This is a genomic window from Salinicola avicenniae (genome assembly GCF_023736115.1).
Classification (GTDB): domain Bacteria; phylum Pseudomonadota; class Gammaproteobacteria; order Pseudomonadales; family Halomonadaceae; genus Salinicola; species Salinicola avicenniae.
In genome coordinates, this window is record NZ_JAKQZC010000003.1 from 288358 (window position 1) to 401273 (window position 112916).

110 protein-coding genes (2 of these 110 only partly in view) are annotated in these 112916 nt (G+C 64.1%); 64 read left to right on the plus strand and 46 right to left on the minus strand.

The annotated features are described in order from the left end of the window. The 5 genes from MC381_RS07760 to MC381_RS07780 form a co-directional block, all read left to right on the plus strand. Positions 1-84, plus strand: partial view of an MFS transporter gene (locus tag MC381_RS07760; protein ID WP_251977161.1) — the 3' end only. The gene continues 1143 nt to the left of window position 1, outside the view; the window shows 84 of its 1227 coding nt (coding positions 1144-1227); its start codon lies off the left edge, out of view; the stop codon is at positions 82-84. Positions 85-214: 130 nt separating this feature from the next. Next, positions 215-1108 carry a DMT family transporter gene (locus tag MC381_RS07765; RefSeq protein WP_251977162.1) on the plus strand — a complete coding sequence of 298 codons (894 nt, stop codon included), beginning with the start codon at positions 215-217 and terminating at the stop codon, positions 1106-1108. Between the two features lie 204 nt (positions 1109-1312). Then, positions 1313-2509 carry an MFS transporter gene (locus tag MC381_RS07770; RefSeq protein ID WP_251977163.1) on the plus strand — a complete coding sequence of 399 codons (1197 nt, stop codon included), beginning with the start codon at positions 1313-1315 and terminating at the stop codon, positions 2507-2509. Positions 2510-2599: 90 nt separating this feature from the next. Beyond that, positions 2600-3259, plus strand: a complete 660-nt coding sequence (locus tag MC381_RS07775) for an NADPH-dependent F420 reductase (protein ID WP_251977164.1) — start codon at positions 2600-2602, stop codon at positions 3257-3259. 92 nt (positions 3260-3351) lie between these two features. Continuing rightward, positions 3352-3642 carry a putative quinol monooxygenase gene (locus MC381_RS07780; protein WP_251977165.1) on the plus strand — a complete coding sequence of 97 codons (291 nt, stop codon included), beginning with the start codon at positions 3352-3354 and terminating at the stop codon, positions 3640-3642. Positions 3643-3710: 68 nt separating this feature from the next. On the opposite strand, the gene MC381_RS07785 is transcribed toward MC381_RS07780, so the two are convergent. After that, complete coding sequence (locus MC381_RS07785; protein WP_251977166.1) at positions 3711-4613, minus strand: LysR family transcriptional regulator; 903 nt, start codon at positions 4611-4613, stop codon at positions 3711-3713. 112 nt (positions 4614-4725) lie between these two features. Here MC381_RS07785 and MC381_RS07790 point away from each other — a divergent pair, with 112 nt between their 5' ends. Beyond that, on the plus strand, positions 4726-5481 hold the full coding sequence (locus MC381_RS07790; RefSeq protein ID WP_251977167.1) for an SDR family oxidoreductase: 756 nt from the start codon (positions 4726-4728) through the stop codon (positions 5479-5481). A 79-nt stretch (positions 5482-5560) separates the two neighbouring features. Here the strand turns inward: MC381_RS07790 and MC381_RS07795 are convergent, their stop codons facing one another. Next, positions 5561-6883, minus strand: a complete 1323-nt coding sequence (locus MC381_RS07795) for an MFS transporter (protein WP_251977168.1) — start codon at positions 6881-6883, stop codon at positions 5561-5563. A 180-nt stretch (positions 6884-7063) separates the two neighbouring features. Then, the gene (locus tag MC381_RS07800) at positions 7064-7654 is read right to left on the minus strand and encodes an NADPH-dependent FMN reductase (protein WP_251977169.1); all 591 of its coding nucleotides are present in this window, start codon (positions 7652-7654) and stop codon (positions 7064-7066) included. Positions 7655-7889: 235 nt separating this feature from the next. Between MC381_RS07800 and yghU the strand changes: the two genes are divergently transcribed. Further along, positions 7890-8744 (plus strand): glutathione-dependent disulfide-bond oxidoreductase, encoded by an 855-nt coding sequence (yghU, locus tag MC381_RS07805; RefSeq protein WP_251977170.1) that lies wholly within the window; start codon positions 7890-7892, stop codon positions 8742-8744. Between the two features lie 267 nt (positions 8745-9011). After that, on the plus strand, positions 9012-10157 hold the full coding sequence (gene solA, locus MC381_RS07810; RefSeq protein ID WP_251977171.1) for an N-methyl-L-tryptophan oxidase: 1146 nt from the start codon (positions 9012-9014) through the stop codon (positions 10155-10157). A 54-nt stretch (positions 10158-10211) separates the two neighbouring features. On the opposite strand, the gene MC381_RS07815 is transcribed toward solA, so the two are convergent. Genes MC381_RS07815 through MC381_RS07845 form a run of 7 tightly spaced genes read right to left on the minus strand, consistent with a single transcriptional unit; the run spans position 10212 to position 15869 of the window. Continuing rightward, positions 10212-11162, minus strand: coding sequence for an ABC transporter substrate-binding protein (locus tag MC381_RS07815; RefSeq protein WP_251977172.1), 951 nt, complete (start codon positions 11160-11162; stop codon positions 10212-10214). 49 nt (positions 11163-11211) lie between these two features. Continuing rightward, entirely contained in the window at positions 11212-12249 is a 1038-nt protein-coding gene (locus MC381_RS07820; RefSeq protein ID WP_251977173.1) for an ABC transporter permease, read from the minus strand. After that, positions 12246-13007 carry an ATP-binding cassette domain-containing protein gene (locus tag MC381_RS07825; RefSeq protein WP_251977174.1) on the minus strand — a complete coding sequence of 254 codons (762 nt, stop codon included), beginning with the start codon at positions 13005-13007 and terminating at the stop codon, positions 12246-12248. Before MC381_RS07825 ends, MC381_RS07820 begins: the two co-directional genes overlap by 4 nt. After that, on the minus strand, positions 13007-13354 hold the full coding sequence (locus MC381_RS07830) for a hypothetical protein (RefSeq protein ID WP_251977175.1): 348 nt from the start codon (positions 13352-13354) through the stop codon (positions 13007-13009). Before MC381_RS07830 ends, MC381_RS07825 begins: the two co-directional genes overlap by 1 nt. 15 nt (positions 13355-13369) lie before the next feature. Further along, positions 13370-14095: a hypothetical protein gene (locus MC381_RS07835; protein WP_251977176.1), complete on the minus strand. Its 726-nt coding sequence runs from the start codon at positions 14093-14095 to the stop codon at positions 13370-13372. Next, positions 14095-14964, minus strand: coding sequence for a BtpA/SgcQ family protein (locus MC381_RS07840; protein WP_251977177.1), 870 nt, complete (start codon positions 14962-14964; stop codon positions 14095-14097). The genes MC381_RS07835 and MC381_RS07840 overlap by 1 nt, the downstream gene beginning before the upstream one ends. A 14-nt stretch (positions 14965-14978) precedes the next feature. Continuing rightward, positions 14979-15869: a carbohydrate kinase family protein gene (locus MC381_RS07845; protein ID WP_251977178.1), complete on the minus strand. Its 891-nt coding sequence runs from the start codon at positions 15867-15869 to the stop codon at positions 14979-14981. Positions 15870-16071: 202 nt separating this feature from the next. On the opposite strand from MC381_RS07845, the gene MC381_RS18340 reads away from it, so the two are divergent. From MC381_RS18340 to MC381_RS07875, 6 genes are all read left to right on the plus strand, one after another. After that, positions 16072-16833: a GntR family transcriptional regulator gene (locus MC381_RS18340; protein ID WP_251977179.1), complete on the plus strand. Its 762-nt coding sequence runs from the start codon at positions 16072-16074 to the stop codon at positions 16831-16833. A 197-nt stretch (positions 16834-17030) separates the two neighbouring features. Further along, positions 17031-17984 carry a phosphate/phosphite/phosphonate ABC transporter substrate-binding protein gene (gene phnD / locus MC381_RS07855; protein ID WP_251977180.1) on the plus strand — a complete coding sequence of 318 codons (954 nt, stop codon included), beginning with the start codon at positions 17031-17033 and terminating at the stop codon, positions 17982-17984. A gap of 262 nt (positions 17985-18246) precedes the next feature. Further along, positions 18247-19062 (plus strand): phosphonate ABC transporter ATP-binding protein, encoded by an 816-nt coding sequence (phnC, locus tag MC381_RS07860; RefSeq protein ID WP_251977181.1) that lies wholly within the window; start codon positions 18247-18249, stop codon positions 19060-19062. Beyond that, positions 19059-19865: a phosphonate ABC transporter, permease protein PhnE gene (gene phnE, locus MC381_RS07865; RefSeq protein ID WP_251977182.1), complete on the plus strand. Its 807-nt coding sequence runs from the start codon at positions 19059-19061 to the stop codon at positions 19863-19865. Before phnC ends, phnE (MC381_RS07865) begins: the two co-directional genes overlap by 4 nt. Next, positions 19862-20674, plus strand: a complete 813-nt coding sequence (gene phnE, locus MC381_RS07870; protein WP_251977183.1) for a phosphonate ABC transporter, permease protein PhnE — start codon at positions 19862-19864, stop codon at positions 20672-20674. Before phnE (MC381_RS07865) ends, phnE (MC381_RS07870) begins: the two co-directional genes overlap by 4 nt. A gap of 407 nt (positions 20675-21081) precedes the next feature. Further along, positions 21082-22545 (plus strand): catalase, encoded by a 1464-nt coding sequence (locus tag MC381_RS07875; protein WP_251977184.1) that lies wholly within the window; start codon positions 21082-21084, stop codon positions 22543-22545. A gap of 87 nt (positions 22546-22632) precedes the next feature. Here the strand turns inward: MC381_RS07875 and MC381_RS07880 are convergent, their stop codons facing one another. From MC381_RS07880 to MC381_RS07910, 7 genes are all read right to left on the minus strand, one after another. Then, complete coding sequence (locus MC381_RS07880; protein ID WP_251977185.1) at positions 22633-23022, minus strand: DUF4870 family protein; 390 nt, start codon at positions 23020-23022, stop codon at positions 22633-22635. Between the two features lie 81 nt (positions 23023-23103). After that, positions 23104-24411 (minus strand): SPFH domain-containing protein, encoded by a 1308-nt coding sequence (locus tag MC381_RS07885; RefSeq protein ID WP_251977186.1) that lies wholly within the window; start codon positions 24409-24411, stop codon positions 23104-23106. Continuing rightward, positions 24411-25841 carry an SPFH domain-containing protein gene (locus tag MC381_RS07890; protein WP_251977187.1) on the minus strand — a complete coding sequence of 477 codons (1431 nt, stop codon included), beginning with the start codon at positions 25839-25841 and terminating at the stop codon, positions 24411-24413. Before MC381_RS07890 ends, MC381_RS07885 begins: the two co-directional genes overlap by 1 nt. A 102-nt stretch (positions 25842-25943) precedes the next feature. Next, the gene (locus MC381_RS07895) at positions 25944-26618 is read right to left on the minus strand and encodes an NfeD family protein (RefSeq protein WP_251977188.1); all 675 of its coding nucleotides are present in this window, start codon (positions 26616-26618) and stop codon (positions 25944-25946) included. A gap of 499 nt (positions 26619-27117) precedes the next feature. Continuing rightward, entirely contained in the window at positions 27118-28191 is a 1074-nt protein-coding gene (locus MC381_RS07900; RefSeq protein WP_251977189.1) for a nucleoid-associated protein, read from the minus strand. Positions 28192-28252: 61 nt separating this feature from the next. Continuing rightward, positions 28253-29014, minus strand: coding sequence for an ABC transporter permease (locus MC381_RS07905; protein ID WP_251977190.1), 762 nt, complete (start codon positions 29012-29014; stop codon positions 28253-28255). Next, the gene (locus MC381_RS07910) at positions 29011-30000 is read right to left on the minus strand and encodes an ABC transporter ATP-binding protein (RefSeq protein ID WP_251977478.1); all 990 of its coding nucleotides are present in this window, start codon (positions 29998-30000) and stop codon (positions 29011-29013) included. The genes MC381_RS07905 and MC381_RS07910 overlap by 4 nt, the downstream gene beginning before the upstream one ends. Before the next feature lie 276 nt (positions 30001-30276). Here MC381_RS07910 and MC381_RS07915 point away from each other — a divergent pair, with 276 nt between their 5' ends. Further along, entirely contained in the window at positions 30277-30867 is a 591-nt protein-coding gene (locus tag MC381_RS07915) for a BPSL1445 family SYLF domain-containing lipoprotein (protein WP_251977191.1), read from the plus strand. Between the two features lie 116 nt (positions 30868-30983). Here MC381_RS07915 and MC381_RS07920 read toward each other — a convergent pair whose 3' ends face one another. After that, the gene (locus MC381_RS07920; protein ID WP_251977192.1) at positions 30984-31712 is read right to left on the minus strand and encodes a YebC/PmpR family DNA-binding transcriptional regulator; all 729 of its coding nucleotides are present in this window, start codon (positions 31710-31712) and stop codon (positions 30984-30986) included. A 276-nt stretch (positions 31713-31988) separates the two neighbouring features. Here MC381_RS07920 and dbpA point away from each other — a divergent pair, with 276 nt between their 5' ends. The 3 genes from dbpA (at position 31989) to MC381_RS07935 (ending at position 35523) form a co-directional block, all read left to right on the plus strand. Further along, positions 31989-33392 (plus strand): ATP-dependent RNA helicase DbpA, encoded by a 1404-nt coding sequence (gene dbpA, locus MC381_RS07925; RefSeq protein ID WP_251977193.1) that lies wholly within the window; start codon positions 31989-31991, stop codon positions 33390-33392. Between the two features lie 169 nt (positions 33393-33561). Further along, positions 33562-34425 (plus strand): PA4780 family RIO1-like protein kinase, encoded by an 864-nt coding sequence (locus MC381_RS07930; protein ID WP_251977194.1) that lies wholly within the window; start codon positions 33562-33564, stop codon positions 34423-34425. A 90-nt stretch (positions 34426-34515) separates the two neighbouring features. Beyond that, positions 34516-35523, plus strand: coding sequence for a zinc-dependent alcohol dehydrogenase family protein (locus MC381_RS07935; RefSeq protein ID WP_251977195.1), 1008 nt, complete (start codon positions 34516-34518; stop codon positions 35521-35523). 198 nt (positions 35524-35721) lie between these two features. Here MC381_RS07935 and MC381_RS07940 read toward each other — a convergent pair whose 3' ends face one another. Beyond that, positions 35722-36537, minus strand: coding sequence for a transporter substrate-binding domain-containing protein (locus tag MC381_RS07940; RefSeq protein ID WP_374708163.1), 816 nt, complete (start codon positions 36535-36537; stop codon positions 35722-35724). 531 nt (positions 36538-37068) lie between these two features. Between MC381_RS07940 and MC381_RS07945 the strand changes: the two genes are divergently transcribed. From MC381_RS07945 to MC381_RS07960, 4 genes are all read left to right on the plus strand, one after another. Next, positions 37069-38160 (plus strand): TRAP transporter substrate-binding protein, encoded by a 1092-nt coding sequence (locus MC381_RS07945; RefSeq protein WP_251977196.1) that lies wholly within the window; start codon positions 37069-37071, stop codon positions 38158-38160. A 68-nt stretch (positions 38161-38228) separates the two neighbouring features. Continuing rightward, positions 38229-38798, plus strand: a complete 570-nt coding sequence (locus tag MC381_RS07950; RefSeq protein ID WP_251977197.1) for a TRAP transporter small permease subunit — start codon at positions 38229-38231, stop codon at positions 38796-38798. Further along, positions 38788-40110: a TRAP transporter large permease gene (locus MC381_RS07955; protein ID WP_251977198.1), complete on the plus strand. Its 1323-nt coding sequence runs from the start codon at positions 38788-38790 to the stop codon at positions 40108-40110. The genes MC381_RS07950 and MC381_RS07955 overlap by 11 nt, the downstream gene beginning before the upstream one ends. A gap of 45 nt (positions 40111-40155) precedes the next feature. Further along, entirely contained in the window at positions 40156-41751 is a 1596-nt protein-coding gene (locus MC381_RS07960) for a gamma-glutamyltransferase family protein (protein ID WP_251977199.1), read from the plus strand. Between the two features lie 30 nt (positions 41752-41781). Here MC381_RS07960 and MC381_RS07965 read toward each other — a convergent pair whose 3' ends face one another. After that, complete coding sequence (locus tag MC381_RS07965; protein ID WP_251977200.1) at positions 41782-42228, minus strand: Lrp/AsnC family transcriptional regulator; 447 nt, start codon at positions 42226-42228, stop codon at positions 41782-41784. Between the two features lie 175 nt (positions 42229-42403). Here MC381_RS07965 and MC381_RS07970 point away from each other — a divergent pair, with 175 nt between their 5' ends. The 4 genes from MC381_RS07970 to MC381_RS07985 all read left to right on the plus strand — a co-directional run bounded on the left by MC381_RS07970 (position 42404) and on the right by MC381_RS07985 (position 45086). Further along, positions 42404-42868: an HIT family protein gene (locus tag MC381_RS07970; RefSeq protein WP_251977201.1), complete on the plus strand. Its 465-nt coding sequence runs from the start codon at positions 42404-42406 to the stop codon at positions 42866-42868. A 157-nt stretch (positions 42869-43025) separates the two neighbouring features. Continuing rightward, entirely contained in the window at positions 43026-43637 is a 612-nt protein-coding gene (locus MC381_RS07975; protein WP_251977202.1) for a LemA family protein, read from the plus strand. Beyond that, a complete protein-coding gene (locus tag MC381_RS07980; protein WP_251977203.1) occupies positions 43637-44434 on the plus strand; it encodes a TPM domain-containing protein in 798 nt (265 codons plus the stop codon). Before MC381_RS07975 ends, MC381_RS07980 begins: the two co-directional genes overlap by 1 nt. A 16-nt stretch (positions 44435-44450) precedes the next feature. Then, positions 44451-45086, plus strand: a complete 636-nt coding sequence (locus MC381_RS07985; RefSeq protein ID WP_251977204.1) for a TPM domain-containing protein — start codon at positions 44451-44453, stop codon at positions 45084-45086. A 104-nt stretch (positions 45087-45190) separates the two neighbouring features. Here MC381_RS07985 and MC381_RS07990 read toward each other — a convergent pair whose 3' ends face one another. Further along, positions 45191-46651: a DEAD/DEAH box helicase gene (locus MC381_RS07990; protein ID WP_251977205.1), complete on the minus strand. Its 1461-nt coding sequence runs from the start codon at positions 46649-46651 to the stop codon at positions 45191-45193. Positions 46652-47069: 418 nt separating this feature from the next. On the opposite strand from MC381_RS07990, the gene MC381_RS07995 reads away from it, so the two are divergent. The 4 genes from MC381_RS07995 to MC381_RS08010 all read left to right on the plus strand — a co-directional run bounded on the left by MC381_RS07995 (position 47070) and on the right by MC381_RS08010 (position 51007). After that, positions 47070-47747 (plus strand): FadR/GntR family transcriptional regulator, encoded by a 678-nt coding sequence (locus MC381_RS07995; RefSeq protein ID WP_251977206.1) that lies wholly within the window; start codon positions 47070-47072, stop codon positions 47745-47747. 70 nt (positions 47748-47817) lie between these two features. Continuing rightward, the gene (locus MC381_RS08000) at positions 47818-48972 is read left to right on the plus strand and encodes a glycerophosphodiester phosphodiesterase (protein WP_251977207.1); all 1155 of its coding nucleotides are present in this window, start codon (positions 47818-47820) and stop codon (positions 48970-48972) included. 177 nt (positions 48973-49149) lie between these two features. Next, positions 49150-49440: a cupin domain-containing protein gene (locus MC381_RS08005; RefSeq protein WP_251977208.1), complete on the plus strand. Its 291-nt coding sequence runs from the start codon at positions 49150-49152 to the stop codon at positions 49438-49440. 784 nt (positions 49441-50224) lie between these two features. Beyond that, positions 50225-51007, plus strand: coding sequence for a class I SAM-dependent methyltransferase (locus MC381_RS08010; protein ID WP_251977209.1), 783 nt, complete (start codon positions 50225-50227; stop codon positions 51005-51007). A 144-nt stretch (positions 51008-51151) separates the two neighbouring features. On the opposite strand, the gene MC381_RS08015 is transcribed toward MC381_RS08010, so the two are convergent. After that, positions 51152-52069, minus strand: a complete 918-nt coding sequence (locus MC381_RS08015; protein WP_251977210.1) for a LysR family transcriptional regulator — start codon at positions 52067-52069, stop codon at positions 51152-51154. Between the two features lie 213 nt (positions 52070-52282). On the opposite strand from MC381_RS08015, the gene MC381_RS08020 reads away from it, so the two are divergent. The 7 genes from MC381_RS08020 to MC381_RS08050 all read left to right on the plus strand — a co-directional run bounded on the left by MC381_RS08020 (position 52283) and on the right by MC381_RS08050 (position 60471). Beyond that, entirely contained in the window at positions 52283-53803 is a 1521-nt protein-coding gene (locus MC381_RS08020; RefSeq protein WP_251977211.1) for an ABC transporter substrate-binding protein, read from the plus strand. A gap of 80 nt (positions 53804-53883) precedes the next feature. Beyond that, a complete protein-coding gene (locus tag MC381_RS08025; protein ID WP_251977212.1) occupies positions 53884-54801 on the plus strand; it encodes an ABC transporter permease in 918 nt (305 codons plus the stop codon). Positions 54802-54811: 10 nt separating this feature from the next. Next, positions 54812-55753, plus strand: a complete 942-nt coding sequence (locus MC381_RS08030; protein WP_251977213.1) for an ABC transporter permease — start codon at positions 54812-54814, stop codon at positions 55751-55753. After that, a complete protein-coding gene (locus tag MC381_RS08035) occupies positions 55753-56760 on the plus strand; it encodes an ABC transporter ATP-binding protein (RefSeq protein ID WP_251977214.1) in 1008 nt (335 codons plus the stop codon). The genes MC381_RS08030 and MC381_RS08035 overlap by 1 nt, the downstream gene beginning before the upstream one ends. Continuing rightward, positions 56757-57779 carry an ABC transporter ATP-binding protein gene (locus tag MC381_RS08040; protein ID WP_251977215.1) on the plus strand — a complete coding sequence of 341 codons (1023 nt, stop codon included), beginning with the start codon at positions 56757-56759 and terminating at the stop codon, positions 57777-57779. Before MC381_RS08035 ends, MC381_RS08040 begins: the two co-directional genes overlap by 4 nt. Before the next feature lie 83 nt (positions 57780-57862). Then, positions 57863-59281 carry a M20 family metallopeptidase gene (locus MC381_RS08045; protein WP_251977216.1) on the plus strand — a complete coding sequence of 473 codons (1419 nt, stop codon included), beginning with the start codon at positions 57863-57865 and terminating at the stop codon, positions 59279-59281. Then, entirely contained in the window at positions 59269-60471 is a 1203-nt protein-coding gene (locus MC381_RS08050) for a M20 family metallopeptidase (protein ID WP_251977217.1), read from the plus strand. The genes MC381_RS08045 and MC381_RS08050 overlap by 13 nt, the downstream gene beginning before the upstream one ends. A gap of 64 nt (positions 60472-60535) precedes the next feature. Here the strand turns inward: MC381_RS08050 and pip are convergent, their stop codons facing one another. Further along, entirely contained in the window at positions 60536-61492 is a 957-nt protein-coding gene (gene pip / locus MC381_RS08055) for a prolyl aminopeptidase (protein ID WP_251977218.1), read from the minus strand. Positions 61493-61747: 255 nt separating this feature from the next. Here pip and MC381_RS08060 point away from each other — a divergent pair, with 255 nt between their 5' ends. Next, positions 61748-62125 carry a diacylglycerol kinase gene (locus MC381_RS08060; RefSeq protein WP_251977219.1) on the plus strand — a complete coding sequence of 126 codons (378 nt, stop codon included), beginning with the start codon at positions 61748-61750 and terminating at the stop codon, positions 62123-62125. A 7-nt stretch (positions 62126-62132) separates the two neighbouring features. Here the strand turns inward: MC381_RS08060 and MC381_RS08065 are convergent, their stop codons facing one another. The 4 genes from MC381_RS08065 to nadC all read right to left on the minus strand — a co-directional run bounded on the left by MC381_RS08065 (position 62133) and on the right by nadC (position 65981). Then, positions 62133-62750, minus strand: a complete 618-nt coding sequence (locus tag MC381_RS08065; protein ID WP_251977220.1) for a nucleotidyltransferase family protein — start codon at positions 62748-62750, stop codon at positions 62133-62135. Then, positions 62740-63711, minus strand: a complete 972-nt coding sequence (locus MC381_RS08070) for an XdhC family protein (protein ID WP_251977221.1) — start codon at positions 63709-63711, stop codon at positions 62740-62742. Before MC381_RS08070 ends, MC381_RS08065 begins: the two co-directional genes overlap by 11 nt. Positions 63712-63925: 214 nt before the next feature. Then, positions 63926-65089: an SIR2 family protein gene (locus tag MC381_RS08075; RefSeq protein ID WP_251977222.1), complete on the minus strand. Its 1164-nt coding sequence runs from the start codon at positions 65087-65089 to the stop codon at positions 63926-63928. Between the two features lie 4 nt (positions 65090-65093). Then, the gene (nadC, locus tag MC381_RS08080; protein ID WP_251977223.1) at positions 65094-65981 is read right to left on the minus strand and encodes a carboxylating nicotinate-nucleotide diphosphorylase; all 888 of its coding nucleotides are present in this window, start codon (positions 65979-65981) and stop codon (positions 65094-65096) included. 123 nt (positions 65982-66104) lie between these two features. On the opposite strand from nadC, the gene MC381_RS08085 reads away from it, so the two are divergent. From MC381_RS08085 to MC381_RS08095, 3 genes are all read left to right on the plus strand, one after another. Further along, positions 66105-66329 (plus strand): hypothetical protein, encoded by a 225-nt coding sequence (locus MC381_RS08085; RefSeq protein WP_251977224.1) that lies wholly within the window; start codon positions 66105-66107, stop codon positions 66327-66329. After that, positions 66326-67819, plus strand: a complete 1494-nt coding sequence (locus tag MC381_RS08090; RefSeq protein WP_251977225.1) for a sodium:solute symporter family protein — start codon at positions 66326-66328, stop codon at positions 67817-67819. The genes MC381_RS08085 and MC381_RS08090 overlap by 4 nt, the downstream gene beginning before the upstream one ends. 197 nt (positions 67820-68016) lie before the next feature. Continuing rightward, the gene (locus tag MC381_RS08095) at positions 68017-68700 is read left to right on the plus strand and encodes a glycosyltransferase family protein (protein ID WP_251977226.1); all 684 of its coding nucleotides are present in this window, start codon (positions 68017-68019) and stop codon (positions 68698-68700) included. Between the two features lie 30 nt (positions 68701-68730). On the opposite strand, the gene MC381_RS08100 is transcribed toward MC381_RS08095, so the two are convergent. Both MC381_RS08100 and MC381_RS08105 read right to left on the minus strand, forming a co-directional pair. Then, positions 68731-69948: an MFS transporter gene (locus MC381_RS08100; protein WP_251977227.1), complete on the minus strand. Its 1218-nt coding sequence runs from the start codon at positions 69946-69948 to the stop codon at positions 68731-68733. Beyond that, complete coding sequence (locus tag MC381_RS08105; RefSeq protein WP_251977228.1) at positions 69945-70907, minus strand: GlxA family transcriptional regulator; 963 nt, start codon at positions 70905-70907, stop codon at positions 69945-69947. The genes MC381_RS08100 and MC381_RS08105 overlap by 4 nt, the downstream gene beginning before the upstream one ends. Before the next feature lie 312 nt (positions 70908-71219). On the opposite strand from MC381_RS08105, the gene MC381_RS08110 reads away from it, so the two are divergent. Continuing rightward, positions 71220-72488: a carbohydrate porin gene (locus MC381_RS08110; RefSeq protein WP_251977229.1), complete on the plus strand. Its 1269-nt coding sequence runs from the start codon at positions 71220-71222 to the stop codon at positions 72486-72488. A 166-nt stretch (positions 72489-72654) separates the two neighbouring features. On the opposite strand, the gene MC381_RS08115 is transcribed toward MC381_RS08110, so the two are convergent. From MC381_RS08115 to MC381_RS08125, 3 genes are all read right to left on the minus strand, one after another. Beyond that, a complete protein-coding gene (locus MC381_RS08115) occupies positions 72655-74184 on the minus strand; it encodes a tripartite tricarboxylate transporter permease (RefSeq protein ID WP_251977230.1) in 1530 nt (509 codons plus the stop codon). 2 nt (positions 74185-74186) lie between these two features. Continuing rightward, positions 74187-74723, minus strand: a complete 537-nt coding sequence (locus MC381_RS08120) for a tripartite tricarboxylate transporter TctB family protein (protein WP_251977231.1) — start codon at positions 74721-74723, stop codon at positions 74187-74189. A gap of 159 nt (positions 74724-74882) precedes the next feature. After that, positions 74883-75875 carry a Bug family tripartite tricarboxylate transporter substrate binding protein gene (locus tag MC381_RS08125; protein ID WP_251977232.1) on the minus strand — a complete coding sequence of 331 codons (993 nt, stop codon included), beginning with the start codon at positions 75873-75875 and terminating at the stop codon, positions 74883-74885. 265 nt (positions 75876-76140) lie between these two features. Here MC381_RS08125 and glnE point away from each other — a divergent pair, with 265 nt between their 5' ends. Both glnE and MC381_RS08135 read left to right on the plus strand, forming a co-directional pair. Beyond that, positions 76141-79089, plus strand: coding sequence for a bifunctional [glutamate--ammonia ligase]-adenylyl-L-tyrosine phosphorylase/[glutamate--ammonia-ligase] adenylyltransferase (gene glnE, locus MC381_RS08130; RefSeq protein ID WP_251977233.1), 2949 nt, complete (start codon positions 76141-76143; stop codon positions 79087-79089). 67 nt (positions 79090-79156) lie between these two features. Further along, entirely contained in the window at positions 79157-79777 is a 621-nt protein-coding gene (locus tag MC381_RS08135; protein WP_251977234.1) for a YrbL family protein, read from the plus strand. Between the two features lie 214 nt (positions 79778-79991). Here MC381_RS08135 and trhO read toward each other — a convergent pair whose 3' ends face one another. After that, positions 79992-80930, minus strand: a complete 939-nt coding sequence (gene trhO / locus MC381_RS08140; RefSeq protein ID WP_251977235.1) for an oxygen-dependent tRNA uridine(34) hydroxylase TrhO — start codon at positions 80928-80930, stop codon at positions 79992-79994. A gap of 318 nt (positions 80931-81248) precedes the next feature. Here trhO and MC381_RS08145 point away from each other — a divergent pair, with 318 nt between their 5' ends. The 4 genes from MC381_RS08145 (at position 81249) to MC381_RS08160 (ending at position 84026) form a co-directional block, all read left to right on the plus strand. Beyond that, positions 81249-81662 carry a hypothetical protein gene (locus MC381_RS08145; RefSeq protein ID WP_251977236.1) on the plus strand — a complete coding sequence of 138 codons (414 nt, stop codon included), beginning with the start codon at positions 81249-81251 and terminating at the stop codon, positions 81660-81662. A gap of 83 nt (positions 81663-81745) precedes the next feature. Further along, complete coding sequence (locus tag MC381_RS08150) at positions 81746-82438, plus strand: CDP-alcohol phosphatidyltransferase family protein (protein ID WP_251977237.1); 693 nt, start codon at positions 81746-81748, stop codon at positions 82436-82438. Continuing rightward, on the plus strand, positions 82431-83363 hold the full coding sequence (locus MC381_RS08155) for a phosphatidate cytidylyltransferase (protein ID WP_251977238.1): 933 nt from the start codon (positions 82431-82433) through the stop codon (positions 83361-83363). Before MC381_RS08150 ends, MC381_RS08155 begins: the two co-directional genes overlap by 8 nt. A gap of 9 nt (positions 83364-83372) precedes the next feature. Next, positions 83373-84026, plus strand: coding sequence for a lysophospholipid acyltransferase family protein (locus MC381_RS08160; protein ID WP_251977239.1), 654 nt, complete (start codon positions 83373-83375; stop codon positions 84024-84026). A gap of 22 nt (positions 84027-84048) precedes the next feature. Here the strand turns inward: MC381_RS08160 and MC381_RS08165 are convergent, their stop codons facing one another. From MC381_RS08165 to MC381_RS08185, 5 genes are read right to left on the minus strand one after another with little or no spacing between them, the layout of a single operon-like run. Continuing rightward, positions 84049-84996, minus strand: coding sequence for an ornithine cyclodeaminase family protein (locus MC381_RS08165; RefSeq protein WP_251977240.1), 948 nt, complete (start codon positions 84994-84996; stop codon positions 84049-84051). A 53-nt stretch (positions 84997-85049) separates the two neighbouring features. Next, a complete protein-coding gene (locus MC381_RS08170) occupies positions 85050-85724 on the minus strand; it encodes an FMN-binding negative transcriptional regulator (protein ID WP_251977241.1) in 675 nt (224 codons plus the stop codon). Between the two features lie 3 nt (positions 85725-85727). Next, on the minus strand, positions 85728-86483 hold the full coding sequence (locus tag MC381_RS08175; RefSeq protein ID WP_251977242.1) for a GNAT family N-acetyltransferase: 756 nt from the start codon (positions 86481-86483) through the stop codon (positions 85728-85730). After that, positions 86480-86941: a rhodanese-like domain-containing protein gene (locus MC381_RS08180; RefSeq protein ID WP_251977243.1), complete on the minus strand. Its 462-nt coding sequence runs from the start codon at positions 86939-86941 to the stop codon at positions 86480-86482. The genes MC381_RS08175 and MC381_RS08180 overlap by 4 nt, the downstream gene beginning before the upstream one ends. 48 nt (positions 86942-86989) lie before the next feature. Then, a complete protein-coding gene (locus MC381_RS08185) occupies positions 86990-87439 on the minus strand; it encodes a GNAT family N-acetyltransferase (protein ID WP_251977244.1) in 450 nt (149 codons plus the stop codon). Positions 87440-87582: 143 nt separating this feature from the next. Between MC381_RS08185 and pdxR the strand changes: the two genes are divergently transcribed. Then, positions 87583-89043: a MocR-like pyridoxine biosynthesis transcription factor PdxR gene (gene pdxR / locus MC381_RS08190; RefSeq protein ID WP_251977480.1), complete on the plus strand. Its 1461-nt coding sequence runs from the start codon at positions 87583-87585 to the stop codon at positions 89041-89043. A 103-nt stretch (positions 89044-89146) separates the two neighbouring features. On the opposite strand, the gene MC381_RS08195 is transcribed toward pdxR, so the two are convergent. The 5 genes from MC381_RS08195 to MC381_RS08215 all read right to left on the minus strand — a co-directional run bounded on the left by MC381_RS08195 (position 89147) and on the right by MC381_RS08215 (position 95374). After that, positions 89147-90397: a cytochrome c gene (locus tag MC381_RS08195; protein WP_251977245.1), complete on the minus strand. Its 1251-nt coding sequence runs from the start codon at positions 90395-90397 to the stop codon at positions 89147-89149. Next, positions 90394-92160 (minus strand): GMC family oxidoreductase, encoded by a 1767-nt coding sequence (locus MC381_RS08200; protein WP_251977246.1) that lies wholly within the window; start codon positions 92158-92160, stop codon positions 90394-90396. The genes MC381_RS08195 and MC381_RS08200 overlap by 4 nt, the downstream gene beginning before the upstream one ends. 70 nt (positions 92161-92230) lie before the next feature. After that, positions 92231-92992 carry a gluconate 2-dehydrogenase subunit 3 family protein gene (locus MC381_RS08205; RefSeq protein ID WP_251977247.1) on the minus strand — a complete coding sequence of 254 codons (762 nt, stop codon included), beginning with the start codon at positions 92990-92992 and terminating at the stop codon, positions 92231-92233. 425 nt (positions 92993-93417) lie between these two features. Beyond that, positions 93418-94602: a mechanosensitive ion channel family protein gene (locus tag MC381_RS08210; RefSeq protein WP_251977248.1), complete on the minus strand. Its 1185-nt coding sequence runs from the start codon at positions 94600-94602 to the stop codon at positions 93418-93420. 253 nt (positions 94603-94855) lie between these two features. Further along, positions 94856-95374, minus strand: coding sequence for a YchJ family protein (locus MC381_RS08215; protein ID WP_264297428.1), 519 nt, complete (start codon positions 95372-95374; stop codon positions 94856-94858). Between the two features lie 164 nt (positions 95375-95538). On the opposite strand from MC381_RS08215, the gene MC381_RS08220 reads away from it, so the two are divergent. The 3 genes from MC381_RS08220 (at position 95539) to MC381_RS08230 (ending at position 97913) form a co-directional block, all read left to right on the plus strand. After that, a complete protein-coding gene (locus MC381_RS08220) occupies positions 95539-96252 on the plus strand; it encodes a DUF3581 family protein (RefSeq protein ID WP_251977250.1) in 714 nt (237 codons plus the stop codon). 145 nt (positions 96253-96397) lie between these two features. Beyond that, the gene (locus tag MC381_RS08225; protein WP_251977251.1) at positions 96398-97195 is read left to right on the plus strand and encodes an ion transporter; all 798 of its coding nucleotides are present in this window, start codon (positions 96398-96400) and stop codon (positions 97193-97195) included. A gap of 376 nt (positions 97196-97571) precedes the next feature. Next, positions 97572-97913: a zinc ribbon domain-containing protein YjdM gene (locus tag MC381_RS08230; protein ID WP_251977252.1), complete on the plus strand. Its 342-nt coding sequence runs from the start codon at positions 97572-97574 to the stop codon at positions 97911-97913. A 67-nt stretch (positions 97914-97980) separates the two neighbouring features. Here MC381_RS08230 and MC381_RS08235 read toward each other — a convergent pair whose 3' ends face one another. Together MC381_RS08235 and MC381_RS08240 are read right to left on the minus strand one after the other, a co-directional pair. Continuing rightward, a complete protein-coding gene (locus tag MC381_RS08235; RefSeq protein WP_251977253.1) occupies positions 97981-98331 on the minus strand; it encodes a hypothetical protein in 351 nt (116 codons plus the stop codon). Then, positions 98328-98822 carry a hypothetical protein gene (locus tag MC381_RS08240; protein ID WP_251977254.1) on the minus strand — a complete coding sequence of 165 codons (495 nt, stop codon included), beginning with the start codon at positions 98820-98822 and terminating at the stop codon, positions 98328-98330. Before MC381_RS08240 ends, MC381_RS08235 begins: the two co-directional genes overlap by 4 nt. A gap of 296 nt (positions 98823-99118) precedes the next feature. Here MC381_RS08240 and MC381_RS08245 point away from each other — a divergent pair, with 296 nt between their 5' ends. The 3 genes from MC381_RS08245 (at position 99119) to MC381_RS08255 (ending at position 101664) form a co-directional block, all read left to right on the plus strand. Beyond that, positions 99119-99466 (plus strand): PepSY domain-containing protein, encoded by a 348-nt coding sequence (locus tag MC381_RS08245; protein WP_251977255.1) that lies wholly within the window; start codon positions 99119-99121, stop codon positions 99464-99466. Between the two features lie 120 nt (positions 99467-99586). Then, a complete protein-coding gene (locus tag MC381_RS08250) occupies positions 99587-100258 on the plus strand; it encodes a response regulator (protein WP_251977256.1) in 672 nt (223 codons plus the stop codon). Further along, positions 100255-101664 carry a sensor histidine kinase gene (locus MC381_RS08255; RefSeq protein ID WP_251977257.1) on the plus strand — a complete coding sequence of 470 codons (1410 nt, stop codon included), beginning with the start codon at positions 100255-100257 and terminating at the stop codon, positions 101662-101664. The genes MC381_RS08250 and MC381_RS08255 overlap by 4 nt, the downstream gene beginning before the upstream one ends. Before the next feature lie 95 nt (positions 101665-101759). Here the strand turns inward: MC381_RS08255 and MC381_RS08260 are convergent, their stop codons facing one another. Beyond that, positions 101760-102746, minus strand: a complete 987-nt coding sequence (locus tag MC381_RS08260) for a LacI family DNA-binding transcriptional regulator (RefSeq protein ID WP_251977258.1) — start codon at positions 102744-102746, stop codon at positions 101760-101762. Between the two features lie 473 nt (positions 102747-103219). Between MC381_RS08260 and MC381_RS08265 the strand changes: the two genes are divergently transcribed. The 9 genes from MC381_RS08265 to MC381_RS08305 form a co-directional block, all read left to right on the plus strand. Further along, positions 103220-104524, plus strand: a complete 1305-nt coding sequence (locus tag MC381_RS08265; protein ID WP_251977259.1) for an ABC transporter substrate-binding protein — start codon at positions 103220-103222, stop codon at positions 104522-104524. 117 nt (positions 104525-104641) lie between these two features. Next, complete coding sequence (locus MC381_RS08270; protein ID WP_374708164.1) at positions 104642-105574, plus strand: carbohydrate ABC transporter permease; 933 nt, start codon at positions 104642-104644, stop codon at positions 105572-105574. Continuing rightward, positions 105571-106395: a carbohydrate ABC transporter permease gene (locus MC381_RS08275; RefSeq protein WP_251977260.1), complete on the plus strand. Its 825-nt coding sequence runs from the start codon at positions 105571-105573 to the stop codon at positions 106393-106395. Before MC381_RS08270 ends, MC381_RS08275 begins: the two co-directional genes overlap by 4 nt. Positions 106396-106440: 45 nt before the next feature. Next, positions 106441-107595, plus strand: a complete 1155-nt coding sequence (locus MC381_RS08280; protein WP_251977261.1) for an ABC transporter ATP-binding protein — start codon at positions 106441-106443, stop codon at positions 107593-107595. Positions 107596-107640: 45 nt separating this feature from the next. Beyond that, positions 107641-109131, plus strand: a complete 1491-nt coding sequence (locus tag MC381_RS08285) for a mannitol dehydrogenase family protein (protein ID WP_251977262.1) — start codon at positions 107641-107643, stop codon at positions 109129-109131. 153 nt (positions 109132-109284) lie between these two features. After that, complete coding sequence (xylB, locus tag MC381_RS08290; RefSeq protein WP_251977263.1) at positions 109285-110772, plus strand: xylulokinase; 1488 nt, start codon at positions 109285-109287, stop codon at positions 110770-110772. Between the two features lie 139 nt (positions 110773-110911). Further along, the gene (tal, locus tag MC381_RS08295; RefSeq protein WP_251977264.1) at positions 110912-111868 is read left to right on the plus strand and encodes a transaldolase; all 957 of its coding nucleotides are present in this window, start codon (positions 110912-110914) and stop codon (positions 111866-111868) included. A gap of 226 nt (positions 111869-112094) precedes the next feature. Continuing rightward, positions 112095-112457 carry a DUF3302 domain-containing protein gene (locus MC381_RS08300; RefSeq protein WP_251977265.1) on the plus strand — a complete coding sequence of 121 codons (363 nt, stop codon included), beginning with the start codon at positions 112095-112097 and terminating at the stop codon, positions 112455-112457. A 2-nt stretch (positions 112458-112459) separates the two neighbouring features. Then, positions 112460-112916, plus strand: partial view of an HlyD family secretion protein gene (locus MC381_RS08305; protein ID WP_251977266.1) — the 5' end (the start) only. 671 nt of this gene lie beyond the right edge of the window; 457 of the gene's 1128 nt are visible here — the first part of the coding sequence; its start codon is at positions 112460-112462; its stop codon lies off the right edge, out of view.

A 112916-nucleotide genomic window follows, 5' to 3' on the forward strand; every position in this document is an offset into this window, starting at 1 on the left:
CTCGGCCTGCTCTACCGCCATCTGCGTACGACCGACGATCGCGCGGCGCTATCGCTCGAATCCTCTGCGCCCGCCAGCGCCTGAAAGCGCCGTTCGACAGGTGTGAGAGTCGGCTGGCCGACAGCGCCGCCTTCGACTACCGTGGCTGCCGGATCGACGGCGTCGGCCCGTCAGGCCGCCGCCGTCTCGTTATTTCTTGTCGAACAGGTGTCTCGTGTCGTGTCGCGCCGTTGGCTATCTCTCTGTCGTGGTGCTGTTGTTCAGCGGCAATCTGCTGGTCGGCAAGTCGACGAGTGCCAGCCTGCCGCCGATGACGCTCGCGCTCGGCCGCATGCTGGTCGTCTTCGTTACCGTACTCGCGCTGTTCGGCCCTGCCGCCTGGCGTCAGCGTCAGGTGCTGTGGCGGGAGCGGCGCGCCCTGGCGATCATGGCGATCCACGGCATGGCGCTGTTCAGTGCGCTGCTCTATTCGGCCCTGCGCAGCAGCGAAGCGACCAACGTGGCCGTACTCGAGAGTCTGACGCCAGCCGCCACGGCGTTGGCCATGGCGCTCGGCTTTCGTGAACGACTCGGTCGGGTGCGCTGGTTCGGCATTGGGCTTTCGGCGGTGGGGGCGGCCTGGGTGGTCTCCGACGGGGCGCTTCTCGACACGCTCGGCCGGTTGCAGGCCGGTGATGCGCTGGTGGCCGGGGCCATCGTGGCCTGGGTGATCTACTCGCTGGCGGCGCGCCAGTGGTTGAGCCGGGTGCCGTTCTATGCCGCCCTGGTGCCGATGACCGGTATGGCGGCGCTGTTTCTGCTGCCGCTGTCGGTTCTCGAGAACCTGTGGTTCGACATGTGCTGGCGGCTCGATGGTAGCGCGTTACTCGCGATGCTCTACCTCGGCCTAGGCCCGTCGCTGGTGGCCTTGATCTGCTACAACCGGGCGCTGCTGCTCGTCGGCCCCAGCCATACCGCGACCTCGCTCAATCTGCTGCCGGTGGTCACCATGCTGCTCGGTTACCTGTTGCTCGGGGCGCCGATCACTCGCGAGCAGGTCATTGCCGCCGCAATCGTCATTGCAGGGGTGTCGCTGGTGACGCTGAATCCGCGCCTGGGCCGGCGCTGAATACCGTGGGCGCCCCTGCCGCTGGAGTCGGGGGCTTTCCGGCGTGCGGTCAATCTCGTGCGACGAACCCCGGCCGCCATAGCCAAACGCTCAATTAATGAGCTGTTTGCATAAGTGCATGCACGGCCTCTCGCTTGATCTCGTCGACGCGATGCGAAGAATGTCTTCATCTGCACCGGTCAGGCGCCACACCGAGGGTCGTCAATGTCGTCAACACCGAACACGTCACACTGGATGGGTTTCTGGGCGGGCGCGCTCTCCCTGATGCTGGTCTTCGCCGCCTCCGCCACGCCTATCCCGCTCTATGCCATCTACCGCGAATCGGAAGGGCTGAGCTATGCCGCGCTGTCGCTCACGGCGGTGTTCTATTTCGTCAGCGCGATCACTGCGCTGCTGGTCTGCGGCCGGCTGTCGAACACGCTGGGCCGACGTCCGGTGGTGGCGCTCTCGCTGCTGCTGGCAGTGCTCGCCTGCGGGGTCTTTCTCGAGGTCTCTGGCGTCACGCCGCTGATCATCGGGCGTATTCTGCAGGGCTTTTCCTGTGGGCTCGCTTCTAGCGCGGCGGCGGCCTTCGTCACTGACAATGCACCCGAGCGCCCAGCGTGGCTGGCGCCGGCGGTTACCAGCACCGGCACCATGATCGGCTTGACCTTCGGCGCGCTGGTCTCCGGCAGTCTGATCGAGTACGCGCCCGCGCCACGGGTGCTGCCGTATCTGGTGGTCGCCGTTGGCCTGCTGCTCTGCCTGCTATTGGTCTGGCGCAGTCGCGAGACCTCGCCACGACACCGGGGCGTGCTCGCCTCGCTACGACCGCGTTTCGCGCTGCCGCACGCGAGCTGGAAGCTGTTCCCGGTGGCGGCGTGCATCTTCGTGGCTACCTGGGCACTGGGTGGCTTCTTCCAGGCCTTCGGTCCGTCGCTGTCGACCGACCAGCTCGGTTCGTCGAGTGCACTGGTGGCGGCCGTGGTGTTCTCCTCCTACATGGCGCCGAGTGCGCTGGGCGGGCCGCTTGGCGGTCGCCTGTCACCGCAAGCGGCACAGCGGTTCGGCATCGTCGCCTTTGTCGTCTGCGTTGCCGGTTTGCTGGCGTCGCTGACGGCGGGGACGATCGGGCTTTTCCTGCTCGCTAGTGCCTGTGCGGGGGTGGCTCAGGGCATGGTGCTTTCCGGCAGTATCCGGGCGTTGCTGGCCAACGCCGAGCCGAGCGAACGTGCCGGCGTCTTTTCGGTGATCTTCACCACCTGCTATTGCGGCGCGGCGATTCCGTCGCTGATCGCGGGGCAGGCCGCTCGTGTGCTGAGCCTGCCGCAGGTGCTGGGCGGCTATCTGGCGCTGGCGCTCATCGCCTGTGTCGTAACCCTGTTCACCGCCCGTGATCCGGCCCGGGCGGCGGAGCGCTGACATTCGGGTCTCGATGCCATGGGCGTCGGGGCCGGCAGAGGATCGGGGCAGACAGAGAATCGTGGCCATCGTCGAGATAAGGAGGCGAGCATGAAAATCGGTGTGTTAGGTGTCGGATTGATGGGAGGCAAGCTCGGTGTGCTGTTGGCGCAGGCCGGGCACCAGGTGGTGCTGAGCTATTCGCGCCGCACCGCGAAACTCGAAGCGCTGGCGCGCGAAGGCGGTGGGTCGGCGCGGGCGGGGACGCCGGCGGAGGCGGTACGCGAGTCGGACGTGATCCTGCTGGCGGTGCACTGGTCGCGACTCGACGACGTGCTCGCACAGGCGGGTGACCTGAGCGGCAAGATCGTGGTGACCTGCTGCGTGCCGCTGGACGACGCGGACAGCGAACTGGTGGTCGGCCACAGCGATTCCGGCGCGGAGCAGATCGCGCGACGCCTGCCGAACACGGCGGTGGCGGCAGCCTTTCAGACCACGCCGAGCGAGAGCTTCTTTCCGGTCTTCGAGGCGCGCGATCAGGCGTTGAAGCCGAGCTGTGTCTACTGTGGCGATGACCCTCGCGCCAAGCGCGCCGCCGCCGAGATGATCGCCGCGATCGGCTTCGAACCGGTAGACGCTGGCCCGCTGCCGGTCGCCCGCTATACCGAGCCGTTTGCGCTATTGACCGCGCAGCTCGCCTACGGCTCCGGCGACGGTCCGGACTGGACCTACCGTTTCGCTCGCTTCGAGCGGTTGTTCTGCGAGACGTGACGCATTGATGGGTCCGGTAGGCCCTGACGTCCCTGTGCTATCTCATTCGCCCAGGACTCCGCGGCAGGGAGGAGTCATCGAGGAGTGTCATCATGTCGAAAGTATCCTGTGTTGCCATTACCACCGCCAAGCCGGGTTACGAGGAACGGGTTCGTGAGGCGCTGGTCGAACTTGTGAAGTCGGTACGCGAGGAGCCGGGCAATATCCGCTACGAAATGCACCGTGATCTCGAAGACCGCGGTCGGTTCGTCTGCATGGAAATCTGGGAGGATCGCGAAGCCTTCGACCGTCACTGCACCGCCCCCCATATCCTGGCCTATCTGGAGGCCAACAAGGACGCCGTCGAGTCGACCGAGTTTGCCCCGCTGGAAATCCTCGCCTGAGACGGCGAGAGCCTGCCCCGTCGGCACGGTCGCCGTTCGGCGGCTGTCATGTGGGTGGGGTCATTCGCTTACGGCCCGAATCGCTCGGCATAGAGCGTCGTCAGCCAATCGACGAAGACGCGTACCCTGGGCGAGAGATGCCGGCGTTGCGGATAGACCACGTTGACTGGCATGGCGGGCTTTTCCCAGGCATCGAGTAGTGTGACGAGTCGCCCCTCGGCGAGCTCGTTTTCCAGCCGAAAACGCGGTATCTGAATCAGTCCGAAACCCTGCAGTGCTGCGGCGACGTAGCTTTCGGCATCGTTGACGGTCAGCCAGCCGAGCGTGTCGAAGCCTCGTGGTTCGCCGTCGATGACCAGATCCAGCGTGGTATCCGGCGGGTGGTGGCCGGATACGAAGCGAATGCCGTGATGCTGAACCAGCTCGTCCGGCGATTGCGGTGTTCCCATGCGCTCGAGATAGGCGGGGCTGGCGCAGATGACCTGCTCGAGCGTGGCGAGGTGCCGGGCCACCAGCGTCGAGTCCCGGGGGGCGCCGCTACGCACGGCGCAGTCCACGCCCTCGCCGATCAGATCGACCTGCCGGTCGCCGGTGGTGACGACGACATCGAGCGCCGGGTAGCGGGCATGAAACGCGTTCAGATTCGGCAGCAGCAGCCGACTGGCATGGGTACCGTGCATTTCGACTCGCAGCACCCCGCGCGGATTGTCGGCGACCGGCTTCAGAATCGCTTCCGCCTCCTCTAGATCGCCGAGCAGCTGTACACAGCGTTCGAAGAACGCCTCACCCTCAGGCGTCGGTCGCACCTGACGCGTGGTGCGTGCCAGCAGGCGGACGTCCAGCCGGGCTTCCAGTTGTTGAATCGCCAGGGTTGCCGTGGCGCGCGGGATCTCCAGCGCATTGGCCGCTCGTGTGAAACTCCCGCTCTCCACGATTCGCACGAAGAGAATCATGGCATCGAAACGATCCATCGTGATTGTTTTCTCAGGCTGAATAGTGTTCTCAGACTAGCCAATTTATTCGCCCGGAAGAAACGCCAATACTGCCTATCGTTGAAGGCGCTCATCCCCCAGGAGACATCGAATGACGGATACGACACAGCATGACGGAGCGGGAAAGGTCGCCATCGTTACCGGCGCTTCCCGCGGTATTGGCCGCGCGATCGCCTCGACGCTGGCCGCCGACGGCTTCGCGGTCGTGGTCAACTACGCCGGCAATGCCGCATTGGCCGAGCAGGTGGTTGGCGAGATCGAGGGCAAGGGCGGTCGTGCACTGGCGGTTCAGGCCGATATTGCCGATACCGGGGCCGTTGAACGGCTCTTCGCCCGGACGCAGGAGATATTCGGGCGCGTCGACGTGGTGGTCAACAATGCCGGCATGATGCAGATGGCGAACATGACGATCGACAACGTCGACATTCTGGATCGTACTCTGACCACCAACCTGCGCGGGAGCTGGCTGGTGATGGCCAAGGCGGCGGAAGTCCTCGAGGCCGGGGGGCGGATCATCGCCTTTTCCTCCTCGGTACTCGGCAAGTCTTTTCCCGGATACGGCGCCTATATCGCCAGCAAGGCGGGTGTCGAAGGGCTGGTCAAGGTGCTCGCCAACGAGCTGCGTGGTCGTGAGATCAACGTCAACGCGGTCGCGCCCGGGCCGGTCGGCACCGAGCTTTTCTACGAAGGCAAGAGCGACGAGCTGGTCGCCAACATTGCGTCGATGTCGCCATTCGAGCGGATCGGTGAGCCCGACGAGATCGCCGGTGTGGTCTCGTTCCTGGCGGGTCCGCAGGGGCGCTGGGTTCATGGCCAGATCCTGCGCGTCAACGGCGGCATGGCCTGAAGGTGGACGAGCCACCGATATGATGACGCGGTTGTCTCGAAGACCGCCCTGGACCTTGCAGGCGTTACGGCGTGGTGGCCTACGACTTCGTGCAGTCGGCTTCCCGTTGTGACTGAGTGCCAGCCGTTGCATGTCGGCAGGAAGCGTCCATGGCCTGCTCGGTCGTTGTTCGTGCGCTCGGCGGGTTGTCGGTTGTGTGGCGTGTCTTGCGCAGGTAAGCGCTGCCGACCAGCGCAGCGGCAAGGCCGGCGGCAGCTGCAACGGCCATCGCCCAGCGGGGGCCGGCATGATCGGCGACCGCGCCGACGATCGGGGCGCCGAAAGGCGTACCGCCCATGGTCACCGCGATGCGCAGCGCCATCACGCGGCCGCGCATCGCCGGTGCCGTGGATAGTTGCATCAGGGCATTGGAAGCGGTCATGAACGTGAGCGCGGCAAGGCCGATCAGTGCCAGTGTCGCGGCGAAGAGCCATGCACTGGGCGCCAGCGCTGCGCAGATGCACAACCCGCCGAAGGCCAGCGCGGAGAGGCACATCAGGCGCATCGCCGGCTGCTCGCGACGAGCCGCCAGCAGCGAACCGCTCACCGAGCCGATCGCCAGGCTCGAGGTGAGCAAACCGTACTGGCCGGCCTCGCCGTGAAAGACGCCGACCGACATGGTCGAGATGTAGATCGGAAAATTGAAGCCGAACGTCCCGATCAGAAACAGCATGACCAGCAGGGTCTTCAGATCCGGACGCCGCCAGACGTAGCGAAATCCCTCGCGAATACCGCCAGCCTTGCCGCTGGCGCGAGTCGCTGGATATAGCTCGCCTCGGCGCAGCAGGCACAGTGACGCGAGTACGCCGGCAAAGGAGAGGGCGTTGAGCAGAAAGACCCAGCCGGTACCGACGGCGGCGATCAGCAGGCCTGCCACCGCCGGCCCCACCATGCGCGCGCTGTTGAATGAGGTGGAGTTGAGCGCCACCGCGTTGGTTAGCAGCTTCTCACCGACCAGGTCGTTGACGAAGGTCTGTCGGGCCGGGGCATCGAAGGCCGTCACGCAGCCGAGTCCCAGTGCGAAAAGATAGACCTGCCAGAGCGTGACCGCGCCGGTGACGGTGACAAGACCCAACCCAAGGGCGAGCAGCCCGAGCAGTGCCTGGGAGAGCATGACCAGGCGTCGCCGATCGAAGCGATCGACGGCCCAGCCGGTCAGTGGCAGCAGCAGAAGCTGCGGCCCGAACTGCAACGCCATGGTGAGTCCGACCGCGCTGGCGTTATGCTCGGTAAGCACCGTCAGCACCAGCCAGTCCTGGGCAACGCGCTGCATCCATGTCCCGATATTGGAGACCAGGGAACCGGCTGCCCAGAGTCGGAAGTTGTAGACCTGCAGCGAGCGGAAGAGTCGTCTGTCGCTCATGCAGCGATATCGGGTTGGTGTGGATTAACGCATCGGGCGCGCGAACGGCAAGAGTCGTGCAAATTCAAGGGTGCTGATGCCTTCTGTCAATTGACCCGCTCGAGGGGCCAGGTATCGGTATCGAATATCGGTAGGAGCCGGTGCCTATCGGCACGTCGCTTATTCTCGAAACTGACCTCGTCAGAACGGTGGCTGGCGGTGGGCGCGTTGGCGCTTGCCGGCTTCGACCCACCAGGACAGGTCGTCCGCGAAGCGCGAGAATGCGCGTTCCAGCGACGCGCCACCATCGCCGAGAGGCTTGCCGCTTTCATCCAGCGTCCGCGTGATCTGGCCGACGCTGACCCGGCTGGAGACGACGACCATGCCCATCTCGGAGAGCGTGGCGTGCCAGGCTTCTGCGGCGAGCGCGCCGCCCAGGCGTCCTGCCGAATAGCTGACGATGCCGGCCGGGCGCCAGTACCACTCTTCGAGAAAGTGGTCGGTGAGATTCTTCAAACCGGGCTGAACGCCACGGTTGTACTCGCCGACCACGAAGACGAAGCCATCGGCTTCGCGAATCTTCTTCGCTAGCGCTTTCATCGCAGCGGGCGCCGTGCCCTCGTCGTACTCCTTGAACATGCGATCCAGCATGGGCAGGTCGATTGTCTTGGCATCGATCAGCTCGGCGTCGCAGCCGCGTGCCTGCAGCGTACGAACGGCGTAGTCGGCGAGTCGGATCCCGGCGCGATCCGTGCGGTAGGAGCCGTAGAGCACGAGCATGCGATCCGCCATGGGCTTGCCTCTCGATAGCGACGTCACGAGTGAGCGGCAGGGTCCTGACCCGCCGCGCCTAGTTCAGCATAGGCGATGATCGTGTGGCCGCCGAGCGTGAGATCGACGGCCGAAATTCCCTGGTCTTGCCTCGCCGATCAACCTTTAACACGCTATCTTTCACCCCCAGGTCTCTTCTATCACGTGACTTTGCTTGTCATGCGAGACATCTTCCAAGCCAAGGAGAAAATCGATCATGAGCGACTACACGCCCCCGAAGGTCTGGGAACCGAAGGAAAGCGGCGGCAAGTTCGCCAGCATCAATCGCCCGGTGGCAGGGCCTACGCACGACAAGGAGTTGCCGGTCGGCAAGCATCCGTTCCAGCTCTATTCGCTGGCCACGCCCAATGGCGTCAAGATCGGCGTCATGTTCGAAGAGCTGCTGGCGCTGGGCAAGGACGCCGAATACGACGCCTGGTTGATCAAGATCGGCGACGGCGATCAGTTCGGCAGCGGTTTCGTCGAGGTCAATCCGAACTCCAAGATTCCGGCTCTGATGGACTACAGCGGCGACCAGCCGATTCGAGTGTTCGAGTCGGGCTCGATTCTGCTCCATCTGGCCGAGAAGTTCGGTGCCTTCCTGCCGAGCGACCCGGTGACACGCGTCGAGACCCTGAACTGGCTGTTCTGGCAGATGGGCAGCGCGCCCTATCTGGGCGGCGGATTCGGTCATTTCTACGCCTATGCGCCGGTCAAGATCGAGTACGCCATCGACCGCTTCACCATGGAAGCCAAGCGTCAGCTCGACGTGCTTGATCGACGCCTGGCCGAATCGCGTTATCTGGCCGGCGACGACTACACCATCGCCGATATCGCGACCTGGTCCTGGTATGGCCAGCTCGCGCTGGGCCGGCTGTACGAGGCGGCGGAATTCCTCGATGTCGAGAGTTACCAAAACGTGCAGCGCTGGGCCAAGGAGATCGACGCGCGCCCGGCAGTGCAGCGTGGCCGCATGGTCAACCGGGTGTTCGGCGAGCCGGAAACGCAGCTCCACGAGCGGCATGATGCCAGCGACTTCGAGACCCGGACGCAGGACAAGATCGGCGGCTGATCGGCGCGGCGATCACTTCGCCCGCGAGCGCTTCTCGCGACTGACGACCCGGCCTCGTGCCGGGTCGTTGCGTTGAAAGGGGACGGTCATCGCGGATAACGATAGCGCTCATGGCCGGTAAGTCGAGAACGGGGCATGGCTGGCACCTGCCATGCGGGTCGGCGACTCGGCCGAGTTGGCATTGTCGGCCGCGAACCCGTGATAATGGCGCCGACCGACAGCGATGCGTCGCCCTCCGGCGGTATCGACTTGCAGAAGCGAAGAGAGATGCACTCGAATCATTCCGATATTCTCATCATCGGCGGTGGCAGCATGGGGCTGGCCGCCGCCGACTGGCTGGCCGAGAGCGGCGCTGCTGCCGTTCGCGTGCTGGATGCACACAGCCCACCGCACGACCAGGGGGCGCATCACGGCGAGACACGTCTGATCCGTCTCGCCTATGGCGAAGGCGCGGGCTATGTACCGCTTGCCGTGCGTGCGCTCGAGCGCTGGCGCGCGCTGGAGACGGCGACGGGTGAGTCACTGTTTCTGCCGACGGGTATCACCAATATCGGGCCGGCCGCGGCGCCCTTCGTGCGTCAGGTGGCGGCAAGCGCGAAGACTCATGCGCTGGCGCTGGAGGTGCTAGATGGGACGGCTGCCTCGCTGCGCTGGCCCGGTTGGCAGCTGGACGGAGCGACCAGTGTGGCCTTCGAGCGCGTGGCGGGCGTGCTGCGGGTAGAGCGCATTCTCGACTGCTGGCGCGAGCGCGTGGCGGCAAGTGCCAATGTCACGCTTACCGCCCGGGCGCCTGTCGTGGCGATCGACGCGCGGGCCGGGGGTGGCTACGAGGTGCGCTGTGCCGACGGTCGCCGCTTCAGTGCCGAGCGGCTGCTGCTCTCGGCGGGTCAGCATCTGGCGCCGCTGGTGGCACCGCTGGGTATCGATCTGCCACTGACCCGCGTGCGCAAGACCTTCGCCTGGTTCAAGGCGGACGCGCGCTACGCGCCCGAGCGTTTCGCCGGCTTCAGTCTTACCGACGACGAACTGGGCATCTATTACGGGTTTCCCGATATCGACGGTGCCGGTTTCAAGATGGGACGTCACGATAGCGGCCAGCCGTTAGCGCCGGGCGAGCAGATGCAGGCCTTCGGCGAGCATCCTGACGATCTGCCCGAGCTGCAGCAGGTCATCGATCGCTATCTGCCGGGTGTCGGCAAGCTCAAACAGGGCGCGGTGTGTCAGTACATCCGCACGCCGGACGAACACTTCCTGATCGATGAGCCGCTACCCGGTCTGATCGTCGCCGGCGGCTTCTCCGGCCATGGCTTCAAGTTCGCCAGTGCCTTGGGCGAGTCGCTGGGCCAGTGGCTGGCAAGCGGTCAGGCCTCGCCCGAGCTCGACGCGTTCGGCGCCGGGCGCTTCCGCGGCTGAGCCGGTGGCCGACCGGCGAACGTCGAGGACGCTCGCCGGTTCCCCGAACGCGCCCTACAGGCAATCGGCCTGGTATTCGTATTGATCGGCTTGCGCCGGATCGTCGGCCGTCAAGACCACGATGTCGGTCAGCGTCGTGGCCGGCAAGGTCTCACCGTTGATCAACGCGGCGGCAGAGTCCATGGCCACGCGGCCTTCCTGAGCCGGGTCCTGCGCGATCAGCGCGTCGATGGCGCCGTTCTTCAAGGCCGCCACCTCCGCCGAGGCTGCATCGTAGGCGATCATCTTGACCCTGCCGAGGGCGCCGGCTTGACGCAGGCCGGTGACCGCGCCGATCGCGCCCTGATCGTTGGTGGCGAAGATGCCGGCCAGATCCGGATGCGCCGACAGCGTCGAGGTCACGATTTCGGCGGCCTTCTGCGGATCGTTGGCCTGGTATTGGGCGCCAAGATAGTCGAAGCCCGCCTGGGTGCCGAGCTGCGCTTCGAATCCTTGGGTTCGGGCATCCTGCGCGATGGAGCCCGGCGGCTGCGTGATCACCAGCACCTTGCCGCCGTCCGCGAGAAGCTCGGCCATTTGCCTCGCCGCCATGCGCCCGCCTTCCTCGTTGTCGGTCAGGATCTGCGTCTCGACGAGCGAGGTATCGGCCAGCGTCTGATCGACGGTGATGATCTGGCTGCCGCGCTGTGCCAATTGACGCACGGGCATGACCAGCGCCTGCATGTCGGTCGGCACGATGACGGCGACGTCGGGCTGGGTGGCGGCTACGGCGTTGATCACCGGTATCTGACTGTCGGCGGCAAAGCGGTTGGGGGCGGAGACGCTCAGATCGAGCCCCAGCTCATCGGCGCGCGCCATGGCCCCGCACTGCAGGGACTGATAGAAGGGGCTGCCCTTGGTGCCGAGCACCAGCGACACGCGACCTTTCTCCTGCGCCTGAACGGATGACAGGCTCAAGCTCACGAGGATCAGGCCGAGTACCCATCGGGATTGAGACCATTTCATGGTGTGACTCCTTTGTTGTTGTTGCGATCGGTACGATTTCCGCGGCCGACTAGCCGCGCTTGCGCAGACGACGTTTCAGTTGATCGACCCAGACCGCGAGGATCAGCACCGCGCCCATGGCAACCGTCTGCCAGAACGGCGGGATCCCCATGATCACGAAGCCATTGAGCAGAATGATCGGGATAAATACGCCGACCACGGTGCCGAACACGCTGCCGGCGCCGCCGAACAGGCTGGTTCCGCCGAGCACCACCGCGGAGATGGTGGTCAGGTTGTCCATCACATGGCCGTTGATCGTGGTGGTGCCGAAACGCGCATTCGCCATCACTGCGGCAATGCCAGCCATCGCGCCGGAGAGGGCATAGACCGAGATCAGCCGGCGATTGACCGCGATACCGCTGCGCCGGGCCGCCTCGATGTGTGAGCCGACGGCGAATACCTGGAGGCCATAGCGGGTCTTGTGCAGCACGATTCCGGCCACCACCACGCAGAGAGCGGCGATCAGCACCAGCACCGGAATCCCCGCGATGCTGCCGGCTCCGATATCGTTGACCAGACGTTCCGGCATGGCGCGCACGTCGACGCCGTCGGACAGGATCTGCGCCCCGCCGAGTGCCATGCCCATGGTGCCGAGGGTCACGATCAGCGCCGGAATCCTGGCCACTGCGATCAGGAAGCCATTGAGCAGTCCCCAGGCCATGCCGGCCAGCACGGCCGCGGCCACGCCCACGAGGATGATGCCCCAGCCGGCGTCCGTGGTGCCGAAGCTGGTGCCACCATCGCCAGCCAGGTAGAGCATCAGCTTGGACGAGACCACCGACGAGAAGACCAGCACCGAGCCCACCGAGAGATCGATGCCGGCGGAGATGATGACGTAGGTTTGACCGACCGCCAGCACGAGGAAGATCGCAGCGTTGATGGTGAGCTGCTGGACGTTGTAGGCGGAACCGAACTGCTCGGGCCGCAGCACCAGAAAGATCGACAGCAGCACGATCAGCAGCAGGAAAATCCAGCCGCCGGTCAAGGTCCGGAACAAGAGATCGCCGGTATCGCGCCGGGTGGGCGCCTCGGCCGTGGTTGTCGTCATGCTGCTTCCTCCGCTGTACCGCTGGTCATCTCGCGCACCAGGTCATCGACGCTGGCGCTCGAGGCATCGAGGTTGGCGACCGTCTGCCCGAGACGCAGTACCTGCACTCGGTCGGCAACATCGAGCACTTGCGGCATGTTGTGACTGATCAGGACCACCGAGATGCCTTGATCCCGGACCCGCTTGGCGAGGTCGAGCACGCGCTGGGTCTGCACCACGCCCAGCGCCGCCGTCGGCTCATCGAGAATGATCACCCGCTGCGCCCACATGGCGGCGCGGGCGATCGCCACCGATTGGCGCTGGCCGCCGGAGAGGGTCTCGATGGCCACGCGGTCGGACTTGAGATGCACGCCGAGACGCTGGAACTGCTCGGCGGCACGCTCGCGCATGGCGCGGCGATCGAGAAATCCCAGACGCCCGGCGAAGCCGGGACGCACCAGCTCGCGGCCGAGAAACAGGTTCTCGGCCGGCGGCAGATCAGGCGCCAGCGCCAGATCCTGGAAGACCGTGGCGATGCCCGCCTGCTGGGCGTCATACGGCGAACCGAAGTGCATCGTTTCGCCCGCCACCCGGATGCTGCCGGTATCCGGCCTGTCGGCGCCGGAGAGAATCTTGACCAGCGTGGACTTGCCCGCGCCGTTGTCGCCGATCAACGCGACGATTTCATTTGGCATGACGCTGAAGTTGGCACCACGCAGGGCTTGCACGTGCCCGAAGGTACGATGGATATCGGTCGCTTCCAGCAGTGGCGTGGTCATCAGGCAGTCTCCCCGGTGTCGAGCCCCAGACTGTTGGAGAACGCGAAGTACTCGCTGTAGCCGGCATTGACCAGGGCTTGCCAGTGGTCGTAGGCGTGCTGGCTGGAAGGGAAACGCCAGATATCGACGGTTTCGAAGTCATGCTGGCCGCGGATATGGAAGCGCCCCTGGAACACCGCGCCCTGCTGCTTCGCCTGGGATCGGATCTCATGCCAGGTGACGTTCAGGCCTTTCTGACGTGTCTCGTCGAGCGTGTACCAGTGCGGTCTCGGGCGGGCATAGTGCATCCAGAGATGACGGGCGGAATCGGTGCTATCGCGGAGCGTATCGTTGCTTGTGCTTGTCATGGCCGTAACGACGCCTCAGGCAGGTTGAATCAGCTGCGACAGGGGGCGGACCCTGCCGACGATGTGACGTGAAGTGGTGAACTTGAAATCGGCGACCCGTTCATGGCCGCGGATGGCACTATCGGCGGTATCCGGGTCCGGAATTTCCCAATAGCCGATGTGATGCCAGTGGTGGCCGACATCGAGCCGCGAGCGACCGGTGATATTGACCGAGTGATCCAGGTCCCCCTGGAAGGCCTCGTCGCACTCCAGGTCGTAGGCATCGCGCTCGGCGGGCGTCGCTTCGCACCACGGATCGTTCCATTCCCATAGCGCGATGAACGCCCAGCCATGGTCGTGATGCTCGCCCTTGCCCATGATCGGGGCGAACTCGCGCAGCCCGATCATCCACTCCGTCGCGAAGCGTCGTGCCCAACCGGCTTGCTCGAGACGTATCGTGCCCTCCAGCGCAGCATCGAGGTTCGGCGCCTCGAAGATGCCGGCGATGTCGTGCGAATGGGTGAAGCCGGTATCCAGCGCCACGGCGGCCTCGGGGGCCGCGCCGTCGAAGAGCCGGCGCTGGGAGAGCACCCAGCCTTCCTGCTCCAGGGACGCCAGCACCTCGAGAATGGCATCGCGGTGACATGCCTCGTAGACGCCCGGCAGAACGTCCTGGCGCTGGGCGGTGAACACGACACAGGCGCGCCCGGCGGCCGCATCGTCGCTCTGGAAGACCTGGGTATCGCCAGTGAGATTGTCCATCAGCCGCGCACCTTCTCCATCGCTGTCATCAGGCGGTCAACGCGTGCCGGGTCGACGGGATTCCACCAGCAGGCATCGTGCTTGAGCCACTGGCCGACGATGGCGCCGTCGGCGACGGCCATCAGCGACGGCACCTGCTCCGGCGACAGCCCGGAGCCTACGATTACCGGCAGGTGGGTGCCGGATCTGACATCGTTGACCTCGTCGGGTTGGGTCGGCGAACCGGTGCGGGTGCCGGTGGCAATCAGCGCATCGGCATCGAACCATTCGGCATCTGTGGCCTGCTCCGGAATCGAGCGGTCGGCGGTGATGGCGTGGGCGCCGAACTTGACGTGGACGTCCGCCAGCACGGCGACGTCCTTGGCCTGAATGTTGGACCGGTAGCGCAGGGCACGGGCGGCATCGCCGTTGAGCAGCCCCTCATTGGCGACGTAGGCATTGGCCCACTGATTGACACGCACCCACTTGGCGCCGACGGCCTTGGCGATGGCCATGCCCGGCAGGGCCCCGTTGGCCACGCAGGTAATGCCGATTGGCGTGTCGACCGCGTTTATCACCGCCTCGCAGGCAGCCGTCAGGCAGGCGACGGTCTCGTAGCCGATATCCTCCGGGCGGGAAAACGGCATGTCGCCGGCGTTTTCGATCATGATGCCATCGACGCCGCCGTTGGCGAGCGTCAGGGCGTCCTGCACGGCCGCACGATAGATCTCGCGCACCGGTGTGCCGTCGTAGCGCGGTGCGCCCGGCAGTGCCGCGAGGTGAATCACGCCTATGATCGGCTTGGGACGTGGGAACAGCTTTTCCAGCACATTGGTCTTGGACGGCATGACGCGAGGAGGTGTAGTGGTCACGCGGGGCGTAGAATTCACGGGAGGCGTAGTCGTCACGTTGTGATCTCTTGTTGGACGGAGGGGTGGTAGGGGAAGGCGTCCTGCGTGCCGAGTCGGCCGCAGGCGCGGGTGGCGGCCATGACGGCGTCGGTGAGCGCTGTCTCGAGCGTGTGCCCGGCTTGTCGGGACCGTAGTAGCCAGCCGGCCAGACAGTCGCCGGCGCCGGTGGTATCGACGATCGGGAGTCCCTCGGGCGTGGCGACGTGCGCGATCTGGCGTTTGCCAGCGTCGTGCAGGCTCGCACCCTTGGCGCCCATCGTACGGATGACATGCCGAGCGCCCATATCGACCAGGCTGCCCACGGCGTCGGGGCCGATGGCCTCGGCGGCGCGGTCGTTGACCAGCACGTACTCGGCGCCCTCGATCACGCAGGCCAGCTGCGTGATGCCGTCGGGGAACGTTGCTGGCTCCAGATCGAGCGACCACGTAATGCCACGGTCTCGCGCGCGCTCGATCAGTCGAAAGCCGGCATCACCGTAGATCGCGGTATGCAGGTGATCGATGTCGTCGAGATCCAGTGCCTCGATCGCGTCGCGAGGGGGGTAGATCGAGAGGCCTGGGTATAGCAGCAGGCGCTTTTCGCCAGCGGGTTCGACCATCGTGACGGCGCGGCACAATGCACCAGACCGCACGCTCAGGCGTAACTCGAGCGGAGCGTCCTGCAGGGCGTGACGCGCGGCGCGCGACGCGTCGTCATCGCCGAGACAGCCGGCGAAGACGACGTCGACGCCGGCACGGGCCGCGGCGATTGCGGTATTGGCGGCAACGCCGCCCAGCCCCTCCTTGAGGTCGTGGCAGACGACTTTTTCGTCGGGGGCAGGCACGTGGGGCGTGGTCAGCGTGAGGTCCAGGCTGATGTCGCCGATGACGAGGATTCGGGTCATGGATAAGGTCAATATGTATTGTTTTTGGCATTAATTTGTAATTACAAATTAGGCGCCCGATCGTTAGACTGTCAAGCGCCAGCTTGGCCTCCGTGAGCGAAAACGCGGAGGCGATCGGGAGTAGGCGACCGATAGTAGGCGACCAAGAACAGGACAAGAGCGGGATCAGAAGGATCATCGTGAACCGGGAACGGGAGGGCGTGTGACAGGCGACAAGACAGAGGGGTGGCGCGCGCGAGTGCTTAAGGACCATGCCGGGCCGCGCTGGAAGCAGATCGCGGAATGGCTGCGAGACGCGATCCGCGATGGTGAATTCTCGCCGGGCGACTTCCTGCCCACGGAGTCGGTGATCAACGAGGTCTTCGGCGTGAGTCGCACGACTTCGCGAAATGCGCTCAACCAGCTGGTATCGGAAGGGTTGGTGACACGCCGCCCCGGTTCGGGAACGGTCGTTGCGGATCTGCGCGTGGAGCAGCCCCTGACTCGGCTCTCGGGATTTTCCGAGGACATGCTTCAGCGCGGCCTGACGCCATCCTTCCGGGTGTTGTCCTGTGGCTTTCGTCAGGCCTCGGAAGAGGTCGCCCTGGCGCTCGGCATCGCTTCTCATGACCGGGTCTTTCTTTCCGAGCGCATTTTGATGGCCAACGACCGCATCATCGGACACTCTCGCTCCTGGATTCGCTCGGACGTCATGCATCAGACGGCGCCGCCGGAAGCGGATTTCCTGAGCCGAGGGTCGCTTTACGAATGGATTGCCGATCATCTCGGTATCGAGATCATCGGTGGTGTGGAGTACATCGAAGCCAAGCGCTCAGAAGAGACACTGGCCGAGCTGCTCGACATCGATGCCCAGGCGCCTGTGCTGGTCGCCAGTCGCGTTGCTCGAGATCGGCGCGAACTGCCGATCGAGTATGCCGTCGTGACCTACCGCGCCGATCGCTACCGGTTCCGTCTCGATCTCTAGGTAAGTCTGAGTCGGCGACAATTGCGGCGCGAGTCCTCCCTACCATCCCTGGTTATCAGCGGCTAAACCGATGGGGCCGGCACCAGGCCGGCAACCATGGGTACTGCCGATGGATCTCTTTGGTCTGTCGTCAAACTGTCATCGTCGTCGCGGTAGCGTTCCCGGTACATCAGGGAACCAGACCGGACGACAACACCATGACATTGAAGACTTCTCTCCTGACGGGGTTACTTGGCGCCTCGCTCGCGCTGCCTGCCTTTGCCGACTTCACGCTCAGCGAACGCTACCGCGACAGCGACGGCGATCTGGTCGCCGATATTCCCAGCGATGAATCGCAGTGGATCGACCCCGATACGCTGATTTTTTCCTATACGCCAGTCGAGGATCCTGCGGTCTATGCCGATGTCTGGTCGGGCTTTCTCGATCACATGGCCGAGGTGACCGGCAAGCAGGTGCAGTTCTTCCCGGTGCAGTCGAACGCGGCGCAGATCGAAGCGATGCGAGCCGGTCGCCTGCATGTGGCCGGTTTCAATACGGGCTCCAATCCGCTGGCCGTGGCCTGTGCCGGGTTTCGACCCTTCGCCATGATGGCGGCGGACGATGGTTCGTTCGGTTACGAAATGGAGATCATCACCTACCCGGGCTCCGGCATCGAGTCGGTCGAGGATCTCGAGGGCAAGGAACTGGCGTTCACCTCCGAAACTTCCAACTCCGGCTACAAGGCGCCGTCGGCGATCCTGAAGTCGGAGTTCGACATGCAGGCGGGGGCGGATTACGAGCCGGTTTTTTCCGGTGCGCACGATACCTCGATTCTGGGCGTCGCCCATCAGGATTATCCCGCCGCGGCGGTCGCTAATTCGGTCATGACGCGGATGATCGACCGCGGCGTCATCGAGGCGGATCAGGTCGACTCGATCTACCGCTCGCAGACCTTTCCGACCACCGGCTACGGTACGGTCTACAACTTGAAGCCCGAGCTGCAGGAGAAGATCCGTGAGGCCTTCTTCACCTTCGACTGGGACGGTTCCGGTCTCGAGCGGGAGTTCGGCAACGGCGGCGAGAGCCAGTTCATCGAGATCCATTTCAAGGACGACTGGCAGGTCATTCGTACCATCGACGACGCCAACGGCGTTCGCTACTCGTGCGATTGAATAACGCGCGGTGACGCGGCTCCGAAGCCCTGATCTCGATGCGCTGGTTTCGGCGCTCTGCCCCAGGGCCCTGGCTTCAGCGCTTTGACTTCAGCGCGGCGGAGGCCGCACACACCGCCGGACATGACAACTACAACCGCTCGCGAGCGGACGTCATTACCGTCATCCGCTTGTCTTTTCGTGGCACACCAATCTGAGCGTGCGGGCGTGATCGCGCACGGGGGGGCCATGAGGAGGCGCGAGCGCCGGAGTGAGAGACCAGATGCTCAAGATCGAGGGCCTGTCCAAGGCCTACCGTACCGGTGACGTTGCACTGTCGTCGGTCTCGTTTCGCGTACCGCGGGGCCAAATCGTGGGGCTGATCGGCCCTTCAGGCGCCGGCAAATCGACGCTGATCCGCTGCATCAACCGCCTGGTCGTGCCAAGCGAGGGAAGCGTGATGCTGGGCGAGATCGATCTGACCCGCCTCGGCCAGCGGGCGCTGCGTCGCCAGCGCCGGCGAATCGGCATGATCTTTCAGGAGTACGCGCTGGTGGAGCGGCTCACCGTCATGGAGAACGTGCTCTCCGGACGTCTGGGCTACGTGCCGTTCTGGCGTAGCTGGCTACGTCGCTTTCCCCCCGAGGATGTTCGCCGGGCCTATGCGCTGCTGGATCGCGTCGGTCTGCTTCAGCACGCGGACAAGCGCGCCGACGCGCTCTCCGGCGGCCAGCGTCAGCGTGTCGGTATCGCTCGGGCGCTGGCGCAGGAGCCCGACTTGCTGCTGGTAGACGAGCCGACGGCGAGCCTCGATCCGAAGACCAGTCGTCAGATCATGCGGCTATTGACCGAGATCTGCGCCGAGCGCCGGCTGCCGGCCATCGTCAATATCCATGACGTGCCGCTGGCCCGACAGTTCGTGCAGCGGGTGATCGGGTTGCGCGACGGCGAGATCGTGTTCGATGGCGCGCCGGCGCAGCTGGAGGAAACGACCCTGTCGACGATCTACGGCGCGGACGACTGGCAGGCCATGCGTCGCGAGCACGACGAGCAGGACGACGCTGAGCCGTCGCAGCGGCTGTCCGGGGCCGAGGCATGAGCGAGACCGCGTATCCATCGACTTGGCGGCGGCCCCCGCGGCTCGTCAAGCATCGCGGCTGGCGCTGGGGGCTATGGTTCGGCGTGCTGCTCTATCTGGTGCTGGCGGCGGGCAGCGTGGAGGTCGACATCGCGCGCGTGCTGAGCGGGCTCGAGCGCGGACAGCGCTTTGTGAGCGGCTTTCTGCAGCCGGATTTCGTCACGCGCTGGAGCGATATCCGTCAGGGGCTGATCGAGAGCCTGACCATGACCCTGACAGCCACGGTCATCGGCATTCTGATCTCGGTACCGATCGGTATCGGTGCGGCGCGCAACCTGACGCCGGCGCCGGTCTACCTCCTCTGTCGCGCGATCATCGCGGTCAGCCGTGCGCTGCAGGAGATCATCATCGCGATCTTCCTGGTCGCCATGTTCGGCTTCGGCCCCTTTGCCGGCTTTCTGACGCTTTCGTTCGCGACCATCGGCTTTCTTGCCAAGCTGCTGGCCGACGATATCGAGGAGATCGATGCACGCCAGGCGGAAGCGATCCGCGCGACCGGCGCTTCCTGGTGGCAGTTCATCGATTATGCGGTACGCCCGCAGGTCATGCCGCGGTTGATCGGGCTGTCGCTCTATCGCCTCGATATCAATTTCCGCGAGAGCTCGGTGATCGGCATTGTCGGCGCAGGGGGCATCGGCGCCACGCTCAACACGGCCATCGACCGCTACGATTATGACAGCGCCGGGGCGATTCTACTGCTGATCATCGCCATCGTACTGGTCTCGGAGTACGCCTCCGGCATGCTAAGGAAATATCTGCAATGACTGATATCGGCCACTATCGCGAGGTCTGGCGGCCGGCGTCGGCGGCCAGACGGCTAACGCGATGGTTTGCCTGGCTGGCGCTGGTAGCGCTGTTCGTCTTCTGTTGGCAGCTGATGACCGAGAATACCATCTGGGCCTTCGTCAGCGATGCGCCGAGGCAGGCTGCCGATATCGGCAGTCGCATGGTGCCGCCGCGCTGGTCCTATCTACCGGCGCTGATGGCACCACTATGGGACACGATCAACATCGCCACGCTGGGAACGCTTGGCGGTATCGCCATGGCCATTCCCGTGGCGTTCCTGGCCGCTCGCAACACCACGCCGTCGGCGCGATTTCTACGTCCCGCGGCGCTGTTCGTGATCGTCGCCTCGCGTTCGATCAATTCGCTGATCTGGGCGCTGCTGCTGGTGGCGATCATCGGACCGGGTCTATTGGCGGGCATCGTCGCGATCGCGCTGCGCTCGATCGGCTTCATCGGCAAGCTGCTCTACGAGGCGATCGAGGAGATCGACCCGAAGCCGGGCGAGGCGATCAGCGCGACCGGTGCCCGTCCGGCTCAGGTGCTGGACTATGCGATCGTCCCGCAGATCGTGCCCGCCTTCATCGCGATCGGCGTATTTCGATGGGATATCAATATTCGCGAGAGCACCATTCTCGGCCTCGTCGGGGCGGGCGGCATCGGTCTTCAGCTGCAGTCATCGATCAACGTGCTGGCGTGGCCGCAGGTCACGATGATCCTGCTGCTGATTCTGGGCACGGTGGTGGTCAGTGAATGGGTATCGGCGACACTGCGTCGGGCGATGATCTGACCGAACTCTCGCCAAACCTCGATGAAATCTCGCGATGGATTGAATGGCTTGAAACTATCAATGTAGCGCCTTCAAAAAGCCGGAATCTATCGGTGTGCCCCGTGGTGTCTGGCTTGGGGGCGACAGACCGAGATATTCCCCGTTGCGCCCTATCGATCGATTGCGCTTCCTGGCGCCTGTTCGCGCTTTTCGGGCGTTGGACAGCGCCCCCGGTTTATAACTATACCTTCACCTGCAGCTGCTTCCGGAGGCCAGCTACGCGCGAGGCGAGTGAGGGAAGCAGGAGGATTGCGTCGCGAACCTGACAGCGGGCCACAGCCCGTCGCGACAGCCACGCCGCGGAGGATCGCGTGGGGACCATTGTAGCGCCGAAATGGCGCTGCAACGTTGAATAGGGAGAGATCACCGTGAGTAGCGACAAGCGCAAACCGACGACGACGGATGCCGGCATCCCGGTCGCGAGCCAGGAATATTCACTCTCGGTCGGTGCCGATGGCCCGATCGTTCTTCACGATCATTATCTGATGGAACAGATGGCGGCGTTCAACCGGGAGATGATTCCGGATCGCCAGCCTCACGCCAAGGGCGGCGGCGCCTTTGGTCATTTCGAAGTGACTCACGACGTTAGCCAGTATACCAAGGCCAATTTTCTGCAGCCGGGCAAGAAAACCGAGATGGTCGCGCGTTTCTCGACCGTGGCCGGCGAGTCGGGTAGCCCGGATACCTGGCGTGACCCGCGCGGGTTTGCGCTCAAGTTCTATACCGAAGAAGGCAACTTCGACATGGTGGGGAATAACACCCCCGTCTTCTTCGTGCGCGATCCGATGAAGTTCCAGCACTTCATCCACTCGCAGAAGCGCCGCGCCGACAACGGCCTACGCGATCACGACATGCAGTGGGATTTCTGGACGCTGGCACCCGAGTCCGCGCACCAGGTCACCTGGCTGATGGGCGATCGTGGCGTTCCGGCTACCTGGCGCCACATGAACGGCTACTCGAGCCACACTTACATGTGGGTCAATGCCGAAGGCGAGCGTTTCTGGGTCAAGTATCACTTCAAGACCGATCAAGGCATCAAGTGCATGACGCAGGAACAGGCCGACGAGATGGCCGGCAGCGATGCCGATTATCATCGTCGTGATCTGTTCGATGCGATCAAGCGCGGTGACTACCCGACCTGGACGCTGCACGTGCAGATCATGCCGTTCGAGGATGCCAAGACCTACCGCATCAACCCGTTCGACCTGACCAAGGTCTGGCCCCACAGCGACTATCCGCTGCAGGAAGTGGGCAAGATGACGTTGGACCGCAACCCGACCGATTTCCACACCGAAATCGAGCAGGCGGCGTTCGAGCCCAACAATTCGGTACCCGGTACCGGTTTTTCGCCGGACAAGATGCTGCTGGCGCGCACGATCTCCTACGCCGACGCGCATCGTGCCCGTCTCGGTATCAACTACAAGGACATTCCGGTCAACGCGCCCAAGTGCCCGTTTCACAGCTACAGCAAGGGCGGCCGGATGCGGATCACCAAGACCAGCGATCCGGTCTACGCGCCTAACAGCAAGGGCGGTTCCGAGGCCGATTCGGCGCGTTATCCCGACGATGCCGTCTGGCAGGCGGACGGTGAGTTCGTGCGCGCCGCCTACACGCTGCGTCCGGACGACGACGACTTCAGCCAGGCGAATGATCTGGTCAACAAGGTGATGGACGACGCGGCCAGGGACCGCCTGGTCAACAACGTGGTCGGTCACGTCTCCGGCGGGGTCGAAGAGCCGGTGCTGTCTCGCGTCTTCGAGTACTGGAAAAACGTCGACGCCACGATCGGTCAGCGCATCGAAGAGGGCGTGAAGGCCAATCGCGGCGAGTAGTCACACGCTGGATGTTGAACGGCATCAAAAACGAACGGCTCGCTTCTCGGAAGCGAGCCGTTTTTCATGGTGTCTTCCGGGAAGAGATCAGCCGATTGGCTGGCCGCGGTTCAGGCGTGTCAGACCCTTGACGCAGCGATAGATGGTCCAAATCGCCCAGAACGCCATCACGAAAAAGCCGATGAAGATGGCCGAGGTGATCATGCCTAGCGTCATCCAGAGGAGGCCCCACCAGAAGGTTCGGATCTGGAAGCGGTAGTGCGAGAGCAACATGGGGTTCTGCTCTTCGCCCTTGTTGACGTGAGCGAGGATGAGGCCGATCACCGCGGTAATGCCTGTCAGGAATCCGGCCAGATAGAGGACATAGACAATCAGCGCCATGCTGCTGCTATTGACCATCGGCGCTTGGGCACGCGCGTCACCCTCGGAAGTCTGTTCCGGGGGCTGAGGGTAGGTTTGGCTTTCAGTGTTATCCATCGTTTCTCTACTCGACATTTTTATCGGAGCCGACACGCGGCTGCAGGTAGCGACCGCGTGCCGTCGGAGTTGTTGTGAAGATCAGCGGCGCTGGTCGGTGCTCTGCTGTGAGGCGGCGGCGGTACCCGGGCTGACGCCGTTCTGACGCTGACCCGGCGAGTGACCGAGCGTTTCGTCGAGCGCGAAGGCCTTGTGGGCTTCGATGGGGTGCGCCTCCACGGCGGAGATCTGTTCGTGCTGCTGGCCGCCGAAGCCTGAAAGCACGTTCACCTTGTCCGCCGGGAACAGCATCATGGTGCCGCTGAACGGCTGGATCAGCGATTCGAAGTTGTCGATCAGGTAGGCGTTGAGGGCGTTCTCGCCGCCCGCTTCAAGGATGCGGATGGTCTCGCCGAGCTGCTGAATCTCGGATTCACGCACGCCGCGATATTCGGTGGCCTCACGCTCGGCGACCAGTACCAGACGTTGTTTCTCGGCTTCCGCCGGGGTCAGGATCTCGGCGCGATACTGGGCATTGAGATAGTCGATGCGCGAGCGCTCGGCCTCGATCGTGGCCTTGACGCCGGCGAGGTCGGCGACCCCGGAGCGCTGCGCCTTTTCCATGCCGACGGCGCCGCGCTGACGTTCGTCGGCGACCGAGGCACTGGTCTGGTTTTCCAGCGCTTCGCGGTCGTTGTCGCGCCGTCGGACTTCGACCTCGGCGCGGCGGCGATGGCTTTCCTCGGCGGAGTCGGCCTTGGCGCGGGCTTCCGAGGAGCGAGCCTGGGAGCGGGCCGAGGCGGATTCGACGCGGTTGAGCAGGCCGATATAGAGATCGCCTTCGCCCATGCCATCGAGCCGATGGTCATCGACATCGGCGATGTTCATGGTGGTGATTTCCAGGCCAATCGCTTCCAGATCGCTCTTGCAGACCCGAATCATGTTGCGTACCAGCTCGTCCTTGTCGCGCATGACCTGTTCAGGCGTCATGGTGGCGATCGAGTCGCGCAGGTGACCCTCGATGATCGAGGCGGCGACATTTTCCAGATCGTTCCAGTTCTCGTTGAGCGAGAGGATGCGACGGATGGCGTTCTGCAGCACCTCGCCCGAGGAAGAGATGGCGAAAGAGACGGTGGCAACCACGTTGAGCGGCACCATCCCGCGGGCGATCGCCGACTGCACCTCGACAGTAGCCGTGCGGGGGCGCAGGTCGAGATCGAAGCGTTTATTGATGATCGGCCAGACCACCACACGGCCACCCTGATAGGTGCGATAGCCGCCGCGGCTCTTGCCGGCGACGACGGCCACCTGGTTGGCACCGACCACGCGGAAGTTGCGGACGAACTGGAAGGTCAGCGTGATGATGATCAGCGTGACCAGCAGGAAGAAGGATAGGGCGAGCGTAGCCATCAGTTGCTCTCCGCGGTGTTGTCGGTGGACGAGGGGGCGCTGTGCTGGGCGGTGGTAAAGTCCCGCACGCGGATGCCGAAGGCCTGCTCGAAGCGGTCGAGGAAGTCGACGAAGCCAGCGGGGCCACGGTTGATGGCTGCGTTCATGCCGTTGTCGGCGTCGTCGCCCATGAAGGTCAGGTTGTCGAGGCGGATATCCTTGGCGTTCTGGTGATACGCCTTGAACAGGTGCGGTAGCTGCCCCTGAACGAACATCGGAATGCGGCCGTAGCGACCGGCCTTGCCGATCATCTCCGCCTGCTGCTCGAGCATCCGGTTACGTACGCCCTGTCGGATGCGGATCGCCTGGTCGTTACCTTCGGCGACGATCTCCGCCGCTTGGGCCTCGTACTCGGGCTTGAGCGTGACTTCCGACTGGTTGCGCAGCGTCTGCAGCTCGTTCTCGGCGTTCTCCACTTCGACCTGTGCCTGGGATTGGGCGCGGGCGATCTGGGCAGCGGCTTCCTTCTGTGCCTGGTCGATTCTCGCCTGGCTCTCCTCTCGGGCGATCCCCAAATTCTGTTCCGCCTCGACGATCGATTCGTCTGCCTGGCTGCGGGCGATCGATTCGCGACGCCGACCGTCGGATTCGGCGTTCTCGGCTTCCGCCTCCAGCCGCGCCTCCTGGATCTCCACGGCTTGGCGCTTGTGGGCGACGGCCTTGGTGGCCAGGCTGCTGATGTAGTCGGAGCTATCCCAGATACGCTGGAACGATACCGAGAAGACCCGGAAGCCGAAGCTCGCCAGATCCTCGTTGGCATCGTCGAGCATGTCCTGGCGGAAGCGCGCGCGCTCCCCTTCATCGGTGGAGATCGTTTCTTCTTCCGGGGTTTCGCCGGCGTTGACCTTCTCCACGCTTTCGACCATTCCCATCGCCTGCAGCGGCGTCGTGCGGTTCATGGCGCCGCGAAAGTTGCCCACCATCGTCTGGTGGATCTGGTCATGAATTTCAGCACGCGACTTGCCGAGCATGCGCTCGACTGCCGTGTAGAGCAGCGCGGTATCTTCGATATCGACACCGACACAGGCCGTGGCATCGGCGCCGACCGTGATCCCATTGGCCGAATTGACGCCTTCCACACGGACGTTGATCGGCAGCACGCTCAGATCGAGAAACTCGGCGCGGTTCAGAAACGGGATGACGATCGCGGTGCCGCCGAGAATGACCCGAAAGCCGTACTCTCGGCCGTTGGTCTTCGTCTTGGAGCCCTGAACGACCATCACCTGATTGGGCGGGCAGACCTGGATGACCGCCTTGAGCATGGCGAGGAGCGCAATGAAGATCACCACGGCGACGGCACCGGCAGCCATGAAGCCGACGGTACCGAGCGACGCGTTGCCGAGACCCGGCAGCGCTCTCATGAGATTGACGAGGATATAGTCGATATCCATCAGGGTTCCTTTTCTTCGCGTGGTTTTGGCACTAAACGAACCGTCGCGTCGCGGGCAGCTATGCCACCTTGGACTGCCGCGTGCGCAAGTGACGTTGGCGCGTTATGGCGTCAGGGGTTCGACGGTGACATCGGAGGTATTCACGGCGATGACGCGAATGCGAGTCCCTTTCGGGATCGGTACGTCATGATCGGCTCTGGCATAACGTTCTCGCGTCAACTGCGCGAACGCGATTCTCACACGGCCGATTTCATTGGGATGAATGGTGATGGTGACGTGGCCTTCGCGACCGACCAGCTCATCGTCGGCAATCGAGGAGTCATATTCGCGCTGCTGAAATTTCAGGATTGCCCAGGCGCAGACCATGACGAATAGGCCGGCAGGGACGGCCCAAAGAAGGCCACTGGAGAGCGACTCGCCACGCAGGGTGGCAATCAGCCCCATGGGACCGAAACCGGCGCAGAAATAGATGAAAAGCCGTAGCAGGAAGAGCAGCTTGAACACGTGACGACCGGCACGGATGCTGCGACTGTACTGACCGCCTCGTGAGGCGACGCCGTCGGCGCCATCACCCGGGGTGCTGTCGCCGGCCGCGTGGTGGTGCCCCCCGTTGTCATGTCCACCGTTATCAGAGCCGCCGTTATCAGACCCGCCGTTATGGGCATCGCCGGTGTCGTTATCGCTACCGCTCAAACCGAGACTTTCGGCGGCTATAACGCCTAGCCCGAATAGACTCAATGTGACGTAAATCCCCAGAATCAGGCCGTCATCGATCATTGGATGATGTCTCTATACATAAGAAAGATGGCAAGTGATGCCAATCGAAAAGCAGGGGATTGATTGATAAATCGAGGCGAAAATCTACGCGAAAGTCCGCATGCTTACAATAAATCAGTGTGTAAATTTATTGTTATTATTTGTTGTTGCGGCGTGATGTTTTTTCGATTTAGCGGGAAGGAAAGAACGGCTGTAGGAGATCTCTTAAAAATTTGTCGGTTATTGGCGTCTTATACTTCTTCTCTTCGTTTATGAGAGGGGGAATCGAGCCAATTAGAGACCGGAGGAGGCCGTATGTGTGGTGCTTGTGTCTCGAAACCGATAGAACGCTTCCCGGCGCTGCGCCGACATGGCTTCACGCAGACGGTGGCAAGAGATGCCTTGAAAAAGGTCGATAGCGGGCGAGGGAGGGCGGCGGCAGGGGGTATGGCAATGGGGGACGGAGAGCGTCGCGCAGAACGCCGATCCTCGGGAGCCGGCGCCGGCTCCCGAGACGTCTTCAGCTATTGCGCTCCTTGATCTGATCTTTCAGTGCCCCCGGTATCTGCTTGATGATCAGGCGGTCGTGTTCTTCGTCGTACTCGATGCTATTGCCGAGCAGGTGCGAGTCGAAGCTGATCGAGACACCGCTGGCGCGGCCGGCAAAGCGCTTGAACTGCTGCAGTGTCCGTTTGTCCGGCGGGATCTCCGCGGACAGGCCGTAGTCCTGATTGCGGATATAGTCGTAGAACGCCTTTGGCTGCGCTTCGTCGACTAGCTCCGAGAGCTCGTCGAGAGTAATCGCTTCGCCGTTCTTGGCCTGGGTGCTGGCGTAGTCGATCAGCGTTTCCGTCTTCTCGCGGCTGGCTTCCTCGGGCAGGTCTGCGTTCTCCACATAGTCGCTGAAGGCCTTGAGCAGCGTGCGGGTCTCCGCGCTGGCGTTGACCCCCTCCCGACAGCCCAGCCACTCGCGAAAGCCCTCGACCAGCTTCTTGTTGCCGCGATCCTGCACGTAGTTGATGTACTGGCGCGACTGGCCGCGCTGCCATTGGGTCAAGTCGATGCGGGCGGCGAGCATCAGCTGCCCGAGATTCAACTGCGGTGCCGGGACAACGGCGAGGTCGTCATCGAAGCCGAAGCCCTCGCGCTGGTGAAGCATCGCCAGGGTTAGGTACTCGCTATCGCCCTGGCGGTAGTGCACGAACCACCAGTGACCGCCGACGGAGAGATGCGCGTCGAGCAGCGGTAACAGGCTCTCGGTTGCCTGGCGAGTGAAGTTCGTAAAATTGAGCTCGCCGCTGCGATAGCGCGTCAGCTCGGCAGCGAAGCGTGAGGCGGGCAGAGGCGGTGAATCGGCGTCATCGCTGGCGTCAGTTTCCGGCGTTGGCGCTTCCCCCGCATCGGCCTCGCTCACGTCTACCTCCGCGGCGAAGTGTCCCCAGGCCTTGGGCTTGCGATGAAAACTCGAGTGGAAATGCGCCAGCAGCGACTCCGCGTTGCCGGTGTCGCTCAACGATTCACCCGCTTTCAGCGTGGCGGGTGAATCGTCGGCTGCCTTGTCGACGCGATGCGTACAGCTTTGCAGTATCGGCATGGAGTCTCTCGTGGTGCAGGGGCGTGCGCCCGTTGTCGGTCCGTTGGGTGGCGTTCGCGGTCTACGGTCGCAGGCGGAAGCCGGTGCGGAAGATCCAGCTGACCACCCCGAGGCTGATCGCGAGGAAGGCGAAGATCATGATCAGGCTGGCGATCACGCTGACATCGCTGATGCCGTAGAAGCTCCAGCGGAAACCGCTGACCAGATAGACCACGGGGTTGGCCAGCGTCACCCACTGCCAGACCTCGGGCAGCATATCGATGGCATAGAAGCTGCCGCCGAGAAAGGTCAGCGGGGTGATGACCAGCAGCGGTACCAGCTGCAGCTTCTCGAAGCCATCCGCCCAGATGCCGATGATGAAGCCGAGCAGGCTGAAGGTCACGGCGGTCAGCACCAGGAACAGCAGCATCATGAACGGATGCTCGATGCGCAGGGGAACGAAGAAGCTCGCGGTCGCGAGGATGATCAGCCCGAGTATGATCGACTTCGACGCCGCGGCGCCGACGTAGCCGAGGACGATCTCGACGTAGGAGATCGGCGCCGACATCACCTCGTAGATGGTGCCGGTGAACTTGGGGAAGAAGATGCCGAAGGAGGCGTTGGAGACGCTTTGCGTCAGCAGCATCAGCATGATCAGGCCGGGCACGATGAAGGCACCGTAGCTGACGCCCTCGACCTCCTGAATGCGCGAGCCGATGGCGGCACCGAAGACCACGAAATAGAGCGAGGTCGAGATTACCGGCGAGACGATGCTCTGCAGCAGGGTGCGTCCGGCGCGGGCCATTTCGAAACGGTAGATGGCCTTGACGGCGCGAAGGTTCATTGGCGCTCCCTTACCAGGTTGACGAAGATCTCCTCCAGCGAACTCTGTTCGGTATGGAGATCCTTGAAACGGATGCCGGCGTCCTCGATATCGTTGAGCAGCTGGCTGATGCCGGCGTTGTCGCCCTCGCCGGCGGCGCTGGCGTCGTAGGTATAGACCAGCACGCTGCCGTTCTCCGCCAGCGTCAGCGGATAGTGCGCCAGTGCGGCCGGAACACTCGCCAGCGGGCGCTGCAGTTGCAGGGTCAGCTGCTTGCGACCGAGCTGACGCATCAGTTCGCGCTTTTCTTTCACCAGCACGATCTCGCCGCGGTTGATGACGCCGATTCGGTCGGCCATCTCCTCGGCTTCCTCGATGTAATGCGTGGTCAGGATAATGGTCACGCCGCTGTTGCGCAGCTCGCGCACGACTTCCCACATGTCTCGGCGCAGTTCCACATCGACCCCGGCGGTGGGCTCGTCGAGAAACAGGATCTGCGGTTCGTGGGCCAGCGCCTTGGCGATCAGGACTCGGCGCTTCATGCCGCCGGAGAGCTGGATCATCTTGTTCTTGCGCTTGTCCCACAGCGACAGGGCGCGCAGCACCTGCTCGATATGCGCATCGTTGGCCTTGTACCCGAATAGCCCGCGGCTGAAGCGCACCGTATTCCAGACGGTCTCGAAGGCGTCACTGGTCAGTTCCTGCGGCACCAGGCCGATCTTGCCGCGGGCGGCGCGGTAGTCGCTGACGTTATCGTGACCGTCGATCAGCACCTGACCGTCGGTAGCGTTGACCAGCCCACAGATGATGCTGATCAGCGTGGTCTTGCCGGCGCCATTGGGGCCGAGCAGGGCAAAGATCTCGCCACGGCGGATCTCCAGGTCGACGCCCTTGAGCGCCTCGAAACCCGAGGCGTAGCGCTTCGCCAGGCCGTTGATCTCGATGACCGGCGCGGGCGTGGAGGGCGACGTCTCGGCAGGCGCGTGCCGGGCATCGGCAGTCGGCATCTCTTGGCTCATGAGGACTCTGCGTGATGAAACGTTGAGGGCGCACATTGTAGGCGAAATCGTCCGCGAGCTGGACCCGAAACGGATTATGGGGCCATCTCTAGAGAGACGTGTGGCCGCGGCGACCGCTGCCACGGTAGACGCCGTAGGTCGTTGAAACCGTCTGCGACCGTGATTTCTGGTCTATACCTTGAAGTCGAGGGATAGACCGTAGGCCTCATCTATCGATCAGAACGCCGCCGCTGCCCATGACGACGTTCGGACAAGGAGATCACCATGCCAGCGATTGTCAGTATCAAACGTCTTTCTATCGTGCTGCTGTGCGCCCTGATCGGCACGAGCCTATTGGCCAGCTGCACCACGACATCGTCCGCCGACCGCGAGAGCCGGATGGCACAGCGGCAGCAATTGGATCAGGACGTGCAGCAAACACTGCAGCGGCTCTATCGAGCAGTACCTGAGTCTCGTGTGCTGGCCGAGCAGGCCGAGGGCGTGCTGGTGTTCCCCGGTGTACTAGGAGCTAGCTTTATCGTGGGTGCCAGCCACGGCGACGGGGCCCTTTTGATCGATGGCGTCCGGTCCGGCTACTACACCACGACCAGCGGTTCCATCGGCTTCCAGGCCGGGGCGCAGTCGCAGGCGGTGATCTACCTGCTGATGACGGAAGAGGCGCTCAATCGCGTCCGCAGCGACAACGGCTGGTCGGTGGGTGCCAGCGCCGGTGTCGCGGTGGCGGATATCGGGGCCAATGGGCAGATCACCAACAGTACGGCCAATCGGGAAGTCGTCGCCTTCGTGATGAACAACCAGGGCATCCAGGGCGGGGTATCGCTGAACGGCGCGAAGATCTCGAAAGTCAGTCCGTGAGGCCATCACGGTCGACATGGCTGAGCTGAGCCAGCCGGCACTGGCCGACTTAACGGTCATTGCCGGCGGCCTGACTAGCGGAGCAGCATCGGCAAGGCTACCGATGCTGGGCCGGCTCAGGCGTCTTCGGGGAGCTCGGCGTTGTGATAAACGTTCTGGACGTCGTCGAGATCGTTCATCATGTCCATGAACTTCTCGAACTGGGCCACGTCGTCGCCCTCGAGTGGCGTGTGGGTCTGTGGCAGAAACTGGATGTCGTCGGCTTCGAAGTCGAGCTCGCCGAAGGCGTCGGTCAGTGCCTGTTTGGCCTTGGCGTATTCGGTATGTGGCGCGAACACGGTAATTCGGCCATCTTCGTTCTCGATATCGGTGACGTCGACGTCGGCTTCCATCAGCGCTTCCAGCACGGCTTCCTCGTCCTGGCCAGCAAAGGCAAAGATGGCGCAGTGATCGAACATGTGGCTGACGGTGCCCTGGGTGCCGATCTTCGACTTGTTCTTGGTAAAGCAGCCGCGGACGTCACCGTAGGTGCGGTTCGGGTTGTCGGTCAGACATTCGACGATCACCATGCAGTTGCCGGGGCCGAAGCCTTCGTAGCGTGCCGGCGAGAAGTCCTCTCCGCCGCTGCTCGATGCCTTGTCCAGCGCCTTGTCGATGACGTGAGAGGGCACCTGGTCCTTCTTCGCTTTCTCGATCAGGCCACGCAGCGTCAGGTTGTTGTGAGGATCGGCCCCACCGGACTTGGCGCACACGTAGATTTCGCGGCCGTACTTGCTGTAGACCTTGGTCTTGGCGGCGGCCGTCTTGGCCATGGATTCCTTGCGGTTCTGGAAGGCCCTACCCATCAGTCTTACCTATCAAGTTGTCTGCGACGGCGGCGATTTTACTCAATCTGGCTGCCATATTGCAGGTGTATTTGCACGCATGGCGTGAGGAAATGGCGCGTCCGCGAGGGAATACGCGTCAATTCGGGCGCGCTCTGCTATTCTGCCGCGCCAATGAGACCGGGGGCTTGGCGCGTGTCGTCCATCAGGAGTGACGATCTCGTCGTCTCGATCTGCCGGCCTTCGACACGCTCGATTTTCTTACCGATCTATTTCTTTCGCCAGGGGGCATTTGCCGTGACCGACAGTTTCCAAGAAGCGGCCTTCGCGTCGTTGCCGTTGCCGGCCGCGCTGCTCGAGGGGCTGGAGGCGCTCGACTACCGTGAAATGACGTCGATCCAGGCCGCCAGCCTGCCGTTCATTCTGGCCGGGCATGACCTGATCGGCCAGGGCAAGACGGGGTCCGGCAAGACCGCCGCCTTCGGCCTTGGCGTGCTGGCGGCTCTCGATCTCTCTCGCTTTCATGCCCAGGCTCTGGTGCTCTGCCCGACCCGGGAGCTGGCCGATCAGGTGGCCGAGGAGCTGCGACGGCTGGCGCGTCGCCTGCCGAACGTCAAGATTCTTGCGCTCTGCGGGGGCACGCCGATGGGGCCGCAGTTGAACTCGCTGGCGCACGGTACGCATGTCGTCGTCGGCACGCCCGGACGCGTCGAGGATCATCTGCGCAAGGGATCGCTCGACCTTTCCGCGCTGACCACGCTTGTCCTCGACGAGGCGGATCGCATGCTCGACATGGGCTTCCAGGCGACGCTGGAAGCGATTGTTGCCGCCACCCCGACGGCGCGTCAGACGCTGCTCTTCAGTGCGACCTATAGCGAGACCGTCAAGCCGCTGGCGCAACGGTTGCTGCGGGAACCGCAAATCGTCGAAGTGGCCTCGACGCACGATGGGCAGAGCATTCAGCAGTCGTTTCATCCGGTCGCAGATGAAGCTGCGCGGCTGCCGGCGCTGCATCGATTGCTGCTGCACTATCGGCCCGCGTCGAGCGTCATCTTCTGCAATACGCGCAAGGAGACGCAGGCGGTCGCCGAGGCGCTGAACGAGGCTGGCTTCAGCGCTGGCGCCCTGCACGGGGAGCTCGATCAGCGCGACCGCGATCAGACGCTGATCCGGTTTGCCAATGGCAGTCTGTCGATCCTGGTCGCTACCGACGTGGCCGCCCGCGGCCTCGATATCGACTCGCTCGACGCGGTCTTCAACTATCAGCTCGCCCGTGAGCTCGAGGTTCATGTCCATCGCATCGGACGTACCGGGCGTGCCGGCGAGCAGGGGATAGCCTGTACACTGGTGGCCGAGCGTGAGGCCTATCGGCTGGAGCGTCTGGCGGACTATCTGGAGCAATCGTTGACGCTGACGCCGCTACCCGCCGAGGCCAAGACGAACGCTCGCCCTTTTCTGCCGGCCATGGCAACGTTGCAGCTGGACGCCGGCAAGAAGCAGAAAATCCGACCGGGCGATATCCTCGGTGCCCTGACCCAGGGCGACGAGTCGCTCGATGGCAATCAGGTCGGCAAGATCAAGGTGCTCGAGCGTTCGGCCTATGTCGCCGTCGAGAGAAGCGTCGTCAAGCAGGCGCTCGCGACGTTGGCCAATGGCACCTTGAAGGGGCGTCGCTGTCGCGCCCGTCTCATTGCCAACTGAGGCGGGGCCGGGCGTTCCTCGGCACGTTGCGCGTGCCGCGAACGCCCCATCCGCGCACGAATGATGTCGGTCTTCAGGCGATAACAGCCCTCACACGCGATACAAGGTTTCACGCGCTATAAAAGCCTTCACATGACGACAATCTTTACACGATGAAAATCTTTACACGATGAAAGTGCCCAAGCGTCTGCAGCCGCTGGTCGAGGATGGTTTGATCGACGAGGTCGTCGCTCAATTGATGAGCGGCAAGGAAGCGCAGGTATTCGTGGTTCGCTGTGGCGAGGAACTGCGCTGCGCCAAGGTCTTCAAGGAGGCACGCCAGCGTAGCTTCAAGCAGGCCGTGACCTATCAGGAAGGACGCAAGGTTCGCAACAGCCGTCGCGCACGGGCGATGTCGAAGAAGACGCGCTACGGCCAACGCGAGCAGGAGTCGGCCTGGCTGAATGCCGAAGTCGAGGCACTCTATCGGCTGGCGGCTGCCGATGTACGCGTACCTCGGCCGCATGGCTTTGTCGACGGGGTGTTGTTGATGGAGCGCATTGCGGATGACGCAGGAGACGTCGCGCCACGTCTGGATGATGTCGACCTGCCCCCCGACGTGGCCCGCGATTATCACCAACGCCTGGTCGACGAAGTGGTCAAGATGCTGTGCGCGGGACTGATCCATGGCGATCTCTCGGCGTTCAACATCCTGGTAGGTGCCACGGGGCCGGTGATCATCGATTTGCCCCAGGCAGTCGATGCGGCCGGCAACAATAACGCGCCCTGGATGCTGGTGCGCGACGTCGACAATCTGAAGCGCCATTTCGGCCGTTTCGCCCCGGACCTGCTCGGCACCGATTATGGCAAGGAGATCTGGGCGCATTACGAGGCCGGATCGCTATACCCGGGGATGTCGCTGACCGGGCAATACGCGCCGAGTCAACTGCCGGTGGATGTCGATGGCGTCATGCGCGTGATCGATGATGCGCGTGCAGAGGCCGAGGCGCGCGTGGCGGGGCGGTCAGAAGAGGGCGATGACGAGGATTGGTGACCGGGGGCGAGAAACCGACCAATAAGCGTCTACAATGGGGTCACGCAATTGGCGACCCGCCAAGGTCGCCGCTGTTTTGAGGAGCCTATTATGCAAGTGGTCAATCTGAAGTCCCCCGGTGGTCTCGATAATCTCGAGTTGCACGAGGTGGAAGGTCCGGGCGAACCGGGGCCTGGCGAGATACGTGTCCGTATCCATGCCAGCTCGCTGAACTTCCACGACTATCTCGTCGCCAGCGGTGTCTCTCCGACCGAACAGAATCGTATTCCGATGTCCGATGGCGCCGGCGTGGTCGAAGCCGTTGGTCAGGGTGTCAACGAATTCAAGGTCGGCGATGCCGTCGTCTCGACCTTCTTCCCGCATTGGCTGGAAGGGCCGGCACGCGTTGCCGACTTCAAGACCGTGCCGGGTGACGGGGTCGACGGCTACGCGCGCGAGCAGGTCGTGCGGCCTGTCGAATGGTTCACCCACGCGCCGGCCGGCTACAGCCATGCCGAAGCGGCCACGCTGACCACGGCCGGGCTGACCGCTTGGCGTGCGCTGGTGGTCGATGGCGGACTCAAGGCCGGCGATACGGTGCTGACGTTGGGCACCGGTGGGGTCTCTATCTTTGCCGTACAACTGGCCAAGGCGATGGGCGCCCACGTGATCTCGACCTCGTCCTCGGAAGAGAAACTGTCCAAGCTGCGCGAGCTGGGCGCAGACGAAACGATCAACTATCGCGAAGAGCCGGAGTGGGGCAAGCGGGTCAAGGCGTTGACCGGCGGCCACGGCGCGGATCATGTGATCGAAGTGGGCGGGCCCGGTACGCTGCCGCAGTCCATCGAGGCCGTGGCGATTGCCGGGCATATCTCGCTGATTGGCGTGCTGACCGGTACCGGCGGCGAATTGCCGACGGCCAAGCTGATGGCCAAGCAGGCCAAGCTTCAAGGGCTGATCGTCGGTAGCCGTCGTCACCAGATCGAGATGATTCGGGCGCTCGAGGTCAACGGCATCAAGCCGGTCATCGACCGTTCGTTCGGGCTGGGCGACATCGCTGAAGCCTTCCGTCATCAGGAAGCCGGCAAGCACTTTGGCAAGATCTGCCTGGAATTCTGATCTTTCGGCGCCGACGTTGGGGGTAGGACCCCGGCGATAGCACCGATGCCATGAAAAACGCCGCCGGTCCTCGACCGGCGGCGTTTCTCGTTGAGCGAGGCCCAGTGTTGAGTGACGCCTCGCGCTGTCAGAGACGCGTCATCTGGCAACGCTCCGTAGGCGGAGACGCGCCGGGTACCAGGCGTCGAGACGGGAGCGTTACTGGCGCGAGGCGGGACGCAGATCGTAGTCGAAGTACTGTGTCATCAGTGCTTCGAAGGTGCCGTCGGCATAGACACTGTCGAGCGCCTGGTTGAACGCCTCGGCGAGCGCTTCGTCGCGAGGCCGCACGGCGATCGCGTTGCCGCGTCCGAAGATCGATGCCGGACGGTTGATTCGCGGGCCGACCTGGACGTAGTCGCTGTCGGGGCTGCCCAGTTCCAGAGTATCGAGCGCCACCGGATAGTTGATGAAGGCGAGATCCAGACGTTGCGACTGCAGGTCCAGCGCGACATCGGCCGCGGTGGCGTAGCGGTGGATCTCGAGGGTGTCGGCGTAACGCTCGGTGACGTAGTTGTCCTGGGTCGTCCCGCGCTGCACACCGGCGGTCAGCCCCTCGAGCGCCGCCGAGTCGTCGATGTCGATCTCATTGCCGCGGCGCGTGACCCACACCTTCGGCGACATGGCATAGGGCTCGGTGAAGCGGACCTGGCGTTCCCGTGCCGGGGTGATACGCATCGAGGACAGGATGGCATCGTACTTGCGAGCCAGCAGTCCTGGAATGATGCCGTCCCATCCCTGGATGACCCACTCGCACTCGAGCTCGGCGCGACGGCAGAGTTCGTTGCCCAGATCGATCTCGAAGCCGGCCAATTCGCCATCGGCAGTGCGGTATTCGAAGGGGGGATAGGGGACATCCACGGCGAGCCGGACATGCTGCGGCGCGTCGTCGGCCTGAGCCTGCGGCACCAGCGATAGCGCGACGGCCAGAGGGGAAACAAGACGGCCGAAGCGGAAGAGGGAACTGAGAGTCACGCGGTAATCCTTGTTGTGATCCTGATGAGATTGTCGTCTATCTGTTGTGGTTTACGCCCGGCGCCACTGTCAGCGTTCGCCAGACAGGCGCCAGAGCCCGCCGACTGACGGTCGACGCGAGTAGATTACCACCTGTTCATGGCCGTTTGGATGCCCGCGACACCAGTCAGCAGTTCGAAAAGTGCACCGAAAAGGTCAAGGCGGATCAAGACGATGCGCTTCTGACAATTGCTTTCCTGGTGTCGTGGATTGCCTGAAAAGCGATGCGCGATATCGTCGAAATCCGGACATTCGTCCGGCGCTGCCCGGCGACTGTTTCGTTTGTCGATACGGCGCTTCCCGCGCCATGGCTAATATGGTGCGCCTGACAGCACTGCCCCTTCCCTATCTTGACTTCCGGAGGTTTCTATTAACCCTTTAAAAACATCTGTTTAAGTTGTTTTTTAAAGGGTTGGCACGCCCTTTGCCATATATCTCGGCAGTTGCAATGTTGTTGCCAGGCAAACATCAGAGAGCAAGGGAGATCGGGCGATGCGTAACCCAAGACGAGATTTCATCAAGACCGGGGCCGGCGCCCTGGTCGGTATGGCTGCCGCACCGGTGGTGGCGAGGGCACAGGATTCGCAGACGTTTCGTTGGCGAATGACCAGCGCCTATGGGGCCGGCGCGCCGTTCTACACCACCGGGCCCGGTTCGGCCAGCGACTTCGTCAAGCGCGTCGAAGCCGCTTCAGGAGGGCGTCTGGTCATTGACTTCTATCCGGCGGGCGAACTGATTCCGGCACTGGAAGGGTTCGATGCCGTGCGCGGTGGGACCGTACAGATGAACTGGGGCAACTCCTTTTTCTGGTCCGGTCGCTCGTTTGCCGCCCAGTACTTCACGGCCGTGCCTTTCGGGATGGATGCCATGGGCACCAATGCCTGGCTGTATCACGGCGGCGGCCAGGCACTATGGGACGAGGTCTACGCCGATTTCGGCCTCAAGGCGTTGCCAGCCGGCAATACCGGTATGCAGATGACTGGCTGGTTCAAGGCGCCGCTCGAGAATATCGACAGCTTCAACGGGCTGCGCATGCGAGTGGCCGGGCTGACGGGGCAGGTCTATCAAGAGCTGGGCGTCAATGTGCAGGTCTTGCCGGGTGGCGAGATCTTCCCGGCGCTGGAGCGCGGCGTGATCGATGCCGCGGAATTCGTCGGCCCTTATCTCGACCGTCAGCTCGGTCTCCAGAACGCGGCCTCTCACTATTACACGCCGGGCTGGCACGAGCCGAGCAACGTGAGCGAACTGCTGATCAACCGCTCGGCCTGGGAATCCTTGCCGGATGACCTCAAGGCGATCGTCGAGAACTGCGCGGCGGCTTGTAACGAGATCAGCCTGGCCTGGTGCAATGCCAACAACGCGGAGGCGCTCAAGGATCTGACCGAGAACCAAGGCGTCACGCTGCACCAGCTGCCCGAGGGCGTTTTGCCCAGGCTGCGTGAAGTCACCATGGATACGCTCTCCAGCCACGCGAACGCGGACCCTCTGGTGGCTAAGGTCCATAACGCTTACTTCGACTTCAAGCAACAAGCCATGTCCTGGCTCTCTGTCAGCGAGAAGGTACTGCTCGACCAGGTGCTCTGACGGCGCGGTATCTCGCCGTCCTTGTCGGGCGGCGATAGTCCGAAACAGGTGAATGAGGAGCGATCGTTTTGACCTCGACGACGGCGGTCTCGACCGACGGGGCGACCAGCCCCTGGCGTCGCGTGTTACATGGCATCGAGCGTGCCATCGAGTCTCTGGGAAACGCCACGGCCTGGTTGACGCTGGTGCTCGTGGTGCTGGTCTGCGCAGACGTGGCCCTGCGCTATATCTGGCACACGGGATCTATCGCCCAGCAGGAGCTGCAGTGGCATCTACTGGCGGTAATCGCGATGATCAGCGCCGCGTTCACGTTTCAGCAGGGCGATCACGTGCGCGTCGATGTGCTTTATCAACACTATCCGCGACGACTCCAGCAGGGGTTCGATATCGTCGTCAATCTGCTGGTCGTGGTGCCGGCGATGCTGTTTCTGGCCTGGATCAGTCTCGATTTCGTCGAGCAGTCCTGGCTGTTGGGCGAGGGTTCGTCCGATCCCGGCGGGCTGCCTGCGCGCTATATCATCAAGGCGTTCCTGCCACTGGGCTTCCTGCTGGTCGCTATACAGGGTGGGGCGCGCGGCTTGCTCGACATGGGTGCGATGCTGACCGGAAAGCGCGAGGTCGCCGACGATGGGGCTTGAACTCATGGCCGTCTGGATGGTGATCGCGCTCTTCGGGTTACTGTTTCTCGGCGTGCCGGTGCCATTCGCCCTGGCCGGTAGCGGTCTGGTGTTCGGCATCCTCGGTTTTGGGCCCGAGCTGTTCGGGCTGCTGCCAATGCGCGTCTTTGGCGTGGTGACCAACTACACCCTGCTGGCCATTCCGCTGTTTGTCTTCATGGGCGTGATGCTGGAGAAATCGCAGCTGGCCGCTCGCATGCTGGAGGTCATCGGCCGTGTCGCGGGCGACCGCTCCGGCGGCATGGCCTTCGCCATCGTCGTTGTCGGCGTGCTGATGGGTGCCTCGACCGGCATCGTTGCCGCGACCGTGGTAACGGTGGGACTCATCAGTCTGCCGACGCTGCTGGCGCGAGGCTATAGCAAGCCCGTCGCCTGCGGCACCATCTGCGCGGCGGGCACGCTCGGCCAGATCATTCCGCCAAGCCTGGTGTTGATCATTCTCTCGGATATCTCCGGCGAGTCGGTGGGTACGCTGTTTGCCGGTGCGCTGGTGCCGGGGATTCTCCTCGCGGGGCTCTATCTGGTCTACCTGGTCGTGCTGGCGAGGCTGCGCCCCGATAGCATGCCGCCGATTCCTCGAGAGGAGCGGGAGGCGATCTCGCTGGCGCGAACGCTGCTGGATCTGGTCAAGGTCGTGGTGCCGCCGCTGATGCTGATCGTGCTGGTGCTGGGCTCGATCATCGGCGGTATTGCGGCACCGACCGAGGCGGCTGGAGTCGGTGCGCTCGGGGCGATCATTCTGGTGGCCGTGAGCGGCAAGCTGAGCCTGCCGGTGCTGCGCGAGACGGTGATCACGACGTTCAAGATCACCGGCATGACGCTGTTCGTGCTGATCGCGGCCCAGGTATTCGGCCTGGCCTTTCGCGGGCTGGGAGGTGACCGTCTGATCGAGACGCTCTTTGGCTTTCTGCCCGGCGGTGTCTGGGGCGGCATCGTTTTCATGATGCTGCTGATCTTCGTGCTCGGTTTCTTTCTCGACTGGATCGAGATCTCCTATATCGTGCTGCCATTGATGTTTCCCTGGTTCCAGCAGCAGGGCGTCGACCTGGCCTGGCTCTGCATTCTGGTGGCGATGAACCTGCAGACCTCGTTTCTGACGCCGCCGTTCGGCTGGTCGCTGTTCTACCTGCGTGGTGTCGCGCCACCGGAGGTCCGTACACGCCATATTTACCAAGGCGTGATGCCCTATATCGGGATCCAGTTCCTGGCACTCGCGCTGCTCTGCCTGATCCCCCCGCTGGTGACCTGGTTGCCTGCCGCGATCGGCTGGTAACCGACGCGTTGCGGTTTCGAGACCTGAACAGGGAGCACCGTTCCTATGCAAGAGCTGTCTTCATGCCGCTGCGGCATGGTCGTGGCACCCCACCATGACGCGTCTCGCGCGGGGCTCGAGGTCCTGCGAGAAGGCGGTAACGCGATCGAGGCGATGGTGGCGGCAGCGGCCTCGATCGCGGTTGTCTATCCCCACATGAACTCCCTCGGCGGCGACGGCTTCTGGTTGGTTGCCGAACCCGGCAAGCCGCCGCTCGGCATCGAGGGCTGTGGCCCTGCCGCTGCACTGGCCGACCGGGATTTCTACCGGGACTATGCCTCGATCCCCTCGCGCGGGCCGCTCGCCGCGCTGACACCTGCCGGGACGGTGGCCGGCTGGGAACTGGCGTTGCAGCAGTCGCGCCGGTGGGGCGGGCGCCTGCCGTTGACGCGCTTGCTGGCACCCGCCATCGATCAGGCGCGCGATGGCATCAGGGTGACCCGCGGGCAGGCCGCGCTGACCGCCGCGAAGCTCGAGGAGTTACGTGGCATGCCGGGGTTCGCCGACCACCTGCTGGTCGACGGTGAGGCGCCGAGCGAGGGCGCGACGTTTCGCCAGCCGGCCCTGGCCACGACGCTGGAGCGACTGGCCAGTGCGGGGCTCGAGGATTTCTATCGCGGTGAACTCGGCGCGAGCATGGGCGATGCGCTCGAAGCGCTGGGCAGCCCGCTGCGACGCTCGGATCTGGCCGCCTTCCACGCGCGGCAGGTCACACCGCTGTCGCTACCGCTCGCGAATGGGCGAGTCTGGAATCTCCCGCCGCCCACGCAGGGCGTGGCTTCGCTGATGATTCTCGGTATTTTCGAGCGGCTATGTCAGCGCGTCGGGCGCCCCGAGGCGGAAGCCTTCGACTATGTGCACGGGCTGGTTGAGTCGACCAAGCGCGCCTTTGTCGAGCGCGACCGGTACGTGACAGACCCCCGGTGGATGACGCTTGAGCCCGGGGCGCTGCTGCTCGACGAACGCCTGAATCGGCTTGCCGCCGGTATCGACAGGCAGCGCGCAATGCCCTGGCCGCAGTCGGGAGAACCCGGAGATACGGTGTGGATGGGCTGCATCGACGGCGCGGGGCGCGCCGTCAGCTTTATCCAGAGCACCTACTGGGAGTTCGGCTCGGGCGTTGTGCTGCCGTCGACCGGGGTAGTCTGGCAGAACCGAGGTATTAGCTTCGCTCTCGATCCCGATGCCAGGCAGGCGCTGTCGCCGGGGCGCCGGCCGTTTCATACCCTCAATCCGGCTTTGGCGCGGCTCGACGACGGGAGAACGTCGGTCTACGGCACCATGGGTGGAGAAGGGCAGCCGCAGACCCAGGCCGCGATCTTCACGCGCCATGCGCTCTATGACCAGCCTTGGCAGGCGGCGATCGAGGCACCACGCTGGTTGCTGGGCCGGACCTGGGGCGAGGGAACGACCTCCTTGAAACTGGAAGCCCGGTGGCCGCCCGCGCTGGTCGAAAAGCTGCGTCAGGCGGGGCATCGGGTCGACCTGGTCGATAGCTATAGCGACAGCATGGGGCACGCCGGCGGCATCTCTCGCTGGCCCGACGGCCGCCTCGAGGGTGGCGCCGACCCGCGCAGCGACGGCAGCGTGGCCGGCTTTTAATCTCTCTCTGGAGCGAGCCGCGCGGCGGGGTCAAATCTTGGCGCCGCCGCGGCCATGCTTGATCCGTGACAGCAGCGTGGTGCAGTTGACCGAGATCACTTCCTCGCGACCGAGCAGACGCTCGCGAGCGAAGCGGTCGAATGTCTCCTGGCTATCGGTGAGCGTGTGCATGTGCAGGCTTCTCAAATCGCTCATGATGTAGAGATTGATCACTTCATGGCACTCGCCCAGCTCTTCCGCCATGGCCTCGATGGCGTAGGGCGCGACCTTGAGGTCGACGAAGGTGGAGATGACCTTGCCGAGCTTGGTGGGGTTGACCACCGCCGTGAACTGCTCGATCACCCCGCTGTCGACCAGATGCTGAACCCGGTCGCGCGCGTGGGCGCGTGATATCTCGAGTTCACGCGCCAGTTCGGCGTAGGACATCCGGCCATCCTTGATCAGGAGGTTGAGCAATGCGTTGTCGAGCTTGTTCATAATTTTTCAGATACCGAGAGCCCAGAGGAAGAAAGGGTTGGGAGACCGACGGGCCGCGCTTGGCAAGCGAAGGACCGGTCCGCCGCTCGAGCCGCCTTCGTCGCGAGGCCGGCGTTGACGTCTCGTGATCGGTCATGACTAATAGAGTGCCGATTCAGCAGCGACAGAGACGTCCATGAACTGCATTTTCTGCGATATCGTCGCCGGCCGCGCGCCATGTCACAAGGTCTGGGAGGACGATGGGCATCTGGCTTTCCTCTCGATCTTTCCCAACACGGCAGGTTTTACCGTGGTCATTCCCAAGGCTCATCATCCCAGCTACGCGTTCGAGCGCGAGGATGCGGTGCTCGAGCAACTGATCGTGGCAACCAAGCGCGTTGCCGCGCGACTGGATGCGTCGCTGGAAGGGGTGGCGCGCTGCGGCATGTTCTTCGAAGGCTACGGGGTCGATCACCTTCACGCCAAACTGTTTCCGATGCATGGCACCGGGGAAGATTCCAGTTTCAAGCCGATCGAAGCCAACGTGGACAAGTTTTTCGATGTCTACGAGGGCTATCTCTCTTCGCACGACTATAAGCGCGCCGATGATGACGCCCTGGCGGCGCTGGCCCGGCATATTCGCGAGTTCGACGGGCCCTGATGTCGAGCTGCGGCTGTGATGCTGTCGTTCATCGAGGCCTGGCGCTTTCTTCAGTCGGGATCTCACGTTAACTTGACGGCTGTCTTCGCCGGCAATGCTCTTGCCGCTTCATTCCATGCGTTTGCCCCGATCCGGATACTTTTCGATGACGACGAACATGCCTGCTCTGCCAACCGCCCAGCGCCAGGTCTGGCGCTGGGCGCTCTTGCTATCTCTGCTGCTGTCGCTCAGCGGCTGCGGTATCAACAACATTCCCACGCTGGACGAGAAGGTGAAATCGGCCTGGTCTCAGGTCGAGAGCCAGTACCAGCGGCGTGCGGACCTGATTCCGAACCTGGTCGAGACAGTGAAGGGGTTTGCCGCCCAGGAGCGAGAAACGCTCGAGGCGGTGACCGATGCCCGGTCCCGGGCCACGTCGATCCAGGTCGATGCCGATACACTGAACGACCCGGAGCAGCTACAACGGTTCGAAGACGCCCAGCAGCAGCTGAGCGGAGCACTGAGCCGCCTGATGGCCGTCTCTGAGCGCTATCCCGACCTGCGCTCTAGCCAGAATTTCCTGTCGCTGCAGTCCCAGCTCGAAGGCACCGAGAACCGGATTGCCGTGGCGCGGCGTGACTTCATCCAGGCGGTCGAGACCTACAATACCGAGATTCGGACCTTCCCCGGCAAGATCTGGCATAGCCTGCTCTACAGTGATCTTCCGCTGCGCGACAACTTTCAGGCCACGACCGAGGGCGCGGAAGAGGCGCCACAGGTGAATTTCTGATGCTTAGGCGATTTCCTCGAATCCTTGCGCCGTGGTTGACGCTACTGGTTCTCGCGCTGGTCTCGATGGCTCAGGCGGCGCCAGAGTTTCCCGAATTGAGCGGCCGCGTCGTCGATAACGCGGAACTGCTGTCGGATGGCGACCGCTCCCGCTTGAGTGACATGCTGGCGGCGCACGAAGCGGCGACCGGCGAGCAGGTTGTCGTGGTCACGCTGCCCGATCTCCAGGGCGAAGCGATCGAGAGTTACGGCTATCAGCTTGGGCGCCACTGGGGCATCGGGCAGGAGGGCGAGGACAATGGCGCGCTGCTGATTGTCGCAATGCAGGAGCGGCAAGTGCGCATCGAGGTCGGCTATGGGCTGGAGGGGCGGCTGACCGATGCGCAATCTTCGGCCATCATCCAGCAAATCATCACGCCCGCTTTCCAGCAGGGAAATTTCTCCGCAGGGATCTTGCAGGGCACCCAGGCCATGATCGAAGTGCTTGGCGGCGATCCGCAGCGCGAGACGACACCGGCAGCGGATCCCGCCGCGGAATCGGAGGATTCGCGTCATCTGGGCGGCGCCGGTATCTGGTTCGGCGTCCTGTTCTTCATCGTCATGCTGATCGTGCGTAGCGGCGGCGGTGGCGGCGGTGGGGGCCGTCGCCGCCGGGGACGCGGTGCGCTAGGCGGCGTGCTGCTGGGCGGCGCGCTCGGCAGCGGCGGTGGATTCGGTGGCGGCGGTCTCGGCGGAGGCGGTGGCTTCAGCGGTGGCGGCGGCGGTTTCGGTGGCGGCGGCGCCTCCGGCGGCTGGTGAAGAAGGGGACGCGAACATGACGCTACTGAACGATAACGAGCGCCGACAGGTCGGCGAAGCCATCACACGGATCGAACGCGAGACCGATGCGGAGGTGGTGACGGTGCTGGCGCGTCAGGCCGACAACTACGCCTATATCCCGCTGCTCTGGGCCGGCGTCATCGCGCTCGTCGCGCCCGGGGCCTTAGCGGTCATTGCCAGCTGGCTTCCCGGCGGTGCGGCACCGGGCGTGTGGTGGCTGCTGGCGCTGCAGTGGCTCACCTTCATCGTACTGGGTGTGCTCTTTCGCCTGCCGGCGGTGATGACACGACTGATCCCGCGATCGGTGCGCTTCTGGCGCGCTTCCAATCTGGCGCGTCGTCAGTTCCTGGAGCAGAACCTGCATCACACCGAGGCAGGCACCGGGATGTTGATTTTCGTTTCCGAGGCGGAGCGTTATGTCGAAATTCTGGTCGACCGGGGGATCTCGCAGCAGCTGAGCGACGCCCACTGGCAGCGTATCGTTGCCGACTTCACCCAGCGGGTGCGCGCCGGCGAGACGCTGCCGGGTTTCCTCGACTGCATCGACGCCTGCGGCGAGCTGCTCAAGACGCATGTGCCAGCGACGCACGACAGAAACGAACTGCCGAATCGGCTGGTCGTGCTGGAGTAGTTTGCGGGCGTCGCCCGCCCGCCGCCACACGCCAATGAAAAGCGCGGCCACCGATTCGATCGGTGGCCGCGCTGCTTTTCCGGCTCGAGAGAGACGTCGGAGGCTTAGCGGTTGCCGCCACCGCCGCCGGCATTGCCGGTGCGTCCCCGGCCACCGCGCGAGCGCCGACGGCGTGGCGGTGCATCGGCGGCTCGGTTGCTATCGGCATCCAAGCGGTTGCCGCGATTGTCGTCGTTGTCGCGTGCCGAGTTCGAGGCGCCGCCACTGCCGTTAGCGCCACGACGCTGGCCGTTGCCATTGCCGCCGCCGTTGCCGCCACGACCGCTACCGTTACCGCGTCCACCACCATTGCCACGACCGCCACCGTTGCCACGTCCGCGAGGCTGACGCGGGGGGCGATCGTCGTTCTCGTCGACCTTGGGGCCACCGCCCGGTGTCGGTTCGAAGCCCTCGACGATCTGGCTGTCGAGGCGCTTGCTGATCAGGCGCTCGATACCGGCCAGTTCCTTCTTCTCGTCCAGGCTGACCAGTGAAACCGCATGTCCGCTGGCGCCGGCGCGGCCGGTGCGCCCGATACGGTGGACATAGTCCTCGGCTACGTTGGGCAGTTCGAAATTGACGACCTGCGGCAGTTGATTGATATCCAGCCCGCGCGCGGCGATGTCGGTCGCCACCAGGGCCCGAATGTCGCCACTCTTGAAGTCGGCCAGTGCCTTGGTCCGGGCATTCTGGCTCTTGTTGCCGTGGATTGCCGCCGCTTCGATTCCCTGGCCTTCGAGATATTTGGTCAGACGGTTGGCGCCATGCTTGGTGCGCGTGAACACCAGTACCTGATGCCAGTCATGTGTCTGGATCAGGTGAGACAACAGCGCTGGCTTGCGGCTCTTGTCGACCGGATGGACGCGTTGCTCGACGGTTGTGGCCGTGGAGTTGCGTGGCGTGACCGAAACCTCGACCGGGTCGTTGACGATGCTCTTGGCGAGGTTGCGAATGTCCTGCGAGAAGGTCGCCGAGAAGAGCAGGTTCTGACGCTGCTTGGGCAGCACCGCCAGCACCTTGCGAATATCGTGGATAAAGCCCATGTCGAGCATGCGGTCGGCTTCATCGAGCACCAGCACTTCGAGCTGATCGAAGCGCACGGCTTTCTGCTGGTAAAGATCGAGCAGGCGGCCCGGCGTGGCGACCAGGATGTCGACGCCGTCGCGCAGCTTGGCGATCTGCGGGTTGATCTTGACGCCGCCGAATACCACCGCGCTCTTCAGCGGCAGGTGCTTGCCGTAGGTCTCGACGCTTTCGCTGACCTGGGCGGCCAGTTCGCGAGTCGGGGTCAGCATCAGCGCCCGGATGGGGCGGCCTTTCGGCTGATCTTTCTGCGACAGACGGTGCAGGATCGGAAGGGTAAAACCGGCCGTCTTGCCGGTACCCGTCTGGGCGGCCGCCATGACATCGCGGCCCTGCAGCACGGCGGGAATCGCCTGGCTCTGAATCGGGGAGGGGGTGTCGTAGCCCTGTTCGGCAACGGCTGTCAGCAACGGGGCGCTAAGGCCCAGTGAGTCAAAACTCATTCGGTAATCTCTAAGGTCGCGGCGAGAGGCGAAGGGAAGCGGCTACGCTCAACCGTGGGGTGCCAGTGCTGGCTGATGTGCCTGATGACAGGCTTGCAGAAGGGTCGCCATCTCTTTTCAGCTTCGCGTGACGACGGGCCAGACGCTGGTGATAGTGGTCAGGCAGCTTAACGTAACTCGCGGGCGTCCGCTATGCGTTTGTCGCCTGAGCGGGGCCCGCGAAGCGTCGGTCGGCGACGATTACGACGGGCGTGATGTCGCGTCGTGCGTGGGGTGGTGGCGAAGTAAGGACTGACTGGGGCGAAGATCCGGTGTCGGTACCGACGATTCGGTGTGGTGGGATGAATTGAACGCTACCTCGTTTCCCGATACCGTTTTGCTCCCATTGCCGGGAAACACGGCATCACGCGGAAAAACGATGAAAAGACTCTACTTGTCCGACACCGTGGCAGGTGAAATCGGTAGCTATATCACGGAAAACCAGCTGGAAGCCGGGGACCGCCTGCCGTCGGTATCCGAATGGATGACGCGACTGCAAGTGGGGCGTTCGACGCTACGTGAAGGGGTCAAGCGACTTGAGGCCGAGGGGGTCATCAAGGTCGTCAATGGCAGAGGGATCTTTGTCAGCGATCAGCAGATTTTTCGCCTCTTTTCGCGCCTGCATGTCACCGATGCGCGTCAGCACCTGCTGGAGATGCTGGACGTACGCCAGGTGCTGGAGGGCAAGGCCGTGGCGCTGGCGACGGTCAATGCCTGCGAGGCACAGTTCGACGAAATGGCACAGTATCTGGAAGCATATCGTCAGGCCCGCGAGGACGACGATTTCCTGCGCGTCCATGAAGCGGACAGCGCCTTTCATCTGGCGATCTACCGGGCCAGCGGCAATCAGGTGATGGTCGAACTGATCCGCTCGATCCATTCCGAACTCTATGCCTCCTGGCAGACCCCGGAAGATCGCAACAACGTCTTCGACGACAGCTTTCCTCACCACCTGGCGCTGCTCGAGGCGATGCGTCAGCGCGACGTCGTGGCCGCCAGCGCTGCCTATGTCGATCTGATGGCATCGACGCGCCATACCGTCGAGATCATGGCGTAACCGTCGAGGTCATAGCGCAGAGAAAGCTGATCTTGTGGACTGCACCATAGGCAAGACAAAGGAGACAAAAATGCCTATCAAGATACACCGTTGGCTATTGGTTTGCGGTGTCGGCGCACTGCTGCCAGTGTCATCCGTGCTGGCGGATGCGCCGAACGCCGGCGAGTCGCGGGGCGCGACACTCTGTACCAAGATTCCGGTTCCCTGCGAGGCGGTGATCGCCCACCGCGGGGCGTCGTTCATGGCGCCGGAGTCCACGGCGCCGGCCTACCGGCTGGCGCGTGAGCTGGGGGCCGACTACCTAGAGCTCGATCTGCAGCGGACGAAGGATGGCCAGCTGGTTGCCATTCATGACAACACGTTGGGCCGCAATACCAACGTGGCCGAGGTCTTCCCGGCACGAGCCGAGGCGCCGGTCTCCGCCTTCACGCTGGCTGAACTCAAGCAACTCGATGCCGGTAGCTGGTTCAATGCCGCCTATCCCGAGCGCGCACGCGACGCTTATGCGGGCCTGCCGATCCTGACGCTCGATGAAGTGATCGATATCGCGGAGGGCGGTCGCCATCGCCCGGGGCTGTATATCGAGACCAAGGTCCCCGATCAGTTCCCGGGCATCGAGCAGGACCTGCGTGAGGCGCTGGCGTCACGCGGCTGGCTGGGGGAGCCTGAGTCGCCGGCGGCCAGCGAGAGAGATAGGGTCTCCGTGGCGGACGGCCCCGCCCGCGTGATGATGCAGACCTTTTCCAGGGCCAGCCTGGCTGCTCTCGAGGAGGCAATGCCGGAGGTGCCACGTGTGCTGCTGCTCTGGGTGGGAGAGGGGAGTATCGAGCCGGCGCCGAGCCAGCCCCAGGGCGACGAGGAGAGCCTGGCAGACTACTACGCGCGCCAGACGGTCGCTTCCCCCGAGGCCTATGGGCAATGGCTCGACTTCGCCAAGGCACACGGCGCGATCGGCATCGGGCCATCGACGATCCAGACCGAGCACGACGGTGCCTTCAGCCGCCAGTTCAGCTACATGGAGCTGGCCGAGTCGTGGATGGTCGGCATGGCGCACGATGACGGGTTGCTGGTGCATCCCTATACGGTCGATTCGCCGGCGGATTTCGCCCGCTATCAGCAGCGGGGAGTCGACGGTTTCTTCACCAATCGGCCGGCAGCGCTGCTGGAATTTCTCGGCCAGACGCCTGCCGACCCGCAGCAATTGCTGGATCGCCTCGGCTACTGAGTCTGGATCGCGTCGCCCGGTCGACGATGGTCCGGGCGACGACCGGCCGACAGCAAAGCGCCGTCCGTGAACGGGCTTTCACTTCGACAGGCGACCGCCGCCGTGCTTCACTCGACAGGCACCGATGCGTCGTTAGACGTTCGTCTATCTTCATCCACCAATAGGCAGGTAACAACGATGAACAGCACTCGTCCCAAGGCCCAACCCACCGTTCAAATCGACAACGATCGCGTCGTCGTCACCGAGTGGCGGTTTCCGCCTGGCGCCGAGACCGGCTGGCACGAGCACGGCCATGACTATGTCGTCGTGCCGCAGACCACCGGCAAGCTCGACCTGCAGACGCTCGACGGCCATACCTTCTCCACGCTGGAGACTGGCGTTTCCTACTACCGTGACAGCGGCGTCGAACACAACGTCATCAACGACAATGACTTCGAATTCGTCTTCGTCGAGATCGAGATGAAGTAGTCGTGCCTCGCGTGGTGCGAGTATTGTCCTCGTGTCACGCGTGGGTGCCAGGCGTGCTACCCGCAGATTCACCGGGCGCGCCGTTGTTGATCGCCGTACGATGACGACAAGATCTTGGTTAAATTCCCCTGGATTCCCACGCTGAATCGCTCTTCTCCGCCAAGCGTGGAGAATCGTGATTCCGATTCCTTTCGGGCATCAAGCTCGTTTTTCTCCTTGCCGTTTTCGTAAAGCCTTGTCGAAACGGCACCCCCCTGTGTCTATGCCTGTGACCGGTGTCGTGCCCGGGGGCTCAGGCGCCTGTCTCGGCGCAGTGGCTAGCTTCATGCCGAGCGTGATCTAAGGCCCAATCCCACCATGACAAGGCCTTCTTCATTTGCGGGAAGGCAGTGGGGCAGGCGATGTCCCGATGCTCAGGACTCAGTTTCCGACTATTGCCGATGCGAGTAGACAGGGCGTGAGGGTGCGCCATCAGCCAGGCCTCATCGACACGTCGTTTTCGAGCCTTGAGGGGCATCATCGATACGGCGACCATCAGTACCCGTTGATGCGGAGAGATCTCATGAGTATCAAGATGTTCCCCCCGGCCTGCGATGACACGCTAGTACCGTGTCGGAGTCATGGAAGGATGGTTGTCAGTCAGTGAGCTTATTTTTTTGATCTGGCCCTCTAAGGCTGAATTGGTTAACAGTCATAATTAGATTTTTCTAAATAAAGGAGTCTTGTTGTTGCCGTGGTCGATGAGGACCGGGGCGGCTGTTGAGAAACCAATGGGGGAGGGATCATGAATAACGTCAAGCTTTTACCTGCCGAGGCGCTGGAACAGGCCCGGCTCGAAGCGTTCGAGAAGGTGCTGGATACGCGCCTGCGTAAACTCCAGACGGTCGTGCTCTCCAGGCAGCAAGAGGTAGACCGTCAGCTCTATCGACAATTCGAGGCGTTTCACTGGCTGACGAGACGCCTTTCCATTCGGGGGCGTCTACCGCCATTACGTGGTTGGCCTCTGTCTCCGGATATCCTTCTGTTGCTGCATGAGTGGATCGTCGAACGTCGCCCTGAGGTGGTGGTGGAATTCGGCAGTGGGGCTTCCACCTTGGTGATCGCGGATGCGCTGGCTCAGGTGGGAGCGGGGCGGCTCATCTCGATCGAGCACCTCGAGCCCTACGCACAGCAAACCCGTGTGAACCTGGAGCGGGAGGATCTGAATGGGTGGGTCGATCTTCGCGTGGGTGAGCTGGAGCCCTGGGTGGGTGAGCACCTCAATGAGCGTGACGACCAGAAGCGACTTTGGTACCCGGTCTCGCTACTTCAAGGTGTCAAGGATATCGACTTCGTGTTGGTGGATGGACCACCGGCACCCACCTGCGAATTTGCCCGCTATCCCGCGCTGCCCGCCGTCGCCGATAGACTGTCGCCCCGCGCCACGGTTTGGTTGGATGACGCTGCCAGAGGAGAAGAGAAGCGTATCTGCCAGCGGTGGGCAGAGCGCTACCATGGCGCTTTCGCGTCGATGCCGATGGAGAAGGGGCTAGGCGTGTTCACTTTTGGCAATGAAACCGTGACATGACCTGGCGGGCACTGCGCCGGCCAGGGCACAGGCGTTCGGGGGAGCACAAGGCACGGGGCATCCGCTATCACCGCGACGGCCGCCTCCGGCATAGCGCTGTCGACGAGCGATGCGATCGACATCGAGACAGCGTCGTGGAAACGGTCAGGAGACGGGGGCCCGCATCATGCCGCGTAGATGTTCCAGAAATGCCGCGGTAGCGGCTGGCAAGGTGCGATTGGCCAGCGTCTGTAATTCCACATGGCGGGCGTCCATGCCCGTATCGCGAATCGGAATCGCGACCAGTTGCTGCCTGAGCAGACGATGTCGGATCGAGACCTCGCCGGCCAGCGCGATCCCGCCGCCCAGCATGGCGTAATTCACCAGGGCTTCGGTGTAATTGCTGGTAAAGATCGACTCGAAGATTAGATTCTGCTGACTGCAGCAGATATCGAAGAGCTGGCGTAGCGTGGTTTCCGGCGGGGGAAGCGCGAGGGCAAAAGCCTGCAGTTGTGCCAGTGTGACATGCTGTCTCGTTGCCAGGGGATGCTCGTGCGACATCAGCGCATGAATGCGTGAGCGCTGGCGCGCCTCGACCTGAATGTCGCGTTCCGGCGCGAGGCTGAAGGTCAAACCGATATCGACCTCTCCCTCGCGTACCTTACGGGTCACTTCGGCCGGCGAACTGACGCTCAGGCGAAACTGGATACCTTGATAGCGCTGCCGAAATTCCGCGACCGCCAGCGGGATAAAATCGACCGCAAAGCCTTCCGAGCTGGCGAGACGTACCGTTCCTCGCTCCAGCCCCTGTAGTGCCTGAATCTCACTGGCGACGCGTTCGCTCTCCAGCTGCATGCGGCGGGCATGAGCGGCGAGGAGTTCACCCGCGGCACTGGGGGTCATGCCGCGGGCACGTCGCTCGAAGAGCTGGGTATCGAGCTCCTGCTCCAGGCGCGAGATCTGACGGCTGATCGCCGAGGCCGCGACGTTGAGTTGTAACGAGGCTTCGCTGATCGAGCCATGCTTAACCACGGCGAGAAAGTATCGCAGGGCGGTCTCTTGCAGCGCGCGATTGTTGATCATGATATCGGCCTCTTTTGTTTTTATTAAGATTGTTTTTATTAATGTTTGCCGAAATGGCAATGCTTTATTCTAAACATTGTACTTGTGGCATGGGTAGGGCTCGGATAGCGTGAATTCAGTGTCGACGGCCAAGGCGAAATATCGCGACAAGAATAATCCGCCGGGCGACATGATCCATTCGATTTCATCCCACGACATAATAACGAGGTTGAAATGCGCTCGATCCTGACTACCCGTCACGCGCTGACGGGAGCGGTACTGTGTTGTCTCTCGCTGCCGGCGCAGGCGAACAAGGCCAATGATACGTTGGTCTATGCCTCCGACAGCGAGCCCGAGAATGTCAGCCCCTACCATAACAACCTGCGTGAAGGCGTCATTCTTTCCCATCTTGCCTGGGATACGTTGATCTACCGGAATCCGGAGACCAACGACTACGAACCGATGCTGGCGACCGAGTGGCACTGGGTGGATGACACGACCCTGGAGATGACGCTGCGCGAGGGGGTGACGTTTCAGAACGGTGAACCCTTCAATGCCGATGACGTGGTGTTCACCTTCAACTATGTGGTGTCGCCGGAGTCCAAGGTCGTGACGCGACAGAACATCGATTGGATCGATCATGTCGAGAAGATCGATGACACCCATGTCAGATTTCATCTCGACGGTCCCTTTCCCGCCGCCCTGGAGTATCTATCCGGGCCGTTGCCGGTCTATCCCGATGAATACTTCCAGGAAGTCGGGCTCGAGACCTATAGCCAGCAACCGATCGGTACCGGGCCGTATCGCATCACTGAAGTCATACCCGGCGAAGGCGTCACGCTGGAACGCAACGACGACTATTTTGCCGACAGTCCGATCGGCAAGCCGCAGATCGGCAAGCTCGAGTTCAAGGTCATTCCGGACCAGGACTCTCGCGTGGCGCAACTGATGACCGGGCAGGTGGACTGGATCTGGCGCGTGCCGGCGGATCAGGCCGAGCAGATGCAGAGCGTGCCCAACATTACCGTGGATAGCGGTGAGACGATGCGCGTGGGTTATATCGCGCTGGACGCAGCAGAGCGAGAAGACTCACCGTTGCACGATCTCAAGGTGCGTCGGGCGATCAACCACGCGATCAATCGTCAGGGCATGGCGGACAATCTGGTGCGCGGCGGCAGTCGGCCGCTCTATGCGCCCTGTTTTCCGGCGCAGTTCGGCTGCGAGACCGAGGATGTCGTCGATTATGACTACGATCCCGAAAAGGCCCGGACATTGCTGGAGGAAGCGGGGTACGGCGATGGCTTCGAGGTGGATCTCTTCGCCTATCGCGAACGCGACTATGCCGAGGCGATGATCGGCGACCTGCGCAATGTCGGCATTCGCGCCAACCTGCGCTTCATGACCTCACCGGCACTGCTGGATATGCAGCGCGGCGGCAAGACCGACATGTCGTTCAAGACCTGGGGCTCCTACTCGGTCAATGACGTCTCGGCCATCACCAGCGTCTATTTCGGTGGCGGTGCGGATGATCGCTGGAACGACGAACAGGTCCAGCAGTGGCTACAGACGGCGGATACTTCGGTCGATCCGGCGGTGCGCAAGGAGAACTATCGCAAAGCCCTCCAGCGCATTTCCGAGCAGGCCTATTGGGCACCGCTCTTTTCCTACTCCACCTACTATGCCTACACCGCCGATCTGAACTTCACGCCTTATCCGGACGAGCTGCCGCGTTTCGCCGAAGCCAGCTGGCAATAGCCCTCGATGCAATATCGCAAGTGATGTCGCGGGGTCGTCGTCTGCTGGTGGATAGCGGCCGCGCGGCGTGAGGAGAGCGTATGGGAACTTTCATCGTTCGGCGAATTCTGGTCGCCCTGAGCGTGGCGCTGACCATATCGATCGTCAGTTTCATGCTGCTGCATCTGTCCGGAGATCTGGCTGCCTCGATTGCGGGGCCGGAAGCGACGGCGGAGCAGGTCGAGCAGATTCGCATCGACTATGGCCTGGATCGGCCGATCGTCAATCAGTACCTGGAGTGGCTGGGCCATGCACTGCAGTTCGATTTCGGTCGTTCCTACTACTACCAGAGCACGGTCGTGGATCTCATCGTGGACCGCATGCCGATCACGCTGACGTTGGGCGGCCTGGCACTAGCCTTGGCTGTCTGCATTGCCATTCCGCTGGGTGTGGTCGCTGCCATTCGGCGTGATACCTGGGTAGACCGGCTGGCGCTGTTGTTCGCCGTGATCGGACAGGCGATGCCCAGCTTCTGGTTCGGTTTGACTTTGATCGTGATCTTCGCGGTCACGCTGCAGTGGCTCCCGGCAGCCGGCAGCGACGGCTGGCAACACTTCGTGCTACCGGCCATCGCGCTGGGTTACTACGCCACGCCCGCCATGATGCGACTGACCCGCACGGGCATGCTCGAGGTATTGGAGTCGGACTACATCCGCACGGCGCGCGCCAAGGGGCTCAGTGCCAGATCCGTCATCTTCAAGCACGCGTTGCGCAACGCGGTCATCCCGGTCGTCGCGCTGGCGGCGGTGGAGCTCGGTTTCATGTTGGGAGGGTCCGTGGTGATCGAGTCGGTGTTCTCGCTGAACGGCCTCGGACAGCTGGCCTGGGATGCGATCTCCCGCAACGACTATCCCGTGGTTCAGGCCGTCGTGCTGATCATCGCGCTGTTCTACATCGTTCTGACGCTGTTGGCGGATGTCGCCAATGCGGCGCTCGACCCGCGCATCCGTACCCGATGAGGAGCCAGACATGACGATCTCGACGTCGACGACACACGAAGCATCGGCGGCCGAAGGGGCGCGGCCGGCGACGCTGGGCGAAATTCCTCTGCCGGCACCGGCCTGGTCACGCCTGACGCGCAAGGTTTTCGGGCACCGGGGGCTGACGATAGGGCTCTGCCTCGTGTTGGTGGCCGTGGCCGTCGCGCTGCTGGCGCCGGTACTCGCCCCGCACGATCCCTACTATCAAGACATCGCCAATCGCATGGTGCCGCCCGTCTGGCATGAATCAGGCAGCTGGTCGCACGTCCTCGGTACCGACAAATTAGGGCGCGACTATCTGAGCCGGCTGCTCTACGGCACGCGGATCTCGCTGGTCATCGGCCTGGTCGCGGCGCTGATTTCCGGCGTCATCGGCACGACGCTCGGCGTGCTGGCGGGCTATTTTGGTGGCCGGGTCGACGCTGTCATCAGCTATATCGTCACCACTCGCCTGGCCATGCCGGTCGTGCTGGTTGCGCTGGCGCTCGCGTCGCTCACCGGCGGCTCGCTGTTCACCGTGATCGTGCTGCTCGGGCTGCTGTTGTGGGACCGCTTTGCCGTGGTGTCGCGTTCGGTGACCCAGCAGCTGCGAGACTCGGAGTATATCCATGCCGCGCGTACGCTCGGGTGCTCGCTGCCGTACATTCTGCTGCGCGAGGTGCTGCCCAATATCACCGGCGCTCTGATCGTCGTCATTACGCTGGAGATGGCCCACGCCATCTTGCTCGAGGCCACGCTGTCGTTTCTCGGCATGGGGGTGCAGCCGCCATTGCCCTCCTGGGGGCTGATGGTGGCCGAGGGCAAGGCCTACATGTTCTTCCAGCCCTGGGTCATCGCCATTCCCGGCATCGCGCTATTTCTGCTGGTGCTGGCGATCAACCTGCTGGGCGATGGTCTACGGGATCTCAATGCACCGGGAGGGCGCAGCTGATGGCGTTACTGGAAGCCAGGAATCTACGAGTCGACCTGCCGGTGGATGCCGGCACTCTACATGCCGTGCGCGGGATCGACTTCCATGTCGAGCGCGGCGAAATGCTGTGTCTGGTCGGCGAATCCGGCTGCGGCAAGTCGATGACGTCGCTGGCCCTGATGGGCCTGCTGCCGCGACGCGCCCGCCTCACGGCGGATTGCCTCGATTTCGACGGCATCGATCTGACCGCTATCTCGGCGCGACAGCGCGGTGGCCTGCGCGGCTTGCGCATGGCGATGATCTTTCAGGAGCCGATGACTGCGCTGAACCCGTCCTACACGCTGGGCAATCAGCTCTGCGAAGCCTTCCTCCGGCATCGTCTGGGCAGTCGCCAGAACGCGCGAGAGCGGGCGATCCATCTTCTGGAACGGGTCGGTATCAGTGCGGCGGCCGAGCGGCTTGACCAGTATCCCCATCAGCTCTCAGGCGGGCTTCGTCAGCGCGTCATGATCGCCATGGCGCTGATGTGCAAACCCGATCTCATTATTGCCGACGAGCCGACCACGGCCCTTGATGTGACCATCCAGGCACAGATTCTGCGTCTGCTGCGGGAGCTGCAGCAGGAGTCCGGTACGGCGGTGATCTTCATTACGCATGATCTGGGCGTGGTGGCGAGAATCGCCGACCGGGTGGCAGTCATGTACGCGGGTGAAGTCATCGAAGCCGCCGTCACTCCGGCACTCTATGCCAGACCCAGTCATCCCTACACGCGAGGACTGCTCAGCTGTATCCCCGCGCCGGGCAAGACGCCGCCGGGAAGCCGTCTGCAGGCGATCCCCGGTGTCGTCCCCAGTCTGGTCGGCCACGTCGAGGGTTGCGCGTTTCGCAACCGTTGCCCCCTTGCCGAAGCGCGCTGCGAGACTACCCCGCCGTTCATGGCCTTGAACGAGGGGCATCGCGCTCGCTGCCACTTCGCCGACCGCCCGATGGCCTCGGCCACGCCCTCACAGCCGGAGACGATTTCATGAATGCCATTCTGTCTGCCGAGGCGGCACCCGGACCCTCCCCGCTGCGCGATCCTCACGCGGGGTCCGGTGAGATCGCACTCGAGCTCTGTGCGCTGTCGAAGACCTTTACGCTAGGCGGCGGGTTTTTCCGGCAGGGTCGCACGCTGCATGCGGTCAACGACGTCTCGCTACGCGTGCCTCGGGGACAGGTCATGGGGCTGGTGGGAGAGTCCGGCTGCGGCAAGAGCACCCTGGCCAAGATGCTGCTGGGACTGACGACGCCCAGCGACGGCGATGTATTGATCGACGGGCGACCGCTGCGGGGCGCGGACCAGAAAAAGCTGGCGCGTCATGTACAGCCGATCTTTCAGGATCCCTATTCGTCGCTCAATCCCCGTAAGCGGATTGAGCAGATTATCGCGCTGCCGTTGGCGATCCATGCCATGGGCAATTCGGGGGAGCGCCGGCGACGTGTCGCCGAGATGCTGGACCTCGTCGGCCTGCCCAAGCGCGCGGCACAGCAGTACCCCGGCCAGCTGTCGGGCGGTCAGCGCCAGCGCGTGGCGATCGCTCGCGCCCTGATCATGCGACCTGACATTGTCATCTGCGACGAACCCACGTCGGCGCTGGATGTCTCGGTGCAGGCGCAGATTCTCAATCTGCTGCTGGATCTCAAGCGTGAGTTCGGCCTGACCTATCTGTTCATCAGTCACGACCTGGCAGTGGTCGAGCATCTGGTCGACCGACTGGCGGTGATGTATCTGGGGCGGATCGTGGAGGAGGGGCCGCGAGCACAGATCTTCGGCGCCCCGCGTCATCCGTACACGCAGGCCTTGCTGGCTTCCGCGCTGACGCCCGAGCCGGGACTTGGCGTGCCGGATATCGGCCTGGGCGACGAGATGCCGGACCCTGCCAACCCGCCGACGGGTTGTGCCTTCCATCCGCGTTGCCCCATGGCTGTGGATCGCTGTCGCTCGTCGCGGCCCGTGCTGGAAGGCGTGCGCGGTGATGCCGGGCGCGTCGCCTGCCACCTGGCCTGATATCGCATCGAGTAGACCGTACCTGGCGGCATCGGCCGTTCTGCTTATTTTCTGTTCGCTTCTTTCGTATCGAGGAGACTCGCATGGCGCGTCAACAAGCGCTGAATCTGGCCTGGCAATATTTCGACAATGGCGACTTCCGCCGGGATCTCGCGACGCGTATCGCCGTCCGCAGCGAAAGCCAGGAGCCCGGCAGGGAAGCCGAGTTGCGCCACTACCTGACCGCCTGCGTGATCCCGGAGATCGAGGCACTGGGGTTCGGCTGGGAGATTGTCGATAATCCGGTCGCCGGATTCGGGCCTTTTCTGTTGGCCGAGCGTATCGAACCCGACGCGCCCCTGACCGTGCTGACCTACGGCCACGGTGATGTCGTGCGCGGCTATGATGCACAGTGGCGCGACGGTCTCTCGCCCTGGGAAATCGTCGAGGAGGGGGACCGTTGGTACGGCCGTGGCACGGCTGACAACAAGGGGCAACACAGTATCAATCTGCGGGCGCTGGCCAGCGTGCTCGAGGCGCGCGACGGCCGACTGGGCTACAGCGTCAAGCTCGTGCTGGAGATGGGGGAGGAGACCGGCTCCCCGGGACTCAAGGCCGTCTGCGAACGCTATGGCGAGCGGCTGGCAGCCGATCTCTTCATTGGCTCCGATGGGCCTCGTCTGGCGGCCGACGCGCCGACGCTGTTTCTCGGCTCACGAGGGTCGTTCAACTTCGACCTGCGGCTGCGCGCCCGCGATGGCGCGCACCACTCGGGCAACTGGGGCGGGGTCCTCTCCAATCCGGCCACCAGGCTGGCCAATGCGTGGGCCACACTGGTGGATGCCAAGGGACGAATTCTGATCGAGGGGCTACGGCCTCCGGCCATTCCCGCGGCCGTGCATGATGCTGTCAAGGCGCTGTCTGTGGGCGCGACACCGGGGGATCCGGCCATCGATCCGGGCTGGGGGGAGCCGGGCCTGCTGCCGGCGGAACGTCTCTTCGCCTGGAACACGCTGGAGCTGCTGGCAATGAAGGCCGGCAACCCCGATGCACCCGCCAACGCGATCCCCGGCGAGGCGTACGCGCACTGTCAGCTGCGCTTCGTGGTTGGCAGCGATCGCGAACACTTTCTCGATCACCTCCGGGGGCATCTGGACGCCCATGGCTTCGAGGACGTGGAAGTCAGCAGTGCGCGCATGTCGCAGATGAACGCGACGCGGCTCGATCCGACGGACCCCTGGGTCGGCTGGGCGCTCGCATCGATGAGCGAGTCCAGTGGCAAGACGCCGACTTTGTTGCCCAACCTTGGTGGATCGCTGCCCAACGATGTCTTTGCCGATACGCTGGGATTGCCCACGCTCTGGGTGCCGCACTCCTATCCTGCCTGCGCGCAGCATGCACCGGATGAGCATGCGCTGAAGAGTATTGTCCGCGAAGGTCTGGGCATCATGGCGGGGCTATGGTGGGATTTGGGTGAACAAGGCCGAGACGTGATAAAGGAACGTGAAACATGGCATCGCTGAACAACATGGCTTCGCCGAACAACAGGGAAACGATGATGGCGACGGCGTGTGACTGGCTCGCCGGTCGGCAGGCGGAGATGGTCGAGTGCCTGGAGACGCTGGTCAATATCGATTCCAACAGCTATGACAAGGCCGGCACCGACAGGGTCGCGGACGTGATCGTCGACTGGCTCGAGGCCGACGGTATCGAGATATTACGTACGCCGCGCCCCGACGCGGGTGACATTCTCGAGGCACGTCTCGACGGTGACGGTCGCGATGCCGGCAACGGCCACGTCTTGATGATGGGCCATCGCGACACGGTCTTCCCCACGGGAACGGTGGCAACGCGCGGCTACACGCGAGACGGCGACACGGCTTTCGGGCCGGGGGTCGCCGACATGAAGTCCGGCCTGGTGCTCAATATTTTCGTGCTGCGCGCGCTCAAGCGTCTGGCGCCGTTGCCGTTTCCGGTGCGGGTACTGTTTACCGCGGACGAAGAGATAGGCTCTCGTGACGGCACGGCGTTCATTCGCCAGGCGGCCTCGGGCGCCAGGGCCGTGCTCAACGCCGAGCCGGGACGGATCAGCGGCAATGTGGTGACCGGACGCAAGGGGGGCGCGGCCTTTCTGATCGAGGTGACCGGGCGGGCCGCCCACTCGGGCGTCAGCCATGCGGATGGCGCCAGCGCCATCGAGGCGCTGGCGCGCAAGATCGTCAAGCTGCATGCGCTGACCGACTATGTGGCCGGCGTGACCACCAATGTCGGTCTGATCGAGGGCGGCGTATCGCGCAATACCGTGGCGCCTTCTGCCAGTGCTCAGCTCGATACACGCTTCGTCACCAACGCGCAGCGTGAAGCACTGTTGGCCGACATCGAGGCGATCGTGGCCGAAGAGGACGTCGTCGGTACCCGGGCGACCTTGACGCAGACCTCCGGGTTCCTGCCGATGGAGCCGGCCATGAGCGACGCGTTGTTCGCTCGCTACCGAGCGCAGGCGGCACGGCTCGGCTTCGAGGTCGACGGCGAGTTTACCGGCGGCTGCTCGGATGCCGGCACGACCGCCAGCCTGGGCATCCCGACGCTCTGCGGTACCGGCCCGGTTGGGGCCAAGATGCATACCGAGGCGGAGTACTGTCGTCTCGAGACCTTCGTTCCCCGGGCGCAGGCGGTGGCCTTGACCATACTGGACCTGGCCCACCAGGACTGACAGCCGAGCACCGACGTGGTGAGCGCCGATACCGTGATCGGCGCTCGGCGACGATCCCAGAGGCTCAAGTGCGCTCGGCAAACCGGTCGGTGGCGCGCACCAGCGCGGCCATGATCTCCGGCTCGCTGAAGGCGTGGCCGGCGGCCTCGATGATCTCCAGCTCCGCTTCGGGCCAGGCCTGCTTCAGGTCCCAGGCATTGCGTAGCGGACAGACCATGTCGTAACGCCCATGCACGATCACGCCGGGAATGCCCTGCAGCCGGTTGGCCTGCTGCATCAGCTGATCATCGAACTCGAAGAAGCCCTGGTTGACGAAATAGTGGTTCTCGATCCGCGCGAAGGCGAGCGCGAAGTGCGCATCGGCATGGGATTGGCTGGCATCGACCGGCAGCAGGCGTGAGGTTTCCCCTTCCCAGACGCTCCAGCGCTGCGCGGCTTCCAGCTGCTGTTCGGCGTCATCGCCGTTGAGCCTCTCGTGAAAGGCCTGGATGACATCGTCGCGGCGGGTCTCGGGCAGGATCTCCACCAGCCGGGCCCACTTCTCGGGAAACATATTGCGCGCACCATCCTTGTAGAACCAGTCGAGTTCCTGCTGGCGCATGGTGAAGATGCCGCGCAGCACGAGTTCGCTGACGTGCTGTGGGTACTGTTCCGCGTAGGCCAGCGCCAGGGTCGACCCCCAGGAACCGCCGAAGACCTGCCACTGCTCGGCGCCGATCATCTCGCGCAGCTTTTCCATGTCCGCGATCAGATGCCACGTCGTGTTGTTGTCGAGATTGGCGTGCGGCGTCGAGCGGCCGCAGCCGCGCTGGTCGAACAGCAGAATGTCGTAGCGCGCAGGATCGAACAGCTGGCGATGAATCGGCTTGCAGCCGCCACCGGGGCCGCCGTGCAGAAAGACGACGGGTTTGCCGTGGGGATTGCCACAGCGCTCCCAGTAGACTTGATGACCGTCGCCGGTCTCGAGATGACCGCTGGCATGCGGTTCGAGCGGTGGATAAAGCGGATTGGATTCAGACATGATTGACCTTATTGATAGCGTGACGCGACCGTTGCCGATGGCGCAGGGACAGCTTAAACAGAGACGACGGTCGCGGCCAGCGGGCAGGCGAGGTCGCCTCGCCATGCTGTCGGCGGTTGCCTGGGCGGCCGCCTCTGCTACCATCGTCGACATTCAATTGACTTCGGTCGTCGGCGCGGTCGCCGGCGTGATCTACCGATGCCAAGCCCGATGCCCAGAGAGGTCGGCCGCCGACGTGGTCGAGTCGAGAACCCCATGAAATCACGCTCCCGCGATACCGGATTCCGTCATCTTGTCTACTCGACGGGCTATTCGCTCAAAGGCCTGGTTGCCGCCTTTCGCAACGAGGCGGCCTTTCGTCAGGAAGTGGCGCTGTGCGTCGTGCTGGTGCCGCTGGCCTACTGGATCGGCGAAAATCCGATCGAGTGGCTGGTCCTGGTCGGCAGCTGCGTTTTCGTACTGATCGTCGAGCTGCTCAACAGCGCGGTGGAGACGGTGGTCGACCGTATTGGCCCCGAGCATCACGAGCTCTCCGGACGGGCCAAGGATATCGGGTCGGCGGCGGTCATGCTGGCGCTGGGGATGGCGGCGGTCACCTGGGGATTGCTGGCCTATCAGAAGTTCTTGGGGTGAACGCCCTTCATCGGGTGGACAGGTCGCCGGGACGATCCACGTCGCGCCAGATGCCGGCGTCATCGGTCTCGACGAGCTGAACGGCCGACCGGTGAGCCGAGACGACGGTTCTGGCACCCTCTCCGGTGGTCAGCGCCGCCAGCGCCGTCCAGAAGTCGCGGCCGAACAGCACCGGATGGCCCGAGCGATCGTCGCACCGGGGTACGACAATCCGGTCGCTGGCTGCCTGAGCCACCAGTGCGTGACAGGTTCGCACCTGCAACCAGGGCATGTCGCCGAGGAGCACCGCGGCGGCACGCGCATCGTGTATCGCTCCGCGTTCGAGAAGCTGGCGAAACGCATCGCCGAGGCTGGCCGCCAGGCCGGCGGCGGCATGCGGGGCGGTCAGGGGCTCGACGCCCGGCGGCGGCGCGCCGCCAAGCAGGTGCTCGATTTCGTCCTGCGGGCGTAGCACCAGAAAGCAGCGGGAAAAGGCCGGGCTCACCGTCGCCAGGGTGGTTGCCAGCAGCGTGCGGCCATCGGGCAGGCGGGCACGCCGCTTGTCGCTGCCGAATCGTGACCCGATACCGGCAGCCATCACCACGCCGACCACGCCACCACCACTGGCATTCGATTCAGAGGGCATCGCGTGCCTTGCCGCGTCGTATCCGCAGCACGTCGGCGACGACGGCCAGCGCGATTTCCGCCGGCGTCTTGCTGTCCAGGTTCAATCCGATCGGCATATGAATGCGTGAGATGGCGTTGTCGTCCAGGCCGCCGGAGCGCTTGAGGCGCTCGGCGCGCTTCTCGGAGGTGCGTTTCGAGCCCATCACGCCGATATAGAACGCCGGCGTGCGCACCGCTTCGATCATCGCCAGGTCGTCGATGCGCGGGTCATGGGTCAGTGCCACCACGGCGGTGGCGGCATGGCAGGCGCCGGAACCGATAAACAGCGACGGCAGTACCGACTGCACTTCGACGCCATCGACGGCAAAATCGCGCCGCTCCTCTTCACGAGGGTCGCAGACGATTACCTCGAAGCCGAGTGCGCGGGCGAATTCGGCGCAGAAGCGCGACACCGGCGAGATGCCGGCAATGATCAGGCGCAGCGCCGGGCCCACACGCAGGCGAATGGTCTGCGCATCGCGCTCGACGCGCGGGCCGTTCTCGCCGGCCTGCACGAAGTGCTTGCGCCCGCTCGTCAGGTCGATGTGGCGCACCAGCGACTGCTGGCCGAGCAGGGTGGCGTGCAGCGTTTCCAGGTGGGTCAGCGTGGCGGCGTCCGGGATCAGGCGCTCGACGAGCACATCGAGAATGCCGCCACAGGGCAGCGAAACCTGGGGCGATTCGTCGGCGCCTTCGCCATAGCGGACCACCGTCAGGGCGTCGCCGAAATGGCCCTCAGCCACCTTGCCGAGAAAATCCTCCTCGATGCAGCCGCCGGAAAGCGAACCGACGTGGCGGCCGTCGCCTTTGGCCACCAGCATCGACCCCGGCTCGCGCGGGGAGGAGCCGAAGGTTGCGAGCACGCTGCAGAGCCAGATCGTCTCGCCGGCGTTGGCCCACTCGAGCGCGGCGTCGAGAACCTGAAGATCGAGATGTTGCATGAAGGTCGTCTTGTCGTCGTAAGGCGTCGTCCTGACGCCGAGGATGAATCCGTGCTCTCTAGCGTAAGCCATGAACGTGAGTGGGGAACGATATTCTGTCGATGACATTGCCCTTTCATAGGATCAGGCACGCATCGTGGGGGTTTCGGTTCGTTGCCCGGCTCGGGCTGGACTCACGATGCGTTCAGTCGAGACGTACTCAGTCGAGACGTACTCAGTCGAGACGTGCATCGACCACGTCGGCGCAGAAGTCCTCGAAGCGGCCGCTGTAGTAGTGCTCGCGCGGCCAACCGGTGCGCGGCAGGTAGAAGAACATCTCCTCCAGCCGCGACTTGATGGTGGCGTGATTCTTGGTGTCGATCACGAAGACATGCTTGCCTTTGGCGTCGTTGGGGCTCTCGGCCAGCTGGCGCAGGATGAAACGTACCAGCGAGTCTTCCTGCGGCATGCTGTAGCCGACAATGACCAGCACATCGGTTTCGCGCAGCAGGCGTACCGCCTTGGGAAACACCTGATGGAAATAGGGCTCGTCGTAGTCTTGCACCTGCGAGGGCAGGATCAGCAGGGGCGGCTGTTCGCGGATTTCGGCGTCGCTGCGTCGTCGATACTCGAAATCGAAGCCGGCGGCGGTCGGCAGAATCTCGAAGCCGCCGTTGATCTTGATCACGTTGCGATCGACCGTGCGCGGGAGGTGTTCCCAGATCGTCCCGCCGCAGATGCGCTGCGGCGTGACGCCACGATAGAGCCGGCCGAAGACCGGCGCATCCTGGCGGTAGGCGTGTTCGAGAATGGTCTCGATGGTGAAGTCGTAGTTGGTGGTCAGGAAATGGTAGAGCGGCCAGTCCGCCTCCATGCCGGCGCGGCGGGCGCGACGCTCCAGATCGACGAAGAACTGCGTGATCGCGCGCTGTCCCGCGCTGATGTCGGGCGAGGCGAAGCGCAGCGTGGCATCGTCGACGTTGTGAATATCGCAGGCGGCGGTGAAGCGGCGCATGACCAAGGTGCGCAGCTCGCTGATGCTCAGGTGCAGGTTCTGGTCATCGAAGTAGCGGTTGCGAATATCGGGATAGCGCACCTGCATGTCGAGGACGTAACGCAGATTCTTGAAACGCTCGAAATCCAGGTGGCGATAGTGCTCCCAGCCGATGACGTGCATCACGTGCTGCAGGTTGGGGAAGTCGCGAATATCGTCGAGGTCGATTGCAAATAGCTCACCGTCGGTCGGCGAGCGCGGATCCCAGGCTTTCGAGAATCCGGCACCGCACCAGAAGGTGACCACCGGCGGCTTGCGGTGTGCTGGATCCTGCCCGGCCAGGTCGTCGATCAGGCGACCGTAGGTCTCGACCGTGGCGGCGTTGTTGATGCTGGTATTGGACATGGCATTACCCCTGTGCGGCTGGGGCGCCCGCGGGCGCATCGAGCCCGATATCGACCGCCGGCGCCGACTGCGTGATCCGGCCGACCGAGATGAAATCGACGCCGGTCTCGGCGATCTCGCGGATCGTTTCCAGGCGGACGCCACCCGAGGCTTCGAGCGGCACCTGGCCGGCGGCCAGCTTGACCGCCGCGGACATCTCCGCCAGCGACATGTTGTCGAGCATGATCATGTCGGCGCCGGCGTCGAGCGCTTCCCGCACCTGATCGAGGCGGTCGCATTCGACCTCGATCCGGGTCAGCACCGGCGCGCGCTGGCGAGCACGAGCGACGGCTGCCTCGATACTGCCGCAGACCGCGATGTGGTTATCCTTGAGCATGATGCCGCTATCCAGGCCCAGCCGGTGGTTGCGCCCGCCGCCACAGGCCACCGCGTACTTCTCCAGCGCTCGCAGCCCCGGCGTGGTCTTGCGTGTGTCCACCAGCTGGGCGGCGGTGCCGGCGATGCGCTCGACATAGCGTGCGGTGAGGGTGGCGATGCCGGAGAGATGCTGAATCAGGTTGAGGGCGGTACGCTCGACCGTCAGCAGGCTGCGAGCCGCGCCCTGCAGGGCGAGCAGCGGCGTGCCGGCCGCGAGGCGGTCGCCATCCGAGGCCAGTCGCTCCACGTCGATGCGATCGTCGTAGCGCTGAAAGGCTCGCGCCGCCACGCTCAGGCCGGCTAGCGTCATCGGCTCGCGCGCGACCATCTCGAATCGAGCCGTGGCGTTCGCTTCCAGCATCAGCGTCGCGGTCAGGTCGCCATGGCCGATATCCTCGGTGAGAAAGCGGCGCAGACTCTCGTCGAGTTGCAGCGAGTCCGGTTGCCAGGGCGGTGCGGCGGAAAAAGCGGTCATGAAGGCCTCCTGCGGATCGGGTTCCGTCCAGACTACACTGCCCGGCGGCAGTGACATATCATCGCCTTTGTCGACAGACCGCCCAAGACGGTCGCTAAACACCAGCATACAAGGGAAACGCTCATGCCCGTCCGCCGCTGGATCTGGGGTGTCTGGCTCCTCGTCCTTCTCTGCTACTTCGTGCCCTATGGCCTGCTCGGGCAGGTGCATGCCTGGTACGGCAGTTTCCTGTTCTGGAGCGTGGTCGGGATACTGGTGATCGTGGCCAATGTGCTGATCACGCGGGACTTTGGTGAGCGGGACTTTGGTGAGATGCCCGACGATCGCAACGGGGAGGAAGAGGCATGACGCCTACGCTGATCTGGACGGCCGTCGGCGTGTACCTGATCGCGGGCCTGACGCTGGCCTGGCTCGCTCGTGGCGAGGCCACCAACGGAGCAGGCGTCGACATGAGCGGCTATTTCCTCGGTAGCCGACGCATGAACGGCTTTGTCTCCGCGCTGAGTTACAGCGCGACGACCTACAGCGCGTTCATGATGGTCGGGCTGGCCGGGCTGACCTACGCCGGTGGCGTCGGTGCCTTCGGCTTCGAGATCGTCTATTTTGCCGGCGTCTCACTGGTGGCCGTGTTCGGTCCCAAGTTCTGGGCCGTCGGCAAGCGTTTCGGTTTTGTCACGCCGAGCGAGATGCTCGGACATCGCTATGCGGACAACAAGGTCGCAGTCGCCACGGCGCTGGCAAGCTGCCTGTTCCTGATCCCTTACGCTGCGGTGCAGTTGGCCGGTGTCGGCTATCTGCTCGCCGGCATGAGTGGCGGCACGATCTCGTTCACCACCGGTGTGGTGGTAGCCACGTTGCTGGCGATCCTGTTCTCCTATATCGCCGGCATCCGCTCGGTCATGTGGACCGACTCGCTGCAGGCGCTGTTCATGATCGTCGCCTCGACGCTGGTGGCACTGCTGGTCGTTCACTCGCTGGGCGGTTTCTCGGGGCTGTTCGAGACGCTCGCGACCGAGCATCCGGAATCTCTCGTCGTCCCCGGGCCGGGGCTGTTCAGCCTGACGACCTTCCTCGGGCTGACTATTCCCTGGTTTTTCTTCAGTCTTTCCAATCCGCAGGTGAGTCAGCGACTCTTCATGCCGGCGTCGCTCAAGTCGATGCGTCAGATGCTGATCGGCTTTCTGGTTTTCGGCTTCATCTACACCCTAGTCTCGGTGCTGTGGGGCTTCTCGGCGCTGGTGGCGTTTCCTGACCTGCCCCAGTCCGATCTGGCGACGCCGACGCTGCTGGCGTCCGAGCATGTGCCGCCAGTGCTGGGCGTGATCGTGATGGTGGGGATTCTCGCTGCCGCGGTGTCGACCATCGATTCGATCATGCTGACGCTATCCTCGATGCTGTCGCGGGATGTCTACGCCAATGTCGCGACCGATGCCAGCGAGGCGAAGCAGCTCAAGGTGGGCAAGTGGGTGTTGCCGATCATCGCGGTGCTGGCCTTCCTGTTCGCCGAGCTGCAGCTCGACCTGATCGCGGTCCTGTCGGTCGCCGCCTCGACCGGACTGGTGGTGACGGTGCCGGCGATTATCGGTGCCTTCTACTGGAAGCGCGGTACCGCGCTCGGCGCGTTGGCCAGCATCGTTGGCGGGGGCGTGGTAGTCATCGCGCTCTACCTGAGCGGCGCCAAACCGCTGGACCTGCCGGCCGGCATCTGGGCCCTGCCAGTTGCCGTGGTGCTGTTCGTGTTCGGCAGTCTGGCGAGCCGCGCCTCACACGAGCGGGCGAGCGAATTCATGGCGGTTGCAACCTCACGGACCACGGCGGCATCGGGCCGCTCGCGGTGATGCATCGCACCGAGACACATCGGGCGCGGCGCCAGGCCCGGGGAATGTTGGGGGATGAAAGGCGAGTCGCGAGGAGGCAGGTCATCGACGGATTGAACCCGTAGCGTCGGCCTAGGCAGCTCCCGTTCGACTTCGCTAGAATCGGCGTCTTTTCCGGGCGATCCGGCCATAGCGGACGCCATCGAAGAGGTCGCCACGTGGTTGCTGACAAGGTTCGTTTTGACGTCGATGGCGTCATTTGCATCAGCCTGGTCGAGCGCGAGGATCGCCGTACGCTGCTGCGCGAGTCATTTGCCGCTCTCGACCATGAGATCGAATTCCTGCTGGTCGAGCGGGACAGTGACAACCCGGAGCGTGGGTGCTTCGATTCTCACATACGCTGTGCCCAGATTGCCCGGGAACGCGGCTATCGCCGTGTACTGATTCTGGAAGATGATGCGACCTTCGCGCCGCCCACGGCCAACCACCTACGGCGCATCAATCGCTTTCTACGCTGGCGTAATCCTCGGATCTTCTATCTGGGTGGCATGCTTGGGCGCAGCTGGCTGATCCCTTGGCGAGGCGTAGTGCGTTGTCGCTGGAAGGGCGGTCACTGCTACATACTTTCCGCTGCCGCTTGCCGGGATCTGAGTCGCCGTGTCTATGCGGGCAAGACCCTGGACGGCTTCTACTGCGAATACTTTCGCGGCTATGGCGCCTTTCCGATGCTTTCTCAGCAGCAGCCGGAGACGGTAGGTCGCAGTGATCTGATGGATCATCGTAATCAGCGCAAGGGACATATCCGCATCAAGGATGAGCACTATTGGGCCGACAACCTGAGGCGCCAGCGGGCAGCGCTGCGTCGCAATTGGGCGAGAACGCTGCTGCTACGCTATCTCTGATCCGGCGCTGACGTCTTCGGAAGTCGTGTTTCAATCGCTTTTCAGCCCGGCCGCGTGCCGGGCTTTGCGTGGGTAGGACACTATCAGGACCAGCAGGGCGATCACGGGTACCAGCAGCACGAGATTGAGTCCTTGCCAGCCGATCCAGGCGTTCAACGGGCCGGCTGCCAGTGCCGCCAGCGCGGCGAGGGAAAACACCGTGCAGTCATTGATCGCTTGCACGCGTGGGGCCTCGTCGGCCCGGCAACTGAGCGCCAGCCAGGCACTGGCCGGCAGGAACGTGAAGTTCCAGCCGAGGCCGAGCAGCAGCAATCCGACACCGAACCCCCATAGCGCTGGCGTCAGCAGCGCGCAGAGCAGACTCAGCAGCAGGCAAAGGCCGCCGCACGCGATCAGACGGGCATGGCCGAGGCGGCGCGTCAGTCGGCCGGTTACGAATGAAGGCGCGAACATCGCCAGCATGTGCCACTGAATGACGTCGGCGACGGCAGGGAAGTCGTGTCCGACGTGGGTCATGGCCAACGGTGTGGCGGTCATCGCCAGGTTCATGACCGCATAGCCGAGAGCGGCGCCGAGGATAGCCAACCGCAGCGCTGGTTGGCGCAGAATGGCTTTCAGCGGCCGCGTGGGGGTGGGCATTTTTGCCTGCGCGTGCTTGGCGGACGGCAGCTCGAGCATCACGAGAATGGCCAGGGCCAGCCCATACAGCAGGCCAAGACCGACGAAGGCGCCGAGAAAAGGCTGCGCGAACCAGTCCCGCGAGTGCTGGGCCAGCCAGGGGCCGGCCAGTGCCGCCACGACGCCGCCGGCCATGACCAGGCCGAGCGCCGCGTCGCGCTGCTCGCCTGATGCGACTTCCATGGCGGCGAAGCGGTAGAGCATGCCACAGCCGATGCTCATGCCAACGGCAAACGTGCCCAGGTTGAACAGACGGAAACTGGCGGTCTCCAGGGCTAGCCCGCAGGCGACGATTCCGAGCAGGCCAATCAGATTGCCGGTCACGAAGGTACGCTTGCGTCCCCAGCGCGCGGTCAGCCAACCCGCCGGTAGCGTGGCGGCCGTCAGCCCCGCGAGCTGCATGGCGATCGGCAGCGTGATCCAGATGTCACTTGGCGCCAGGCGTTCGCCGACCAGCGGGTTGGTGGCAATCAGCACGATATTGCCGCTGATCAACAGCGCCTGACAAAGCGCCAGCAACCAGACGGCGGCGGGCAGCCGCGAGCGGGATTTTGGCCAAGGGTGCATCATGCGGCTGCCTCCGAGAGACCGAAGCGGGCACGGTAGACGCTGGGCGGCAGGCCGTAATGACGCTGGAACTGGCGCCGCAGCTGCTCCGCACCGCCGAGCCGACAGTGCGTCGCGATATGCGAAAGTGTGGCATCGCTCTCGGCCAGCTGTTGTCGCGCCAACTCGAGACGAAGGCGGGTCAGGAAGGCGCCGGGAGTCATGCCTAGCTGTTGGCGAAAGAGGCGCTGGAAGTGGCGTGGCGTGACCGCCATGCTCTCAGCCATCGTGGCGATGTCCCACGCGGCGAGCGGCGTGCTGATCACCCGGTCGATCACCTCGCGTAGGCGACCATGGCTGGTCAACTGACAGCGCAACCCCTCGCTGAACTGCGCCTGATCGCCGGGGCGATGCAGAAACACTACCAGCTCGCGAGCCACGCGGGCTGCCAGCGAAGCCCCATGATCGCGTGCGACGAGCGCCAGGGCCAGGTCGATACCGGCGGTGACGCCGGCGCTGGTGAAGCGGTTGTCGCTTTCGCAGTAGAGCGCCTGCGCATCGACCTCGAGCAGGGGGAACTCGCGTGCCAGTCGTTCCGCCTGGCGCCAGTGCGTGGCTACGCGACAGCCATCCAGCAGGCCGGTGCGGGCCAGCGCGAAAGCACCGGTACAGACCGAGGCAACGCGGGCGCTGCGCAGGGCGCGTTCCCGCAGTAGCGCGATGTCCTGCTCGTCCAGCGCATGCACGCCATGGCCGCCGGCGATCATCAGCAGGTCGCCGGGCGGTGTGCGCTCGAGCGCATGCGTGGCCATCAGCGTCATGCCGCTGTTGGTTCGCACCGGTCCCGGCGCCGTGGCGAGCAGTCTCTGCGTGTAGTGCGTGATCCCCGATTCCTGGTTGGCGCTGGCGAAAACCTGCCACGGGCCGCTGGCGTCCAGCAGCTGACAGTCCGGATAGATGAAGAGATCGACGGTTCGGGGCATGTGGGTTCGGGGCATGAGGGGGCGCATCGCAAGGGACCGGCTTATAGTCTGCGACGGAGATTCGATGTCGGCAATGACGCATCGACCACCGAAAGCGACCTATGGGAGGGCCAATAAAAGCGACCGGATATGACGCTCATGCCTCGCGCTATGTCGGACATGACTTATCCTTTAGTCGAGCATTCAGGGGTTAAGGATTGCCCAGGCTTCATGTTGGGCCGGCGGAGCGATATCCTCTCTGGCTCATCAATAACACGCTAATGAAAAAGGGTTCTGGCTGTCATGGCGACGCAAGCAATCAAGTGGGGCGGGATGCCTCTTCTCATCGTCGGCAGCGTGCTGGCCGCCGGCACGGCCAACGCCTATTCCGCGTTCTCGCCGGATTCTCCGCACATGTTCGGCGACTGGGGCGGCGAGCGCTCGGCGCTGGAGGAGGCTGGGATCTCGTTCGACTTCTCCTATGTCGGCGAGGCAGCCACGGTGCTGGACGGTGGCTACTACGATAGCCACGTGACCAAGTACGCCGATCAGTTCGCGGCGGGGGCCAACTTCGACCTGGAGCGGCTCTTCGATATCGAGGGTGCGGATTTCCAGATCACGGTCACCAACCGCAACGGCCACAGTGCCAATGAGCGTATCGATCATCCGGGAGCCACCGTCAGCGGCTCGCTGGTACAGGAAGTGCAGGGGCGTGGCCCGGTCTCGCGCCTGACCCAGTTCTGGTACCGCCAGCGCCTGCTCGACGATGCGCTGGTGATCAAGCTCGGGCGGATCCCGGTCGGCGACGATTTCGGCACCATCGACAGTAACTTCCAGAACCTCGCCTTTGGCAGCGACCCGCTGGGTAACTGGGGCAACAACGTCTACAACTGGCCGATCTCGCAGTGGGCGGCAGTGATTCGCGCGAACATTGCCGAAGATTGGTACGCCCAGCTCGGCGCCTTCAACATCAACGACAGCAACCTCGAGAATGATGGCTTCGACCTGCGCACCAGCGGTTCGGAGGGCACGATGTATCCGCTCGAGTTCGGTTTCACGCCTTCACCGAACGGCCTGGATGGCGCCTACAAGCTCGGGTTCTACACCAGCAACGTCGATAACCAGGCTTACGGCTCGCGCCCGGCCAGCAGCACCAGCGACACCAATACCGGGGTCTACTACGTGGTGCAGCAGCAGGTGACCGCCCGTGACGGCAATCCGGATCGCGGCCTGACGCTTTTCACCATGGGCAATGCCAATAACGGCGATACGGCCGGAATCGATCGCTACGTATCGGTTGGGGCGACCTACAAAGGCCCCTTCGATGCGCGCCCCCAAGACGATATGGGTATCGGGTTGGCCTATCTGCATGTCAACGACGACGTCAATGACTATATCGACTACACCAATGCCATGATGGCCGGATCGGCTACGCCATTGCCGCGCCAGGGGCACGAGTACGATGCCGAGCTTTATTACAGCTTCCAGCTGACTGGCTACCTCTCGCTGCGGCCCAACCTGCAGTACGTGGCCAACCCGTCGGCGGTGGATTCGGTCGAGAATGCCTGGCTGTTCGGCACCACGCTCAAGGCGAATTTCTGAGCCTGCCCGCGTCGCGGCAGTGGGGGTAGAACCCGGCTGCCGCGGATCGTGACCACAGGTTCCGTGAACGACGAAGGCTGCCCTCGGGCAGCCTTCGTCGTGTGTGCGGTCTCGTTGGTGGCAGATTGCTGGCCAGGTTCCTCGTCTATCCTGGGTCGGCGTGCCGTCAGCCCTGCGCCTGGCCGGGAATGCCGCGATCCTTCGGCTTGCGAATGACCATGAAGTAGAAGAACACGGCCGTCAGTGCGATGAAGAAGAGGCTGTCGGGGCTAGTGAAGAAGACCAGCGGATTGCCGTCGCTGATCGACAGCGTACGACGACAGTACTCCTCCAGGCTGGGTCCGAGCACGAAACCGAGCAGCAGGCAGACCGTCGGATACTTCTGCTTGCGCATGAAGTACGCGAGCACGCCGAAGACCAGCGCCAGTGCCATCTGGAAGGTCGAGTAGGTGGCCACGTAGCTGCCGACCAGCGCGACCACGGCAATACTCGAGTAGAGCACGTCCCGCCGGATCGAGACGATCTTGAGGAAGTAGGGACCGAGCAGATAGAGCGTCAGCGGTATCAGCACCAGGGCGCTGATGAATAGCGAGGCGAACATGGGGGCGACCAGGTCCAGCTGCTGGGTCATGAACTGCGGCCCCGGCTGCAGGCCGTTGATGATGAGTACGCCGAGCACGATCGCGGTGGTCGGATCACCCGGAATCCCGAAGGTCAGCATCGGCACGAAGGCGCCGCCGCACATCGAGTTGTTGGCGCACTCCGCGGCGGCGATGCCCTCCGGATTGCCCTTGCCGTAGCGTTCGGGATGCTTCGACGAGCGCATCGACTCGGCATAGGAGACGAAGGCCGCCATCGAACCGCCGGCGCCGGGCAGAATGCCGACCGCATAGCCGATGACTGCGCTCTTCAGGTAGCGCAGCAGGCCGATCTCGCGCACTTCCGAGAGCGGCGGGATAAAGTCGCGTCGGCGCACGCGGGCAGCCTGGACCTGGCTCAGGTCCACCGTTCGTGCGCGACGACTGTCGGCCTGGATCAGCAGCTCGCTGATGGCGAAGGCGCCAATGATCAGCGGCATCATGTCGATGCCCTGGACCAGTACGCTGGTGCCGAAGGTGAAGCGTGCCACCGGCTGCACCACGTCGATGCCGATGGTCGCGATCATCACGCCGAGGAGGGTGGCGATCATGCCCTTCGTCACCGAGCCGCGCTGGGAAATGATGATCACGATCAGGGCGAAGGCGATCAGCGAGAACTTGCCCGGCGTGCGGATCAGCAGCGCCACATCCGCCGCCAGCGGTGCGACCACCATCAGCAGCAGGGCACCGATCGAGCCGCCGATCATCGACCCCAGCGCGGCGTGGCCCAATGCCTTGGCCCCCTCGCCGCGCTGCTGCATCGGGTAGCCCTCCAGCGCGGTCATCATCGAGGCGGGGGCGCCGGGAATATTGATGGTCGTGGCGGTGATGCTGCCGCTGCACATGCCGGCCATGAAGATGCTGGCGCAGGCGACCAGTGCGGTGGTGACGTCGAGGCTGTAGGTCAGCGGCAGCAGCAGGGCGATGGCTAGCACCGAGGTCAGCCCCGGTACCGCACCGAAGAAGGTGCCGATCAGGAAGCCGCCGATCATGTAGAGCAGCGTTTCGGGGTTGGCGAGGGCGGTAAAACCGCCCAATAGCCCGGAGAGGGAATCCATGACTATTGGCTCCAGAGAGTGGGCAGACGGACCTGAAATACGATCTCGAACAGCAGGTAACCGGCGAGCGTGATCACGGCGGTGGCGATGATCTTGCTCGGCAGCTTCTCGCGGATACCGCCGAACAACAGACACAGGAGAAGTACGTAGAGGGCCGTGGCAAAGAAATAGCCGATGGCGTCGAAGGCGATCAGGTAGCCCGCGGTGAGTCCGATGACGCCAATGGCTCCGGGAGAGAGACCCAGGTAGCGACGGTCGGCGAGCGCCGGCGATGCGCTATTGGTCTTGGCCTCCGCCTCATCCGCCGTATCGTTTGGCGCCGACGTGGCGAATGACCCGCGCAGGGAATGCCACATGGCGAAGGCCAGGGCGACGAGCATGATGAGCGCCGTGGCAATGGGAAAGAACGATGCCGTCATGTTGCCGTCGCGCATGGGCGGGCCCAAGCGAAACGCGTCGACGAGATAGATCAGGGTGATCACGGCCAGTCCGGCGGGGAAGTAGAAACCGCCGCCGAGGCGAAAGCGTCTGGAGTTCATGGGCGTACCTGTCAACGGAGGGTGCCTGTCAGTGGAGAGGGGCTGTCAGCAGGGGCCTGTCAGCAATAGTTTTTTCGAAATGGTCTTTTCGCAATGGTCTGTCAGCGAGCGCCGCGCCTGGCAGGGCGCGGCGATTCACGAAAGGGCGGTGGCGGTGCGCTACTTCTCGAGCACACCCTGCTCGGCCAGCTCGTCCATCGTCTCGAACAGGTGGGTCTGGGTCTGTTCGGCCCACTCGGAGACCTCGTCGGTGCCCAGCCAGGCCGGTGTGACGCCGATCTGCTGCAGCCACTGCTGGAACTCGTCGCTTTCGTAGGCGTCGTGGTAGGTCGTCTCGAGCGTCTCGATCACGTCGTCCGGCGTGCGTGCCGGTGCGACCAGCACGATGAAACTGCCCATCTGCAGGTCGACATCGGTATCGGTCTCGGTGACTGGCGGCACATCGGGGAAGCCTTCGTTCTGGGTGTCCGTGAACTCCACCAGTCCGCGCGCCTGACCGGATTCGATCAGCGGCGCGAGGTCGCCGAGGCTGGTGACCACGCCATCCACTTCGCCGTTGAGCAGCGCCTCTTTCTGGGTGGCGGCGCTGTTGTCGTAGGAGACGATCTTGAACTCGGCGCCGGTCATTTCCTGCAATTGCAGGAGCGTCAGGTAGGTGCGCCCGCCCATGTTCTGGACGCCCAGACGGATGCTATCGGGGGTCTCCTTGGCGGCGGCAATCAGATCGCTGAAGTTGTCGTAGGGCGCGTCCGCGGCCACGGTAATGGCATCGGCCTCGCTGGTGATACGCGCAATCATACGCATCTGATCGAGGCTATAGCCCGGCAGCATGTTCTTCCACGGGATGGTGATGACGCTGTCGTAGGTGATCGCCGCGATGGTCTGGCCGTCGGGACGCGCCTTCATCAGTTGCAGGAGCCCGGTCGCGGTCATCCCGCCCTCGACGTTCTCGACGTACATCGAGACCGGCAGCGAGTCCTCGGCGATATTGGAGATCTTGCGCACGATGGCATCGGTACCGCCCCCGGCCGCGGCTGGCACGATAACGCGCACATCGCGGCTGGGGTAGTCGGCATAGGCACTGCCGACGGTGAAGCTCGCCAGGCAGGTGAGGCCGACGAGAGCTGTCTTGAGGGCTGGTTTGAAAATCATGGCGTGTCCCCGCGGTGATTGAGCTGAATGATCGCGACCGACGAAGAGCCCGCCGTCGATAGCCGATGACAGGTATACCGGGCCTTTTCATATGATGTAATACAACATTGGTGGCAAGACCACGTTGGCAAGACCACGCTGGCGAGATCGTGCGGCTTCCTTTGGCTCGCGAAAGCGGTTTGGCTATGCTGGCAGGGCTTTGGCGGCCGTTCAGTCTCCGGCGATCGCCCCTCGCTATCCTCTTTGCCCTAGCGGAGTGTTACCCATGCCCCTGGCCGATGACTGGTTCCCCGATCTGGCGCTGCCGGCTGCTCTCGAGTCGACCTGGCAGACGGCGCGACGACAGCTCGTGGCGGGGACGGCGGACGCCGACGACGAGGCGCTCGCCGCCTGGCTGGCTCTGCCGTCGGAACGTCGCCGCCTGCTGGCGCGGGTCTGCCTGCTTTCCGACTTTGCCCGGGATCTATGGGGCCAGCATCCCGACTGGTTGGGCCTGTTGCAGGATCAGGGCGAACTGGAGACGGCCCCGCCGCGCGCCACGCTCGATGCCTGGCTGGCGGCGAGTCTCGAAACGGTCACGGACGAGGCGGGGCTGCACGCCGAGCTGCGCCGCTTTCGGCAGCGTCGCATGCTGGGCATCGTCTGGCGCCATCTCGCCGGCGGCGACATGTGGCAGACGGCCGGTGCTGTCTCCGCACTCGCCGAGAGCTGTCTCGAGGGGGCACTGCGCTGGCTCGAGACACATCTGTCCACGCGCTGGGGCACGCCGGCAGCGCGCGCGGATGGCTCGCCCCAGCGGCTGGTCGTGCTCGGCATGGGCAAGCTGGGCGCCGGCGAGCTCAATCTCTCTTCCGATATCGATCTGATCTTCGCCTACCCGGAGGCGGGAACGACTCGCGGCGGCGAACGCGAATATGACCATCAGCAGTACTTCACCAAGCTTGGCCAGAAGCTGATCGCGGCGCTGGACACCATCACCGCCGACGGCTTCGCGTTTCGGGTCGACATGCGTCTGCGACCGCTCGGCGACGGTGGCCCGCTGGTGGGCAATTTCAACTCGCTGACCGGCTACTATCAGGATCAGGGGCGTGAATGGGAGCGCTACGCGCTGCTCAAGGCGCGCCCGGTGGCCGGCGATCTCGCGGCCGGTGACGAGCTGTTGCGGGCGCTCAATCCGTTCATCTACCGCAAGTATCTGGATTTCGGCGCGATCGAGTCGCTGCGCGAGATGAAGGGGCTGATTCATCGCGAGGTCAAGCGGCTGGGGCGTGAGGAGAACATCAAGCTCGGCCGTGGCGGTATCCGCGAGGTCGAATTCGTCGTGCAGGCGTTTCAGCTGATCCGCGGCGGGCGCGATACCGAACTGCAGGTCACGTCGTTGCGGGTCGCCATGCGGCAGCTCGTCGAGCTCGAGCTGCTGCCGCCCGCGGTGGTCGACGAGCTGCACGATGATTATGTCTTTCTGCGCGATCTTGAGCACGCTCTGCAGGCCCAGCAGGATCGCCAGACCCAGACGCTGCCGCAGGACGATGTCGGTCGCGCGCGCCTGGCGCTTGCCATGGGGCTGACGGACTGGGCGGCGCTGTGTGACGCGCTGGACGCGTGCCGGGCCCGAGTGCGCTCTCATTTCGATGCCGTGGTCGCCGATCCCGAGGCCGAAACGCAAGACTCCGAGCAGACCGATGCCGCGCACGTCTGGTGGCAGCTGTGGCAAGGCGAACTGGCAGCCGACGAGGCCCAGGCCGTGCTCGATCGGGCCGGTTTCCCGCTGCCGGAGGCCTATCGTCGTCTGACCGCGTTTCGCCAGTCGCGTGGCGTGCAGTCGATGCAGCGTATCGGCTACGAGCGACTGGAAGCGGTCATGCCGCTGCTGCTGGAAGCCCTGGCGGAAAGCGACGCCCCGGGTGTCGCACTCGAGCGCGTGTTGCCACTGATCGAGGCGGTGCTGCGGCGCACGGCCTACCTGTCGTTGCTTAAGGAGAATCCGCATGTGCTGCCTTCGTTGGTGCGGTTGTGCGCGGCGAGTCCTTGGATCGCCGAGCAGCTGGCGCGCCACCCGATCCTGCTCGATGAGCTGCTGACGCCGGACACGCTCTATTCGCCCGCGGATCGCCAGCGGCTGGCCGACGAACTGCGCCAGACCCTGGCGCGGATTCCCGAGGATGACGAGGAGGCTTGGCTGGAAGCGATGCGGGTCTTCAAGCAGACCCAGGTGCTGCGCGTCGCCGCCTCGGATATCGCCGGCGCGCGCGTGCTGATGAAAGTGAGCGACTATCTCACCGCCATTGCCGAGGTCGTGTTGGAGAGCGTGCTGCAGATGGCGTGGCGGTCGTTGACCGCGCGTTACGGGCAGCCCCAGCCACGCGAAGGCGCCGATACGGCCGCTTTCCTGATTGTCGGCTACGGCAAGCTCGGTGGCATCGAGCTGGGCTATGGCTCGGATCTCGATCTGGTCTTTCTCTATGATGCGGCACCGCAGGGCGCGACCGATGGTCCCAAGTCGCTCGACAACGTGGTGTTTTTCACGCGGCTGGGGCAGCGCATCATCCATCTGCTGACGGCCACTACGCCAAGCGGCACCCTCTACGAGGTCGACATGCGGCTGCGGCCGTCCGGCAATGCCGGTCTGTTGGTTTCCTCGCTCGAGGCGTTCGCCGAGTATCAGCGTCGCGAGGCGTGGACCTGGGAGCACCAGGCGCTGGTGCGGGCCCGGGCGGTGGCCGGCGACGATCGGCTGGCGGCGCGCTTCGGCGAGGTGCGCCGAGAGATTCTCGGGCGGCCGCGCGACAGCGAGACGCTGCGCGGCGAAGTGGTCAACATGCGGGCGAAGATGCGCGACCATTTGGGTAGCGGACTCGAGGCGCGGGAGGCCGGCCAGTTCCATCTCAAGCAGGATGCCGGCGGGCTGGTGGATATCGAGTTCATGAACCAGTATGCGGTGCTGGCGTTCTCCGGCGAGACGCCGGCGCTGCTCGAGGTGACCGACAACATGCGCCTGCTCGATGCGCTGGCCGATAGCGGACGTCTGCCGGATCGCGATGCCCGCGACCTGCAGGCGGCGTACCTGGCCTACCGCGATGCCAGTCATCGCGCGGCGCTGGCGAAGGCCGGCAGCCTGGTGCCGGCGTCAGCCTATGCCGAGTATCGTCAGCGTGTGTGCGAACTGTGGCAGCGCTGGATGACACCTGGCGACGAGACGACAAACGGTCCATGAAAACAGCGGTGGGTGACGGTATCATTAAGGCTTCATGACTCTTGTTCGCGGTGTGGAGCCGCCCGCCATGCTTTCACTAACCTCCGCCAGCGAGATTGCTCACGGCAACGACCGGGCGATCTTCCGGCATCCCGAGTATGCCGATCGCTGCATCAAGGTCGCGCGCTTTCCCGAGCGCGGCAGTCATCAAAACGAGCGCGAAAAGCACTACTTCGAAGGCCTTCTGCGGCGCGGCCTCGATGACTGGTCCTACGTGCCGGCGTACTACGGGACGCTCGAGACCGATCGCGGCGAGGGGCTGGTGTTTTCCCTGATTGTGGATGCCGACGGCACGGTGTCGCGGACACTGCGCCAGATTCAGCGTGCGGGCGACGACGATGGCTGGCTGCAGAGCCAGGCCTTTCACGACGAGCTGCACGCGCTTTACGCCTATCTACGTCGCCACTGGGTCGTGCCGTCGGACATCAACGATCGCAATATCGTGTGTCAGCACCTGGCCGACGGCCGCCGTCGGCTGTGGCTGATCGACGGTGTCTCCAATCCCGACTTCATGCCGCTGGCCAACGTCTGGCCGTGGTTCGCGCGGCAGAAGATCGATCGCCGCATGAAGCGCTTTTTCGCCAAGCTGACGCGTGCCGGGCTGCTGCCGGAAACCCAGCGCGAGGCGCTGACGCGCGCGCCCTGCTGACCCGGTGAGGCGAATGCCGACGGGCGGCGGCGGCTCTCAGGCAACAGGCGTCCACGACTTCGCCGGTTCACAGACACAAAGACCCCGCCGTCAGCACGGCGGGGCCTTCTTCATGAGTAGCGCCTACGTCAGGGATAGCGTCTACGCCATGGATAGTGCCTAAGTCACGGGCAACGCCTACGTCGCCGGACCCGGTGTCAGGCCCGGTCGTGACTCAGTGCTGGGCGCGCGGGTCGCGGCCGATCGGGTGCGGCTCGTTGCGCGCTCGGGCGAGTTCGATCTGCTTCTGTCGCTCGCGCGCGCTGGCGCGGGTCTTCTCCGGCAGTGAGTCCCAGCAGTGGGGACAGCTGATGCCCGGTGAATACCGCTCGGAGGCCTGATCCGCCGCGGAGATCGGCCGGCGGCAGGCATGACACTGTTCGAATTCGCCTTTGCTCAGGTCGTGTCGCACGGTCACCCGGTTGTCGAAGACGAAGCAGTCGCCGCGCCAGCGGGTCTCGCTCTCCGGCACTTTCTCCAGATAGTTGAGAATGCCACCCTTCAGGTGAAAGACTTCATCGAAGCCTTCGTTGAGCATGAAGCTCGACGCTTTCTCGCAGCGAATGCCGCCGGTGCAGAACATTGCCACCTTCTTGTGACGGGCGGGATCGTAGTGCTCGCGAACGTAGTCGGGGAACTCGCGAAACGAACGGGTTTCAGGGTCGACCGCGCCTTCGAAGCTGCCGATCGCGACCTCATAGTCGTTGCGGGTATCGATCACCAGGACTTCGGGATCGTCGATCAGGTCGTTCCACTGCTCGGGTTCGACGTAGGTGCCGACGCGCGTGTTGGGGTCGACGCCTTCGACGCCCATGGTCACGATCTCGCGCTTGAGCTTGACCTTGGTGCGGTAGAACGGATGCGCGTCGCAGTAGGACTCCTTGTGATCGAGTGCCGCCAGCCGCGGATCGCGCTTGAGCCAATCGAGCAGGGCAGCGATGGCATCCGGTGTCCCGGAGACGGTGCCGTTGATGCCCTCGCGGGCGAGCAGCAGCGTGCCCTTGACGTCGAGTCGTTTCATCTCCGCGAGCAGCGGCTCGCGCAGGGCTTCGAAGTCGTCGAGTGTCACGAACTGATAAAGCGCCGCGACGACGATCGGTCGGTCGTTGGTCATGCAAAAACTCCTGGCAGTCGCCCGCGTAAAGGGCGGACCGGGTCGGCCTGTATCGATATCGGAAAACGCCTGGGCGTTTCTGTCGAAACGATAGGGCGTTCGAAACGAAAGGGCGTTCGAAACGAGAGCGCGCTCGGCTGAAGGCCCGAGCGCACCGGCTACGCGACGGGACGTGCGCCCGTCGGATGCCGCATTTTACGCCGCTGGCCAAAGAGGTCCAGTGACAGCGGGTCGCGGCGACAGGGATCGCCGCGCGGGCATGGACTTTCCCGTTGCGAGCCGTTATTGATAACGGCTGTCGTAAACATGGGTTAAGTCGTGTCTACACAAGAGAACGATCGGCGTAGCGAAAACCCGGCGCGGGCCTCGGTATCGGCCGTTCTCGCAGCGATGCTGCTGTGGGGTGGCTGGTGTTTCTTCACCAATGCGGAGGCACCGTGGCCTGCGCGTGTCGGCATGGCACTGGCGCAGGCGCTGGCCAGCGGTGTCATCACCGGGTGCCTGGCTCGGAGCGTGACAGGCGCCATGGCACGCTGGGGCCGAAGGCCAGCCGCCTGCTGGCTGGTGCCGCTGAGTGTGGTCGCGGTGACTGGCAGTGCGCTCTGGCCTGCATTGGGCGCTCGGAACGCCAGCGCTGGCGCGAACCATCGCGCCGCCCATCGTGGTTGCCTGGAGCTACTGCCAGTGGCTCGCCTGGCGGGAGGCGACGACGCTACGCCGCGCGCCTCATGACGCCGATGCCTTACGGAGGCGGTTGCCCTGACGGCAATCTTCTCGTTATCTCCCTCTCTTCCTCTTCGTTCAGGAGTCCTACCGTGCCATCTCCCTCCGCCAACCGGCGGCCGATCAAGAGCCGTGACCACCGCGTCGCGCAGCGCACCGCGACGTGGTTGAACCGGCGTGGTTTCACACCGAACGAGATCTCGCTGGCCAGTATCGCTTTCGCCGCCTTCGGCGCGCTGATGCTGGTGGCCTGGCGCCATGCCACGGGCGGCGCACAGTGGCTTCTGCCGCTGCTGGCCATCATCGGTATTCAGGGGCGCCTGCTGTGCAACCTGTTCGATGGCATGGTGGCGGTAGAGGGCGGGCGTTCGACGCCCGCCGGTGAACTCTACAACGATATGCCCGACCGGGCTGCGGATGCGCTTCTGCTGGTCGCCGCGGGCTATGCCGCGAGTGCGCTCTGGTCGTTGGGTGTCTGGCTTGGCTGGCTGGCGGCACTACTGGCGGTCGCGACCGCCTACGTGCGCGTGCTGGGTGCCTCGATGGGCGCGCCGATGCGGTTCTCCGGGCCGATGGCCAAGCAGCATCGCATGGCGCTGCTGAGCGGCGCCTGTCTGCTCAGCGTGCTCGAGCCCTATTTTTGGCCCAAGGGCATCGTGATGCTGCTCACCGTGGTCGCCATCGCCGTCGGCAGTGCCGTGACCATCGCGCGTCGTACGCGCGATATCCACGAGCACTGCGAATCCGCGGCGGCTGCCCTGCCGGCAGGAGCGGATGATGTTTGAGATCGCCCCGCACGTGGAGACGGTGGTCATCGCGGTGTTGGCGCTGCTCTGCGTGGCTAGTCTGTCGCGGGTGTGGATGGGGCAGCGTCAGCCCGAGCGCGACCTGCTCGAACTCAAGCAGCGCATCCGCTCCTGGTGGTGGATGATCGGGTTACTGTTCGTTGTCCTGCTGCTCAATCGTGACGCCGGTATCGTCTTCTTCGCCTGCCTGAGCTATCTGGCGCTCAAGGAGTTCTTCTCGATCGTGCCGACGCGCCTGGTAGACCGGCGCGTGCTGTTCTGGGCCTATCTGGCGATCCCGCTGCAGTATCTGTGGATCTGGCAGGAATGGTACGGCATGTTCAGCGTCTTCGTGCCGGTCTACGTCTTCCTGTTCCTGCCGGTACGCATGCTGCTGCTCGGCGACAGTCAGGGTTTCATCCGCGCGGCGGGGGTGATCCACTGGATGGTGATGCTGGCGATCTACTGTATTGGTCACCTGGCGGCGCTGCTGACGTTGCCGGTGCTCAACCCGGCGGCTGGCTATCTGGGGCCGGTGCTGTTCGTGCTGTTCATCACCCAGTTCAACGATGTCTGCCAGTACGTCTGGGGCAAGCGTATCGGCAAACGCCCGATTCTGCCGCGCGTCAGCCCCAACAAGACCTGGGGCGGCTTTCTCGGCGGTGGCCTGACGGTGACGCTCTGCGCCGGGCTCGTCGGCCCGTATCTGACCGGCATGTCCTGGTCGCTCGCGCTGGCCGCGGGGGCGGTGATCGCGGTGTGCGGCTTCTTCGGCGATGTGGTCATCTCCTCGGTCAAGCGCGACCTCGGCATCAAGGACACCGGCCAGCTGATTCCGGGGCACGGCGGGATTCTCGACCGTCTCGACAGCATCATCTACACGGCGCCGGTCTTCTTCCATTTCTATCGCTACTTCGCGTACTGAGGTGCCGTCATGCAGCGCTGGCTGAAAGTGCTCTTCTTCCTGTTGCTGGTGCGGCCACTGATCGTGTTCGTCATCGGTCTCAACGTATTCCAGCGCGAACGCCTGCCGCGACGTGGTCCACACGTGCTGGTCGCCAATCACAACAGTCATCTCGATACCCTGGTGCTGATGAGTCTGTTTTCCTGGCGTGATCTGCACCGGGTGCGCCCTGTGGCGGCGGCGGACTACTTTCTCGCCAACCGCTGGCTGGCGTGGTTCTCGACCCATGTGCTCGACATTATCCCGATTCGACGCGACGGCGGCGGCAATCGGCGGGATCTGATGGCCGACTGTCGCGCGGCGCTGGCGGCCGGCGATATCGTGATCCTGTTTCCCGAGGGCAGTCGCGGTCGACCGGAAGCGATGCAGCCGCTGAAGAAGGGCGTCTTCCATCTGCTCAAGACACACCCCGAGATACCGCTGACGCCGGTCATGCTGCGGGGGCTGGGGCGAGCGTTGCCCAAGGGCGAGGCACTGCTGGTGCCGCGCAACTGCGACGTGGCGATCGGCGAGGCGATGCAGGTTGGCGATGACAGCGCCGCTTTCATGGGCGCACTCGAGGCCGCATTCGAGACGCTGGCCGAGCAGTGCCGGGGCAGTGCCTGGCTCGACGAGTGGCAGTAGCGTAGACGTTGGACCTTCACCATTAACCGGCGAATGGCGAGACGTCGGCCAGGCTGTCGGCGATATGGCGCGCGATCATCAGATCGAGGTGCGCCCCTCCGCCATTCTTGTAGAACGTGATCTCGTCGCGGTCGCGCCGTCCGACCCGGCCGGCGATCAGATCGTAGAGGTCGCCGAGGATATCGCCGGCGGCAATCACGCCGGCATCGAGCGGAATCTTCAGCTCACCGATGTGACCGAGCGTGGTTTCGCGGCTGTCGACGAAGAGCCGGCTGCGGCGTAGCAGGACGTCGTCGGCCTCGCGCATGTCCGCCTTGTAGGCGCCGATCAGGTCGACGTGCGTTCCCGGTCTGAGCCACTGCCCCTCGAGAAACGGCGTACGGGACATCGTCGCGCTGGCGAGGATATCGGCACGGGCGACCGCGGCGGCCAGGTCTGGCGTGGCCGTGACGGTCAGGCCGCGCTCGGTAAACCGTTCGGCGAGCGCTCTGGCCTTTTCGGGCGTGCGATTCCATACCGTGACCTGCTCGAGCCCGGGAAACAGGGAGGTATAGCCGTCGATCAGGCTGGCCGCAACCCGGCCCACGCCGCAGACCAGCAGATGGCGGCTGTCCGGCCGGGCCAGCAGCCGGGCGCCGAGTAGCGAGTCGCCGACCGTCTTGAGCTCGGTGACCAGGCGGCTGTCGATGATCGCCTTCAACTGGCCGTCTTCCGGCGCGAAGTAAAGCATCGCGCCCTGGACGGTATCCAGGCCGCGAGCCGCGTTGCCGTCGAAGACCGTCACCGCCTTGGCGCCATACCTCACACCGGGGATGAAGCAGGAGCGGTTGAGCAGCGTCTTGTCGGCGGGACCGAGAAAGGTGTCGTCGATCTCCGGGCGGGCGGCGCGATGGCCTTCGCGCAGCGCCTCGACGGCAGCTTCCCAGGTAAGCCGATCGCGGACGTCGGCGTAGCGGATATGGCGTGTCATGCAGGACTCCAGCCGGGATCGAAGCCTCATGGTCGGTTACCGACGGCGCGCTGTCACGCCTCGTCGAGTCCACTCAGCGTGCGTGCCGCCATCGCGTCGAGCCCCGAGGTCACTCGCAGATCGTGCTGGATCGCTTCACGCTCCGCCCGAGGACGATGCTGACTCGCCTTGCGCTTGCCGTCGACCGACACGATGGTCAGTTCGACGCCGACGATCGCCTGGCAGAGCGCATCGATGAAAGTCGCCGGCGCGTCGTTGACCGCCCAGGGTGCGGGTCGCTCTGTCTCGAAGCGCGCGGTCAGATCGGTCACCAGCGACCGGAGCCACGCCGGCTCGTCGATCAGCCGTAGCTGGCCGCGAACCTGCACGACCTGGTAGTTCCAGGTGGGCACCACCCGACCGTGCTCGCGCTTGGCCGGATAGATGCTGGGGCTGATGTACGCCTGCGGGCCGTGGAAGATCGCCATGGCACTGCGCGGTGCGGCGAGAGCCGCCAGCGGGTTGGCGCGGGCGACATGGCCGCGCAGCGCTCCGGCGAGTGAAGCGGCCCAATCGGTGTTGTCCGCCATGGGCATCGGTGGCTCGCCGGGATAGCGCAGTAGCGGCAAATGGTCGGTCGAGATCGCGCCGGTGTCGTCGGTCGTGACCAGCGTGGCGAAGGGGGCATCGTCGATGGCGCGGGCCAGTGCCACCGGCGAGTCTAGGCGGAAGCGGTCGGGGAGATACATGCGTTACGTTTCCGTCGTGCCGGACGCCGCCAGGAGAGACGTCAGGCGCGACAATGCCTGCCGTTGCCGGCCCACGGCGTCGAAGTTGTCGGGTGCCAGCCAGCGGCGGTGTGCGCGCTGCAGGGCGGGCCATTCGGTATCCAGGATCGCGAACCAGGCGGTGTCGCGATTGCGACCGCTGACCACCCGATGCTGGCGAAATACTCCCTCGAAGCGGAAGCCGAGCCGCTCGGCAGCCCGACGCGACGGCGCATTGAGCGCGTCGCACTTCCACTCAACCCGGCGATAGCCGAGGGCGAAGGCATGCTCGATCATCAGCGAGAGGGCCTCGCTCGACAGAGGCGTGCGCGCCATGCGGGGCGCAAAGCTCAGGTGGCCGATTTCGAGTGCACCCTCGGCCGGCACGATGCGCAGATAGGTCGCCATGCCCAGCGCATCGCCGCTGTCCCGATCGACCACGGCATAACAGACCAGATCGATATCAGCGGCCATGCGGCTCAGCCACGCTTCGCAGCTCGCCTTGTCATTGAAAGGCCGTCCGCCCAGATAGGTCCAGCGCGCGTGGCCGTCGTCTTCGGGGAAATGCGGGTCAGGCTGTTGCCAGGCTTGCCACAATGAGGAGCCGTGGCGCGCTGCCTCGAGCGGTTCCAGCCGGCAATAGTGGCCTTCGCGCAGGCGGCCATCCGGCCGCGGGGGGATCTGCCAGCCATCGAGATCGTGTCCTACCGGTTGGCCGAAGCGGTCGGTCGCGAGGCTCATGAGGTTTCCCCGCAGCCACAGTCAGCGAGTTCCTCGGCCCGCAGGGCGCCTGGCGCCGCGCCCGTTGCCACCGGGTGGCCATCGCGTTTCCAGAAATCCAGGCCACCCAACAGCTCCTTGACCCGCAGGCCGGCGCTCGCGAGCTTGAAGGCGCCGCGGGTCGAGCCGTTGCAGCCGATACCGTCGCAGTAGCAGACGTAGACGCGATCCTTCGATAGCGCGGTCAGTCGTGCCGGCGTCATCTCGACGTGGGGCAGGCTGAGGGCGCCGGGGATATGCCCGGCGGCGTAGCGTTCCGGCGCGCGGGTATCGATGACGACAAGTGCCTCGACGCCGCTGGCGAGATCCACTGCCAGGTCCCAGGCGTCGCTGTACCGGGCGAGCTTTTCCGCCATGGCGACGGCCATGAGATCGGGCGCCACGGGAGGCGTGTCGAGAACCAGAGAGGGGGCGGTCATGTTGCACTCCTAGAAAAGGGGCCGAAGAAGGCCAATCACGAGTCGGGCCTACTGCGTCACGCTCAGCAGATAGGTGTCGAAGGCGTCGTCGCGTTGCCAGCCGAGCGCTCGATAGCGCGACTGGGCTTCCGCGTTATCGACTTGCGTGCGCAGCATGAGCTTGGGCACGCCGTGGGCGGCGGCGAGCTCGCGGGCGGCCTCGAGTAGCGCCGTGCCTGTGCCACGCCGGCGAACATCGGGATCGACGTAGAGATCATTGAGAATCCAGCGTGGGGCGAGGTCGTTGGTCGAGGGAACCGGAAATAGCTGCACGAAGCCGACGGCCCGGTGATGTTCGAACGCCAGCAGCAGATGCGCATCGCCCTTGGCGAAGCGCGCCGCCAGGAAGTGGCGCACGCCATCGGTATCAGGCGGCTGCCGGTAGAAGCGACGGTAGGATTCGACCAGCGGCACCAGCGTGTCGAGATCCTGGGCATCGGCCTGACGAAGGGTCAGCATGGATATAGTCTCTTCTTCGGTGGATGACGTCACCGCAGTTTGGCGCGATAGTGGTTCCCGAATAAGGTCCAGTTATGACAGAAATGGGGGGACCAGTGGCCGACTTCCGTGCGCGTCGCCTGTGGGTCGTGGATGCGCTTCGCATGCGTCTGGCGGCGCCGGCATCGACAACCCTGAATCAGCGCCTCTACGACGCGCTGCGTGACTGGATCCAGAGCGGTGAGCTGGCGGCCGGTAGCCTGCTGCCGTCGTCGCGTCAGCTGGCAGGCGAGCTCCGGATCGGGCGCAACAGCGTGGTCACGGCGATCGAGCGGCTGGTGGCGGAGGGGTTCGTGGAGACTCGGCCCGGTGCCGGCGCTTTCGTCAGCGAGTGGGGCGCACGCGGGGGCGTAGAGATCGATGACTCGCCCACGGCGATGCCGACACTGTCACGCCGCGGCACACGCGTGCTGGCATTTGGTGCCACGCTGGCGGCGCGCCACACGGCCTTCGCGCCCGGGGTGCCGGCGCTGGATCGCTTTCCCCGCGAGCGCTGGCAGCGCCTGCTCCGGCGACATCAGCAGCGTGCACCGGTCGACTGGTTCGACTATCAGACCCAGGGCGGTGTCCCGGCGCTGCGAGAGGCACTGTGCGACTATCTGCGGCTGTCGCGTTCGGTACGCTGTCATCCCGATCAGATTCTGATCACCCAGGGCGCACAGCAGGGCTTCGAGCTGATCGCCCGATTGCTGGCCGACGCGGGCGACAGCGTCTGGCTGGAGGAGCCGGGGTATGGCGGGGCGCAGGCCTGTTTCGCCTCAGCCGGTCTCGAGCTGCAGCCGGTCGAGGTCGATGCGCACGGGGTCAACCTCGATCGCGTGCCGGCCGGGGCGGCGTCGCCAGCGTTGATCTACGTGACGCCGTCGCACCAGTATCCCAGCGGCGTCACGCTCAGCCTGGCGCGTCGTACCGCCCTGCTCGAAACCGCCAAGCGCCTCGGCGCCTGGATCATCGAGGATGACTACGACAGCGAATTTCGCTATGCCAGCGCGCCGCTCGCCTCGCTGCAGGGCCTGGTAGCGTCGGCGCCGGTCATCTATGTCGGGACGTTCAGCAAGGTGCTCTACCCTGGGCTGCGACTGGGCTATCTGGTCCTGCCGGAAGCGTTGGTGGAACCGTTCCGCCGCGCCAATGCGAGGCTCCATCGCGAGGGGCAGTATCCGGTACAGGCCGCGCTGGCCGACTTTATCGCCGAAGGGCATTTCGCGCGCCATGTGGCGACAATGCGCGACTGCTACCGCCAGCGGCAGGCGTGCCTGCGCGAGGCGCTGGCGCCTGCGGTGCGGCAAGGGCTGGTGTTGTCGGAAGGGCAGGCGGGCATGCATCTGGTCGCCGAGCTGGAGAGTCATGCGCTCGAATCGGTGCTGGTGTCGCGAGCGCGGGCGCAGGGCATCCTGCTGTCACCATTGTCGGCATTTTACCTGGAAAGCCCGGGCCGTCCGGGGCTGGTGCTCGGCTACGCCGGCGCGACGGCTGCGGAGATTGCGGCCGCCGGTGCCTGGCTGGCCGGCGCCTGGTTGTCCGCCTCCGGCAGGGCTGCCACTCGGGCCGGTGGGGCGACGTGAAGAGATCGCCGGTTATCACCGGTCGCGCATGAAAAAGCCCCCGCCGCCGTCGACGGAGGGGGCTTGTCTCGCCCGGCGTTACCGGGTCACGAGATCGTCGCGATCACTCGTCCTGCAGCGTCGCGCGCAGCTCGGCAACCTCCTCGGCCGAGACAGCGTCGGCCGCATTGCCCCAACTGTTGCGGACGAACGTGAGCACGTTGGCGACATCGTCATCGCTCAGGTTCCAGCCCAGCGCCGGCATGGCCGGGGCCGTCGGCTTGGCATCGGTCGCGACGGCGCGGCTGCCGGCCAGGACCACGCGAATCAGCGAGGTCGGATCGTCGCCGTTGACCACCGGGCTGCCGGCGAGCTGCGGAAACATGCCGGTCTCGCCGCTGCCGTCCGGTGTGTGGCAGCCGGCGCAGCGGTCGAAATAGATGGCGCTGCCCGCACTGACCTGGGCGTTCTCGGCATCGAGCGCTGCTGGCGCCGCCTCGGCCTGCCAGTCGTCGGCCAGACCGGCACCGCTCTGGAGGTAGCGCGCGACCGCGTGCAGATCCTCGTCCGTCCAGTACTGCGAGGAGTGACGCACTTCGTCGGCCATCGGTCCGGAGGCAAAGTCGTAACGGTTACCGCCGGTCTTCAGGTACTCGACCAGCTCGTCCTCGCTCCAGCCGCCGATGCCCTTGTGGGCGTCGGGCGTGATGTCGGGCGCGTACCAGTTGTCGATGACGGCGCCGGAGAACTTGTCGCCGCCTTCACCGCCCATGAAGTTGCGCGGTGTGTGGCAGGTGCCACAGTGACCGAGTCCTTCCACTAGGTAGGCGCCGCGATTGATGTCGTCCGGCTGATCCGGGTCCGGTGCGAAGTCGGTGTCCTCGAAGTTGAGCCAGTTCCAGCCCATCATTGCCAGGCGAATATTGAAGGGGAACGGCAGTTGATTCGCGTCGACCTCGTGATCGACCGGATCGACGGTCTGCAGGTAGGCCCACAGGTCCCGCAGGTCCTCGTCACGCATCAGAGTGTAGGTGGGGTAGGGCATGGCCGGGTAGAGGTGATATCCCCCCTTGCCGATGCCTTCGGTCATCGCCGCCTTGAAGTCATCGAAGGTCCAGTCGCCGAGCCCGGTTTTCGCATCCGGCGTGATATTGGGTGCCATCAGCGTCCCGAAGGGCGTTTCCAGCGAGACGCCGCCGGCCAGCGGCTGCGCGTCGCTTTCGGTGTGACAGGCAGCGCAGTCGCCGACCACGCTGAGGTAGCGGCCGTGCTCGATGTCCTGATACTCGGTACTGGCGGCACTGGCACTCGAGGAGAGTGCGACGAGGGATGTGCCGGCGAGGCCGAGCAGGGTGAAGCCGATGCGCGTTGTCATGTCGTGATCATCTCCCCGGGACGACGCAGATAGTGGTTGACGATGCCGTCGGCCGCCTTGAACGCAAGTGCGCCGACCGTGCCGGTCGGGTTGTAGCCCGGGTTCTGCGGAAAGGCGGAGGCGCCGACCACGAACAGGTTGGGGACATCCCAGACCTGAAGGTACTTATTGACCGAGCTGTGGCTCGGGTCGGCGCCCATGACGAAGCCGCCAACCACGTGGGAGGACTGATAAGGGCGGCCATCCCAGGGGCCGGTACGCGGTTTCGCTACCATCTGGCGCGGGTTCATGCGCTTGGCGATCTCGGTCACCTTGTCGGTGACGTACTGCGCCATCTTCAGATCGTTGTCGGTGAAGTCGAAGGTGATACGCAACAGCGGCCGGCCGAGGCGGTCGCGGTAGGTCGGGTCGAGCGAGAGATAGTTGTTCGGCGAGGCGTAGTTGCTCGCCTCGCAGCCGATCGACATGGTGCTGGCGTAGTTGTCGACGGTCGAACGCTTCCACTGCGATCCCCAGCGCGGCGTGCCGGGCGGGGTCGGGCGCGAGTTGATCGGTGCGGCGCCGATCGGCGTCACGCGGGTACTGCCGCCGCCGAAGAAGCCGAGACCCGAGTGATCGAAGTTGTCGTTGTTGAACTCGTCGATCCCCATGCCGACGGCACCGGCGCCGATGAAGGGATTGAAGTTCTTGTCATCGAAGAAGAGCTGCACGCTGTTGGCGGTCTGGTAGGCGTAGTTGCGCCCGGTGGTGCCGCGACGTGTGATCGGGTCGTAGGCTTCGCCGATATTCGAGGTGAGCATCAGGCGCACGTTCTCGAAGGTGAAGGCGGCGATGACGACGATATCGGCCGGTTGCTCCCACTGGCGGCCGGCGGAATCGACGTAGACGATGCCGGTGGCGCGGCGGCCGTCGGAGTCGGTGGTGACCCTGAGCACCTCGCAGAGCGTGCGTGCCTCGAAGTTATCCTTGCGGATCAGTGTCGGCAGCACCGTGGTGATCGAACTCGCCTTCGAGTAGTTGGCGCAGCCGTAGTTGGTGCAGAAGCCGCAGAACGTGCAGGGCCCCATGGTGACGCCGAGCGGGTTGGTATAGGTTTCGGAGACCAGCGACGACGGCACCGGAAAGGGCTGGTAGCCCATCTCGCGGGCGGTATCGGCAAACAGCGTTGGCGAGTAGGGCTGTTTCAGCGGCGGCGTGGGGTAATCGCTCGAGCGCACGCCCTCGAACGGGTTGCCGCCCGCCTGTCGACCGCGGGCCAGGTTGGCCGCACGGCCGGAGGTGCCGGCGAGCTTTTCGAAAGCGTCGTAGTGCGGCTCCATCTCGTTCCAGTCGGTGCCCCAGTCCTGGAGTGACAGCTCATCGGGAATCGAGCCTGCGCCGTAGCGCTCCTCGAGATGGCTGCGCAGCCGAAACTCCTCGGGCTGGAAACGGAAGGTGATCCCGGCCCAGTGGTTGCCGGCGCCGCCGGTGCCGTTACCGGGGTGGAACGAGCCCCACTGGCGCATCGGCAATGCGGTCTGCGAGGGGGTGTTGCGCATGGTGATGGTGTTCTGCGCGGTCCGCAGCATCAGTTCCTGACGCTGGGCGTAGCGCAGTTCGTCGGTCACCGAGGCGATGTTGAAATCTTTGGCGGTGTCGCGCCACGGGCCACGCTCGACGCCGACGACGCTCAGGCCGGCGTCGACGAGTTCGTTGGCGATGATTGCGCCGGCCCAGCCGAGCCCGACCACCACCGCATCGGTACGGGGAAGTTTGGTTGCCATGATCTTTACGGTCCCTAGGGGCTTGTTTCAGAGCTGATTCAGGGCTTCTGTCGGGAGCCATGTCGGCGAGCTAGGCCGGCGTGCTCCAGTCGCCGCGGCCCTGAATGCTGACCGGTTCGAAGGCGAGGTCTTCGTTGTGACGTTCGATATAGTCGCGGTAGTCGTAGCGGGCGCCGGGAAATCCGACCATCTTCCACGCCACCATGTCTCGGTTGCCGCCGTACATCGGGTCGGCGAAAAAGCCTTCCATGGTGTTTTGTAGAACGATCTCGAAGAACGCCACCGAGTCGATGTCGTCGAGTGCGATATCGCCGCTTTCGAGCTGGGCGAGTATCGCGTCGCGCTGCTCTCCGCCGAGATCCTTGAACAGGGCGTCCTGGGTGTTGCGGCAGTGATCGTCGAGCGAGGCCAGGCCGAGTCGGTAGCGCTGTTGTGGGGTCAGCGGTGACTGATCGCCTTGCTGCGGGGTGCCTGCCTGAAACGGGCCATGCATGTAGCGGCGTTCGTAGTCGCCGTATAAGCCGGCAAGCTGACGGTCGATGAATACGGCGCAGCCGGCGTCCTTGCCACTGACGCTCAGGTCGTCGGCGGGGATCAGGCGTTCGACGATCGCCTCGACGGTCGCGGCTTCATCCGGTGTGAAAAATTGCCAATCGGCGTCGTCGTCCACCGGCGTGGCGGCAATATTGGAAAACGGCTGCCACTCGGGGGTGTCGGTATAGCTCAGGGCGCGGGCGGTGCCGGACGCACCGACCAGCAGCGCTGCCGACGAGCCCAGAAGCTGTCGGCGGGTCAGACCGCCTGCCTTGGCGGTATCGCGGGTTTTGCTCATCACGGTTCCCTAACGGTCATGTCGGCCCGGCTCCCGAACGGGGCGGGCACGGGAGAAACCATCGCTAGACGGGAAATAGATATAGTTGAATTAGATAACGTGCTAACGACCTCTTTCAATCTAGGGGATGCGACAATTGATCGCAATACGAAAGTCGCAATTTGGCGTCGCCTTCGGCGAGGAACCCGAGCCAAAAGTCTTTGCTGGTCAGTGCCGATCACGCTTGCAAGCGACGTGTGCTGGCAGGAAGCAGGCGCCAGACGGCGGAATGGCTGTGGCAGGAGAGCGTGAGCGGAGAGGGTGAAAGGAAACGGAGGCAAGGAAACGAAGGAAGGCGATACCTGCCGGAGAGTGAGGGCGCGGCGGGTATGAGTTATCGGCCGGTCGTGGGCGAGAGTATGGGTGAGGCAGTGAGGCTTTCGGCGTCAGGCATCGCCCTCTCCCTCGCCGTCGTCTGTCTCCGGGGCACCGCGGCGGCTGCGCGGCGCTTGCCTACGCGGTGCGTCACGTCGTGCCCGTCGCGACGCGCTGCCGGCGGTTTCGTCTTCCCGCTCGCCCGTGCGGGTATCGATCCCTTCAGGGAAGTAGACGCGAGACGTCGGCAGCGCCAGTGCGGCACCGTGGCGGTCGATGACGTCGCGGATCTTGAGCAGGATATCCTGCTTGATCTCGTGGAAGCGCTGCCAATCGGTTTCACGGGTGAAGGCATAAATCAGGATGTCGAGGGAATATTGGCCGAATGTCTCGAAATTGACCGTAATCAGCTCGTCCTGATCGATCTCGTCGTGCTGCTGGAGCAGGTCGCGGATATCTCGCGTGATCGCCTCCATGACGCCGATGTCCTGATAGCGGATACCGACCGTCTCCCATAGCCGGCGGCTGACCATGCGTGTCGGCGTTTCGACCGAAATCTGGCTGAACCAGGCGTTGGGTACATAGAGCGGCGGACCGGCGAAGGTGCGAATGGTGGTCAGGCGCCAGCCGATATCCTCGACGATGCCCTCGATCTCGCGTTCTGGGGAGCGGATCCAGTCGCCGACGACGAAAGGCTTGTCCAGGTGAACCACCATGCCGCCGAAGAAGTTGGCGATGACATCGCGCGCGGCGAAGCCGATCACCAGACCGCCGAAGCCGCCCATGGCGAGGATGCTCGACATGGAAACGCCCAGGATCTGCAGGCCGATCAGGATGAGCGAAACGATCAGAATCGCGCCGACGATTTTGGTCAGCGCTGAGGCCGAGGTCGGGTCGACCGGCTTGGCGCGACACTTGACCGGCGGAAAGACCAGTCGCTGTTCGAGGCGTCGGGCGAGCCGGATGCCGCCCCAGGCCAGCAGCAGCAGGGTGATCAGCGCGCCGGTCCGCGCCAGGACCGTTGTCAGTGCCTGAATCTCGAAGTGAGCGCCGACGATGCCGAGGCCGACCATCAGTGCCGTACACCAGATCCACCAGCGAAGCGGCGACCGCAGTCCGTGAAGGATCGGATCGTCCCAGCGGCGAGGCGATTCCCGCAGGCGCATTTCAAGGCGCTTGAGCGTGACGTGAAGCGAAACGTCGGCAATGATCGCCACGATCAGGATGACCAGAGGCAGCAGTACCCAGCCGGGCACGTTGATCCACTGCCCAAGGGTTTCCTGCGCGCGGGAAAACAGATGGGTGACCTGATCGACGATCGTCCTTTCCTCTTGCTGTCGGCGTCTGGCGTCTCGGTTAGATCGGCGACCGAGGTGGGGCGCCGAGGTACCGTTAACCCGAGAAAGCGTAGCGGGCTGCGGGCCGCACTGCCAGCCGGGTGGCCAGAGCCTCGGCGGCGTCAGGCTAGTGAGTCATGCACGCAATCGGCGCGCTTGGCCTCCTGAGCCTTCAAGCATGACAGCAGCGTTTGGCTTTCTTGCCGCTACCGCACGGACAGGGGGCGTTGCGCGAAACGCTGGATGCGCGCGGGGTTTCGGGTGCGGGATCGAGCACGCCGTCCACGTAGACCCAGGCGCCACCTCGGCGACGAAAGCGTGAACGTTCGTGAAGTGTTTGCGGTTGTGTAACCGAACCGTCTCTCGGTACACAGCGGGCCTTGAACTCGACGCTGCCGCGGGCGCCGCTGACACCGCTATCGAGGATCTCCAGCCCCAGCCAGTCGTTGTCGCGCGCGTCGAGCGTCTCAGCGGTCAGTTCGGCGGGGCGGCTGTCGCGATCCCAGGTCTCGAGCAGATAGGCGCCGAGCCCGCCCAGCGCAAAGGCGCTGTAGCGCGACCGCATGAGCGCCTCCGGCGTCGAAGCCTTCGCTTCACGGCGATGCAAGGGCGCGCAGCAGTTCGCGTAGGGTATCTCGCTGCCGCAGGGGCAGCGCTGTTCGGTGATGGAATCTGTGGACTGGCCGCTCATTTCGGTAAACTTCCCGAATATTTGTCGCTGAATGTTAAGGCTGCGCTGATCTTATCTCGCGCTTATGGTACAACAGCGTCGCCATGTGGCGTTGCTAGGCTCGTCAATCCATTCGTCAAGCAAGCCAGTTCGTCAAGTCACTCGACGTGCAGGTCGACCAATCTATGTTTCTCGATGAGTTTCACTCCGCCGAGGCGGATCGAATCTGCGTCACCGCCGAGCAGGCCAGTCGCTTCGCGCGCGAGATCGCGGGAGATTACAACCCGATTCACGATCCCTGCGCACGGCGTTTCTGTGTGCCGGGGGATCTGCTTTTCTCGCTGGTGCTGGCGCATTACGGCCTGTCGCAGCGCATGACATTCCATTTCTGCGGCATGGTCGGCGATCGGGTGGCGCTGCGCTTCGTCGAGGACGAGGCGGGCGGCGTCAGCGTCGTCGACGATGCGGGCAAGCAGTATCTCAAGGTCCAGCGCGAAGGCTGGACGATTCGGGACCCCGCCACCGTGGAAACCTTCACGCGGCGTTACGTCGCTTTCTCCGGGCGCAACTTCCCGCACTATCTCAAACCGCTGCTGGAGGATAAGGGCGTGATGTTCAACCCGCAGCGGCCGCTGGTGATCTATGACAGCATGGGCTTCTCGCTGGAAGATCACGACCCCTGCGACCTGGAGCTGGACTTTGCCGGCGCCGAGCTGGACGTGAAGGGCAAGCGGGGCGAGGCGCATCTGGAGTTTCGCATGCGCTGCGGTGAGCGTGACGTGGGCACCGGTTCCAAGAAACTCGTGATCAGCGGCCTGCAGCCCTACGATGCCGATCAGATGGAGACTTTTGTCACCACCTTCGCCCAGTTGAAGGCCGCCAACCCCTGTTCGGCCTGAGCCGTGGCGCGTGTGAAGCTCGGGGCGTGCGCGCCCGTTAGGTCATGGCGCACTCGCACCCGCTTGCCTCGTATGATCATAATGCGGTGAAGCGGCGGCCCTTCTGCGCGGGTCGTCGTCCTCGATCACGCGTCATGGATTCGCCATGAAGGGACACGTCACTCCGTTTCAGTTCTTCATACTGGCACTGTCGTTCTACGTGCTGGGCGCCTTGCTGGCCGATGTCTTCCTAGATCTGCCGCCGGACATTCGTCAACTGTTCGGCTACATGGACTACATCGTCTGTTTCTTCTTCTTCCTCGATTTCTGCTTCCGCTTTCGCGCGGCGCCGAGCAAACGGGGCTATCTGCTGCACTGGGGCTGGCTAGACCTGCTGGCCTGTATTCCGGCGGGGTGGCTGCAGGCCGCGCGTCTGGCGCGCGTGGTGCAGGTCATTCGCGTATTGCGCGCCCTGCGCTCGCTGGAGTTAATCTGGCAACTGCTGTTTCGTAACCGCGCCGAGGGGGTTCTCGCCTCCGCTGCCACGGCAACCGTGCTGCTGGTGGTCTTTGGCGCGACCACCGTGCTGCTGGTGGAAACGCCCAACCCGGACAGCCCGATCAACACGGCAGAGGAAGCGCTCTGGTGGGCCATCGTGACCGTCACCACGGTCGGTTATGGGGACTACTATCCGGTGACAACCCTAGGACGGGTCGTCGCCGTTCTGCTGATGGTCTGTGGCGTCGGGCTCTTCGGTAGTTTCGCGGCCTATATCAGCTCGCTGTTCGTCGAGGATCAGGGGGAGAGCGAGTCGCGCCAGCACAAGGCCAATCGACGGATGATGCGCCACATGATCGAACAAGTCGGAGAGCTGCAAGCCGAGATCGAGTCGCTGCGCGAAGAGCTTCAGGCGCACCGACGGCGGCTGGACGGGCGTGAGGAAGATGACAAACCGAAGCGATAAGCGAAGTCGATAGCATCGATTGGCAAAGTGCATTGCCAGAAAAATATGAGGGTGCTAATATATTTGGCGTCGAATGAAGGTTTCGATATAGCAGTCGTTCGAGTCGCGTCGCAGACGCATCTCCTAGTAACACCCCGCCTCGCCCGCGCATCCCCCCTCTTTGCGCGGGCTTTTTTTGTCTCCGCGTTTGGTACCCGTATTCCGTGTAGCTCTCTCAGCGACTGGCTTTCGCCTTGCTCTCGGGTGCTGGAGCGGCGCGTCTGGCGATTGCCATTCGGGGCTTGAGGCTCGGTCGAGCGGGCGTGGCGCCATGTCGCTGGCTCGCCCAGTCATCGGCCGGTAGACTGCGCGCTCTTTCAACTTGAGGATCGCCCCCGTGACGCCGTCTCCCGCCTGTCCCCAGTGTGGCTCCGAATTCGTCTATCCGGATGCCGACCTCTTCATCTGCCCGGAGTGCGCCCACGAGTGGTCTCGTCACGGCGACGAGGATACCGACGAGACTCCGGCGCCGATCACCGATGCCCATGGCACGCCGCTAGCCGATGGCGATAGCGTGACCGTGATCAAGGATCTCAAGATCAAGGGCTCGTCCCAGGTCGTGAAGGTCGGCACCAAGGTCAAGAGCATTCGTTTGATCGACGGCGATCACGATATCGACTGCAAGATCGACGGGATCGGGGCGATGAAGCTTAAGTCGGAGTTCGTCAAAAAGGCGTGAGCAGGGCCCGACAAGTGGCCGGGCGAGAGGTGGGGCGCTAACTCGGTGGCGATGTTCGCGGTCGGGTTCAACGCTCGCTGCGCACCTCGTACTCGCCGTCCAGCACTTGCTGGGAGGCGCGCTGGTTAGACCGCGGGTCATGCTCGGCCGAACCGCCGGCATACTGCGCCTGCGAGGCGCGCACCTGTTCGGCGCGCTTTTTCATGCGATGGCGCAAGAACGGCAGCATGGCCCAGCCGACGATCAGCAGGAACAGACCGAGCAGGGTACCGACGATCAGCATGGCGCCGAACAGCAACCAGGTGAACAGCATTTTCAGACCGCCGGCACCCGGTGACGGGCGAGAGTTGTCGACGCGAGCCTTCCACTGCTGGGCGGCTTGCCAGGCGGCATTCTGGGTATGGCGTTGATCGCTCATCCGGTTTCTCCTGTGGCGTTGACGTCATCTGGATCGAGATCGTCTCGATGCAAATCGAGATCGAAATCGTCGCTGGCGGCGCCGGCGCGGTAACCCTCGATCTCGATGTGTCCGTCACTATCGACCTCGAGCTCCGTGAATCGTTGCATGCCGCGTTGACGAGCCTGTTCGAGTGCTGCCCGCAGCTCGTCACCATCGAGGCTCCAGTCGGGCGTCGTCGAGCGGCGTTGGCTCTCTCTGAGCAGTTCACCGTCGTTCAGCCGCATGGCGACGTCAAGTTCCCAGCCATCCTCGCGCCAGCCCTCCAGCTCGATCATGCCGTCGTCGTGATCGACGTCGAATTTCTCGTAACGGCTGAAACCGTAGCGACCGGCCTCTTCGAGCAGGCCCTCCAGTTCTCCGTAAGAGAGAGCGCTGTCATTGGCCATGGCACCGGCGCTCACGCCGCTGCCAAGGGCCAGGGCGGGCAGCATCCAGAGACGATATTTCATGGCATTCCTCCTCACATCCGGCAGGCCATCTCGCTGTCGCCCCGAGGGTGAGGCGAAGCGCCTGATGCCGTTATACTCGGGACGACCTTGCCGGGGACTGACAACGTGATTCATGTCCGGTTCATCGCCGCATTATGGTCTCTTGTGAGTTCGCCCAGGGGAGCGATGACAAGGCTACGACAAGTCGATATAAGGGCGTCGAAAGACCGATTCACGAGGCGGGCGTGTAGTCGGGCCATAATACGCCCGTTATTGCGTTCATTACCGGTTAATGGCCACTGCGGCAGACTAGCCTGATGAAGATTCGCCATTCACTACTGTTACTTCCGATACTGCCGCTGCTGCTCAGCGGCACGATGCTGCCGGCTGCCGCCGACGGCAATACCTGGCGTGACCTGCACCAGGAGGTCAAGCAGGGGCACCTGGTCGGTCTGACCGAGATCATGGATTGGCTGGAGGCCCGCTACGAGGGGCAGATCCTCGAGGTCGAGCTCGAGCAGGACGACGGCGGCGGTCGGATCGAGTACGAGGTCGAAATGATTGGTCCGCAGGGGCAGGTCGTCGAGTTCGAGTTCGACGCCACCAACGGCGAGCTGCTGAGTATCGAGGGCGTCAACATCGAGGCAATGAGGAAGTCGCCATGACGGCGTGCGCCACGCGGTCCGGGCGTCGTTGACGCGCAAGCACGGTGCGTGGGCGAGGACGCAACCGCAATGGGAAAGGGGCGTTGATGATCGAGAAGGGGCGTTTATGAAGGTTCTGCTATGAAGGTACTGCTGGTCGAGGACGACGCGGCGCTGGCCGAGGCGCTGGCCGAGGCGCTACGCGAGGCCAGCCTGCTGGTCGAGGCGACCACCACGGGACAGGAGGCGGATTACCTGATCCGTACCGAGCGCTACGATGCGGTGATTCTCGATCTGGGGCTGCCCGATGGCGATGGCACCCGCTGGCTCTCTCAGTGGCGTGATGACGACATCGATCTGCCGGTCCTCGTGCTGACCGCGCGCGAGCGCTGGTCGGACAAGGCCGCAGGATTTTCCGCGGGCGCCGATGATTACGTCGTCAAACCGTTCGAGACCGCCGAAATTCTGTTTCGGCTGCGGGCGCTTGTACGCCGCAGTCATGGCCATGCCCATCCGGTAATCCGCGTCGGCGAGCTGACGCTGGATACCCATACCGGCAGCGTAACCCTGGCCGGCAGGCCGATCACGCTGACCGCGCAGGAATCGCGCCTGCTCTCCTATCTGATGCATGCCTCGCCGCGCATCGTCGGCCGAGCCGAGCTCGCCGAGCATGTCTACAACCGTGATCATGAGCCGGACTCCAACGTCATCGACGTGCAGATCAGCCGTCTGCGGCGCAAGTTCGGGCGTGCCCGTATCGAGACGCTGCGCGGCCAAGGCTATCGCTTGGTCGATCTCGAGGGGCAGCCTTGAGCGACACGCGTCCGACACGCCTGTCGCGCTGGCCGCAGCGCTTGCGTCTCGCCCCGCTGGGGGCGCGACTGCTGCTGGCATCGCTGATTCTGGTCATGGTGCTGCTGCCGTTGGCTGGCTTTGGATTGACCTGGAATTTCCGCCAGTCCGCGACCGCCTCCTTCGATAGCCGCCTTGAGTCGCAGCTCAACGCGCTACTGGCCGGTATCCAGATCGACCAGGTCGGCCGGACGCTGGAGCTCAACCGCTCACTCGGCGATGCCCGCTTCGAGCGCGTCTACTCCGGGTGGTACTGGCAGGTCTCCGACGGGAAGGATCTCGCGTTGACTTCGCGCTCATTGTGGGATCAGCGCCTACCGATGCCGCCGCACGAGGATGGCGTCAACGTCTACACGGTCACCGGCCCGCGCGACGAGCCCCTGCGCATGATCGAGCGCGACCTGCGGGTCCCGGGCAACGCCAACGACATTCACGTGGCACTGGCTGGCTCCACCCACGAGCTCGACAGCGAGGTCGGGCGCTTCGAGCGTCTGCTGATTCTGTCGCTGGCAAGCTTCGCGGTGCTGCTGCTGGCGGGGCTGGCGCTGCAGATGCGCTGGGGGCTGGCGCCGCTGCGCCGCATGTCGGCGAATCTGCGCGAGGTGGAGGAGGGCGAGGCCGAGCGTCTGGACACGGAGCTCCCGGTCGAGCTCAAGGAGCTGGCGCTGGCCATGAACAGCGTGCTCGAACGCGATCGCCGTCTGATCGAGCGGGGTCGCGCCGCCGCCGGTAACCTGGCCCACGCGCTGAAGACGCCGGTCAGCGTGCTGAAGACACTCTCCGAGCGCTTCCCCGAGGCGCAGCGGCAGCCGATCCATACTGAGCTCTCCCGGATCGACGATGCGGTGCGCCATCATCTGGCGCGCGCATCGGCGGCTGGAGGGGTCGCGTTTTCCGGACGGGTCGAGATCGCTCAGGCGATCGAGCCGGTGGTCAAAGGGTTGGCGCGTCTGGCGAGCCGGCGCGGGATTGTCTTCGAGGCGAACATCGATCCGGGGGCCGCCGCGCGCATCGATCCTCAGGATCTGCAGGAGCTGATCGGCAATCTGCTGGAGAACGCCCTGCGCTGGGCGTCGAGCCGCGTATCGCTGACAGTGGATCGGGTCGATCCCGGTGTGCGTCTGCAGGTCGAGGATGATGGCCCGGGCATGACCCGTGCCCAGAGCGAGGCCGCGTTGGCCCGCGGCGTGCGGCTCGACGCGCGCGGCGCGGGCTCCGGGCTGGGCCTGGCGATCGTCGAGGACCTGATGGCGCTCTATGGCGGCAGGCTGCGTCTCGAGCGTGCCGAGGCCGGCGGGCTGTTGGCCGAGGTGTGGCTGCCGGTATCTCCCGTGTCGCCGCACGCCGGCGATTCGTCTACCAGCTAGCGGGCATCGGGCCCATTGCCGGGTGGCGATGCGTCAGCAGGCCTGGCCGCTGATCGGGCGCCGTGCTTCCGGGCGCGCCTCTCTCCGTCGCGGCGTTACTCCAGCCGCAGCTGGCCGCGCACGACGGTGCGGAAACCGCGCTGCTCCGGTGAGCGCGTCGCTGCCAGCGCCAACTGCAGGACCTGCTGGGCGATCTCCGGCAGGTCGTGATGGATGCAGGGAATCTGCACGCCGAAGACATCGCTGTGCTCGATATCGTCGATGCTGAACAGCTTGACGTCGCGCTGAGGGACCAGACCGTATTCATGACACAGCTTGAGCACGGCCAGGGTGATCTGGTTGTTAGCCCCGACAATGCCGTCGGGCCACGGGTGCTCCGCCAGGTAGGCACGCAGGGCACGGTAGGCCGGTTCGAAGCTGAAATCGCTGTAGACCACATCGAGGGCGATGTCGCGCCGGCCGAGGGCTTCGCGCAGGCCCGACATGCGACCGATCGAGACCATCGAGTCGGCCGGCCCCGACACCGCCAGCAGCGATGACACATTCTGCTCGCGCATGTAGTGACCGGCCTGGTAGCCGCAGTCGAGATTGTCGATATAGACCCCGCCGTAGTGGGGCGCTTTGAGTTCCCGGTCGACCAGCACGACCGGAATGCCGGCGGCGCGTAGCCGGTCGAGCGACGCTGGATGATAGTCGATGTCCGACGAAATCACCGACAGGATCACGGCATCCACCGAGAACTGCATCAGCTTGCCAAGCGCTTCCGTCTCCATTGCCTCCGACTCGTAGGAGTCGAACGCCAGTACGGTATAGCCGCGCGCTCTGGCGGCCAGCGTGATCTCTCGCGTCAGCCCGCCGAAAAACGGGTTGCTCATGTTCGGGTTTACCAGGCCCAGCGTGCGCGTCTCCGGTGTCAGCCGTTGCGAGGCGGAAGCGGGCGTGTAATTGAGTTCGCGAGCGACGCGCAGAATCTGCTCCCGCGTATCCGCGTGCACCTTCTCGGGCGCGGTAAAGGCGCGCGAGACCGTAATCTTACTAACACCGGCTTGCCTGGCGATGTCTTCCAGCGTCGTGCGAGGCATTCAAGCCGTCTCCTTGCTGACCCACCGGGGGCATTCTGACCTGCCATCGCGCCAGCGCAAGTGGTTTCCACCCTCATCGATATCGAGACTGTCCTGCAATCGAGCCGATGATGCCATTTGATGCTTTATGTCATTTTGTACCATTTATTGTCACCAATTCTCTCCGTATAAATCGCTATTCTGGCTAAGACTTAGGTCTAAAAAGCCTATTGGACATTGGTATAAAGCCATTTAAGTCTCTGTTTTGTAATTAATTTACGGATTAAAACAAACTTGATTCCGGCATTGTTACGTTTATGATCGGTCGTTGATGTCATGAGCGTCATTGGTCATGCCCGCGTTATTGGCGTCAGGGTATCAGGCGGTAATCGATGCGCCGGGCAGGGGCGAGGAGAGACAGGCTCAAGAGGCATCGGAACGCGGTGTGACAGCGACCGAGAGAGCCATTACGCGTGCTACAGAGGGGATTCGACATGAGATTTGCCGTATTGATCGCGGGGCTTGGGGCCTGCTCCGCTGCGATGGCGCAGAGTACCGAGATTACCGTTGCTACCGTGAATAACCCCGATATGGTGACGATGCAGAGCATGATGTCGGCCTTCAACGAGGCGTATCCCGACATTCAGGTCAACTGGGTGACATTGCCGGAGAACGAGCTGCGCCAGAAGGTGACCACCGATATCGCCAGCGGTGCCGGACAGTACGATGTGGTCACGGTCAGCAACTACGAGACACCGATCTGGGCCAGGAACGACTGGCTGGTGCCGCTCGAGTCGCTGCCGGATGCGTATGACGTCGACGATCTCATCGCGCCGGTGAAAGAGGGGCTCTCGCTCGACGGTACGCTCTACGCGCTGCCGTTCTATGCCGAGTCCTCAGTGACCTATTACCGCAAGGATCTGTTCGAGCAGGCCGGCATCGAGATGCCGGACAAGCCGACTTGGGAGCAGATGCAGACTTTCGCATCCGAGATCCACGCACCGTCCGACGGGGTCTATGGCATCTGTCTGCGTGGCCTGCCGGGCTGGGGTCAGAACATGGCGCTGTTCGGCACCATGGTGAACAGCTTTGGCGGTCGCTGGTTCGATATGGACTGGAATCCGCAGTTGACCAGCGACGAGTGGAAGAGCGCTGCCAACGCCTACGTCGAGCTGCTCAACGATTATGGCCCGCCGGGCGTGACCTCCAACGGTTTCACCGAATCCGAGACGCTTTTTGCCAACGGTCAGTGCGGCATGTGGGTCGACTCCACCGTGGCTGCGAGCTATCTGAGCGATCCCGAGACGTCACAGATCGCTGACAGTGTGGGCTTTGCCCAGGCGCCCTATCAGGCCACCGAAAAGGGGTCCAACTGGCTGTTCACCTGGGCGCTGGGTATTCCGCAGTCCTCGCGGAACCAGGACGCGGCCAAGACCTTCGTCGAGTGGGCAACGTCACAGGACTACATCCATGCCGTGGCCGAGGACAAGGGCTGGCTCTCCGTGCCGCCGGGCACGCGCCAGTCGACCTATGCCAGCGAGGACTACGTCGAAGCCGCGCCCTTCGCGCCGCTGGTCGAGCAGGCGATCAACAGCGCCAGCCCCAATGATCCGAGCGCGCAGGAAGTGCCCTATACCGGCGTGCAGTTCGTGACCATTCCGCAGTTCCAGGCGATCGGTACTCGCGTCGGTCAGCTGATGGCCGCGATGCTTTCCGGTCAGCAAAGCGTCGACGAGGCGCTTAGCCAGGGGCAGACCTTTACCGAGCGCCTGATGCAGCAGACCGGCAAGCCGGAGTAACCGCCAGGCGCGCAACGGCGCGCCGTGCGACACCGAGTGGTCACTCCGCCCGGTGTCGCGGCGGTGCGATACGGTCCCGCGGCTGGCACGTGTCAGCCGACTCAACGGATACGCTCAATGAAAGCCTTGTCTCAATCCGCGCAGCAGCCCGCCACCGGCGAGGCGACAGGGGCCCGCTCCTTCGCCCGCACGACGCGGCTGCTGATGGCGCCAGCGGTCATCTTTCTGCTGATCTGGATGCTCGTGCCGCTGGTCATGACGATTTACTACTCGTTCCAGCAGTACAACCTGTTGATGCCGATGTACGACGGTTTTGCCGGCTTCAACAACTTCGCCATCCTGCTGAGCGACCCGACCTTCTGGAAGGCGCTCGCCAATACGCTGATCATCGTCGGCGTCAGCCTGGCCATCACTGTCGTGCTGGGGCTGGCATTGGCGCTGCTGTTCAACCGCACCTTCGTCGGACGGGGCGTCGCCCGCACGCTGGCGGTGGCGCCGTTCTTCGTAATGCCGGTCGTCACCGGCCTGATCTGGAAGAATATGCTGTTTCACCCGGTCTACGGGCTGTTTGCGTGGATGGCGCGGCAGCTCGGGCTCGAGCCGGTCGACTGGCTGGCGCATTACCCGATGGTTTCGGTGATCATCATGATTACCTGGGAGTGGACGCCGTTTGCGCTGCTGGTGCTGCTGACCGGCCTGCAGTCGCTGCCGGAGGATCAAATCGAGGCGGCCAAGCTGGACGGCGCCAATGCCTGGCAGGAGTTCCGCCATATCGTCGTGCCCCATCTCGGGCAGGTGCTCTACGTCGTAGTCATGCTGGAAAGCATCTTCTTTTTGACCTCGTTCGCCGAGATCTACACCACCACCAGCGGTGGCCCGGGTACCGCGACCACCAATCTGCCTTACTACATCTTCCAGACTGTGTTCCAGCAGAACGATATCGGCATCGCGTCCGCCGCCGCCATCGGCGCCGTGGTCCTGGCGAACGTCTTCGCCATCATGCTGATCCGCTTCATTGCCGGGAACCTCAACGCGGGGGCCGCACGATGAGCTCGAAACGCTTCACCAACGGCGCGCTGGGGGCACTGGCCTGGGTCGTGGCGATTTTGGTGTTCTTCCCGATCCTGTGGTTGTTGCTGACGGCCTTCAAGACCGAGCAGCAGGCATTCACGGTGGTGCCAAACTTTCTGTTCACGCCGACGCTGGAGAGCTTCCGGACGGCGCTGGCGCAGGGCAGCGGCTACTGGCACTACGCCTGGAATTCGGCATTGACCGCCGTGGCGTCCACGGTAATCGGTCTGGCGCTGGCGGTACCGGCGGCCTATGCAATGGCGTTCTATCCCAACAAGCGCACCGACTTTTTGCTGGTGTGGATGGTGTCGACCAAGTTCATTCCGGCGGTGGGCGTGCTGATTCCGATCTATCTGGTCTACAGCTCGGTCGGCCTGCTCGATAACGCGCTCGGCCTGACGCTGCTGTTCACGGGGATGAACCTCCCGATCATCGTTTGGATGGTCTACTCCTATTTCCGCGATATCCCCAAGGACATCGTCGAGGCGGCCGACATCGACGGGGCCGGCATTCTGCAGACGCTGTTCAAGGTGGTGCTGCCGCTGGCCCTGCCGGGGCTCGCCTCGACCGGGTTGCTAGCGCTGATCCTGGCCTGGAACGAGTCGTTCTGGAGCATCACCATGACCGACCATCGCGCCGCCACGCTGGCGGTCTACATCGCCTCGTTCAAGAGTGCGGAAGGGTTGTTCTGGGCCAAGATGTCCGCGGCCTCGGTGCTGGCGATCGCGCCCATCATCGTGCTCGGCTGGTTCACCCAGCGCCAGATGGTCAGGGGTCTGACCTTCGGTGCCGTCAAGTGACCGGCGAACGCGCGGGTCGAGAATTTCTTTCAGAGGGCTTTTGACATGGCCATCGTCGAACTCAAGAACGTTGCCAAGAATTACGGCGGCGCCCATGGCGGCAGCAACGCCGTCGATGATTTCAACCTGACCACGCGCGACGGGGAATTCGTGGTGCTGGTTGGCCCGTCGGGCTGCGGCAAGTCCACCACCATGCGCATGATTGCCGGGCTCGAGCGAAACACCGAAGGCGAGATCCTGATCGGCGGCAAGGATGTCAGTCAGGTGCCGCCGAAGGAGCGTGATATCGCCATGGTCTTCCAGAGTTATGCGCTCTATCCGCACATGAGCGTGGCGGAGAACATGGGGTTCAGCCTCAAGCTGAAGAAACGACCGGCGGCGGAGATTCGCGCCAAGATCGACGAAGCGGCGCAGACACTCGGCATCGAGCATCTGCTCGCGCGCAAGCCTCGCGAGCTTTCCGGTGGGCAGCGGCAACGCGTGGCGTTGGGACGGGCGATCGTGCGCAATCCACAGGTCTTCCTGATGGACGAACCGCTCTCCAACCTCGATGCCAAGCTGCGCGTCGATATGCGCGCCGAGATCGTCAAGCTGCATCAGCGGCTCAAGGTCACGACCTTCTACGTGACGCATGATCAGGTCGAGGCGATGACCATGGGTGAACGCATCGTGGTCATGAAGGATGGACGAATCCAGCAGATCGATACGCCCCTCAACCTCTATGACTACCCGGCGAACCGTTTCGTCGCGGGCTTTATCGGCAATCCGTCGATGAACTTCCTGCGCGCACGTTACGTCGACGGCACGGTCAGCGGCGAGGGCTACCGGTTCGCGCTCGACGATGCCCGGCGCCAGGCCGTCGAGGCGAGTGGGGCGGGGGAAGTGTGGGTCGGTCTTCGCCCGGAGCATCTCACGCTCGCGAGCGACGCGACCACGGCCGGCGAAAGCGGTCATGCCGGACCGAATCGGGTCGAGGGAACGGTCGATGTGGTAGAGACGCTCGGGGCGGTGACCATGGTCCAACTGCGCGTGGGCGACGCGACGCTGACGGCACAGCTGCCGGGCCACCAGCCGGTCGCGTTCGGCGATACGCTGTCGCTGACCTGCACCAGCGATCGCCTGCACCTGTTCGACGTCGAGAGCGATCTTGCCCTCGGTCAGTCGCGTGCGAGCGCGGCGCCGGCCACGGCAGCGGTCTGACCCGGTGAGCCTTGTCGTTACCGCTTTCTTCAGGAGAGTCTTGTCATGCAGTCATTGAATTCCGCGGCGCTCGCGCAGCTGGATGCGAACGTGGAGAAGCCCGCCTACGACCGCAGTCAGGTCACGCCCGGCATCGTTCATTTTGGTGTCGGCGGGTTCCACCGTGCCCATCAGGCGATGTATCTGGATATGTTGATGAATCGCGGCGAGGCGCTCGATTGGGGCATCGTCGGCGTCGGCGTCATGCCCGGCGATCGGCGGATGCAGGCGACACTGGCCGCGCAGGATCACCTTTATACCCTCGTGGTCAAGCATCCGGAGGGGGCCTACCAGGCCCGCGTGATCGGTTCGATCATCGACTACCTCTATGCGCCGGATGACGTCGAGAAGGTGCTCGAAACGCTGGCCGACCCGCAGATCCGCATCGTCTCGCTGACGGTGACGGAGGGGGGATACAACTTTCACCACGTGACCGGCGAATTCGATCTCGACAATCCCGATGTGCAGCACGATCTGAGCGCGCCGCAGCCCCCGGGGACGACCTTCGGACTGGTCGTCGAGGCATTGGCACGCCGCCGCGAGCGCGGTATCACCCCGTTCACCGTGATGTCCTGCGACAATATCCAAGGCAACGGGGAAGTCGCGCACAAGATGTTCGTCGCCTATGCGCGGGCGCGGGATGCCGATCTGGGGCAGTGGATCGACGAGCAGGTCCCGTTCCCCAACTCGATGGTTGACCGTATCACGCCGGTGACGACCGAGGCCGACATCGCCGAGGTGCGCGACCGCTTCGACCTGGAGGATCGCTGGCCGGTCGTGTGCGAGCCCTTCACCCAGTGGGTGCTGGAGGATCGCTTCACGCTCGGGCGGCCGCGGTTCGAGACGGTTGGCGTTCAGGTGGTCGATGACGTCATGCCCTACGAGCTGATGAAGCTGCGCCTGCTCAACGCGAGCCATCAGGCGCTGACCTACTTCGGCTACCTCGCCGGTTATCGCTACGCGCACGAGGTCTGTCAGGACCCGTTGTTCGTCGATTTCCTGCTCGATTACATGAACCTCGAGGCGACGCCGACCCTGCGTCCGGTGCCGGGTGTCGATCTTGATGACTATAAACGAACCCTGATCGCGCGATTCGCCAACCCGGAGATCAAGGACACGCTGGCACGTCTATGTGCCGAGAGCTCGGATCGCATTCCCAAGTGGCTGCTGCCGGTCATCCGCGAGCAACTCGCCGGGGCCGAGAAGTCGGGCGGGGCAGAGATACGCCGCAGCGCCGCCATCGTGGCGAGTTGGGCACGCTATGCCGAAGGCGTCGACGAGCAGGGCGAGTCGATCACCGTCGTCGACCGGCTCAAGGACGAGCTGATGGCGATTGCCGGGCGCAACCGTCGTGAGCCGACCGCCTTCATCGAGAACCGGCAACTGTTCGGCGACCTGGTCGACGAGCCGCGCTTCCGCGACGCCTATCTCGACGCACTCGAACGCCTGCATCGCGATGGCGCACGCGCTTGCGTCGAGCATCTGGTCGGGCGTTGACGTCGGACCTGAGCGGGGTAAGGTCGACGGTCGGCAGCGTCGTTCCGACAGGCGAGCGTGCGCATCCGGCAAGGTGGCCCGCACGAGGAACGGCGCGACGGACCGCTCGTACGCGGACGGCAAGGACGGTGCGAAACCAGAGGAAGGAAAGCGATGTATATCGGTGTGGATTGCGGTACGCAGAGTACCAAGGTGGTCGTGGTCGACGCGGCCGACGGGCGGATCGTTGGCGAGGCCTCCCGCCCGCACCGGCTTGAGCAGGGTGACGGCGGTCGCCGCGAGCAGCGGGTCGAGGAGTGGACCGAGGCGTTTCGCGTCGCCTTCGGCGAGGCGCTCGCCAACGCCGATGTGGAGGCGTCGCAAGTACGAGGTATCGGGATTTCTGGTCAGCAGCACGGCATGGTCGCGCTGGATGCGGCAGGCGTGCCGGTGCATCCGGCCAAGTTGTGGAACGATACCGAAACGGCGGCGTGGAACGCGGGGTTGATCGAGCGCCTCGGCGGCGAGGCTGGGTGCCTCGACAAGCTGGGACTGGTGCTGCAGACCGGTTATACCGCGTCCAAGATCGCCTGGCTGCGCGACACGCATCCCGACGCCTATCGACGTATTGCCACGCTGCTGCTGCCGCACGACTATCTCAACTTCTGGCTGACCGGCGAACGGGTCGCCGAGTGTGGCGATGCCTCCGGCACCGGCTATTTCGACACCCGCCGACGCCAGTGGCGCCATGATGTCTTCGCCGAGATCGCGCCCGAGCTGGATCCCGAGGCCGTATTGCCACGGCTGATCGCGTCGCGCGAGGCGGCGGGCACGGTACGCCCCGCGCTCGCCCGTGAGCTGGGGCTTGGCGATGAAGTGCTGGTCTCGAGCGGCGGCGGCGACAACATGATGGGCGCGATCGGTACCGGCAATATCGCCCCGGGCATGGTGACGATCAGTCTCGGCACCTCCGGCACCATTGCCGTTCACTCGCCCGACCCGGTGGTGCCGGACAATGCCATGGTCGCCAATTTCTGCGCCAGCCACGGCGGCTGGCTGCCGCTGATCTGCACCATGAACGTGACCTCGGCGACGACCACCCTGCGCGAGCTGGTCGGGCTCGATATCGACGGTTTCAATCGGGCCGTCGCCGAGGCGGAGCCCGGGGCCGGGGGCATCACGCTGCTGCCGTTCTTCAGCGGCGAGCGAGTCCCGGCGCTACCCGAAGCCCAGGCGAGCCTGAGCGGCATGACCAGCTTCAATACCACGCCCGCGAACCTCTGCCGGGCGGCCGTGGAGAGCGCTACCTTCGGTCTGCGCTATGGGCTCGAGCTGCTCGGTCCGCTGGCGAGTCGGGCGACCCAGGTACGGCTGGTGGGCGGCGGCGCGAAGAGTCCGATCTGGCGCCAGATCGTGGCCGACGTGCTGGATGTCGAGGTGGTCTGTCCGCGGGTGACCGAAGCCGCGGCCTTCGGCGGCGCGATCCAGGCACGCTGGTGCGACCAGCGCGAGAGCGATGTCGCCCTGGCGACGCTGTGCCGTGACTGGGTAGCGCTGGACGAGGAGACGCTGACGCATCCGCGTGTCGAGGTGGTCGCTCGCTATCACGAGATCTACGGCCGCTACCGGGATGTCCTGAAGACGGTCCACGGCGTCACGTGAGCGGGCCGTCGCCGCCGGCCGGTCGTCGATCGTGCCGGTGTCCTTCTGGCCCTTCGGCGCATCCGGCCTATCGGTGTTATCCTTCGAGACATGGGATTGCGACAGGACGCAGTCACCCGCCAAGACGATGGAGCGATTCATGACTCAGCAACTCGACTCTCTCAAGCAGCTTTCCATGGTGGTCGCCGACACCGGCGATCTCGACGCGATACGCCGCTATCAGCCGCACGATGCGACGACCAACCCGTCGTTGATCCTCAAGGCTTTCGATCTCGAGGGCTACCAGGGCCTGATCGACGAGACGCTGGCCGCCGTGAAATCGGAGATCGCTGACGTCGACGCACGTGTCGAAGAAGCGGTGGATCGCCTCTCGGTCGCCATCGGCACCGAAATCACCAAGCTGGTGCCGGGGCGTGTCTCGACCGAGGTCGCGGCCAAGCTCTCCTTCGATGAAGCCGCGAGCATCGAGAAGGCGCATCATCTGATCGATCTCTACGAAAAGCAGGGCGTGTCGAAGGATCGCGTGCTGATCAAGCTGGCCTCGACCTGGGAAGGTATTCGCGCCGCCGAGAAGCTCGAGAAGGAAGGCATCCAGTGTAACCTCACGCTGCTGTTCTCCGACGCGCAGGCGCGTGCCTGCTTCGAGGCCGGCGTCTACCTGATATCGCCGTTCGTCGGTCGCGTCACCGACTGGTACAAGGCGGCTACCGGCACCGAATCCTACGTGCCGGATGAAGACCCGGGCGTGGTCTTCGTGCGTGGCGTCTGCGACTACGCCAGCCGCTACGGCTACGACACCGTGGTCATGGGCGCGAGCTTCCGCAACACCGATCAGGTGTTGGCACTGGCCGGCTGCAATCGCCTGACCATCTCCCCGGCGCTGCTCGAAGAGCTGGCTTCCTCCGAGGGTGAGGTGACGCGCAAGGTGACCGACACCGGCGAAAGCAGCGAGCGTCTGGCACCGATCGGCGAAGCCCAGTTCCGCTGGGAGCACAACGAGGATGCCATGGCGACGGAAAAGCTGGCCGAGGGCATCCGCAAGTTCGCCGCTGACCAGACCAAGCTGGAAGGCCTGCTCGCCAAGCGTCTGGGCTGAGGGCGCATCAGGGCGCGCTCGCCTTGACGCGATGCGCGCCGCCGGTCGCGACGAGACTGGCGGCCCCGTCCGCACCGGACCTGCCGGGCAAGACGACGGGGTTTTGATCAGACGCGGCTTCGATCAGATGGGCCTCGAGCAGACGGGCCTGGTCAATAGAGTGCTAGGTTTGCGGTAACGTGCTGCCCCGGCCGACCCCCGGCCGGGGGCCTGCCGAGGTCGAACCATGCTCAGCTACATCGCGTTAGGTTTGCTGATCTTTGTGGCGCTGGTATTGTTCTACGGCATCATTGCCGTTCACGATATTCCCTACCTGATCGCCAAACGGCGTGATCATCCTCACCAAGACGCGATCCATATCGCGGGCTGGGTCAGCCTCTTCACTCTCCACGTGCTGTGGCCGTTCCTCTGGATCTGGGCAACGCTCTATCGCCCCGAGCGCGGCTGGGGGTTTCGCCAGCTGCAGGATGCCCAACTGCGCGAGCAGCTCGAACTCGAGCGGCTGCGTGACGATCTCGAGCGGATGCGAGCCAGAGTAGCGGTACTGGAAGCCTCGGCGCCTGCGCCGCCCCGCGACGGGGAGGCGTAAGCATGGAAACCCTGATCGTTCTTACCTATGCCGCGATCTGCATTGCCGTCTTCAAGCTCTTTCGCATCCCGCAGAACAAGTGGACCGTGCCCACCGCGATTCTCGGTGGGGTCGTACTGCTGGCGGCGCTCGTGCTGGTGATGAACTATAACCATCCGTTCACGCGACAGGTCCGCCAGGCCTATACGGTGACGCCACTGGTATCGGAAGTGCGGGCGCGTGTCGTCAGTGTCGACGTGGCCCCCAATTCGCGGGTAGAGGCCGGTACGCCACTGTTCACGCTCGACAGCGCCCGCTACGAGGCCAGGGTCGCACGGCTAAGCGCAGAGCTGGCGGATGCGCTGCGCAACTCGCAAGGACGGGTGGCCAGCGTCGGCGAGGCGCAGGCCGCGTTGGTCGCGGCGGTGGCTCAGCGCGATCAGGCGCAGCGGACCTACGACCGCTATCAGGGGGCGGCGT

Coding starts and splice junctions, on each gene's coding strand:
- MC381_RS07800 (WP_251977169.1), bottom strand. CDS start 7,654: ATGGCGGATCGCATGCTCGTGCTCTACGGCTCCTACCGCACGGATCGC.
- MC381_RS08275 (WP_251977260.1), top strand. CDS start 105,571: ATGAGCTCGAAACGCTTCACCAACGGCGCGCTGGGGGCACTGGCCTGG.
- MC381_RS07915 (WP_251977191.1), top strand. CDS start 30,277: ATGCCAGCGATTGTCAGTATCAAACGTCTTTCTATCGTGCTGCTGTGC.
- MC381_RS08050 (WP_251977217.1), top strand. CDS start 59,269: ATGGCATCGCTGAACAACATGGCTTCGCCGAACAACAGGGAAACGATG.
- MC381_RS08015 (WP_251977210.1), bottom strand. CDS start 52,069: ATGATCAACAATCGCGCGCTGCAAGAGACCGCCCTGCGATACTTTCTC.
- pdxR (WP_251977480.1), top strand. CDS start 87,583: ATGCGTCTGGCGGCGCCGGCATCGACAACCCTGAATCAGCGCCTCTAC.
- MC381_RS08010 (WP_251977209.1), top strand. CDS start 50,225: ATGAATAACGTCAAGCTTTTACCTGCCGAGGCGCTGGAACAGGCCCGG.
- MC381_RS07785 (WP_251977166.1), bottom strand. CDS start 4,613: ATGGATCGTTTCGATGCCATGATTCTCTTCGTGCGAATCGTGGAGAGC.
- MC381_RS07980 (WP_251977203.1), top strand. CDS start 43,637: ATGCTTAGGCGATTTCCTCGAATCCTTGCGCCGTGGTTGACGCTACTG.
- MC381_RS08260 (WP_251977258.1), bottom strand. CDS start 102,746: ATGCCTCGCACGACGCTGGAAGACATCGCCAGGCAAGCCGGTGTTAGT.
- MC381_RS08300 (WP_251977265.1), top strand. CDS start 112,095: ATGCTCAGCTACATCGCGTTAGGTTTGCTGATCTTTGTGGCGCTGGTA.
- MC381_RS08245 (WP_251977255.1), top strand. CDS start 99,119: ATGAAGATTCGCCATTCACTACTGTTACTTCCGATACTGCCGCTGCTG.
- yghU (WP_251977170.1), top strand. CDS start 7,890: ATGAGCGACTACACGCCCCCGAAGGTCTGGGAACCGAAGGAAAGCGGC.
- MC381_RS08065 (WP_251977220.1), bottom strand. CDS start 62,750: ATGCCCTCTGAATCGAATGCCAGTGGTGGTGGCGTGGTCGGCGTGGTG.
- MC381_RS08265 (WP_251977259.1), top strand. CDS start 103,220: ATGAGATTTGCCGTATTGATCGCGGGGCTTGGGGCCTGCTCCGCTGCG.
- MC381_RS08170 (WP_251977241.1), bottom strand. CDS start 85,724: ATGTATCTCCCCGACCGCTTCCGCCTAGACTCGCCGGTGGCACTGGCC.
- trhO (WP_251977235.1), bottom strand. CDS start 80,930: ATGACCAACGACCGACCGATCGTCGTCGCGGCGCTTTATCAGTTCGTG.
- glnE (WP_251977233.1), top strand. CDS start 76,141: ATGCCCCTGGCCGATGACTGGTTCCCCGATCTGGCGCTGCCGGCTGCT.
- MC381_RS08105 (WP_251977228.1), bottom strand. CDS start 70,907: ATGCCCCGAACCGTCGATCTCTTCATCTATCCGGACTGTCAGCTGCTG.
- MC381_RS08005 (WP_251977208.1), top strand. CDS start 49,150: ATGAACAGCACTCGTCCCAAGGCCCAACCCACCGTTCAAATCGACAAC.
- MC381_RS08180 (WP_251977243.1), bottom strand. CDS start 86,941: ATGACCGCCCCCTCTCTGGTTCTCGACACGCCTCCCGTGGCGCCCGAT.
- MC381_RS08240 (WP_251977254.1), bottom strand. CDS start 98,822: ATGAAATATCGTCTCTGGATGCTGCCCGCCCTGGCCCTTGGCAGCGGC.
- MC381_RS07910 (WP_251977478.1), bottom strand. CDS start 30,000: ATGCCGACTGCCGATGCCCGGCACGCGCCTGCCGAGACGTCGCCCTCC.
- MC381_RS07985 (WP_251977204.1), top strand. CDS start 44,451: ATGACGCTACTGAACGATAACGAGCGCCGACAGGTCGGCGAAGCCATC.
- MC381_RS08125 (WP_251977232.1), bottom strand. CDS start 75,875: ATGATTTTCAAACCAGCCCTCAAGACAGCTCTCGTCGGCCTCACCTGC.
- tal (WP_251977264.1), top strand. CDS start 110,912: ATGACTCAGCAACTCGACTCTCTCAAGCAGCTTTCCATGGTGGTCGCC.
- MC381_RS08030 (WP_251977213.1), top strand. CDS start 54,812: ATGACGATCTCGACGTCGACGACACACGAAGCATCGGCGGCCGAAGGG.
- MC381_RS07780 (WP_251977165.1), top strand. CDS start 3,352: ATGTCGAAAGTATCCTGTGTTGCCATTACCACCGCCAAGCCGGGTTAC.
- MC381_RS07880 (WP_251977185.1), bottom strand. CDS start 23,022: ATGGATAACACTGAAAGCCAAACCTACCCTCAGCCCCCGGAACAGACT.
- phnE (WP_251977183.1), top strand. CDS start 19,862: ATGACTGATATCGGCCACTATCGCGAGGTCTGGCGGCCGGCGTCGGCG.
- MC381_RS07845 (WP_251977178.1), bottom strand. CDS start 15,869: ATGACCCGAATCCTCGTCATCGGCGACATCAGCCTGGACCTCACGCTG.
- MC381_RS07795 (WP_251977168.1), bottom strand. CDS start 6,883: ATGAGCGACAGACGACTCTTCCGCTCGCTGCAGGTCTACAACTTCCGA.
- MC381_RS07990 (WP_251977205.1), bottom strand. CDS start 46,651: ATGAGTTTTGACTCACTGGGCCTTAGCGCCCCGTTGCTGACAGCCGTT.
- MC381_RS07835 (WP_251977176.1), bottom strand. CDS start 14,095: ATGGACAATCTCACTGGCGATACCCAGGTCTTCCAGAGCGACGATGCG.
- MC381_RS07935 (WP_251977195.1), top strand. CDS start 34,516: ATGCAAGTGGTCAATCTGAAGTCCCCCGGTGGTCTCGATAATCTCGAG.
- MC381_RS08060 (WP_251977219.1), top strand. CDS start 61,748: ATGAAATCACGCTCCCGCGATACCGGATTCCGTCATCTTGTCTACTCG.
- MC381_RS08285 (WP_251977262.1), top strand. CDS start 107,641: ATGCAGTCATTGAATTCCGCGGCGCTCGCGCAGCTGGATGCGAACGTG.
- MC381_RS08160 (WP_251977239.1), top strand. CDS start 83,373: ATGCAGCGCTGGCTGAAAGTGCTCTTCTTCCTGTTGCTGGTGCGGCCA.
- MC381_RS07790 (WP_251977167.1), top strand. CDS start 4,726: ATGACGGATACGACACAGCATGACGGAGCGGGAAAGGTCGCCATCGTT.
- MC381_RS08270 (WP_374708164.1), top strand. CDS start 104,642: ATGAAAGCCTTGTCTCAATCCGCGCAGCAGCCCGCCACCGGCGAGGCG.
- MC381_RS07975 (WP_251977202.1), top strand. CDS start 43,026: ATGCCTGCTCTGCCAACCGCCCAGCGCCAGGTCTGGCGCTGGGCGCTC.
- MC381_RS07775 (WP_251977164.1), top strand. CDS start 2,600: ATGAAAATCGGTGTGTTAGGTGTCGGATTGATGGGAGGCAAGCTCGGT.
- MC381_RS08185 (WP_251977244.1), bottom strand. CDS start 87,439: ATGCTGACCCTTCGTCAGGCCGATGCCCAGGATCTCGACACGCTGGTG.
- MC381_RS08040 (WP_251977215.1), top strand. CDS start 56,757: ATGAATGCCATTCTGTCTGCCGAGGCGGCACCCGGACCCTCCCCGCTG.
- MC381_RS08215 (WP_264297428.1), bottom strand. CDS start 95,374: ATGAGCGGCCAGTCCACAGATTCCATCACCGAACAGCGCTGCCCCTGC.
- phnC (WP_251977181.1), top strand. CDS start 18,247: ATGCTCAAGATCGAGGGCCTGTCCAAGGCCTACCGTACCGGTGACGTT.
- MC381_RS07890 (WP_251977187.1), bottom strand. CDS start 25,841: ATGGATATCGACTATATCCTCGTCAATCTCATGAGAGCGCTGCCGGGT.
- MC381_RS07885 (WP_251977186.1), bottom strand. CDS start 24,411: ATGGCTACGCTCGCCCTATCCTTCTTCCTGCTGGTCACGCTGATCATC.
- MC381_RS07960 (WP_251977199.1), top strand. CDS start 40,156: ATGCAAGAGCTGTCTTCATGCCGCTGCGGCATGGTCGTGGCACCCCAC.
- MC381_RS07995 (WP_251977206.1), top strand. CDS start 47,070: ATGAAAAGACTCTACTTGTCCGACACCGTGGCAGGTGAAATCGGTAGC.
- MC381_RS07825 (WP_251977174.1), bottom strand. CDS start 13,007: ATGACCACGCCACTGCTGGAAGCGACCGATATCCATCGTACCTTCGGG.
- xylB (WP_251977263.1), top strand. CDS start 109,285: ATGTATATCGGTGTGGATTGCGGTACGCAGAGTACCAAGGTGGTCGTG.
- MC381_RS08100 (WP_251977227.1), bottom strand. CDS start 69,948: ATGATGCACCCTTGGCCAAAATCCCGCTCGCGGCTGCCCGCCGCCGTC.
- MC381_RS07895 (WP_251977188.1), bottom strand. CDS start 26,618: ATGATCGATGACGGCCTGATTCTGGGGATTTACGTCACATTGAGTCTA.
- MC381_RS07770 (WP_251977163.1), top strand. CDS start 1,313: ATGTCGTCAACACCGAACACGTCACACTGGATGGGTTTCTGGGCGGGC.
- MC381_RS08195 (WP_251977245.1), bottom strand. CDS start 90,397: ATGACAACGCGCATCGGCTTCACCCTGCTCGGCCTCGCCGGCACATCC.
- MC381_RS07970 (WP_251977201.1), top strand. CDS start 42,404: ATGAACTGCATTTTCTGCGATATCGTCGCCGGCCGCGCGCCATGTCAC.
- MC381_RS08025 (WP_251977212.1), top strand. CDS start 53,884: ATGGGAACTTTCATCGTTCGGCGAATTCTGGTCGCCCTGAGCGTGGCG.
- nadC (WP_251977223.1), bottom strand. CDS start 65,981: ATGACCGCTTTTTCCGCCGCACCGCCCTGGCAACCGGACTCGCTGCAA.
- MC381_RS08175 (WP_251977242.1), bottom strand. CDS start 86,483: ATGAGCCTCGCGACCGACCGCTTCGGCCAACCGGTAGGACACGATCTC.
- MC381_RS07905 (WP_251977190.1), bottom strand. CDS start 29,014: ATGAACCTTCGCGCCGTCAAGGCCATCTACCGTTTCGAAATGGCCCGC.
- MC381_RS07930 (WP_251977194.1), top strand. CDS start 33,562: ATGAAAGTGCCCAAGCGTCTGCAGCCGCTGGTCGAGGATGGTTTGATC.
- MC381_RS08110 (WP_251977229.1), top strand. CDS start 71,220: ATGCCTCTTCTCATCGTCGGCAGCGTGCTGGCCGCCGGCACGGCCAAC.
- MC381_RS08200 (WP_251977246.1), bottom strand. CDS start 92,160: ATGGCAACCAAACTTCCCCGTACCGATGCGGTGGTGGTCGGGCTCGGC.
- MC381_RS07830 (WP_251977175.1), bottom strand. CDS start 13,354: ATGACAAGCACAAGCAACGATACGCTCCGCGATAGCACCGATTCCGCC.
- MC381_RS07955 (WP_251977198.1), top strand. CDS start 38,788: ATGGGGCTTGAACTCATGGCCGTCTGGATGGTGATCGCGCTCTTCGGG.
- MC381_RS07815 (WP_251977172.1), bottom strand. CDS start 11,162: ATGAAATGGTCTCAATCCCGATGGGTACTCGGCCTGATCCTCGTGAGC.
- MC381_RS08070 (WP_251977221.1), bottom strand. CDS start 63,711: ATGCAACATCTCGATCTTCAGGTTCTCGACGCCGCGCTCGAGTGGGCC.
- MC381_RS08205 (WP_251977247.1), bottom strand. CDS start 92,992: ATGAGCAAAACCCGCGATACCGCCAAGGCAGGCGGTCTGACCCGCCGA.
- MC381_RS08035 (WP_251977214.1), top strand. CDS start 55,753: ATGGCGTTACTGGAAGCCAGGAATCTACGAGTCGACCTGCCGGTGGAT.
- MC381_RS08235 (WP_251977253.1), bottom strand. CDS start 98,331: ATGAGCGATCAACGCCATACCCAGAATGCCGCCTGGCAAGCCGCCCAG.
- phnD (WP_251977180.1), top strand. CDS start 17,031: ATGACATTGAAGACTTCTCTCCTGACGGGGTTACTTGGCGCCTCGCTC.
- MC381_RS07965 (WP_251977200.1), bottom strand. CDS start 42,228: ATGAACAAGCTCGACAACGCATTGCTCAACCTCCTGATCAAGGATGGC.
- pip (WP_251977218.1), bottom strand. CDS start 61,492: ATGTCTGAATCCAATCCGCTTTATCCACCGCTCGAACCGCATGCCAGC.
- MC381_RS08280 (WP_251977261.1), top strand. CDS start 106,441: ATGGCCATCGTCGAACTCAAGAACGTTGCCAAGAATTACGGCGGCGCC.
- MC381_RS08075 (WP_251977222.1), bottom strand. CDS start 65,089: ATGTCCAATACCAGCATCAACAACGCCGCCACGGTCGAGACCTACGGT.
- MC381_RS08220 (WP_251977250.1), top strand. CDS start 95,539: ATGTTTCTCGATGAGTTTCACTCCGCCGAGGCGGATCGAATCTGCGTC.
- MC381_RS08135 (WP_251977234.1), top strand. CDS start 79,157: ATGCTTTCACTAACCTCCGCCAGCGAGATTGCTCACGGCAACGACCGG.
- MC381_RS08155 (WP_251977238.1), top strand. CDS start 82,431: ATGTTTGAGATCGCCCCGCACGTGGAGACGGTGGTCATCGCGGTGTTG.
- solA (WP_251977171.1), top strand. CDS start 9,012: ATGCACTCGAATCATTCCGATATTCTCATCATCGGCGGTGGCAGCATG.
- MC381_RS07900 (WP_251977189.1), bottom strand. CDS start 28,191: ATGCCGATACTGCAAAGCTGTACGCATCGCGTCGACAAGGCAGCCGAC.
- phnE (WP_251977182.1), top strand. CDS start 19,059: ATGAGCGAGACCGCGTATCCATCGACTTGGCGGCGGCCCCCGCGGCTC.
- MC381_RS08020 (WP_251977211.1), top strand. CDS start 52,283: ATGCGCTCGATCCTGACTACCCGTCACGCGCTGACGGGAGCGGTACTG.
- MC381_RS08090 (WP_251977225.1), top strand. CDS start 66,326: ATGACGCCTACGCTGATCTGGACGGCCGTCGGCGTGTACCTGATCGCG.
- MC381_RS08000 (WP_251977207.1), top strand. CDS start 47,818: ATGCCTATCAAGATACACCGTTGGCTATTGGTTTGCGGTGTCGGCGCA.
- MC381_RS08115 (WP_251977230.1), bottom strand. CDS start 74,184: ATGGATTCCCTCTCCGGGCTATTGGGCGGTTTTACCGCCCTCGCCAAC.
- MC381_RS08085 (WP_251977224.1), top strand. CDS start 66,105: ATGCCCGTCCGCCGCTGGATCTGGGGTGTCTGGCTCCTCGTCCTTCTC.
- MC381_RS08250 (WP_251977256.1), top strand. CDS start 99,587: ATGAAGGTACTGCTGGTCGAGGACGACGCGGCGCTGGCCGAGGCGCTG.
- MC381_RS08225 (WP_251977251.1), top strand. CDS start 96,398: ATGAAGGGACACGTCACTCCGTTTCAGTTCTTCATACTGGCACTGTCG.
- MC381_RS07920 (WP_251977192.1), bottom strand. CDS start 31,712: ATGGGTAGGGCCTTCCAGAACCGCAAGGAATCCATGGCCAAGACGGCC.
- MC381_RS07820 (WP_251977173.1), bottom strand. CDS start 12,249: ATGACGACAACCACGGCCGAGGCGCCCACCCGGCGCGATACCGGCGAT.
- MC381_RS08165 (WP_251977240.1), bottom strand. CDS start 84,996: ATGACACGCCATATCCGCTACGCCGACGTCCGCGATCGGCTTACCTGG.
- MC381_RS07945 (WP_251977196.1), top strand. CDS start 37,069: ATGCGTAACCCAAGACGAGATTTCATCAAGACCGGGGCCGGCGCCCTG.
- MC381_RS08045 (WP_251977216.1), top strand. CDS start 57,863: ATGGCGCGTCAACAAGCGCTGAATCTGGCCTGGCAATATTTCGACAAT.
- MC381_RS08120 (WP_251977231.1), bottom strand. CDS start 74,723: ATGAACTCCAGACGCTTTCGCCTCGGCGGCGGTTTCTACTTCCCCGCC.